89 protein-coding genes are annotated in these 88,891 nt (G+C 40.9%); 41 read left to right on the plus strand and 48 right to left on the minus strand.

The features are described 5' to 3' along the window. Window positions 1–180 precede the first annotated feature (180 nt). Together BP896_RS07370 and BP896_RS07375 are read left to right on the plus strand one after the other, a co-directional pair. Window positions 181–495, plus strand: coding sequence for a DNA-directed RNA polymerase subunit L (locus tag BP896_RS07370; RefSeq protein ID WP_291767165.1), 315 nt, complete (start codon window positions 181–183; stop codon window positions 493–495). After that, the gene (locus BP896_RS07375; RefSeq protein ID WP_291767167.1) at window positions 470–658 is read left to right on the plus strand and encodes a hypothetical protein; all 189 of its coding nucleotides are present in this window, start codon (window positions 470–472) and stop codon (window positions 656–658) included. The genes BP896_RS07370 and BP896_RS07375 overlap by 26 nt, the downstream gene beginning before the upstream one ends. A 36-nt stretch (window positions 659–694) precedes the next feature. Here the strand turns inward: BP896_RS07375 and BP896_RS07380 are convergent, their stop codons facing one another. After that, the gene (locus BP896_RS07380) at window positions 695–1,879 is read right to left on the minus strand and encodes a glycoside hydrolase family 1 protein (protein ID WP_291767169.1); all 1,185 of its coding nucleotides are present in this window, start codon (window positions 1,877–1,879) and stop codon (window positions 695–697) included. Further along, the gene (locus BP896_RS07385) at window positions 1,876–2,514 is read right to left on the minus strand and encodes a protein-L-isoaspartate(D-aspartate) O-methyltransferase (protein ID WP_291767170.1); all 639 of its coding nucleotides are present in this window, start codon (window positions 2,512–2,514) and stop codon (window positions 1,876–1,878) included. The genes BP896_RS07380 and BP896_RS07385 overlap by 4 nt, the downstream gene beginning before the upstream one ends. 90 nt (window positions 2,515–2,604) lie before the next feature. Here BP896_RS07385 and BP896_RS07390 point away from each other — a divergent pair, with 90 nt between their 5' ends. Both BP896_RS07390 and BP896_RS07395 read left to right on the plus strand, forming a co-directional pair. Continuing rightward, complete coding sequence (locus tag BP896_RS07390; RefSeq protein WP_291767172.1) at window positions 2,605–2,928, plus strand: hypothetical protein; 324 nt, start codon at window positions 2,605–2,607, stop codon at window positions 2,926–2,928. Between the two features lie 50 nt (window positions 2,929–2,978). Then, the gene (locus BP896_RS07395) at window positions 2,979–3,443 is read left to right on the plus strand and encodes a PUA domain-containing protein (protein ID WP_291767174.1); all 465 of its coding nucleotides are present in this window, start codon (window positions 2,979–2,981) and stop codon (window positions 3,441–3,443) included. 152 nt (window positions 3,444–3,595) lie between these two features. On the opposite strand, the gene BP896_RS07400 is transcribed toward BP896_RS07395, so the two are convergent. From BP896_RS07400 to BP896_RS07420, 5 genes are all read right to left on the minus strand, one after another. Then, window positions 3,596–5,362 (minus strand): glutamate--tRNA ligase, encoded by a 1,767-nt coding sequence (locus BP896_RS07400; RefSeq protein WP_291767176.1) that lies wholly within the window; start codon window positions 5,360–5,362, stop codon window positions 3,596–3,598. Between the two features lie 57 nt (window positions 5,363–5,419). Next, window positions 5,420–5,884 carry an NUDIX hydrolase gene (locus BP896_RS07405; RefSeq protein ID WP_291767178.1) on the minus strand — a complete coding sequence of 155 codons (465 nt, stop codon included), beginning with the start codon at window positions 5,882–5,884 and terminating at the stop codon, window positions 5,420–5,422. A gap of 42 nt (window positions 5,885–5,926) precedes the next feature. Further along, window positions 5,927–7,153: a translation initiation factor IF-2 subunit gamma gene (locus BP896_RS07410; RefSeq protein ID WP_291767180.1), complete on the minus strand. Its 1,227-nt coding sequence runs from the start codon at window positions 7,151–7,153 to the stop codon at window positions 5,927–5,929. A gap of 259 nt (window positions 7,154–7,412) precedes the next feature. After that, window positions 7,413–8,111, minus strand: coding sequence for a diphthine--ammonia ligase (locus BP896_RS07415; protein ID WP_291767181.1), 699 nt, complete (start codon window positions 8,109–8,111; stop codon window positions 7,413–7,415). A 108-nt stretch (window positions 8,112–8,219) separates the two neighbouring features. Further along, window positions 8,220–8,459 carry an LSm family protein gene (locus BP896_RS07420; RefSeq protein ID WP_291767183.1) on the minus strand — a complete coding sequence of 80 codons (240 nt, stop codon included), beginning with the start codon at window positions 8,457–8,459 and terminating at the stop codon, window positions 8,220–8,222. A gap of 139 nt (window positions 8,460–8,598) precedes the next feature. On the opposite strand from BP896_RS07420, the gene BP896_RS07425 reads away from it, so the two are divergent. Next, window positions 8,599–9,057: a pantetheine-phosphate adenylyltransferase gene (locus BP896_RS07425; RefSeq protein WP_291767185.1), complete on the plus strand. Its 459-nt coding sequence runs from the start codon at window positions 8,599–8,601 to the stop codon at window positions 9,055–9,057. Window positions 9,058–9,475: 418 nt separating this feature from the next. On the opposite strand, the gene BP896_RS07430 is transcribed toward BP896_RS07425, so the two are convergent. Next, on the minus strand, window positions 9,476–10,240 hold the full coding sequence (locus tag BP896_RS07430) for an FAD-dependent thymidylate synthase (RefSeq protein WP_291767187.1): 765 nt from the start codon (window positions 10,238–10,240) through the stop codon (window positions 9,476–9,478). Between the two features lie 135 nt (window positions 10,241–10,375). On the opposite strand from BP896_RS07430, the gene BP896_RS07435 reads away from it, so the two are divergent. The 3 genes from BP896_RS07435 to BP896_RS07445 all read left to right on the plus strand — a co-directional run bounded on the left by BP896_RS07435 (window position 10,376) and on the right by BP896_RS07445 (window position 14,461). Next, on the plus strand, window positions 10,376–12,244 hold the full coding sequence (locus BP896_RS07435; RefSeq protein WP_291767189.1) for a glycoside hydrolase family 15 protein: 1,869 nt from the start codon (window positions 10,376–10,378) through the stop codon (window positions 12,242–12,244). A 116-nt stretch (window positions 12,245–12,360) separates the two neighbouring features. Next, window positions 12,361–13,308, plus strand: a complete 948-nt coding sequence (locus tag BP896_RS07440) for a glycosyltransferase family A protein (protein ID WP_291767191.1) — start codon at window positions 12,361–12,363, stop codon at window positions 13,306–13,308. 37 nt (window positions 13,309–13,345) lie between these two features. Continuing rightward, window positions 13,346–14,461: a glycosyltransferase gene (locus BP896_RS07445; protein ID WP_291767192.1), complete on the plus strand. Its 1,116-nt coding sequence runs from the start codon at window positions 13,346–13,348 to the stop codon at window positions 14,459–14,461. Between the two features lie 56 nt (window positions 14,462–14,517). On the opposite strand, the gene malA is transcribed toward BP896_RS07445, so the two are convergent. The 3 genes from malA to BP896_RS07460 all read right to left on the minus strand — a co-directional run bounded on the left by malA (window position 14,518) and on the right by BP896_RS07460 (window position 17,631). Next, window positions 14,518–16,485: an alpha-glucosidase MalA gene (malA, locus tag BP896_RS07450; RefSeq protein WP_291767194.1), complete on the minus strand. Its 1,968-nt coding sequence runs from the start codon at window positions 16,483–16,485 to the stop codon at window positions 14,518–14,520. Between the two features lie 23 nt (window positions 16,486–16,508). Beyond that, the gene (locus BP896_RS07455; RefSeq protein WP_291767197.1) at window positions 16,509–17,141 is read right to left on the minus strand and encodes a transcription factor; all 633 of its coding nucleotides are present in this window, start codon (window positions 17,139–17,141) and stop codon (window positions 16,509–16,511) included. A 94-nt stretch (window positions 17,142–17,235) separates the two neighbouring features. After that, window positions 17,236–17,631, minus strand: a complete 396-nt coding sequence (locus tag BP896_RS07460) for a 30S ribosomal protein S8e (protein WP_291767199.1) — start codon at window positions 17,629–17,631, stop codon at window positions 17,236–17,238. Between the two features lie 155 nt (window positions 17,632–17,786). On the opposite strand from BP896_RS07460, the gene BP896_RS07465 reads away from it, so the two are divergent. Genes BP896_RS07465 through BP896_RS07475 form a run of 3 tightly spaced genes read left to right on the plus strand, consistent with a single transcriptional unit; the run spans window position 17,787 to window position 19,925 of the window. Next, entirely contained in the window at window positions 17,787–18,056 is a 270-nt protein-coding gene (locus BP896_RS07465) for an H/ACA ribonucleoprotein complex subunit GAR1 (RefSeq protein WP_291767201.1), read from the plus strand. Between the two features lie 6 nt (window positions 18,057–18,062). Beyond that, window positions 18,063–18,923: a transcription initiation factor IIB family protein gene (locus BP896_RS07470; protein WP_291767203.1), complete on the plus strand. Its 861-nt coding sequence runs from the start codon at window positions 18,063–18,065 to the stop codon at window positions 18,921–18,923. A gap of 60 nt (window positions 18,924–18,983) precedes the next feature. Then, window positions 18,984–19,925 (plus strand): hypothetical protein, encoded by a 942-nt coding sequence (locus BP896_RS07475; RefSeq protein WP_291767205.1) that lies wholly within the window; start codon window positions 18,984–18,986, stop codon window positions 19,923–19,925. 20 nt (window positions 19,926–19,945) lie between these two features. On the opposite strand, the gene BP896_RS07480 is transcribed toward BP896_RS07475, so the two are convergent. The 3 genes from BP896_RS07480 to BP896_RS07490 form a co-directional block, all read right to left on the minus strand. Beyond that, a complete protein-coding gene (locus BP896_RS07480) occupies window positions 19,946–20,410 on the minus strand; it encodes an AAA-associated domain-containing protein (protein WP_291767206.1) in 465 nt (154 codons plus the stop codon). A gap of 55 nt (window positions 20,411–20,465) precedes the next feature. Further along, window positions 20,466–21,020, minus strand: a complete 555-nt coding sequence (locus tag BP896_RS07485) for a helix-turn-helix domain-containing protein (RefSeq protein WP_291767207.1) — start codon at window positions 21,018–21,020, stop codon at window positions 20,466–20,468. A gap of 71 nt (window positions 21,021–21,091) precedes the next feature. Then, window positions 21,092–23,377: a COG1361 S-layer family protein gene (locus tag BP896_RS07490; protein ID WP_291767209.1), complete on the minus strand. Its 2,286-nt coding sequence runs from the start codon at window positions 23,375–23,377 to the stop codon at window positions 21,092–21,094. A 144-nt stretch (window positions 23,378–23,521) separates the two neighbouring features. Here BP896_RS07490 and BP896_RS07495 point away from each other — a divergent pair, with 144 nt between their 5' ends. Continuing rightward, on the plus strand, window positions 23,522–24,175 hold the full coding sequence (locus tag BP896_RS07495) for a GntR family transcriptional regulator (RefSeq protein ID WP_291767211.1): 654 nt from the start codon (window positions 23,522–23,524) through the stop codon (window positions 24,173–24,175). On the opposite strand, the gene BP896_RS07500 is transcribed toward BP896_RS07495, so the two are convergent. Then, window positions 24,144–26,129 carry a GH116 family glycosyl hydrolase gene (locus BP896_RS07500; RefSeq protein ID WP_291767213.1) on the minus strand — a complete coding sequence of 662 codons (1,986 nt, stop codon included), beginning with the start codon at window positions 26,127–26,129 and terminating at the stop codon, window positions 24,144–24,146. The two genes, BP896_RS07495 and BP896_RS07500, sit on opposite strands and share 32 nt — an antisense overlap. A 77-nt stretch (window positions 26,130–26,206) precedes the next feature. Between BP896_RS07500 and BP896_RS07505 the strand changes: the two genes are divergently transcribed. After that, window positions 26,207–26,728 (plus strand): hypothetical protein, encoded by a 522-nt coding sequence (locus BP896_RS07505; RefSeq protein ID WP_291767216.1) that lies wholly within the window; start codon window positions 26,207–26,209, stop codon window positions 26,726–26,728. A 7-nt stretch (window positions 26,729–26,735) separates the two neighbouring features. Here BP896_RS07505 and BP896_RS07510 read toward each other — a convergent pair whose 3' ends face one another. The 6 genes from BP896_RS07510 to BP896_RS07535 form a co-directional block, all read right to left on the minus strand. Continuing rightward, on the minus strand, window positions 26,736–28,349 hold the full coding sequence (locus BP896_RS07510) for an NAD(P)H-hydrate dehydratase (protein WP_291767218.1): 1,614 nt from the start codon (window positions 28,347–28,349) through the stop codon (window positions 26,736–26,738). A 147-nt stretch (window positions 28,350–28,496) separates the two neighbouring features. After that, on the minus strand, window positions 28,497–29,939 hold the full coding sequence (locus tag BP896_RS07515) for a hypothetical protein (protein ID WP_291767219.1): 1,443 nt from the start codon (window positions 29,937–29,939) through the stop codon (window positions 28,497–28,499). After that, complete coding sequence (locus tag BP896_RS07520) at window positions 29,915–30,739, minus strand: hypothetical protein (protein WP_291767221.1); 825 nt, start codon at window positions 30,737–30,739, stop codon at window positions 29,915–29,917. The genes BP896_RS07515 and BP896_RS07520 overlap by 25 nt, the downstream gene beginning before the upstream one ends. After that, the gene (locus tag BP896_RS07525; RefSeq protein ID WP_291767222.1) at window positions 30,732–31,295 is read right to left on the minus strand and encodes a stage II sporulation protein M; all 564 of its coding nucleotides are present in this window, start codon (window positions 31,293–31,295) and stop codon (window positions 30,732–30,734) included. Before BP896_RS07525 ends, BP896_RS07520 begins: the two co-directional genes overlap by 8 nt. A gap of 176 nt (window positions 31,296–31,471) precedes the next feature. After that, on the minus strand, window positions 31,472–31,762 hold the full coding sequence (locus tag BP896_RS07530) for a hypothetical protein (protein ID WP_291767224.1): 291 nt from the start codon (window positions 31,760–31,762) through the stop codon (window positions 31,472–31,474). A 55-nt stretch (window positions 31,763–31,817) separates the two neighbouring features. Continuing rightward, window positions 31,818–32,216: a 30S ribosomal protein S11 gene (locus tag BP896_RS07535; protein ID WP_291767382.1), complete on the minus strand. Its 399-nt coding sequence runs from the start codon at window positions 32,214–32,216 to the stop codon at window positions 31,818–31,820. 157 nt (window positions 32,217–32,373) lie between these two features. Here BP896_RS07535 and BP896_RS07540 point away from each other — a divergent pair, with 157 nt between their 5' ends. From BP896_RS07540 to deoC, 3 genes are all read left to right on the plus strand, one after another. Next, entirely contained in the window at window positions 32,374–33,321 is a 948-nt protein-coding gene (locus BP896_RS07540; RefSeq protein ID WP_291767383.1) for a thiamine-phosphate kinase, read from the plus strand. Window positions 33,322–33,377: 56 nt separating this feature from the next. Beyond that, a complete protein-coding gene (locus BP896_RS07545; protein ID WP_291767225.1) occupies window positions 33,378–33,914 on the plus strand; it encodes a nicotinamide-nucleotide adenylyltransferase in 537 nt (178 codons plus the stop codon). A gap of 181 nt (window positions 33,915–34,095) precedes the next feature. After that, window positions 34,096–34,827, plus strand: coding sequence for a deoxyribose-phosphate aldolase (gene deoC / locus BP896_RS07550; protein WP_291767227.1), 732 nt, complete (start codon window positions 34,096–34,098; stop codon window positions 34,825–34,827). A 146-nt stretch (window positions 34,828–34,973) separates the two neighbouring features. Here deoC and BP896_RS07555 read toward each other — a convergent pair whose 3' ends face one another. Together BP896_RS07555 and udg are read right to left on the minus strand one after the other, a co-directional pair. After that, window positions 34,974–36,752: a type II secretion system F family protein gene (locus tag BP896_RS07555; RefSeq protein WP_291767228.1), complete on the minus strand. Its 1,779-nt coding sequence runs from the start codon at window positions 36,750–36,752 to the stop codon at window positions 34,974–34,976. 299 nt (window positions 36,753–37,051) lie between these two features. Then, on the minus strand, window positions 37,052–37,687 hold the full coding sequence (udg, locus tag BP896_RS07560) for a type-4 uracil-DNA glycosylase (RefSeq protein WP_291767385.1): 636 nt from the start codon (window positions 37,685–37,687) through the stop codon (window positions 37,052–37,054). Window positions 37,688–37,852: 165 nt separating this feature from the next. Here udg and BP896_RS07565 point away from each other — a divergent pair, with 165 nt between their 5' ends. The 6 genes from BP896_RS07565 (at window position 37,853) to BP896_RS07590 (ending at window position 43,751) form a co-directional block, all read left to right on the plus strand. Further along, window positions 37,853–38,605, plus strand: a complete 753-nt coding sequence (locus tag BP896_RS07565) for a hypothetical protein (RefSeq protein ID WP_291767230.1) — start codon at window positions 37,853–37,855, stop codon at window positions 38,603–38,605. Beyond that, on the plus strand, window positions 38,605–39,156 hold the full coding sequence (locus BP896_RS07570) for a hypothetical protein (protein WP_291767231.1): 552 nt from the start codon (window positions 38,605–38,607) through the stop codon (window positions 39,154–39,156). Before BP896_RS07565 ends, BP896_RS07570 begins: the two co-directional genes overlap by 1 nt. Before the next feature lie 31 nt (window positions 39,157–39,187). Then, a complete protein-coding gene (locus tag BP896_RS07575) occupies window positions 39,188–40,282 on the plus strand; it encodes a M24 family metallopeptidase (RefSeq protein ID WP_291767233.1) in 1,095 nt (364 codons plus the stop codon). Window positions 40,283–40,326: 44 nt separating this feature from the next. Further along, window positions 40,327–41,391 (plus strand): inositol-3-phosphate synthase, encoded by a 1,065-nt coding sequence (locus tag BP896_RS07580; protein WP_291767234.1) that lies wholly within the window; start codon window positions 40,327–40,329, stop codon window positions 41,389–41,391. A 93-nt stretch (window positions 41,392–41,484) separates the two neighbouring features. Next, window positions 41,485–42,006 carry a class I SAM-dependent methyltransferase gene (locus BP896_RS07585; protein ID WP_291767236.1) on the plus strand — a complete coding sequence of 174 codons (522 nt, stop codon included), beginning with the start codon at window positions 41,485–41,487 and terminating at the stop codon, window positions 42,004–42,006. Window positions 42,007–42,068: 62 nt separating this feature from the next. Then, window positions 42,069–43,751 carry a glycosyltransferase gene (locus BP896_RS07590; protein ID WP_291767238.1) on the plus strand — a complete coding sequence of 561 codons (1,683 nt, stop codon included), beginning with the start codon at window positions 42,069–42,071 and terminating at the stop codon, window positions 43,749–43,751. Between the two features lie 57 nt (window positions 43,752–43,808). Here BP896_RS07590 and BP896_RS07595 read toward each other — a convergent pair whose 3' ends face one another. The 5 genes from BP896_RS07595 to BP896_RS07615 are packed head-to-tail and all read right to left on the minus strand — an operon-like array spanning window position 43,809 to window position 49,050. Then, window positions 43,809–44,627 carry a hypothetical protein gene (locus tag BP896_RS07595; protein ID WP_291767239.1) on the minus strand — a complete coding sequence of 273 codons (819 nt, stop codon included), beginning with the start codon at window positions 44,625–44,627 and terminating at the stop codon, window positions 43,809–43,811. Then, window positions 44,584–45,360, minus strand: a complete 777-nt coding sequence (locus BP896_RS07600; RefSeq protein WP_291767241.1) for an ABC transporter permease — start codon at window positions 45,358–45,360, stop codon at window positions 44,584–44,586. Before BP896_RS07600 ends, BP896_RS07595 begins: the two co-directional genes overlap by 44 nt. Beyond that, complete coding sequence (locus BP896_RS07605) at window positions 45,357–46,268, minus strand: ABC transporter ATP-binding protein (protein WP_291767243.1); 912 nt, start codon at window positions 46,266–46,268, stop codon at window positions 45,357–45,359. The genes BP896_RS07600 and BP896_RS07605 overlap by 4 nt, the downstream gene beginning before the upstream one ends. 50 nt (window positions 46,269–46,318) lie before the next feature. Next, the gene (locus BP896_RS07610) at window positions 46,319–46,693 is read right to left on the minus strand and encodes an Sjogren's syndrome/scleroderma autoantigen 1 family protein (RefSeq protein ID WP_291767244.1); all 375 of its coding nucleotides are present in this window, start codon (window positions 46,691–46,693) and stop codon (window positions 46,319–46,321) included. 41 nt (window positions 46,694–46,734) lie between these two features. Then, window positions 46,735–49,050 (minus strand): TIM-barrel domain-containing protein, encoded by a 2,316-nt coding sequence (locus tag BP896_RS07615; protein ID WP_291767246.1) that lies wholly within the window; start codon window positions 49,048–49,050, stop codon window positions 46,735–46,737. A 161-nt stretch (window positions 49,051–49,211) separates the two neighbouring features. Between BP896_RS07615 and BP896_RS07620 the strand changes: the two genes are divergently transcribed. Both BP896_RS07620 and BP896_RS07625 read left to right on the plus strand, forming a co-directional pair. After that, a complete protein-coding gene (locus BP896_RS07620) occupies window positions 49,212–50,864 on the plus strand; it encodes a beta-N-acetylhexosaminidase (protein WP_291767248.1) in 1,653 nt (550 codons plus the stop codon). A gap of 40 nt (window positions 50,865–50,904) precedes the next feature. Next, complete coding sequence (locus BP896_RS07625; RefSeq protein WP_291767250.1) at window positions 50,905–51,726, plus strand: sugar phosphate isomerase/epimerase family protein; 822 nt, start codon at window positions 50,905–50,907, stop codon at window positions 51,724–51,726. 7 nt (window positions 51,727–51,733) lie between these two features. On the opposite strand, the gene BP896_RS07630 is transcribed toward BP896_RS07625, so the two are convergent. Beyond that, window positions 51,734–52,891, minus strand: a complete 1,158-nt coding sequence (locus BP896_RS07630; RefSeq protein ID WP_291767252.1) for an MFS transporter — start codon at window positions 52,889–52,891, stop codon at window positions 51,734–51,736. Window positions 52,892–52,978: 87 nt separating this feature from the next. Here BP896_RS07630 and BP896_RS07635 point away from each other — a divergent pair, with 87 nt between their 5' ends. Further along, window positions 52,979–53,917, plus strand: a complete 939-nt coding sequence (locus BP896_RS07635) for a dipeptidase (RefSeq protein WP_291767254.1) — start codon at window positions 52,979–52,981, stop codon at window positions 53,915–53,917. A gap of 15 nt (window positions 53,918–53,932) precedes the next feature. On the opposite strand, the gene BP896_RS07640 is transcribed toward BP896_RS07635, so the two are convergent. The 4 genes from BP896_RS07640 to BP896_RS07655 form a co-directional block, all read right to left on the minus strand. Then, complete coding sequence (locus BP896_RS07640) at window positions 53,933–54,277, minus strand: hypothetical protein (protein ID WP_349681945.1); 345 nt, start codon at window positions 54,275–54,277, stop codon at window positions 53,933–53,935. Between the two features lie 99 nt (window positions 54,278–54,376). Next, the gene (ahcY, locus tag BP896_RS07645) at window positions 54,377–55,696 is read right to left on the minus strand and encodes an adenosylhomocysteinase (RefSeq protein WP_291767258.1); all 1,320 of its coding nucleotides are present in this window, start codon (window positions 55,694–55,696) and stop codon (window positions 54,377–54,379) included. A gap of 104 nt (window positions 55,697–55,800) precedes the next feature. Then, a complete protein-coding gene (locus BP896_RS07650) occupies window positions 55,801–56,787 on the minus strand; it encodes a BadF/BadG/BcrA/BcrD ATPase family protein (RefSeq protein ID WP_291767260.1) in 987 nt (328 codons plus the stop codon). A 40-nt stretch (window positions 56,788–56,827) separates the two neighbouring features. Then, window positions 56,828–57,814 carry a S66 peptidase family protein gene (locus BP896_RS07655; RefSeq protein ID WP_291767262.1) on the minus strand — a complete coding sequence of 329 codons (987 nt, stop codon included), beginning with the start codon at window positions 57,812–57,814 and terminating at the stop codon, window positions 56,828–56,830. A gap of 92 nt (window positions 57,815–57,906) precedes the next feature. On the opposite strand from BP896_RS07655, the gene moaA reads away from it, so the two are divergent. After that, the gene (gene moaA, locus BP896_RS07660) at window positions 57,907–58,872 is read left to right on the plus strand and encodes a GTP 3',8-cyclase MoaA (RefSeq protein WP_291767264.1); all 966 of its coding nucleotides are present in this window, start codon (window positions 57,907–57,909) and stop codon (window positions 58,870–58,872) included. Here moaA and BP896_RS07665 read toward each other — a convergent pair. After that, window positions 58,869–59,564: a hypothetical protein gene (locus BP896_RS07665; RefSeq protein ID WP_291767266.1), complete on the minus strand. Its 696-nt coding sequence runs from the start codon at window positions 59,562–59,564 to the stop codon at window positions 58,869–58,871. The two genes, moaA and BP896_RS07665, sit on opposite strands and share 4 nt — an antisense overlap. A gap of 108 nt (window positions 59,565–59,672) precedes the next feature. Here BP896_RS07665 and BP896_RS07670 point away from each other — a divergent pair, with 108 nt between their 5' ends. Both BP896_RS07670 and BP896_RS07675 read left to right on the plus strand, forming a co-directional pair. After that, on the plus strand, window positions 59,673–60,920 hold the full coding sequence (locus BP896_RS07670) for a M16 family metallopeptidase (RefSeq protein WP_291767268.1): 1,248 nt from the start codon (window positions 59,673–59,675) through the stop codon (window positions 60,918–60,920). Beyond that, entirely contained in the window at window positions 60,913–62,010 is a 1,098-nt protein-coding gene (locus BP896_RS07675) for a M16 family metallopeptidase (protein ID WP_291767269.1), read from the plus strand. Before BP896_RS07670 ends, BP896_RS07675 begins: the two co-directional genes overlap by 8 nt. 2 nt (window positions 62,011–62,012) lie before the next feature. Here BP896_RS07675 and BP896_RS07680 read toward each other — a convergent pair whose 3' ends face one another. Next, window positions 62,013–62,855 carry a cation diffusion facilitator family transporter gene (locus BP896_RS07680; protein WP_291767270.1) on the minus strand — a complete coding sequence of 281 codons (843 nt, stop codon included), beginning with the start codon at window positions 62,853–62,855 and terminating at the stop codon, window positions 62,013–62,015. Window positions 62,856–63,024: 169 nt separating this feature from the next. Between BP896_RS07680 and BP896_RS07685 the strand changes: the two genes are divergently transcribed. The 3 genes from BP896_RS07685 to BP896_RS07695 all read left to right on the plus strand — a co-directional run bounded on the left by BP896_RS07685 (window position 63,025) and on the right by BP896_RS07695 (window position 65,750). Then, window positions 63,025–63,603, plus strand: a complete 579-nt coding sequence (locus BP896_RS07685) for a hypothetical protein (RefSeq protein ID WP_291767272.1) — start codon at window positions 63,025–63,027, stop codon at window positions 63,601–63,603. Between the two features lie 122 nt (window positions 63,604–63,725). Beyond that, on the plus strand, window positions 63,726–64,655 hold the full coding sequence (locus tag BP896_RS07690; protein WP_291767273.1) for a malate dehydrogenase: 930 nt from the start codon (window positions 63,726–63,728) through the stop codon (window positions 64,653–64,655). A gap of 42 nt (window positions 64,656–64,697) precedes the next feature. Next, entirely contained in the window at window positions 64,698–65,750 is a 1,053-nt protein-coding gene (locus BP896_RS07695) for a M20/M25/M40 family metallo-hydrolase (protein WP_291767274.1), read from the plus strand. Window positions 65,751–66,076: 326 nt separating this feature from the next. On the opposite strand, the gene BP896_RS07700 is transcribed toward BP896_RS07695, so the two are convergent. From BP896_RS07700 to BP896_RS07725, 6 genes are all read right to left on the minus strand, one after another. Further along, complete coding sequence (locus tag BP896_RS07700) at window positions 66,077–67,033, minus strand: MDR/zinc-dependent alcohol dehydrogenase-like family protein (protein ID WP_291767277.1); 957 nt, start codon at window positions 67,031–67,033, stop codon at window positions 66,077–66,079. A 116-nt stretch (window positions 67,034–67,149) separates the two neighbouring features. Beyond that, window positions 67,150–68,055, minus strand: a complete 906-nt coding sequence (locus BP896_RS07705; RefSeq protein WP_291767279.1) for a ribonuclease Z — start codon at window positions 68,053–68,055, stop codon at window positions 67,150–67,152. A gap of 86 nt (window positions 68,056–68,141) precedes the next feature. Then, window positions 68,142–68,714 carry a hypothetical protein gene (locus BP896_RS07710; protein ID WP_291767281.1) on the minus strand — a complete coding sequence of 191 codons (573 nt, stop codon included), beginning with the start codon at window positions 68,712–68,714 and terminating at the stop codon, window positions 68,142–68,144. A gap of 159 nt (window positions 68,715–68,873) precedes the next feature. Continuing rightward, window positions 68,874–69,578 carry a phosphoribosyltransferase gene (locus BP896_RS07715; RefSeq protein WP_291767282.1) on the minus strand — a complete coding sequence of 235 codons (705 nt, stop codon included), beginning with the start codon at window positions 69,576–69,578 and terminating at the stop codon, window positions 68,874–68,876. Window positions 69,579–69,648: 70 nt separating this feature from the next. Next, entirely contained in the window at window positions 69,649–70,569 is a 921-nt protein-coding gene (gene pyrB / locus BP896_RS07720) for an aspartate carbamoyltransferase (protein ID WP_291767283.1), read from the minus strand. 191 nt (window positions 70,570–70,760) lie between these two features. Continuing rightward, a complete protein-coding gene (locus tag BP896_RS07725) occupies window positions 70,761–71,831 on the minus strand; it encodes a MupG family TIM beta-alpha barrel fold protein (protein WP_291767285.1) in 1,071 nt (356 codons plus the stop codon). 499 nt (window positions 71,832–72,330) lie between these two features. On the opposite strand from BP896_RS07725, the gene BP896_RS07730 reads away from it, so the two are divergent. Both BP896_RS07730 and BP896_RS07735 read left to right on the plus strand, forming a co-directional pair. After that, on the plus strand, window positions 72,331–72,540 hold the full coding sequence (locus tag BP896_RS07730; protein WP_291767287.1) for a hypothetical protein: 210 nt from the start codon (window positions 72,331–72,333) through the stop codon (window positions 72,538–72,540). A gap of 123 nt (window positions 72,541–72,663) precedes the next feature. Continuing rightward, window positions 72,664–73,662 (plus strand): alcohol dehydrogenase catalytic domain-containing protein, encoded by a 999-nt coding sequence (locus BP896_RS07735; RefSeq protein WP_291767289.1) that lies wholly within the window; start codon window positions 72,664–72,666, stop codon window positions 73,660–73,662. A 16-nt stretch (window positions 73,663–73,678) separates the two neighbouring features. On the opposite strand, the gene BP896_RS07740 is transcribed toward BP896_RS07735, so the two are convergent. Both BP896_RS07740 and BP896_RS07745 read right to left on the minus strand, forming a co-directional pair. Continuing rightward, on the minus strand, window positions 73,679–74,932 hold the full coding sequence (locus BP896_RS07740) for a cytochrome ubiquinol oxidase subunit I (RefSeq protein ID WP_291767290.1): 1,254 nt from the start codon (window positions 74,930–74,932) through the stop codon (window positions 73,679–73,681). 9 nt (window positions 74,933–74,941) lie between these two features. Then, a complete protein-coding gene (locus BP896_RS07745) occupies window positions 74,942–76,366 on the minus strand; it encodes a cytochrome ubiquinol oxidase subunit I (RefSeq protein WP_291767291.1) in 1,425 nt (474 codons plus the stop codon). Between the two features lie 222 nt (window positions 76,367–76,588). On the opposite strand from BP896_RS07745, the gene BP896_RS07750 reads away from it, so the two are divergent. The 3 genes from BP896_RS07750 (at window position 76,589) to BP896_RS07760 (ending at window position 79,543) form a co-directional block, all read left to right on the plus strand. Then, entirely contained in the window at window positions 76,589–77,383 is a 795-nt protein-coding gene (locus BP896_RS07750; protein WP_291767294.1) for a helix-turn-helix domain-containing protein, read from the plus strand. A 129-nt stretch (window positions 77,384–77,512) separates the two neighbouring features. Further along, on the plus strand, window positions 77,513–78,883 hold the full coding sequence (gene glmM / locus BP896_RS07755; RefSeq protein WP_291767296.1) for a phosphoglucosamine mutase: 1,371 nt from the start codon (window positions 77,513–77,515) through the stop codon (window positions 78,881–78,883). Between the two features lie 96 nt (window positions 78,884–78,979). Beyond that, window positions 78,980–79,543 carry a DUF996 domain-containing protein gene (locus BP896_RS07760; protein WP_291767298.1) on the plus strand — a complete coding sequence of 188 codons (564 nt, stop codon included), beginning with the start codon at window positions 78,980–78,982 and terminating at the stop codon, window positions 79,541–79,543. Here the strand turns inward: BP896_RS07760 and BP896_RS07765 are convergent. After that, a complete protein-coding gene (locus BP896_RS07765; RefSeq protein WP_291767299.1) occupies window positions 79,540–80,508 on the minus strand; it encodes a glycosyltransferase family A protein in 969 nt (322 codons plus the stop codon). The genes BP896_RS07760 and BP896_RS07765 overlap by 4 nt on opposite strands. A gap of 95 nt (window positions 80,509–80,603) precedes the next feature. After that, window positions 80,604–81,068 carry a PaREP1 family protein gene (locus tag BP896_RS07770; RefSeq protein ID WP_291767300.1) on the minus strand — a complete coding sequence of 155 codons (465 nt, stop codon included), beginning with the start codon at window positions 81,066–81,068 and terminating at the stop codon, window positions 80,604–80,606. Between the two features lie 223 nt (window positions 81,069–81,291). Between BP896_RS07770 and BP896_RS07775 the strand changes: the two genes are divergently transcribed. Together BP896_RS07775 and BP896_RS07780 are read left to right on the plus strand one after the other, a co-directional pair. Further along, a complete protein-coding gene (locus tag BP896_RS07775) occupies window positions 81,292–81,498 on the plus strand; it encodes a hypothetical protein (protein ID WP_291767302.1) in 207 nt (68 codons plus the stop codon). Window positions 81,499–81,617: 119 nt separating this feature from the next. Beyond that, a complete protein-coding gene (locus BP896_RS07780) occupies window positions 81,618–83,846 on the plus strand; it encodes a glycoside hydrolase family 31 protein (RefSeq protein ID WP_291767303.1) in 2,229 nt (742 codons plus the stop codon). Here the strand turns inward: BP896_RS07780 and BP896_RS07785 are convergent. Together BP896_RS07785 and BP896_RS07790 are read right to left on the minus strand one after the other, a co-directional pair. Beyond that, a complete protein-coding gene (locus tag BP896_RS07785; RefSeq protein WP_291767304.1) occupies window positions 83,843–84,457 on the minus strand; it encodes a DedA family protein in 615 nt (204 codons plus the stop codon). The genes BP896_RS07780 and BP896_RS07785 overlap by 4 nt on opposite strands. 68 nt (window positions 84,458–84,525) lie before the next feature. After that, a complete protein-coding gene (locus tag BP896_RS07790; RefSeq protein WP_291767306.1) occupies window positions 84,526–85,752 on the minus strand; it encodes a M48 family metallopeptidase in 1,227 nt (408 codons plus the stop codon). 131 nt (window positions 85,753–85,883) lie between these two features. Here BP896_RS07790 and BP896_RS07795 point away from each other — a divergent pair, with 131 nt between their 5' ends. From BP896_RS07795 to BP896_RS07805, 3 genes are all read left to right on the plus strand, one after another. Next, a complete protein-coding gene (locus BP896_RS07795) occupies window positions 85,884–86,249 on the plus strand; it encodes a DNA-binding protein (RefSeq protein ID WP_291767308.1) in 366 nt (121 codons plus the stop codon). 300 nt (window positions 86,250–86,549) lie between these two features. Further along, entirely contained in the window at window positions 86,550–87,929 is a 1,380-nt protein-coding gene (locus tag BP896_RS07800; RefSeq protein WP_291767311.1) for a digeranylgeranylglycerophospholipid reductase, read from the plus strand. A gap of 8 nt (window positions 87,930–87,937) precedes the next feature. Continuing rightward, window positions 87,938–88,510: a class II aldolase/adducin family protein gene (locus tag BP896_RS07805; RefSeq protein ID WP_291767312.1), complete on the plus strand. Its 573-nt coding sequence runs from the start codon at window positions 87,938–87,940 to the stop codon at window positions 88,508–88,510. On the opposite strand, the gene BP896_RS07810 is transcribed toward BP896_RS07805, so the two are convergent. Next, complete coding sequence (locus BP896_RS07810; protein ID WP_291767313.1) at window positions 88,500–88,778, minus strand: hypothetical protein; 279 nt, start codon at window positions 88,776–88,778, stop codon at window positions 88,500–88,502. The genes BP896_RS07805 and BP896_RS07810 overlap by 11 nt on opposite strands. Window positions 88,779–88,891: the final 113 nt, after the last annotated feature.

The following is an 88,891-nucleotide window of genomic DNA, read 5'->3' on the forward strand; positions in this document are numbered from 1 at the left end:
GTATAAGTGATAGGGTTATTCATGATATATTAACTACATTGAAGAATCACTCAATAATTAATAATGACCTTGAATTCACAGACCCGATAGTGAAGGAGGCGGCTGAAATGATTTAATATTGCATTACCTAGGATTTCGTTTAAGCGTAGCTTTATAAGGGGTTTATTTGAGGGGATTGCAATGCCTAGGATTAAGGTTAAGGGCATTAAGTTGAATGGTAACTACATGGAGGTTATGGTTGAGGGCGAGGATTACACGGTCATGTCACCGCTCTTAACCTACATTCTCCAGGATCCTGAAGTTGAGTTCGCAACGTTTGATATGGATCACCCATTGCTTAGGAACATTACCCTTAAGATTAGGACTAAGGGTAAGGATCCACTTAAGGTCCTTGAGGATGCAATTAATAGGATACTTAGTGATATAGGGGAATTGGAGAATAAACTAATGCCTCAATTGGGTGTTGGAAATGCTGAGGCTGAGAAGGGGCAGTAGGCCTAAGGTTTACATTATTGAACCCAGCCCCAATTGGTGTGCTGCAGTGCTTAGAGCTAATGGTGTCGAGTTCATTGCCAAGAGGGTGAATAATAGTGAGGTTTCAGTGAGCACCTACCTAGGTGAATTCACTGAAGCTGAATTAATCAGAGTCATAGCTTAACCTATTGGTGTTGATTCCCCTTAATATAGCCACAACTCAGCCTCCGCTGGCTAATTTACCCAGGAAGTAGGCGCTTCCCCTGGGCCTCCTACTTAAGGTCACTGGGTCGCATGCAATTAGGCCAAACTTAGCCCCATAACCCATCTCCCACTCATAGTTATCAAGGAGGCTCCAGTATAGGTAACCCATTACCCTCTCCTTAATTGCTATGGTTAAGTGCTTCTCAATATAGGTTATCCTATCCTCATCATTATCAGTGGCTATACCATTCTCAGTAATCATTATTGGCTTCCCTATCCTCCTAACTAACCTAATAGCCCACCTTAGGCCACTTGGGTTAATTACCCAACCCCTTTGATTCTGCCTTGAGGTTACTAATTCACCCATGGTTAATGGATTGAACTTAACCTTAGCTATGGCGTAGTAATTTAACCCAACGTAATCCAATTCACCAACCTCACCGCCACTAAGCCAATCAGGTAACTTCCCCTTGGCTAAAGTGTTCACTATCATTCTATTGAGTATGTAATTCATACCCACAGCTAACCCCCAATCCATTATTGATAATCTTGAGGCTGGTTTAGCGGGCATAATATGTATAATTAACCCAACTTGATTACTTGGCTTCTTAATTAATTCATAAGCTCCATCACTGGCTTTAAGTAGGTTAACGAGGGCCCTCCACATGTACTCCATATTCATCATGAATGGTGGGAAAACACCCAGTAGGTACGCTAGTATTGGGTATAGGTTAATTTCATTAATTGTTAACCAAAACTTAACGCTATCACCCACTGAATCCACCACATACTTAACGAAGTCCAGGAAGTACTTCACGTTATCCTCCTTAACCCAACCACCCTTCACAGTGAACCACATTGGGTTAACGAAGTGGTGTAGGGTGATTATGGGTTCCATACCGTGACCCCTAATTTCCTTAATCATATCCACGTACCTATCCATTGACTCATCATCAACCTTACCTTCACTCGGCATAATCCTATCCCAGGCTATGGATATTCTAAGCGCCTTCAACCCAAGTGAGGCAGCTAACTCAATATCACTCCTATACCTATTCCAGAAGTCGCATGCTGAGCCACTCCTAGGCAACCTATCCCCCTCGTAATGCCACCAATCAGCATTAACATTATTCCCCTCCACCTGGTACGCTGATAATGCTGCACCAATCATGAAGCCGCTTGGTACCTTTACCTTACTCATTTCAGGTCAACGAAGGATACGTAGGTTATAAATCTCTTCCTAACCTCCTCCTTATCCTTCTCAATAACGTAAAGCTTCTGGTAGCCATCTTCCTTAAGTGGTATAACCATTACACCACCTACTGCTAATTGATTCAGGAGGGGTTGAGGAATGGTGGAGGCTGCTGCTGTAACTAACACTGCATCAAAGGGGGCGTGTTTAGGTAACCCAAGCTTACCATCACCCTGATACACCTTAACCATACTGCTGAAGCCCACATGAATTACATTAATGGCCGCATATAAGGCGATGAATGGGTCAATTTCAACACTGTAAACAACACCATCCTGAATAGCCTTAGCGCATACGCAGGCTTGGTAGCCTGTTCCGGCACCAACCTCAAGAATCTTCATACCCCTCCTAGGTTTAATTAGTTCACACATCATTGCAACCATGTGGGGGGCGCTTATGGTCTGCCCCTTCATTACTACTAATGGTGTATCCTGGTAGGCGTAATGCCTAATGTAATTGGGTATGAACAAGTGCCTAGGTACGCTTAACATTGCCTCCTCAACCTCCCTACTGACTATGATGCCGTCAGCCTTAAGATCATCTATAAGTCTCCTCCTGGCTTTCTCAAAGTCATTCAACTCCACGCAGTTATAATTCAGTAATCCTAAATAAACATACCTCTTACAATCTACGTTAAACTATAGATTTATTACCAGGTTAAAGGATTATTAAGTATGGTTGAGAATATACCTCCTGAACCAATTGACATTAAGGATAGGATTAAGAGGAGGATGAGCACTTGCAGTGGGCCCGGTTGTAGTAACTTCGCCATATGGTTTGGTAATGAATTAGCTAAGTACCTTTGGAACACTTGGAGGGGTGAATTGAAGGCTCGGGGTATTGATTGGGTTAGCTTCCTTAAAATGCTGAGCGAGTATAATTCACTAATAGTATCTTGGGCCATTAAGGATGAGTTAAAGTGGAGTGAACTTGCCAGCAAGCTTTACACAGCCATAGTTAAGGGTAGTAGGAGGGGTGATTTAACTCAATTCATGTAGGTTTCGGGCACTGAGGGAAGTATTAAATACGCATGATTTAAGTGAAACCTATGGTTAGGACTAGGAGCAGGTTCCTGGTTAATAGGGCTCTTGCAATAATAGCCTACGTATATGGGTGGAGGATTGCCAGTAGGTTAAGCAGCATGGATATTGAGGTTGAGTACTATGATGCGTTAAGGAGGATTAAGCATGTTTACGTTAATGGTAAGGTAGCCTTCAGCATTAGGGCTAGTGATGGGTTACTAATACCAACCCTCTATGGGGCATCATTAGTGGATTCATGGATTAAGGTTAATAATGAAACAGCCCAATATGTTAAGCAGGGTAGGAGTATTCCGGTTAAGGGCGTTATTGAGGTTAAGAATGCTGTTCAAAACATGGATGTAGCCATTATTGATGAGGGTGGGAATGTAATAGGTGTAGGTAGGCTCTTAATAATGCCTGAGGAGGCCAGGACTGTTAGTAGGGGGTTTATTGTTAAGACTAGGCACCATGTTAAGTTAATTAAGGGCTGAATCTTTTTATATTCTTTTTGTTCACGTAAAATGTGGAAGGCCTACTGATGCCTAAGGGGTCACTAATGGTAAGCTTGGTGTTCCGAGAACCGTAGGGTCATGGCATAGGTGGATGTATTAGATTAGTGGTTAGCTTAAGGTGAATAGGGTTATTAATCATGAATATACACTAGCCTTATCTTACTATTACTGTTCCCCATAAGTTTAACGAAACCATACCTTATGAATTGCATTACTGTTCCCTGCTCCAGCTTAGCCACGGTTGGTTCAGCAAGGCCATTATCCACTGTTACTTGGCCGACGTTAACTGGGACTATTACCTCAGCATTAACAGCATCAACAGGCACCCACTGCACTATTGGTGCCTCACTCCTCCTAGCATCCTCCACGCTTTGGCCTATGAAGTCGGCTTCAGCCTCATTACCACTAACGTTACTCACCTTAATGTTACCAAGCCCCAGTAACCTCATAATTAATCCTGGCTTAACATCGCTAGCCTGCACGTAAACCTCAGCGTAGCCTCCCTCGCCAGTAATCTTAATTACCCTAAACCCTCTTTCAGGGTATGAGGGGTGCATGGGTATTTTAGCCTCAATTAAATCACCCACACCCTTAAGCCTTAACTTAACAGGGTTCTTAACAAACATGTACCTATTGGCTAATGGCTCTATTATACGCCTATTATAGGCGTAAAGGTTCTTTAGGCTTATTGATGCATCAGTCTCCTTAATGCCAACGAATAGTATTAGACTCCATATAGCCTCCGGAGTAATCCCCCTATTCCTTAAACCAGCCAGGGTTGGTAGCGTTACATCATCCTTAGTTAAGTTCAGCTTCTTCAATATACTCTTACTCAGCTTCAAGCCCTCTATTTTAAGCCTACCGAAGTGTATTGTGTATGGCTGCTCCCAGCCAAAGGCCTTAAACACGTAGTACTGCTTAACAGTATTAACCCTATGTTCCTGTGCCCTGAGCACGTGGGTAATGCCCATTAAGTGGTCATCAATGGCTACGGCGAAGTTATACGTAGGCCACACAACATACTTATCCCCAACCCTTGGGTGAGGGTACTTATGTGCGTCTATTACTCTGAAGGCTACCCAATCCCTAATACTGGGGTCTGGGCTACTTAAATCAGTCTTAACGGCCACAATAGCCTCACCCTCATTGAACGCGCCATCAAGCATCTTATCGAAAAATTCAAGGTTTCTAGAGGATTCAGCCTCCCTAGTTAAGCATGGCTTACCCTCAATCTTAAGCCTCTTCCATTCATCAGGTTCACAACCACTACCCTTAGCGACTACGTATGCTCCCCCAATTTCAATAAGCCTCCTGGCGTACTCATAGTATATATTCATCCTATCTGATTGAATATACTCCTCATCCCACTTAACCCCAAGCCACCTTAAATCCTCCTTAATAGCGTCATAGGCATCTAATAAGGGTCTCTTTATCCTTGGGTCAGTGTCCTCAAACCTGAGGATGAACCTTGAGTCCTTACCCTTATTAGCATACTTAAGCTTGTAGGCGTAGTTAACTATGGCTGGCCTAGCGCTACCAAGGTGTAGGTAGAAGTCTGGATTTGGGGCAAACCTGAACACTAATTTACTTAACTTATCAGCATCAGGCAACTCAGGTAGGGACTCAATATCCCCCCTCCTCTCCTCAGTACTCTTCCTAGCACCAAGAGCCTCAGGCCACCTCTCCTTAAGTATCCTCCTCTGCTCATCCAATGTTAGTGAGTTAACGTAATTAACCACTTCACTAACAACCTCCACCACCTGCCTTGCCTTGCTCCTTAATTCGGGGTTATCCGCAAAGATTTTACTTACAACTGCCTTAACATCAGCCTTACCATTAAACCTAACTGCATTAATTAATGCATGCTTAAGAGCTAAATCCCTAACATCACTCTCCACTCTTAATCACCACCCTTAACCACTTGCTAATTCCCCCTTAAAAAGGTGGAGGTTGGGTTAATGCATAATAATGCTTCTTGATCCTATACATGAGCTAACACCCTTAGATAAAATATCATTAATTAATTCCTTGGTGGTTTCGGTTAAATTCATGTTAAGGGCATTATTTAAATCAATGAAAAGTACCTCAGCAGCATCACTTGAAGCCTTAAGTGAACCCCCCTTAACGTTAATTAAGTAATCCAGTAGTATGAAGTGGTACTTAACGTTACCCTCATCATCATGCTCCACGTATTGGTAAACCCCAAGAAGCAGGCTAACTTCACCCTTTAATCCAGTCTCCTCCTCAAGTTCCCTAACAGCTGCATTGCCCGGATCCTCACCTGCATTAACCATACCACCAGGTATGCTTAACTTACCTTTACCTGGTTCATTAGCCCTCTTAACAAGGAGTATTTTACCATCATTAATCACCACTGCACCAACTCCAACTAAGGGATATTTTGGATACTGCCTGCTCATTTAATACTTAACTTATTAGGGTTAATTAAACTTATTATGGGTTTAGTCTAAAATCACCTTGCCTCCCTTTAACTTACCCCAACCAACAATCCTCCACCTCCCCATCACTTGCTTAATTACAACTAACTTAGCCCCCTCTTGAGCGCAGACCCCCCGCCTGAGGTCTATTGATGCTGAATCACCTCTGAAGCCCCTAACAATACCCATTACTGAGGCTGACCCAATAATAATCATTACTGGTTCCCCAACCTTAAGTGATGAATCCACCCCCCTCCTACTTATTAAGTGGTACTCGATGTCAATGCTTCCGTAAACTGGGGCCAGTTTACCAGGCTCCCCAACAACACTACCCACTAGTGCATCAGCCTTAGTTAATGCCGGGTCAAGTAATGTACCAATACCCACTAATCCACCTGGCCTTGCCTCCTCGATTAATTGATTTCCAATGGCAATACTAGTTACCTTGGTTCTAATAGGCATGTACTTATCCCCAAGTTTAAGACCTGGCCTAATCTCAATCTCATCATTAACTCTAATCCTACCCTGAAGCAATGTACCACCTATTACACCACCCATGAGCTTACTTGGTGGTGTACCAGGCTTATTTACGTTGAAGCTCCTTAAAATGTACATTATGGGTGGTTTACTTAAATCAATCACCTTGGGTTTAATAACGTTATTTAAGGTTGATGCTAACGCATCAATGTTTACCTTATGAAGAGCTGACATTGGTATTATAGGCGCTCCCTCAGCCCAAGTACCCTTTATGAAGTTCCTTATCTGCATGTAATTCTCAATAGCCTTATCCCTATTAACTAAGTCAATCTTATTTTGAGCAATAATAAGGCTCTTAGTATCCATTATGGTTAAAGCTATGAAATGCTCCTCAGTCTGTGGTTGGGGGGCTTGCGTTGAGGCGTCAATAACCATTAATGCGCCATCAACGAAGGAGATCCCACTAATCATGGTTGAGAGTAAGACTTCATGGCCAGGTGCATCAAGTATTGATATTCTCCTAACAAACTTGGCCTCAGAACCATCTGGGCATTTACCATCTTTAATTAGCCCAATGGGGACTATTGGGTATTCTCCACCACACTCGTATAAATCAATGTTAGTGTAGCCCAGTTTAATAGTCATAGCTCTCTTAATCTCCTCACTATGCCTAGCAACCCACTCACTACTGAGTGCTTGAACTACCGTCGTCTTACCATGATCAACGTGGCCGGCTGTTATTACTATTGAATCTGGGTAAGTGTATTCCTGCATCTCAATCAGCCAATGATTCTTACCTTAAAAACTTTAACCTACTTAACTTAAATCCCTATTTTAAGAATATTCATAGTTTAGAATCCACTACTTGAGGGGGCTCATTTATTAATGAGGCCATTAACCCAATTAAGCTTTATGGGGGCATTTTAAGATTAATGGCTAAACATAGTACATTGCACTAGGCCGCACTTGGATTAGCCCTAATGTAATCGTGGATGCCTATTCTGTAATTAATGAGAGTGTATTTTCAGGAAAATTAAGCGTGTGCTGGCTTGCCTTCGAGTGATGCGTTAGTAATAATGAACCTCCATGAGTACTCCCCAGTTCTCTTAACGTAACCCTCTACCTTAATGCTTTTTCTAAATAATGGGGCATCAATAACGAAGGTTTCTGCCTCACCTCCTTCAAAGGCTGGATTAAAGCCGTACCTCTGCGCTAATTCAACAATATACTCTAGGTCTGTTTTATCTAAGACCTTACCCAGTAATCGTGGGTCAAGGCCGTAGGCATCTATTGAAGTTATCATGAATCTTAAACCAGCCTCATGAAGCTCCATGAGGTATTTAGCCTGATTCTTCCTCCAGAGGGGGGAGTATGCCCTCATATTCAATTCCTCTGAAACCATATTAATGTTCATTCTCTGGTAATCTGAGAGTAAAGCTCCAGTAACTACCCCGGTAACTCCGCATTCACTAATAGCCCTCTTTAAGGCCCTCCTTAAGTCAACTAATTCCTCATCCCTAACCCCACTGGTCGCTTCAATTATCTGCCTAATCCCCATGGCTTCAGCCTGAAGCCTAGTATACTCAACTGCTGGCCTATGGAACATCCAGGAATCCTCCCTACTAGGCATTAAAGTAACCAAACACTTAACGTCGAAACCATGCATGATAGCCCAATGAATAGCGTATGTTGAATCCTTACCCCCTGAAAATAAGGCGCAAACAGGCCGCATTCATTATCTCCGCTTTAATCATTTACCTAATGCCCGCGATGTAAATTCAAATGAAGGCATCATAAAACAATACCTGTAACTCCTCATATGCATTTGCATTACAGCCAATTATGTTGTTATTGGTGATACGAAAAGTACAGTATCTCCCCTTATTACAACCATACCCCTCTTAATGGATGTCTTAGGGTCAATTATCTCCTCAGTGTTATCCAGCAGCAGGTTCATATGCTGGTCATAATTCTTCAAGGTCCCCCTTATGGTTGTACCATCCCTTAGCTTAACCAGTACTGTACTCCCAACCACGGAGCTTAATTCATCCTGAACGAATTTCATACACCTACTCGCCATAATGCTGCCCTAGTTTAGGTTTTTAATAAGTTTTGTTCCAGCTAAAGCATGTTACCTAATAAATGACCCTTAAGTAGGGGTGAGCGTTAATACACATAAAATTAATATTACTGAGGCAGTGGATTGAATTTAGAGGATTATGCTGAGGCTTCATAAACTTGCGCTGGGTGGTACATTCGATACAATACATAGTGGGCACATTATGATACTTTACACTGCAGCTAAGTATGGTGAAAGAGTACTTATTGGTGTTACTAGTGATGAGTTCGCCCAATCATATAAGTCTTATAAGGTTAAGCCATTTGAGGATAGGGTTAAGGCACTATTAACGATGTTAACTAGGGAATTGCAGGTTGATAAGGATAAGGTTATTATCTCGAAGATAAGTGACCCATATGGACCTGCGGTATCTGACAGTAGTATAGATGGTATAGTTGTTAGCCTGGAAACATTACCTAGGGCATTTGAAATAAATAATATTAGGGTTAAGAATGGCTTAAACCCGCTAATAATCATATCTATACCAATAATTAAAGATGGCTACGGGGTAAAACTCTCAAGTACCCTAATAAGGAGTAAACTGAAGGATGCCAGGTAATTAAGTCATCTAAGTTACAATGATGTTCATTCACTATTATTGTGTTTTTCTTAATAATATGCTAGGTCCAAGTATACTTAAGCCTAGGTAATTATCCATGTGCATTTCCCGATCAACTGCTTAACATGATTTTTCATAATTTTTACACGTAATCAGCATTATAATCAATGCGTAGCCCATCCAGCTGACCTCGCCATAAATAGCGAAGCTCCCCTGGGCACCAAGGTTACCCTCTTTGATGAGGGCTAATGAGCAACTCACCTCCCCAAATCTACTTAAAAATCTCGCCCTGCCTTGGATGGTGAAGTTCATTGCTCTACTATCAATGAAGATGAGGCAAGAATACCCACCGCATGGGCATTAATTAATGAAGTTAAGGGCTTAATTTCCTAGTATCTACTCCTCATTCCTACGACCCTCACCCATTGTTCATTAGTCTCCTTAAACCCTCCGGCACAGGAATATCCCAATCCTCAAAGGCAGATAGGATGCTTAAAACCCTTGGATCATTAATACTGTATTTCCTAGTTAACTCCTTAACATGAGCCTTATTCACAATTCTCTTAGCGTAGCCAATATTATAGTCAGGATGGAGCCTTGGTAAATTATCCCAAACCCATTTAGCCGTAATTGGGAATGCATTAAGAATCGTATTGAACATGAGCCAGGCTATGAGCCTTAATTCACCATATGCACCTAAACCAGTCCTCAGTGGTAGGAAGTTAATGAGGAATTCCCTCATATTCATGCTTACCCAAATCCTCTGGGCTAGGGCATTGGGTAGGATTAACCTAGCGTAATCAATATCTATGCTGGTTAGTAATTCACTATACGTGTTAGTTAAGCCCTCTAGGATTGGGGTAAGTTTACTGGCAAGGCTTAATGGCACTATGAATCTGAGGTTCCCCGGCCTTGAGTAATCCACGAACCTGGTTGACTCCTGCCAGTAGGAAGCTAACCTATGCCTAACAAGCTCATGAGTGCAAGCCCTAGAGCATTCGATAAGCCACTGGGCACCAAGGAACTCAAGCACATTATAATGCCCGTACTTGAGGAGTAGCCTAATCCTATTTTCTAGGCTCATCCTATTACCATGCCTATACAGTATATTGGGCATACTGCCTATATCCTCCTCACTACCCCAAGTCCTAATCAATTGAACTGAAGGCTTAATTAATTGCATTAATTGCCATCTCCCCACTACATTTTTTAAAAGTACACCAGGAGTTAAGTGGTTCCTCATTTTTAAAGTAATGCTAAGCTAAGCTTGGGTATTTGGAAAAACTTTAAACACCCAACGTGTGGCTGAAGTAATCACATGAGATTAGGCAGTAAAATAGTGATTACGATAATACTGGTGGTATTGGTAATTGGCGTAAGTATTGTATTAATTCACGTTAGGAGCCATGTTCCTAAGGTAGGGGGATTAAACCTAGGTAACTGCACCTTCTCAGGTTTAGTTAATCCAACATACCCATATAATATACCGCCCTCAGCATCATATCTACTGCTCAGTAACTGGGTGAATATGAGTGCCTTAATATCCACCGGATTCCCTATTTTTGGATTAAGCCAAAATGGTGGGTTAGCTACAATGCCCACATCATTAAGGTGGCTTATGATTAAGGGAGTTGGGTTAGTTAACGTAAGCCTATACGTTGAGAATCTCGGTAATATTCATGAATCCTACCTCACATTAAACAATACAGTAATTATAAGGGGTACTAATGGGTGGGTTGAATTCGCCATACCCCCATACACTAATGCAGTTTTAATTATCCAAAACTCAACGGTACCATTAAGTTACGTTATTGAGGCTATAGGTAATTATGGATATGAACCCACTAAGGGCGGCATAATCATTAATGGTGAGCCAAACATAACAGTTTATTCACCCGGTTCCTCATTTGGCGTTAGCGTAATGTATAAGTCAATCCAAGTTACCGTGAAGGCTAGTGGGTTCAGTTACATTGAGTTAATGATTAATGGTAAACCCAGCCCCCTTCAATACCTACTAAGTATTAATAATGAGAGGGTTAATTCATGGCTCATGAAGTCGAGGAAGCCAAACATAAGTGGCTGCCTACTCAATGAATACTACTTAAGCCTACTCTTAATTAAGGATTCACAAAGCCCAATAACCGGTGGATTCGCTGCGTCGCCTGAACCAATTTACCTATACACTTGGGTTAGGGATTCTTCATTTGATGCAATGGCCCTTCAGGAATCAGGGCATTATAATTCAGCATTAGAGTACTGGCTTTGGATGGCTAGGGTTCAGAATAATTCAGGGACCTGGTTTACTAGGTATAGTTTCTTCAATGGGGATCCTGACTACGGGTATGGTATTCCTGAGTATGATAGTGTTGGGTTGTTTCAAATTGGGGTTTACCAGTACTATGAGTTGACCCATAATGAATCCTTTATAAATGATTTAATCCCAGTAATAAATAAGTCACTGAATTGGGAGTACAGGGTCATTAATAATAGTGGTTTAATACCTCAGGACTTAAGCATATGGGAGGATTTATATGCCTACAATTTCTGGACTCAGGCAGTGGATTTAGATGGATTAGTTGCATCATATAGGCTATTCAGTGAATTGGGGTATAATACATCATGGATACTGGCAATGATTAATAAATTGAATAATACAATCCAACACTACTTCTACCTTGGCGGTTGTTACGTTAGGGCATTAAGGCCAAGTGAAGTTTATTACCAGGGTAAGATCCAAATCACCTTAACACCAACCAGTGTGATTTATGATTCATCAGTAATACTTCCCATTGACCTTGGATTAATAAATCCATTAAGCAGTAGAGCAGTAAATGCAGTTAACTGTGTTATTGATAATTTATGGAATAGTAAGGTTGGTGGCTTAGCTAGGTATACTAATGACATTTACCATTACGCAGCTTACCTATACGATAGTAGTGGCCAAAGCCCACCCTGGGTAATAACAACACTCTTCCTTGCACTTTACTATGAAGAGGTAGGTAACTATACTGCGGCATTAAATTTAATGAACTGGGCAATTAACCACACTGAATACGGCCTATTGCCTGAGGCTATTGATCCAAATTACGGTAATCCACTTCCATCAACATCCCCATTAATTTGGTCAGCTGCAATGTATGTGTTAGCTGCGCTTAATTATAATCAAACCAGCGTCAATCATGGTTAAACAGCAATTGGGCTTATCCTAATTAATGATGCATCATATTAATATGAGGCTAATACTTGTAGTTATCAGGAATACAGAAAAGCTTAAAGAACATGTAATGCAGTTAGGCTTAGGTTATGAGTGCTGTATTAGCATTAATTACTAAGAATGGTAGCCGTAAGGGGGTTGTCTTCAGGAGAATGATGGAGTCAACACTGCAAATACCCTATAGGTCTGTTATACTCATTGATGATAGTGATAATGATGAAACAAGGCTTATGGTTAAGGATTTCACTGACTCACATGGGAAGGAACTTTACGCCAGTAGGTCAAAGTTATATAACTATCATAAACCAACTAGGGCTACTGGTAGGCAGACTGCCATAGATTTATTCTTAAGTAACTTCAGTGAGGATATTCTCATTCAACTTGATGATGATGTCATACTTAGAGATGGATGGTGGAGTGAGGCTTTACATGCCTTTACTGATGATAGTGTTGGGATGTTTTACGGAATAACCTATGATGTTAATAGCATTGATGAAATTAACTTAAAGCATGTTACAATTGATGGTAAAAGGCTTAAATCATTTTTAACAACATTCCTGGAGAGGGGGAGAACTAATGATATTGCATTAAGGAGGGATGCCTTAAAGGCTATTAGGGAGAATTATGGAATAATTCCACCTGAGCTGCATCTTTATGAGGATGCATGGTTAATGAGGGCTCTTCAATGCTTGGGTTGGAGCATTTTCATTGGATTCACTGGAGCTATTCAGCATGATCCTGTGAAAATGAGTCAAGTTACTGCGGGAATCATGAATGCTTCAATTGATATTAAGTACATTAAGATAGCTTCAAGGTATGGCGTAATCATGTCCATTAATGTGGCTGATGATGTAGTTAAGCTGCTATCACCAATAGCGTTGGCGCCTATTCTAGCAATTAGAAGAATGATGAGCTACGGTTTCCGAAGGGGCTTAAGTATGGCGCTTACTGAAAGTTACGTGAAATTGCTTTACAAATACGCCAAGGTGAAGGGGAGTTTAGGCTTCTCATGCAGTAAATTAAAGTACTCAGGATGATGAATGCCTTAAAATATCTGAGGTGTATTGTTAAGCTATGAGAGTACTAATATATTGGTCAATTAATGGGATTGGTGGAGCGCAGAGATTATATGTAATGTTAGCTAAGGCACTAATGGAATGCGGCGTTAATGTTGATATATTGACTAATAATAGAATTAATTTAAAGCTAATTGAGATGATGCATGGGGTAAGGCTTAATGGCATTAATGTAAGGATGGTGAGTAGTATTCCATGCTCTAACTCATTATGTGGATTAGTTAATTCCACTATTAGGTTTCAGGAGTTAATTAACATTATTAATGAATATGATTTAGTGTATCTTGATGACTTATACTTATCGCGGCTTATTAAGCACAGCGGCATAATATTCTACATTCATGGATATATTGATAGAAAGAGGCCAATTGCACCATTAGCTAAACCCCATAGAATGTTACCCCTAGCTATTCAAGCCTTAGGATCAAGCTATGATATTATTAAGAATGCTAAATTCGTCTTCGCAAATAGCTATGTCACCGCATACATTACTTACAAGACTATTGGGATAATGCCGAAGGTACTTCACCCACCTGTTGATGTTAAGTTAGCTGGCAAATATAGGAGTAGTATTAGGGAGGACGCCGTAGTGTCCTTTGGTAGGCTTGGTTCAGCAAAGGGTCATGAATTAGCGGTAATGATTATCAGTAAGTTGAGGGAAAGGGGGATTAAGGCTAAGGCGTATATAATGGGTTCTGTGGAAGACATTTCATCTAGGATTTACGCAATCAGCCTACTTAAGCTGGCTGAGGAACTGGGCGTTGCAGGGCAAGTTAGGCTTATTCTTAATCCAAGCCTTGCTGAATCATATAGTGTGCTTGGTAGGTCAAAGGTCTTCATTCATGGTAAGCCACATGAACCCTTCGGAATAGTTGTTGTTGAAGCCATGGCCACAGGTACTGTACCTGTTGTACCTAGATCAGGGGGGCCTTGGCATGATATAATCAGCTACGGTAAATATGGGTTAGGTTACAGTACCCTTGATGAGGCTAGTAATGCTGTTGAGTATTTATTGGGGGGTGGCTTTAATGATTACTCAAAGCTCGCAATGGAGAGAGCTAGTGAATTCTCATATGAGAAATTTAAGGATAGGTTATGCAGCATAATTACTTAACCATGATTTAATGCACATTTAGCCATCACGTATACCAACTAATGGGGTATGATGCCTTAGGTAAGATTAACTTCATTACACCTACCATTACTGTATATTATTGCCTTACTGTATCCTGGAGCCTTGAGTACTGATTCATTACGTTCAAGGATCCTCCCATCACGTAGCCTAATTCTCCCATTACCATAGATCCTTAAGTCACTCGTAGTAGGTATTATTGAGTTCTCCCTAATGAATAACGGGAACTCCCTATTACTCTCAATCCAAGTCGGCCCCTCATACTCTCCACAACTCCACCAATCAACCCAATTACCCTTAGGTAAGTAAATTCTCCTTGATTCACCATATATTTGAGGAGCATAAAGTAGGCCGCCGCCAACCATGTATTCATCAATAATGTGGTACGCATCTTCATCATCTTGAAAGTGGTAGACTAAAGGCCTAATTATTGGGTGGCCAGTTTCATGAGACTCCTGCACAAGGGCTAGTAGGTATGGCATGAGGCTCCTTCTCAACTCAATAACCCTCTTAATGGCGTTAGTGTAATCGCTCCTAAGCATATAGGGCTCCCTATCCGGATTACTGCTGGTATGGCTTCTAAAGAAGGGGAAGAATAACGCTGCCCTATAATACTTCACAAGTAGCTCACCTTGATCAGCATAGGGCCTATACCTCCTTAAATCACCCCTACCTATGAACCCACCTATATCGCATCCGAAAAATGGTATACCGGATATGCTCATTGACTCCATTAACTGTAATTGAAGTAATATGTCATCCTGTGATGGAGTATTGTCAGCCGACCAGAGGAAAGCGTACTTCTGTATTCCAGCATATCCAGCTCTAGATAATATGAATGGTTTATCATGGCCAGCCCTTTTAAGGCCTTCATATGTTGCCATTGCTTGAAAGTATGGGTAAGCATTCCTTGCTAATTCATGCTTAACCCTCCTACCATCATCAAGCTTATGCAACACACCCCTATCAATAGACCACTCCCTCTCTCTAGCGTAATCAGTGGGCTCATTCATGTCTAGCCAAATACCATCAATACCATACTCCTTAACCCAACGCTCAATGAGGCTTGCCCACCACTCCCTAGCCTCCCTATTAAAGAAGTCTGGGAAAACAACCGCACCAGGCCAACCCCTGCCAACATATAATTCACCATTAGGTGTTTCACAGTATTTACCTAAGCCACTTAGGAATACTTCATAATTCTGATCAAGCTTAATCCAGTGATCAACAATAGTAATTAACCTAACACCCCTACCGTGAAGATCTTCAGCTAATTGCCTTGGATTAGGGAACTTAACCCTATTCCACGTGAATAGTTTACCGGAGTCCATGTACTGTAGGTCAAGGTATATTGCACTTGGTTTAACATTAAGCTTATCATGCTCATTAATAATCCTAACAACCATTTCCTGAGGCTCATAACCGCAGCATCTTGAAATTTGGTAATCAAGGGCCCAGTCAGGTGGATCAAGGGGCTTACCGGTAATACTAGTGTAATTCTCAATAACCTCCTCTATACTAGGCCCTTTAACAACATATAGCTCAACATCACCATGAGGCACAATTACGTTAACCTCATCATACTTAGATAAACCAATATCAAATATAAGCTCGGCTGGTGAATTTACAAAGAGGCCTACTGCTTCACCATTCCTAACACTTATGAGGAATGGTATTGATGCGTAAAGTGGGTCGCTGTACCAACTGTATGGTGCTGAGGCTGATGCATCAAGATTCCACATCCTAACCCTAACCCTCCTCCTATCGAGTTCATAAGCCTTCTCACCAAGCCCAAGCACATGCTCCTTAAGGTCAAGATCCTTACTTATAATTAATCCACCCTCCTCCCTAATCCTAATTAAGTGACCAAGAAGCTTAACCTCATGGCTCAACCCCTCATACTCACCAATAATCCTCCCAGCCTTATACTCGAAGTTAACTATGGGTCTGGGTTCATTAACGAGTATTCTAAAAGCTAACTCATTCTCCTCAATAACCACTTTCACACGTCTTAGGTTACGTACACCTTTTAACTATTCTCCTGGTTGCCAAGTAGCTCCACTAATTCACTTACCCTGGCCTTAACATTGGCTAATTTCTTGCTTAACTCCTCATTCTGATTCCTAAGCCTAATGTTTTCCTCTCTAAGCTTATCATAATCTTCCTTAAGCTTCCTAAGCTCCTCCTCAACCTTACTGCAGGATTCAGTAACCCTAATTTTATCACTCCTAACCCAGTAAATTACTTGACTATTTTCACGAACCCACTTCAATTCACCTGCATCTAAATCAAGGTCAAGCTCCGTTAGTATTGCGAAGACATCACCCTTACCAATATTGTACTGCTTAATGGCTTCATTGAAGAACCAGTCCCTAATATCTTTATACACTTGATTAAGTGACTTCCTGAATTCACTCTTATTCCTTAATTCATTAAACTTAGCCTCCCCCTCCTCACTACCTAGGCTTGATCTTAATCCATTAGCCACTGCACCAAATACTATTCTGAAGAAGTCTGGCCTACCGCCTTTACCATGTTTGCCGAATAATTTCCCAGCTGATGTTTTCCCTGTGGATAACTTTATCTTAATGATTCGCTTCCCAGCTTCAGTAACTAATTCTGAGGTTACGCTCTCCCTCTCAACCTCCTCTTCACTTGGCATAATTATTATTACGTAAATTTACTTATAAATCTATCTCCAAAGATAGGTGCATGTAGGTCTTCAGTAATGAAGCCTAACTTACTGATGCCTTAATTCATATTTTAACGGCATTAATTACGCCATCCTGACCTGGGCGGGATGTTACAACAGCCCTACCCACCTCAGTCTCTATTACAGTGCCCTTAACTATTATCCCCCTCTTCATGAAGTCGCTGTTAGCTGGGGATTCAATAATCCTAAGTATCTTAACCACCTTACTGGCGCCACTACTCTTATCGAAGACATTCGCGTAACTGGCCTCACTTAACCTAATCTTAACATTACCCCCAGTAACCCTCTCAATTAGCCTCTTCTCCCTATTGCTAAGCCTAGTATTGGTGGGTGGGCCACCCCCCAGAGCCTTCCTCTTAACCCTATATGGCCTAGCCCTGAATCCACCCGTCACCTTCTTACTATCATTACCCTGGTAAAAGGCAGCTAACTTAGCCATTACCAAACCGTCTATGAAGGGCCTTTTAAAGGTTAGCCTCCTTAATAATTCAATACCCCAGGCTTAAGCATGCAATGGTTTTAGTATATTTTTATGAATATTTCCTGTATGATTAATCGATAATCCTTAATAAGGAGTTATTGTGGGAAGTATACGTGTCCCTCAGGAGGATCGGAGTCATACTACATGTGGCTAAGGATGGCTTAATGGTTGCTAGGGTTAATTCAAGTAAGGCCGATAGGCTCGTAGGCCTAGTAACAGTGGACTACTCAATGAGGAGGATAGGTATTATTAAGGATATAATAGGGCCGATTAACGCACCCTACGCTTTAATTAAGCCTATTAAGGGCCTGAACGCTGCTGATTATACTGGTAAGCAAGTATACGTTAGGGATATTGATTACAATAAGGTAATGAGGAGGTGAATTAGCATGAATAAGTGCCCAGTATGCGGTTCAAGTGAATTCATTTACGACGAGTATAGTGGTACGGTTTACTGCGCCAAGTGTGGTTACGTGTTAAGTGAACATGAGATAGATAAGGGGCCTGAGTGGAGGGGGGTTGATAAGAATGGTAGGTCACTGTCAAGGGCTAGTCCAGTAAGTGTATCATCACCTGGATTCAACATGTATGTTAATATAGTTAGCATCAGTAGGCCTAAGTTTAAGATAATACCATCATTATCATTATTCAACTCAAGTGAACGCAATGTAATGATGCTTAGGTCAATAGCCAAGCAGGTTATAGCTAATGCTGGCTTACCTGAATCAATACTAGATGAGGTTGTGTTGAACTATAGGTTATTGACTAAGATGAATTATAGGGGTAAGATTAAGGAGACCGCGGTGGCTTTAGTTTATATAGCATGTAAGAAACGTAACCTACCATGCACCATGAAGGACCTACTCAGGAATAGTGACGTTGATATTAAGGGCTTTAATAAGGCGTATATGCGTATAGCTAATTTAATGAACATAAAGGGTATTTACAATGATGAGCAATTAATCAACATGACCTTAAGGATAATTAACATGATTAACGTTAACAGTAATATTAAGCATAGATTAATGCTACTGATAAGGAATATGATAGATAAGGGTAAGGCAGCAAGCCTATTCAATGGTAAAACATTCGCATCGTCAATAGCAGCCATGGTGTACTTATCCTTACTAATATATAATATTAAAATTAGGCAAAAGGAAATAGCCTCAATAGCCGGTGTTACGGATGTAACAATAAGGAATAGGTACAATGAGTTATTGAAACGCTTAAACTTCAGGATAACCATTTAAAAGCACCCTATATTAAGCCTTACTCAGTTAGCCTTACGAATGTACGCATTAACTGCATTAATGCATTCGCTACGTGGGGCCTGTAATGGTATTTACATAAGTGGTGGATTATTGAACAGGTATGGCGGCCTCAATGAGGTTGCTGTACAAGTATTGCTGGGTAGGTTAAAGGTGTGCAAGGGCTCTAGGAGGGGGTTAGCCCTAGTGATTATTGATGACTTACCAATATTAAGTAATTTAGGTACTAATGATGCTGACTGTTTTATTGATCATAAATGCAGCGAATTAATTGCATGTAATGCTACAATGCCTGAATACCCGCAGTTCGTAATTGATGTATCATTATGGAGAAGGCACACTAAGGGGGAATTAAGGAGCTTAATAATACAGTTGATGCAATCGCTTAGGGAACTTAGGAGGTATTTGTGGGATGGTAACCTCACCGTGACGGGCATTGATCAAGACTTCATGGATATACTCCGTAAATTCGCCGGCAATATTAATACAACCGCAAGATTCCTAAGGAGCATACCACCCAGTTACTTGAAGTCAGCAGTGATGCTTGACCCATATGGGGATGTTGAATTAACCGAGGACATCATTAAGTCAACTAACGTATTCATAATTGGTGGCATAAGTGATAGTGAAGTAATTAGGAAGGGTGAAACCTTTGAACTATATAAAAGCCTAGGGCTACATGAACTTAACATACCTAGGGTTAAGTTAACCCTGAGGGGGGTGTTGACTGGTGTTCCTGAAAGAATAAATAAACTAGTGTCAATAATACTAATGGTTAAGTACAGTGGCTATAATCTTGAGGACGCCGTAATAGCCAATCAATCTAAGGCTGATAAGATTAATAGGCTTAATAGGGAGTTAAGCATGTTGAGGAATATTGATTCAGGTACTTTAGGTAATTTATTAACTTGGCTTGGTTTAATTCCGTGGGATAGTAAGGTTATGTCCGCGTTAAGGAGGTATGGATTACTTTCCAGCAATTAGTGGAGGCGCTTTAATTCATTCTATGTTATTATGTACTCATCCCCCCTCTTCTTTATTAAACCAGCGTAAGCTCCCCACTCTGATAACAGTATTGTTAATAAATCCCTTATTCCAGGTGCCTTAAATTCGCTGTAACCCTTGTTAACCAAGGCCATTATTAGCTTCTCCAGTGGGAAGGGTTCATCCTTACCTATCTCTATTGCGGTCTTAAATGGCTCAATATTAGATATTAATTCACGTAATATTCTTCTCCGTTCAGGTATTTTTGAGCCTAGGAATTTAACACCAAGTTCAGTAACAACTACGTCGCCGTTAGTTAACTTTAGGAATCCTAGGTATATGGCTGCGTTTAAATTAGGTATTATGTCATCTAGGTCAGCATCCATATGCTGGGCCACTGCGTAAATGTCGGCCTTTCCCCCAAAATCATTAAGTATAGTGTCTATTAACCCAATTACATCTGTTAACCTCGAATCCAGCGGCATTATTAGGCTTCTTTGCCCCATACATTATCTAGTAGTTTAACTGCGCTGGCTTTATTTATGAACCTTTCGCAGAAATAAACATAGACCTTCCTCCCTCTTTACTCCTAATAATATCCACCCACACATTATCCTTAACGAAGCTTGGTAAGTTTAAACCCTGTTGACCGCCGTCGGATTCACCATCATACCCATTACTGCAGTTGTAGGTATTAATACTGGTAATGAGCTTCTTTAAATCCATTATAGCGTTAATCAATTGAGCGTAATTATCCTTAATTAACTTAATCTCACTCATTAATGAATTAAGCACTTCACTTACACTACTTAACTCTAGGTTGCTTGCCGACGGGGGTTGATTAATACTTACTGTGAAGCTTAGGTTAATTAATGCTGCCGCAGGTGGCTGTGCATTAGCATCACTGGACTTAGTGGATTCTTGAACCTTCTCAACATTACTTACATTATCTCTTGAATAAGCCCTGTACTTTGATAAGGCCTTATACACTGTGTTTATTGATATACCTAACCTTTGAGCTATCTCCCTAGGCTTCAAACCCTGCCTATAATACAAGTCTCCCACCGCTAACTCAGTCTTAGTTAACTTACCCATGATTATACAACTATAGTTATGATTCAGAGTAATAATAATTTATTGTTTAAAAAACATGAAATACCCTTATATTACCTAGCTACACTACGGCTCCTAGCCAGTAATACCAGTAATATTATAATAAGTATTAGCACCACGTAAAATAGTATTGAGGCCAACTTATTAGGTATCAGTAGGCTAACGAATTGCTGTGATAGTGATGGGTTAACGTGAACCGTGAATTCATCATTCTGAACCATTGGTATTAATGAACCAGTCTGATTCCATAATAACGTTAATGTGACTTTATAATCCCCTGGATTTATACCGTTCTGAACATCAACCATGAAGACAACTTGCTTCTCCTGCCCCGGCTTCAAATCACCTATAAATAATGTACCAGCCGTTAATGCGCTAAGTGGGTTACTACTACTCACGTGCGGTTCAATTACCCCTTGCCCATTTAAAATAACCTCAACATTCTTAGCTGTTACGTTACCATTATTAACTATCGTTATGTAAAGTGGTACATTACTATCACCTACACTTAAGTCACTGGTTGCGTTAATTATGAGTATATTAGCCTTGGGTTTAATGACCAATGGTATAGTGTAAGTCTTATTGAAGCCTGTTCCATTAATTATAAGCGTTAAGTTGGCTTGAACAGTGCCATATATGTTATTAGCCGTAGATAGAATGAAGTTAACGGGTATAGGTTCACCAACAGGTAGGTTGCCAATATTAATGGCGCCATTTGATGGATTAATTACACTAATGTACTTATCACCAATTAGCGTAATCTTTACATTCCTAGCCACAGCAGTACCTGAGTTACCTAAGTATACTGTTAAAAGCAACTCAGGGTAGCCTGGGAATAAGTTGGGTGGATTAGTGTAATAGGATTCAACAATAACATTGGGGACTCCAGTGACTATAATGGGGATCCTCCTAATTGTTAATAAGCCACCACTGTAAGTTAATGTTAAATTCGCGTAATATGTCCCGGCCTTAACGTTAGTTACATTAACCATGAAGGTTACGTAGACTGGAACGCCAATGGGTAAGTCGCCGATTGTTGCATTACTGGTTAATGCTATGAATCCTGCTGGTAACGATACATTAGCCTTAACATTCATGGCAGGAGCTGTACCAGAATTAACTATAATGAACGTTAATGGTACAGCACCGTAACCTGGACCAACAGTAATGGGACTGCTTGGTGAACCCCATACAGTACCCTCACTTATTAGTTTTGGCTCCCCTGAAACAACAATGGGGACCCTTAGCGTTGATTTAAGCCCATTATTATACGTTAACGTTAAGTTTGCGTAGTAGGTGCCTGGGCTTACATCAGATACATTAACAATAAATACTGCATAAACCGGAATACCCACGGGGGCGCCACCTATTGTTGTGAAGTTGACTAGCGTTGTGAAGCCTCTTGGTAATGATAATGTGGCATTAATGTTAACTGCATTAGCGGTACCGGAGTTCACTATGGTTACGAATAATGGGACAATACCGTAACCAGGCCCCACTGCAATGGGGTTGCTTGGTGAACCCCAGCCTGCGCCCTCTACAACAAGCCTTGGTTCACCTATGATTGGTATATTAACCGTAATCACTTGTGTTGCATTGGAGAAGTAATGTAGGATTACTTCACCATTGATTACACCAACTGGAGCCTTATTGGTTATGTTAACCAGGAATACCGCGTAAACAGGTGTCCCAGGGGGTACGTAACCTATGTAACTCCTATTAATTATTGGCACTAACCCATTACTTAGGATTATTGTTGCTGATGCATTGGAGGCCATGACATTACCAGTGTTGAGTATTGGTATAACTAAGGGCAGGATACCTATACCCGGCGTAGCCTCAATGGGGTTGTTAATTGAACCCCACGTTGGTAGGCCTGGGTTAAACTTAACATAGCCTAACACTGGTATAGTTATATTGAAGGTACTGCTGGCGCTTCGTGGCGTAATAATCATGCTTCTATTCACTATTACCTCGCTTAGCTCAACATATGTTGCATTAACCTTAAGCTCATAGACTCCGTTGCCGGCGCTTGGATTAATATTAATTAACTCAGTTATGTTAATGCTTGAGCCAGGTGGCAACACTGGTATTGTTACCTTATATGAACTATTGAAGTAATTATATGGCCCAAAGGGGTAAGTGAAGATTGGTTTAATGGTTATATTGAATAATGCGCTTTCACCATTATTAATAATTGATAATACTAATGGCACCGCACTCTGGCCTGGTGCGGCAAGTACGCTTACTTGACCTGTAACCACCAGTGCATTGGCCACGTTAGTTAATAATATGAGCGCAGCCACCATTAACGTAACCATTGTTATCTTAACGTTCATAGAAACTCCGATATCGGATGCGTTTAAAAACCTTTCTAATATTCAAATACATATCGAACTCAAGCAATGAACTTAAACTCAGAGGCGGGCATTTATGCTTGAAATATAAACTTATAAACACCTAGATAGTGTACCAATACGTATATGGAGTCTAAGCTATTGGTTAACAGGGTATACGAAGAGTTACTTAACGCCATAATTCAAGGTAGGTTTAGGCCTGGGGAGGCCTTAAGGGAGGATCGGATAGCCTCAATGCTTGGAGCCAGTAGAACACCGGTTAGGGAGGCCTTAGCTAGGCTTGAGAGGGAGGGGTTTGTGGTTAAGGATGGGAGGAGTTATGTTGTTACTCCTATAACTAAGGATGATGTTGTGCAGCTCTATGAGGAGAGGATACCGCTTGAGGCCATGGCTGCTAGGTTGGCTGCAGTTAGGGCTACTGAGGATCAATTAATTAAAATGGGTAATGCAATTGATATGATTAAGGCTGAGGTTATGCAACCTAATCCTAATCCAGTTAAGTTGGCTGAATTAAACGGTGAATTCCATGAACTTGTAGCTGAGGCAAGTGGTAACAAGTTCATTGCAGCTACGCTTAAGCAGATTAGGCTTAAGCTCAAGATAGTTAGGGTTAACATTTTCACAAGCTATAGTAGGAGGCTGGAGGAGGCTAAGGAGCATGGGGATGTTTATGAAGCTATAAAATCAAGGAACCCTGAGGCAGCCTTCGTGAAGATGCTTAACCATGAGCAGAATGTCCTAGAGTACGTTAAGAATAATGTCCTACCATACTACTTCTAATGGCTAAGTACAGTATATATGGGGAGGCACTACCTATGTAGTGGTCTAAGCCCACGTTCTTACCCTCAATGGCGTCTATTCTAGAGCTTTGATTCCAAGGCTCCAGTCTTGATATTGTATCCCACTCCTTTTTAGCAATCTCGAGGCCTTCATTAACCATACCCCTAAGCACCATGTGAGCGGCAACAGTGAAGCTTATCCTGGGCCAGCATGACCTCATTTGGCTTGATGAAGTATCAACTTCCCCATTAGGCTTAACCGCATTGGGCAGGCAATAGGGTGATGCCCTGTGGTTAAGCTCATATATTGATCTTAACGCTACCTTAACCTTATCCTCATCAACCACCGGTGGTAGTTTAAGGAAATCGCACCAGAATTGCCCAAGGAGTTGGCTATTCATGCATGATTCATTACTCTCCTTAGTTGATCTCCATGCTGCGAAGTAGCGGCCATTCCACATTGAATTTAATGTATCCTTACCCTTACTTAAACATGACTCATACTTATCACTAAGCCTCACACCAAGCACATCAGCTGACTTAATTAATGCTTGAAGTGCGCATAAGAATAGGGAAGCTATGTATGATGATGCGCCATACATGTTTGTCCCATCATAGGAGTTATCAAACCCACCCCTTGAATCAGGTATGCAGTCGCCATCATAATCCCTACTGATGAGCCAATCAACCACTTCCCGCATTTTATTGAAGTTCCTCCTTAAAACCTCAACATTACTTGTTATGAGGTAATCCCTATAAATCATGAGGATCCATGTACTCCCTAAATCATTCCACGGATATAGGTATGAGGCGCCGTATATTGGATCCTCAAGGCTCTCTTCCCCGAAGTCATGAGGGACCTCACCATTACTTATGTAGAATCCCAACAATTCATCCATTTTAACGGTTAAGTCAGGGTATAAGTCAAGTAAGGCGAAAGATAATCCATCCCATGTCATTGACCCTATGGTATTCATTAATGGCGCTATTGATAATGATTCATAAACAGCTAATCTACCGTCCTTAGTTAACCATGTTGATGAAGTCAACACATATAGGCTATTTAATACGGCATCCCTTAACCAACCATCAGCATCAATACTAAGAGGCCTTAGTGAACCACTGTTCTCCAAGGCATATTCAGCCACTTCCACCGCTGAGTTGAAGAAGTTCTCGTAGTAATGGCCGTATGGGTAATGATGCGGCCTTGAATTAAAGAACCAGGTGATGAAGAATAATGCCTCATCATCAATCCTCCTCCACACTACTCCAGCAATCTCTTCCCTGGCATATGGCCTTATGGAGTATCTTCCTTCATCCACTACTTTACCTAGCTTACTGAATACTGAAATATCTTCAGTCATACCACCCCTAGTAGGTACCCAGTAGGAGTAACCAGAGTAAGTGTGGCACCCTTTACAACCTATGAAGACCTCACCGTAAGCTGGGTCACTTTGCAGCGACCTTAAGTTCTTAAATAAAACACCATTAACCTTACCTATTATTGAGTAATTAACGCGGCCCCACCTCCTACTACCTACTATGTTTGGGAATGAGAATGCAACAGTGCCATTGCCCTTAACCCTGACTATTATTAATGGCAATGATGAATCCTTAACATTACCCTTAACAATGGGTGTATAGAATTCAATCTCACTTATTGGTAAATTACTGAACCTGTACTTAATCTTAGGATACTGAGCCTCAACCTCAATATTATCCACGTGCCTATACTGTGGCTTAACTTCAACATTCTTGCCTGGATTAGTTTGGAGAAAGAGTGGTTCCTCACCAAGTAGTACTACGTGGAATCCCCTAATCACCTTAAGTGGATTTAACCAATTATTCATTATCGTTACATTGCCTATTGTGAGATCTGGAAAGAACTCAATGGCACCTGCACCAATACCACCTAAGGGTAGTCCGCTGTTAAGATTTCTATTACTCACTATCATTAAATACCCTTCCGGATACTGGATTTTATGCATTATTATTTGAATAAGGGATTTAAGCCGGTTCTTAAGCCAACTAGGTGATGCTACTACCATTTTACAGGATTAAGAAGGAGCTTTGGATTGAGGCTTATTTAATAGGTAGGGTTGATGCGTTAGCTAAGGTTGGTTTAATTAAGTCATTTAAAACAAGTGGTGCAGATAACGGTGAATTAAAGCCCATACCCTATCAGGAGATTAGGAATATAATAAGTAATGACATTAAGTGGATTAATGATGCCATAAGTGACCTTGAGAATGGCTTAAAATTAAGGTTTAGGGATTATATACTAATCCCAATGTATAATCCAGGTCAATACATGGCTAAGGTTAACTTAAGCCTAATGGACATAGTGACCCTGCGGGTTGCTAGGAGAATATATGAGAATTTACTTAAGGTAATGCCTAAGGAGCCCCTAGGTGTCGGTTGGTTTAATGTAGCCCTGGAAAATGACATGGTTTTCATTAACGGTGAGTACGATGAAGCTTTAACTAATACTTACGCTAATAATGAAAGCTTAAGGAAGGCACTAATGGGGCTCTTATTGGGGGACCAGCAATAAGCATTATTTATTCACCCTTAATTAATTGGCGCTTAATCAAGTACTCCCTTAATGGTTTATGTAAAGCCTCCTCAACTATCCCCTTAGTGTTTATGAATGCTGAGAATGCCTTAGGTATCCTACTTACCACATCCATTGGGGTTAAGTGGTAACCCAACTCTAATGCGGCTAAGTCACCTGCAACACCTGTTATGAATGCTGCTATGGCTGCAGCCTCAAGGGTATCATTAACCCTATGAAGCATTGTTGCTAAAACCCCCGTTAATACATCACCGGTTCCACCAACAGTCATACCTGGATTACCGGTCATGTTTAGCTTAATCCTTGAGCCGTCGCTTACAATATCTGTGTTGCCCTTAAGGAGAATTACGCTACCTGGGCAGCATTTAGAAACCTGCTCCTTAAGCCATTGCCCTGCTTCAATTGGGTTAAGTTTAGGTACATCAATACCCAATAACTCCCTTAACTCTCCAGCATGCGGAGTAAGTACTACACCTGGCTTAAGTAGGTTAAGCCTCTTCCCAATTCCAATTGCCTTTATCGCGTCAGCATCAATAACAATCCTCTTACCTAGCTTAACCGCGGTCTCAAGTATTATGTAGACTGCCTCCATTGTTGCCTTCTCAAGTCCTAATCCAGGACCTATGGCAACCACATTAGCCCTCTCAATACCTCTAAGTACTGGTCCAATATTATCCTTACTTAAAAACTCACCTTCAAGTGGTACCGCTATTAAGTTTGGCGTCTGGGATCTAATATCATGCGCAACATCATGGGGTGCATAGACTATCGGTAAGTCAGCCCCCGTTATTAATGAGGCTAACGCAGTCAACATTATGGCTCCAGTGTAGTCTCTTGAACCCCCTATTATGGCTATTCTACCGAATTCACCCTTCTTAGAGTCAAGTTTCCTGGCATATGTTAAGTAATTTAAGTCACCAGGCCCAACTATTAACTCAGCCTCCTTTGGGATGCCTATGTCGATCACCACCAGTTCACCAACATATGGCTTAGCCTTATCGGTAATGAGCCCACGCTTAGCCTTATGCATGGTTACTGTTAAATCAGCCTTAACAGCCTTGTCAGTAACATCACCAGTATCAGGATCCATACCTGATGGTATATCAACAGCAACCTTAGGCGCCTTTGACATGTTTATTAGGTCTATCGCCGCTGAGGCAGGCTGCCTAACCCTACCCTTAACGCCGATACCTAGGATTGCATCAATAATCACGTCAGCCCACTTAATGAAGTAATCTTGGTAGGATAATAATTCTAACTCATCCCTAGCCTCCATTATTCTACATCCCAGTAGGTTTAAGCATATCTTAAGGTTAGTGGCGGCAGGCTCCTCCCTCATGTCACTAACCCTACCTAGTAGTATAATCACAACATCCTTACCCCAATTGTAAAGGTACCTACCAGCCACAATACCATCCCCACCATTATTGCCTAAACCAGCCACAACAAGTATCCTGGTTGCGTTTGGCCATCTTGAGGTTATGATTTGCGCAACACCCCTACCGGCATTCTCCATTAATATTCTACTGTCAATGCCTAAGTACGTGGTGTTGGCATCCAGAACCCTCATCTCTAATACTGATATTGCCTCACTACTCATGTTAATTAAGCCCACAGTCCAGGTATATTACAGTATCGCATCAACGCTAATGAACTCACGCTCTTTGGGTTCAATGTGAATAATATTATTCGCCACTAAGATTAACATGAGGAAGTGATTGATTAACATTTAGGTATAGTTAAGGCCTCATACCCCTATTGCCTTATGAAGCCTCATCCATACGCTTAACGCTACTGCGGCAGTAATAATTACTGTGATAACTGGGTTAATAGCCAGTGGCTGCCTCACTATTAATACTATATGAGCATTATTAACAACTGCATATGTTAGGGAAGCTATTACGCTCATTATTAGTGTTATTAAGGCTATGAAGAAGCCTAAAACACGCCTCACATAATTAATACTGGTTAAGTAAAATAGTGATGTAAGGATAGGTGCTGTAGCCCAAGTAATAATCCTAATCATTGAAATTAACCCTAGTAGGCCTGCTAATGTAAGCCCCATAGCCACCACGGCTACAACCATGAAACTAACGTAAACCGCATTAATTCCCCTGAAGTATGCCTTAGCGTACTCAGCATAATTATTCTCAATGCCAGGTAATTCACCTGAGTATAATGTTAAAGTTAAGTTAACCACCATTGGTTTAGTTAAGTTAATAGCCATGCTTGAGAAGCCACCCCCTTCATAGGCGGTTAATGCATATGAACCACAAGGTAAGGTTAAATTTAACGCCCCTTCAACATTAGGTATAATTAATTCACCCTGATTACCTAACACTACCACGTTTGAACCCTTCGGAGCATTTACAGTAAGCCTGCATGTGGTGGAGTTAGGCGGCATCATTGGCTTTAGTAATGGGTTCACAGTAATATTAAGGTCCTTAGGCACCTCACCCACTGGTACTGGGGTTTCATTAATGATTGCGTATATTACGTAGTAGTTAAGCGGTAGGTTAATTTCATTAACCCCCGGCTTCAATGAACCGTAATTAACTAGGTAACTTAACCCTAGGTAACTGTACTGAATATTAATGCTCCTGTTAAGCTTATTAACTATGGTTACGTTAATACCATGCCTAATGAACCATAATGCCCTTCCCCAGTATCCACTAGGTATGAGTATCATTGTTGCTGAACCGTAGCCGGCATTTGATAGTGATTGAGTTAAATTCATACTACATATTAAATATGGCTCATTACCCCTAACAATAATTAATACTGGTATGGTGACTTGCCTAATGTAGCTTGTTAATAAATGGAGCCCAGGCCTAATACCCATTATTGTGCCTGCGTAGCATATTGACCCAGTTATGTTAGTGAAGCCTAGAATCATAACCACGTGCCTATAATCAAGTAGCGCTAAGGCAGCTACTATTGGGATATTCTTAACTCCTAATTGGTTTAAGGCATATGAAACACTTAAGGGCACTACACCAGTGAATGGCATTAAGGAACCTCTCCCTGTTATTGCATGCATACTGAATGGGACGCCTATTAATGTTAACCCTGCATAGGTTAATGAAGCCAGTAGCGCTAAACCATATGCTAATAACCCAGTTAGTAACGCAGTTGACACCACATGGCCCATTACCCTCCTAAGCATCAGTACCATGAGCTTCTTCTCCATGAAATCACCAGTATTGTTAACATTGGTAGTAGAATTATTATAAGTGGCTCAATTAACACTACTATTGGGCTACTGAGATTAATGCTAATGACTTTCTCCATACTTAGGAATAACTTAATTAAAATATACTCAACCACCACTATGATTACGTATGATGCTGCAATGATTAATGGTATATAGGCTACTGCAGCAATAGCCCAGCCATCAATCATTAGCCTAAGTCGCTTGAAGGCATCAGTTAAGTAATTAAGGTAATTCAATGAAATGTAAATTGATGATAATGCAATAATCGCTGTGAATATTAGGTAAATTAATGTTGTGTAGCCTGCTAATTCATTGAATAATTTGGCTGTGAAGTAGGCTGAGGGATTCTGAGGTATGATTAAGGTTCCATTGATAATACTGCTTGAATTAGTAAACTTAATTATAATTGGATAACCATAATAGTATTCCCTAATTAAGGTGCAGTTTAATGCCTGCGCCACTTGAGTGCTTAGATTCCCTGGTGCTTCACTAAGCATTAAGCATTCATTGTCCTTAACATGGATTCCATATAAGCCTGCGTAGGCTGTGTTAATTATGTAGAATGATACCTTAATCCCATTCACTGTAAGTACCCCGTAATTCACTGAGACTTTAATTAGGCTACCATTATACTGCTGGTTATAGGCTACCGCATAGTGGGCTATTATTACTGAAATTAAGGCTATTGATGATGCTATTGAGAAGAGTAAATACCTTAACGTGAATGCCCTTAAACCTACGTGTATTGCCTTAAGCTTAAGCCTAGTATTACGCATGAATAACCGCACCTACGGTGGTTAACTCAAGGTACTCTACGTAGGCAGCTATGAAGAGTATTACCACTGATAGGAGTAGCCTAAGTACCCAATGAGTCAGGATTATGCTCAAGGACCTCCGCTTAATTACATTCACTGAGGTGTCAACTGAATTATAGGCTGATAATGAGTATGAGAATAATTCCAGTAATCCATGAGGTAATATGGCTGATGAAACATACGCTAAAATAAGGTATAGTACGCTAACGCCAATGCTACTGACCACAATGTAGCCAAGCGCGATTCCTGTGAATCCAATTAAAATAACATACATTATTGGGCCTATGAATGGTATATTCATTATTAAGTTAAGGCTGAGGTTATGAGTGAATATTACCATGTATGATGGGTGCCGCGCAATGTTTTCAAGCTCCTGTAACTCACTCTTACTCAGCACTTGAATACCCCTTAATGACATTAAGTAACCGATAACCTCACCCACCGCTAAAATTAAGAATGTCGTTAAGTAGTAGATTAATACTCTTCTTGTTAAAACATGCTGCATCCTAAGCACCATAGGTTACCCTTAGTTTCAGGGTTTTTGTCCTTTTCCATAATACAATAACGGTAATTAATGGGAATCAGTAATTACCCCGCTATTATGAATTCCCTGAGGCAACTTACTTAATTTAATGAATTTAAGGAAGCGTTATTTAACAATGAATTTGCGTTAATGAATATAGTGCAATATAACTATAGCCTGCTTATTCTGTATAGCATGAATAATCCCACTAGGCTCAGTAATGTTGATACCAGCAATGGTAAGGCAATGTGGTAATCAATATTACGCATCACCCACCAGTAGTAGTATGATGATAGAAGTATCATGCTTTGAACCAGGAATAGGAATGCAGCTGAGATTAATAATTTACCAACAGGTGTAAAGCCTGTATCCAAGTATTCTCTTAGAATGAACGCCACTAGGATTGTTTGAACCACTACCAATATTATATTAATCATCCACAATAAGTCGTTTACAGTCATATAGTAGGAAGCGGTTGGAGTTAATATATAAAGATTTTTCAACCTTAAAGCCGAATTACACTCTCCTACCCCTCCTACCTCCAGGTGGCCTAATGGTATCATGGGGTATTGGAGTAACATCCTCGATTCTACCAATTATCATGCCTGCCCTAGCCAAAGCCCTAATAGCCGCCACAGCACCTGGCCCTGGAACCTTAAGCCCATATCCACCAGGACCCCTAACCTTAACATGAACAGCATTAATGCCCCTTGCCATGGCTATTTGAGCCGCCTTATAGGCAGCCATCATTGCTGCATACGGGCTTGGCTTATCCCTATCAGCCTTAACAACCTGCCCACCACTAACCCTAGCCACAGTCTCGCCTCCCGTTAAATCAGTGATAATTATCATAGTGTTATTGGAGCTTGCGTAAATGTAAGCAATACCCCACCTAAGCTTCCTCAACTGCTGCACCTGCTGGGGTGTAGTTTGAGTTACAGGTTGCTGAACCTGCTCCTGTGCTTCCCCCTGAGCCTGCTGGGTGGCTTCCTGTTCATTGGATGATGCTTCAGTAGGCACAATAACCGCATTCCCTAAGTGTTTATAAAGATATTTTCCACAAGCCATCGTGATGCTTAGGGAACTTGGTGAAGATAAGCTAATTAGAATAATGCAGTCACTGATTGGGTTAAAGTACCCTAATGCCAATAATGATGTATCATATGTTGAGTTACCTAATGTAGGCTTACTTACCCTTAAAATTGACGGTGGCTCATTATCAAGAACTAAGGCAGACTTCATGACTTACTATGACGTAGGCTGGAGAACAACCATTGGAGCAGCCTCAGACCTGTTTGTTAAATTAGCTAAACCAGTAGCATTAGTTACGTCATTAACCCTCAGGGGGGATCATAGTGAAGTTGAATTGGAGGAGTTGATTAAGGGTATTAATGATGCAGCCAAGGCTATTGGCGCCGATTACATTGGTGGTGACTTAAATGAGGGTAATGATGATGTATTAGACGTTGCATTACTTGGGATTGCAAGTAAACCTATAGGTAGGGTGCCTCAGTTAGGTGACGTGTTAGTTACAATACCTGAATTCGGTTTCACTGGGTTAGTCTTTAAACTCTGGTATAGCGGCTTACTTAATAATTACACTAATGACCCAATTATAGTTAAGGGGATTGAATTAACCAGAAGGCCAAAGCCCTGGATGCCTAGTTATGAATTAATCAATAGAATTAACTGCATTAATGCATCAATGGATTCAAGCGATGGCTTAGGGAGGGTTTTGCATGAAATGGGTAAGGGCGTTAAGATAAGGGTTTACTCATTACCTGTTAATGGTGATGTTGAATTAGCCTGCCGTAGATACAGCCTAAGCCTAGAGGAGGTGATTTTTAATGGTGGTGAGGAGTACTTACCCGTATTTTCAATAAAGCCGGAATGCCTAGGCTATTTTAAGGCTATGGGATTCATGGACTTCGCTAAAGTGGAGGAGGGTAGTGGCGTGTACTTGGATTCAAGGGAACTTAAGTACAGGGGGTGGGTTTACTTCACTAAACCAAGTTACTAACCCCTTAAGGTTCAGTTAAGGAAAATTTAAATAATAAATAAAGCAGTAATGCAGCCATGGTGAGGGGCCTATTCATAGGTAGGTTTCAGCCGCCGCATTGGGGCCATATTTGGGCCATTAAGGCTATCCTAAGTGATGTTAATGAAGTCATAGTTGTCTTGGGGTCAGCTCAATTCAACTATATAGAAAAGGACCCCTTCACTGTTGGGGAGAGGATATGGATGCTTAGGGAAGGGTTAAGGGAGGGTGGAGTTGACCTCAGTAGGGTTATAATAGTCCCAGTACCTAATATTGAGAACAATGCCGCTTGGTTAAGCTACATTAAATCCTACTTACCTCCATTTCAAGTAGCCTATACGGGTAATCCATTTGTAGCCATGCTGCTTAAGGAAGGTGGAGTTGAAGTTAGGCAGCAGCCAATCTTCGATAGAGGTAAGTATGTGTCAAGTAGGATTAGGGAAATGATGATTAAGGGTGACTCAACCTGGAGGGAACTCGTACCAAGCTCAGTGGCTAAGATAATAGATGAGGTTAAGGGCGTTGAGAGGCTTAGGATCATAATTACTGGTGAGGCTGAGCCCCATAAATGGTAATCATGCTACGGCATCTTCATAAATAACCATAGGGCTTAAGTTACAGATAGGGTTAACACCCTAATTAAACATCAACCTCTCTCAAAATTATTGATCATTGTTAAAGTCTTAACGCATTTGATGAGTGGTTTATTCATGTTCATCGTAATGCATTAATAGGTTAACGTACTCATAAGTAAGCATGGAGGTGAATATCGTAGGCCTAATAGATAACACGTACTTAAGGCCCTATGGCTCCACGAGGGAGGTTGAGGCCTTGATTGAGGATACTGCCAAGTATGGTGCGTATTCAATAGTAGTAAACCCAGTATTCCTTCGATACGCCAGGGAATATATGGCGCGTAAGGGCTACAATTTTAAGGTTGCTACAGTTATTGACTTCCCATTTGGCACCAACACCACTGAGGCTAGGGTTGATGCCATTAAACACTATTCACAATACGCGGATGAGTTCGATGTAGTAGTGCCAATGGGCCTTGTTAAGTCTAGGCTATGGAGTGAAGTTGAGTATGATATCGATACCGTAGTTGAGGCTGCGCATAGGGAGGGTAAGGTCATTAAGATAATTGTTGAAGACGCCTACACAACAGGGGAGGAGAAGCTTGAATTATATAGGATTGTAATTCAGTCTGGGGCTGATTTCATAAAGACAAGTACGGGATTTGAGGAGCGGGATTACGCTGAGAAGCTTGGTAACAGGACTGGTGCTCAGATTGAGAATGTTAGGTTAATGGCAGAGTTATCTAGGAGGTATAATCCTAGGATTGGAATTAAGGTTGCTGGCGGCATAAGGACATACCAGCAGATCCTTGATTTAATGAGAGCGGCTGAGAGGGAACCTGAACCGAGGAGATTTAGGGTTGGTACTAGCCACATAATGAGTATTATTGAAAGTATGAAGAATATTCGTTAGTTAAGTAATTAATCAATATTGGAGGAGAGTATTAATAAGGTGGGAAGTATTCAATTACTGCATGTAGTCAACGTAGTTCAGTGCGATTAGGGGTTATGTGGGTATTTCAGTAACATTGCTAGTACTGTAGTTCTATGGCATTAAGACTAGGGGGAGATTATGAACACTTTTGATATTAGTGGGGATGCTAAGTATATTGCAAGCACTATTGCTGTTATGGCTATTGCATGCTTAAAGCCAGCAGACAGCTCCCCCTCACCTAGTTTACCCGCTACTAAACCCATTATGAATGAGTCAACAACGGTGGTTAGGGCGAAGCTACCTATAACATAGTTAACGTAGTATTGAGGAATATGCAGGAGGACGCTAGATAAGTTAACTACAGTGAATACCATTATTACTAAGGTTAAGGTGAGTATCATTGCCCCAATATAAGGTACGAACCTAAGTGGCTTAAGCCTTGCAAGTAAGTCGTCGTTAATCCTAATCATTAACGATGAGAATGATGCCAGTGACTCAAGGGTCTCAGGGGTTGCTCCACCGTACTCTATGGACTCAAGCAGCAGCCATGCGAAAACCCTAGCGTAATAGGATTTTGTCTTATTCATGAATTCCGATAAGACAACCCTAATTGGTATACCGTACCTAATCTGCTTACTAATGTCCCTAAGGTACCTGGATAAGGCACCATAATCCCTAGTGTCAGCCAGTGTGCTTATAATCTTCTCAGGTGTAAATCCACTCTTACGCAATTCAGTGAAGTCCCTGAGGAAGTCTGAGAAAGCCCTCTCAAGGCTACGCCTCTCAGCAATAACCCTCTCAGCATATAGGGCTGCTGGGGTGTAGGCTACCACTAGGACAATGGCCATGTAGGTTGCGAAATCCAGGCTTACTGGCCCCACGCTTATTGAGTAACCTAAGTCACCGTGAAACACGGAACTGTAGCCAATTAGGAGAGCCACCATGGCTACCATTGATGATACGCCAACCGCTATGTAAGGCCTAACATCAGTGTACGGTACCCTATATATTGAGACTTCACCAAGGTATATGAAGGCTATTGATATTGCTGGGATAACTAATAGGCCGAAGAGTAAATTATTACTGACCGCCTGCTGAAGTGCACCCACTGAATTACCAGTCGGCGTTATTGCTTGGGCTAGGTAAAGCACGTTGAGGCCTATTAGCAGTATAACACCAGCCCCAATGTATGATTCCATTAGTGTTGATAGGAATTCAGCACCCCTCCTTATTTTATCAAGCGTATTGTTAACTATTTCATTGAGCCTTATTTCAAGGTAGTGGAGTATGTCTCCCCCAGTCCTAACGTTAGTTACATAACCCATTATTAGGTTTTGAAATAGGTGGCTTGGCGTACTTAATGCTGCCTCAGTTAAGGCGGTTAACGGATCCATGCCTATTGCCTTATTCTTAACAACAATCTCCCTAGCTATCCTACCTATAGCCTCAAGTAACTTAATGTTGGCTAACCTCTCTATGGCTGATGTTACGCTTAATCCAGATTGAGAAATCATGGCTAAGTATGCGGCGAAGAAGGGGAGTTCTGAGTCAACCTTATATTGAAGGTCAGAGAGCTGCATTTTAGGTAACGCCATCATCATTGCGTAAACTATGAAGGGGAGCATAATCATTACTAAGCCTATGCCTAGAATTATAATGGACTTAACGGTTAAGCCTACTGCATTCATTATTGCCTCAATGCTAGTGTAGGTTAAGTATAATCCGATTGGTATTGAGAATACTGCAGTGATTATTGAAGCAAAGAAGACTCTCGCCATGAATCTCTCAGGCAGCATATAAACCTTAGCATTCTTCAGTATCCTCTCAAGCCGTTCCCCCCGCCTCTTAACATACCAGTTAACTAGTGGTCCAGTAATCATTAATGATAATTCATCAAAGTCCACTAGTATTACTCTAGTATTTGCTTATAAAGTTTACTTAAGAAGTAACCTTCAGGCAGGCATGTGGTTCATATGTATGAGTATGCGCATTCCATTAACTCCTTAATATTGATTTAGTTTTAATGCCCACCACTGAGTGGCGCTTTATGATTATGCTTAAACTGCCTTAGTAGCCAATCCTATGCCCATCATGGTTTAGGCAATGCCTAAGGGAGCAGCCTTCAAGAAAGTGCACTGGGAAATAACTAACAATCCTAATTCTTTAGAGGCAAATTAATTTAATGCTTTACGCTTATACTGCTTTAACCATTAAGGTAATCTAGGATGCTTGAACCACCCTTATTAATACTGAATGCCTTAGCTAAGTCCTCCTTAATCACGCTCCTCACTGACGGATTATATAACGCGGCTGCTGGGTGGTAAGTGGGGTAAACATCTGCATTAACTCCAGCAATGTTAATCTTAAATACCTTACCCCTAACTTTAGTTAATTCACTGAAGCTTAAACCGTTGAGGCTAAGTATTACTCTTGTACTATGCCTGCCTAAGGTTATTATCTTCCTAGGCCTCACCGCTGCTATTTGCCTAATTAAATATGGTTTACAGGCATTAATCTCCTCCTCAGTTGGATCCCTATTATTAGGTGGCCTACACTTAACAACATTAGTTATATATAAGTTACCCCTACTAATCCCAATCTCATGAAGTAACTCATCAAGTAGCTTCCCAGCAGCACCGACAAATGGCCTACCAGTCTCATCCTCAACCCTACCTGGCGCCTCCCCAATTAACATGACCTCAGCCCTTGGATTACCCTCACCAGGCACAGCCTTCTTCCTACTTAAATATAGGGGGCACTTCCTGCAGCTACTTACCTCAGCATTAATTCTAGCTAGCTCGCTATCTTCCTTATTCTGCTGCTCACTACTATGATTCATAGCATCCACAGGACTGGTTAAACCCCACTCCTCCCTATTTAAGGGTTAGAGATACCCACTACACTATTATTCCTTAAATCATTAAGCCTATGCCCTCTTAATGCTTCTTAATTGAATTATTCTTAAGCATAATTTTTATAAGCATAAGGTATCTATTTAAATCTGATGAGGAGCGTTTGCCCATTGCTTAAAAAGACTGAGGGAGGCTACATTTGCGGTGCGGTTAATCGCACCGTTAATCCTGAGGCTTGGTACTGCTTCATGGACTACCCATCATGCCCACTATACATTAATTACATTAGGAGGCAGAAGGGGCAGGAAACCCAAGCTGTAGCTCAGACTCAGCAGGTAACAACGGAGGTTAAGCCAATAGTTACCGTTACCCAGCAGGCGCCAGCTAGGACAGCCATTAGTGAACCTGAGGATGAGGCTGTCAGTAAGTTGAGGAGTATACTTGATTCAATGCAGGGAAGGGTTAAATCACTTGATGAGTTGTGGAAGGATTATGAGGATAAGGCCAATACCGCCAAGGGTGAGTTGGATAGGAATGAACACTTGATAATGCAGTACATAGCTTCCCTTGAGGGTATTAAGGCTAACCTTGAGGAATCCATTAAGGAACTTGAGTACAGGAGGAGTGCTGGTATTATTGATGAGGAGTCTTACAGTAAGGCTAAGGAGTATGTAGATAAGAGGCTTAGTAATGTCTCCCAGCAGCTCAGTGAGATGAAGGAGATTTTCAATAAGATCCAGGAATCAATACTAACACATTATAAGAGGATTTTATCAGAGAGCACTGAGGCCGCTAAGGTTAAGTTATCCCTGGCCAAGCTTGAGGAACTTTACAGGACAGGTAAAGTAAGTAAGGAGGTTTATGAGAAGATTAAGGCTCAATTAGCGGTAATAGGTGGTCAGTAATGGAGGAGTACATTAACGTATATAGGGAGTTAATTAAGGTTCTTGAGGAGAGGTTCAACCACTATAAGGAGGGGGTTAAGAGGCTTGATGAGGCTTGGATTAGTTATAGGAATGCTGTTAATGACCTTAAGAGGGAGTGGGATAGCGAATACCCGCTCATCGAGTCAAGGGTTAATCAGCTTAGAAATGGGATAGAGGGGTTGAAGAAGCAGATTGAGGAGGTTGAGGTTAAGAGGGAGATTGGTTTGATTGATGATGAATCATATAATAAGTTGATTAATGAATTAAACAACGCCATGGGTGAATTGAGTAAAATGTATGATGAAGCTAGGGGATTATTGAATGAGCTTGAAAGCGGCTTGATGAACCATTGGATAAGGTCAATAGACGTCTCCGCAATATCACAGGACACAGTAGAGAACTTAACTAAGAATCTTGATGAGGCTAAGGCTAATGGGCAGATAAGTGAGGAAACTTACAATAGGCTTAAGAGGGATCTTAACCTACTCATTAAGGCGCTTCAAGCTTACTCACTGCTGCTGAAGAGTTAATGCTAAAAACACTGAGCTAGTAATGGTAAGTATGATTATTGAGGATAAGTTAAGCAGAGTAAGGTCCCTTATTAAGGATAAGGGGGCTTCGGCATTAATCCTAACTAACCCAAGTAACATGGGTTACTTACTTGGCTATGAAGATGGGCTGCTGGCTTACATTGATGATTCGGCAATTAAAGTCATTACCCCATTACTAGACTGGGAGAGGGCTAGGGAGTTAGTTAATGGTAAGGCTGATGTAGTGGCTTACTCAAGTTATAAATTACCCACGGGGGGTAATGTGATTTGGGGTTCTGATGAATTAATTAAGGTAATTACATCATGGATTAAGCCAGGCTCAAGCATACTAATTGACGATTCAAGTAAGCAATTCGTTAGGAAAGCTATTGACGCTGTTAATGCTAAGCCCATTGATGCTTCTGCAGATATTCTTGATGCCAGGTCTGTTAAAACCCCTGAGGAGGTTGAGTTAATTAAGGGGGCAATCAACATAACCCTTAGGGTTTTAAAGGAGTTATATGGGATGAGGATCATTGGGATGAGGGAGAGGGATCTAGCCGCATATATTTACCATGGGTTAATAAGCTACGGCGGAGATGAAGTTGCCTTTAATCCAATAGTCGGCTCAGGTCCAAATGGAGCTAAGCCTCACCATACGCATAGTGATAGGCGTATTGGCATTAATGAAGCTGTGGTAATTGACATTGGCGTACGGTACAGGCTATACTGCTCAGACTTAACTAGGACTTTAGTGACTGGGCCACTTGAGGGTAAGCTTAAGGATGCTTACAATGCTGTTATTGAAGCCTCAAGGAGGGCGATAAGCGTTGTTAAACCGGGGGTTAAGGCAAGTGAAGTTGATGCTGCAGCTAGGGAGGTGATTAATGAGTATGGCTTTGCCTGGGGCTTTATACATAGCCTTGGCCATGGAGTGGGGGTTGAGGTTCATGAGAGGCCAGCGGTTGGGCCTAATAGTAATGACGTGTTGAAGGAAGGTAATGTAATCACCATTGAACCAGGCATCTACATTAAGGATGTGGGTGGTGTTAGGGTTGAGAACATGATTCTAGTTACTGAGAGTGGTGCAGAGGTTTTAACTAGGGATGAGTACGCCTATGTTTAACCATTTAGGCAAAGCTTATTAACAGCCGTTAATATAGCATATTAATGAGGAGTAATATAAAGGTATCAATAGCAGGTGTGGGTAATTGCGCCTCCGCCTTGGTTCAAGGTGTCCAATACTATAGGTTAACTAATGATGCGACTGGCGTAACCTTCAAGGAGATCAATGGGTACAGTATTAGTGATATTAAATTCACTGCGGCCTTTGATGTTGACGCCAGGAAGGTTGGTAAAGATCTGGCTGATGCAATATTCACTCCTCCAAATAATGCCTTAAAGATAATTGACGTAGATAAGACTGGCGTTATTGTTAAGCCAGGGCCACTACTGGATGGCATAGCCCCTGAGCTTGCCGGGTCGCACATACCTGTGGTTGAGGCTAAGGTCGATGATGTGGTTAAAGAGCTGGAATCCACGAATTCCGAAATCCTAATCAATTACCTGCCTACAGGTGCTCAGAAGGCGTCAGAGGCCTACGCTGAGGCTGCATTAAGAGCCGGTGTAGGCTTTGTGAATGCCATGCCTTCTCAAATAGCCACTGCGGAGCAGTGGCAGGCTAAGTTCACTAAGGCTGGCTTACCACTACTTGGTGATGATATTCAGAATCAGTTGGGGGCCACTGTGCTTCATAAAACCATAATGCACCTACTATCATTAAGGGGATTAAAAGTAGTGGGTACGTATCAACTTAACGTTGGTGGAACACCAGACTTCCTTAACTTAAATTATAGGAAGGGGCAGAAGGAGAAGACTAAGACTGCTGCAGTTAAGAAGATGGTTAAGGAGCAGGACTTCGACGCCTACATAACGCCAGTGGCCCACATTGGCTTCCTGGGTGGTAGGAAGAGGGCTCACATGTTTATTGAGGCGCAGGGTTTTGCCGGTGTTCCAGTTAAGATTGAAGTTAGCCTTGAGGTTCATGATCCATGGAATAACGCTGGCGTTATGGTTGATGTATTAAGGTTAATGAAGGTGGCCTTAGATAGAGGCGTTGCTGGCCCGATATATAGTGTTGCCGCTTGGGCTTTTAAGAACCCGCCAGTGCATGCGCCACCTGATGAGGCGTACAATTGGTTAATGGAGTTCATTGAAGGTAAGAGGGATAATTGAATTACCTATTAAATTAAGGCTCCTTAATATACCCATGATTAAAACCTCATTAATAGGTTAACGCTTAAAAATAATCATAAGCATATTCAACCAATGAACAGTATGCATGGTGGTGCCGTGGGGTCAACAATAGTGAATTTCATTAAGGGTAATATTAATGCAGGTAGTGTTATTGCTGATATTGGGTGTGGAACAGGTAGGTTCACTAGTTTAGTAGCACCCATTGCATCACTGGTTTACTGTGTGGATAGTAATGAGGATGCAATTAGTGAGGCTAGGAGGAGCATTAAGTCAAGTAATGTAGTTTTCCTAAATGAGAATGCTGATTCATTATCAATACCTGATCATTCCATTGACGTTGTTCTCCTGGCATTCTCATTCCACGATATGGCTAATAGGGAGGCTGTGGTGAATGAAATTAAGAGGGTAATTAAGCCTGGTGGTAAAGTTATTATTGTTGATTGGGTTAAGGAGAGGACACCAATGGGGCCTCCTGTGGATATTAGGTTAAGTGAGGAGGATTATATTAAGGCTTTTAAGGAATTTAAGCCCCTTCAAGTTAGTAAGGTGAGCCAATACCATTATGGGATTGTGCTTAAGGCCCCTGAAGCTTAATTATTAATCTTAATTATTAATGTAGAGAAATATTTATTAAACCTTTAAACGCAAAACTCATAATGATTACTAATACTACCACGCAAAGCCAAATATTGCTTAGTAATATAAGTAGAATTATTGAATTTAATGCTAGTAAAATAATTGAAAATGTTGAATTAAGATTTGATCAATATATAAGCGTTATAAACGTGGTGCTGAATAATTCAACATACTACACTCAGTCAAATTCAACAGTCGGCATAGCCACTAAGCCTGTGCCTAAAGGTTATGTGCCATTCATATTAATTACATACATAATTTATGCAATATTTATAGTGATTGTGCTAGCTCAATTATTAACAATGATGCATTCTGCGTACGCTAGGTTAAGGGTAATGAAGAATGCGGGATCATCGATTAGTAATGTAGGCTGGTTACCCCTAGTTTCAGTAATAATACCTGTTAAGGGGGAGGGGATTGATGCAATTGAGGATGCCGTTAAGAGGATTATAGGTCTTGACTACCCTAGGGATAAGCTTGAGGTAATAGTGGCCACTGATGATGATGAAGCCACAGCCAATTTAATTAAGAGTACGGTTGAAAGAATAGGCAGGGTTTATGGATTACGAACATTAGTTAACTGGAGGAGTAAACCAATAGGCTACAAGGGTGGCGCCATTAATGAGGCCGCTAAGTTAGCGAGGGGGGATGTTTTACTAATACTTGATGTAGACACAACCCTACCTAGGAATTACTTGAAGGTTGCATTAAACTACCTTAACGAGGGGTATGATGCTGTTGGGGCACCATTCCTGGGTACGCCTAAGGTACCTAATAGCTTCAGTTGGCCCCTAATGATACTATTTAACATACTTAGTGAAATTCAGATCGTTGGTAGGGCTCTTTCTAGGTTTAGAAGGGGATTTTACATGATTATAGGTAATAATCTCTTGATTAGGAGGGAATTCTTCAATAGGATTAATGGATTATGTTACTGTAAGTCCGATGATATTGATATAGCCTTAAGAATATGGTTAATGGGTGGTAGGATAGGAATAATGAATGAGAGAGTATTAACTGAAATACCTAGTACATATAGTGCCTTCAGGTCTCAAACAATAAGATGGGCTACCAATGACATGTGGGCCCTCAAGAGGTACTTCATGGAGATACTTAAGTCAAGGAACAGGGGCGTTATTGATAAGGTAGATGCCTACCTATGGTTACTTAAGTACCCGTTAGTGTACCTAGGTGTTATTTCAATAGTAACAATGATAATAATGCAGGTATTTAACATACTCATACCACCATTACCAATACTGGTACTCTCAATACTTACTGATGTAGTTGGAGTGGCATTACTAATTATGATAATAATGGTTGGGAGGAGAATGAATTACGGTTACTGGGACTTATTTAAATCACTTATTGTTGGTGGATTAACAATGTATGCGTTAACATTCCCATTAATGATATACTTGGCTAAGGCCTTACTAAGTGACTTACCATGGTTGTATACGCCTAAGGCTTCTAAGGCATTATTAAGGCAAAAGTTCATTATTGAACGTTCATCAATAATAGCCTTAATAGTGCTTGGGGTAGTGTTATTTATGATGGGGCATGTGATAGTATCATTATACGTCTTCGCCAATTCATTATTAATACTAATGGGGTACAGGATTGGTACCATTAATCCAGTAAATAGGTTAGGTCATTCAAATAATGATTACATACTAAGTAATTTAGCCAGTAATCTTAATTAACCCATTTAGTGAAAATACCTTTTCAATGATTAGCGCTTAATCATTTAAGTTATTAACCTAGTAAAGACCTAATTGCCCACTATGCCTAAGCCTTATCGTAGTTATGTTAACTATAATCCACGCTAATGCACCTAGCGCTATTATCATGACCAGTGAGTACATTAATTGAATGGAAATCGGCATGTTAATTTCATTAACTCCCAATGCTGATTCCCTCATTAGAATTACTGGATAAGCTATTGGTGAGTACTTATTAATTACCTTAACGTATCCATTAACCTCCCCTGGTATTAAGCCTCCAAACGTTGGCAGTATGAATTGAATAATGTTAGTTATGACCCAATTAGACTTAAGCCTTATCACTAGCATTGAGTAAATCACTGAAATGAATAATAATTCCAGCGTCACTAATACTAGTGATAATATAAGTAATGAGGGATTAATTAGGCTTACCCCAGTGTTAAATAGTATGGCGAAGCTTCCTACTATTACAACTAGGTCCATTAACTCATAGGTAATTAATGATAATCCCCAGCCAATGAAGTGAATTAACAAGTCCTCTCCCCCGGCTAATACGTATTCTAAGACTCCATCATAACCCTCATCCATTATACCGTGGCCAAAAGCCCATAACCATGTTGTGTATAGTGAGAATGTGTATGCAATCCAAAGGAATAATTGAAGATCAATACTGCTTAGTTTAATTACTCCATAACCCCTAAGTGTTAGTATGAAGAATGCTAACCAGAGTGGTGTGGATACTATGAATGCTATATTTTCAGCTGGTTTAGAGAACAGTACCCTAACTCCCCTTTCAAACTCCAGGGCTACTTTACCTAATACCACTCTTAAGTACGCTCCTTTCAATTCTACCATAGGTGAACACCCCAAGCATTAGGTAAGCCACCGTTGAGGCTATTAAGCCGTATAGTAATGCCGAAGCTCCATTACCCATTATTATGCTTATGGTGGTTTGGTAAAGCTGATACATTGGCATAGCCACCACTATTGCGTTAATCCACTTGGGTAATACATATAATGGGTATGTTGCCCCCGAGAGTACTGTTATTAGCGATGTGACTACATTCATTAATGCATCCACATCCCTAATCCTAATTACTACACCTGCTAATGCAAGTCCAATGCCGTAAAGCGGCATTAACCCTATGATTATGATTATCATGGATGGTATTAACCTAATTAATCCGCTTAATCCAAAGGCGCCGTAAATTATAGGTAATGAAGCTACAACATATGCCCCTACGTTAACAAGCACCATCACCATGGATGTAGCGAAAAGCACCATATACATGCTCACTGGAGTAGCCATAAGAGCCTCAAGCCTCCCCCCACTCCTCTCCTCATTAAGGAACCTGGCTCCTGTCTGAACCATTATTACAGACACCATTATTACCTCAAAGCCTATGAATTGCCTAATGAAATCCACACCATTAACCCTAGTGAAGAAGGATGCCATGGCGGCCATACCACCTGCCACTAGGTAAGGCATTATTATCAGGATTATTAAGCCTCCGGGCTCCCTTGAAACTATCTTAAACTCGTTAACCATTATTGCCCAAAATAAGCTAAGTTTATCCGTAATCCTCACTTGGAGACCACCTTAATGTAGGCCTCCTCCAGGGTTGGTTCATTAACTCTGATCCTACTTATTCTAAGTCCATTATCCTCAGCCTCAAGCATTATCCTCCTAAGCTCAGCCACGGGATCAGTGGTCTCAACCCTAATTATGCTGCTTCCTGAATCACCACTCACCTCAGCCTCAATAATATACCTTAAACCAAGCTTATCCTTAATATCCCTCGGTGAACCCTCAACCAAAACCTTCCCCTCACTAATTATGCCAACCCTATCACACACCTCCTCAACCTCCCATAAATTATGGCTGGTTAACAATATTGCCCTCCCCTCCTTCTTAAGGCTCTTAATGAGACTCCTAATTGACCTAGCTGACACTGGATCCAGGCCTATTGTTGGTTCATCTAGGAAAACCACGGGTGGGTCGTGGATTAGGGCCCTGGCTATTGATAACCTAGCCCTCATGCCTAGGCTATACTCCTCATAAGGCCTATTGGCTGCCCAATCAAGGTTAACTAACTTAAGTAATTCCTTACCCCTCTCCTCAGCCTTCGCCCTACTTAATCCATATAACCTACCAAAGTACACCAGGTTCTCGAATCCGCTTAACCTTGAGTAGAATCCCTTATCTGGGTAAAGCACAAGCCCTATAATCCCCCTAACTCTTCCAGCTTCCTTAACTACATCAAAGCCATTAACCCTAGCTAACCCTGAATCCGGTATTAATAATGTTGATAGAATCTTAACCGTGGTAGTCTTACCGGCGCCGTTGGGGCCTAATAAGCCATACACCTCACCCCACTTAATGCTTAATGATACACCGTTTAACGCATTAACCCTAGCCTTCCTCCTCTTAATTAACCCAACCCTCTCATAGCTTATGAAACTTTTCCTAAGGTCAATGGCCTCAACGGCGCTCATTAGCTTTATCCACTGGTTGCTAGGAATTTAAACGTAAGCATAATGCCACTTCACTTAGCCTGCTTACCCTGTTCACTAATCAGCTTATTAATCATACTGAGCGCATTAAGTAGATTAGTTAAGGTTACTGCATAATGATTTACTTCATCAATATCATTGGCCTTAGGTAATTCCCTCGATAATTCCATTATCTTAGAGAAGACCACATCCCTTACATTGATTAAGCCATACTTAATGTTAACCTCCCTCTCCTCCTCCTCACTCTTAACCACGACAACTTCCCTATCACAATTGGCGCAATAGTAGTTACCACTCTTAAGTTTAAGCAACGGCGTCCCACATACTGGGCAAGTATACTGAGTTAACACTGCCCCCTGCCTAATTAATTGAGCCATCTTCTTAGCTACTGAATCCTCCTTAGCCATAATTAATTCAATCGTAGGGGCTATTTAAAAAACAAACTACGTTAGGAACGTAGAACATGTGGTGAAGCCTTAATGAAGCGTACCTTAAACTCACCCATTGAGTAGACCTTATCATAAGTAACTGGTATATTCGTTAGCCTACCGTATTTACCTAAATCTATGCTAAATACATTAGCATCACCGTAAACCTCAACTAAGAGATTATGAAGGGCATCGGCCGTTAAGTTTATTGAATCAACCGCACTATATGCTATCAATGCCCCATCCTTAACGTAAATTGGTATTCTACTTATTGGTGAATATGCAGTAATAGTTGTTGGGCCTTTAATAATATTCATACTCCAGTAATCGTACCAATTTCCTTCAGGTAGGTAAACTGATCTCATATCCCCTGAGAATATGGGTGCTATTAGCATGTACTCACCAAACATGTATTCATCCTCGATGTCTCTAACAGCCTCATCGTTGGGGTAATCCATTACAAGTGGCCTAACGAACGGCTTACCAGCCCTTAAGCCTTCAATTACTTGAGAGTAAATGTATGGTATTAAGGAGTACTTAAACTTAATGAATCCTTTAACTATATTGAAGGCTTCCTCCCCATACCTCCAAGGTTCCCTCTCACTTACCCCATGGAATCTACTATGCGTTAGTAGTAGGCCCATTTGAGCCCACCTAATGTAAAGCTCAACAGTGGGTTTACTAGCGTAGCCGCCAATATCCACACTTGAGTACATTATTCCAGAGGTGGCCATTGATAACACGCCCCTAAGTGATGCAGCCATACCCCTCTCCGTGGAATCAGGATCCCCAGTCCACCTTATTGGGTACTTATGGATACCTAATCCCCCTGACCTACCCCAGACTATTGCCTCCCCCCTCTCACCCTTTATCGCCTCATAAACAGCCCTATTGTAGAGGACTGGGTATAGGTTATGTATGCATGAGTTAACACCTATTGAGTACTCACCCTCCTCAGGAGCTCCTTCTCCGTAGTCGGTTTTAATTGCATCAATACCCAGTTTAAGTAGCCTCCTAATCTCCTCAATATATGCGTTACAAGCTTCACTCCTAGTGAAGTCGACTGCGCCGAAATCATCAGTCAAGTATCTGTATGTGAATAATTCACCACCCTTCCAGGCAGGCATCTCAACCATTGGCCTGCCCCTAACCTTAACTAGGAATCCCCTATTATTAAACTCATTAAACACCCTACTTCCAACTGGGGTGTATGGGTTAACCCATATACTAACCCTGAAGCCTAATTCATGAATCCTCCTAATCATTGATGCTGGGTCAGGGAATCCATCATGCCACTCAAAGGTGCATCCCTGCCCAGTCCAAGGGTACTCTGAGGCTAGTTTAATGTACTTGTCAGGCCACTTAGACTTAATGTAATCAATCAATGGCCTAAAACTCCACCTACCGTTAACCCTATGATACTCCTCAAGCTCTTTCAAGTCCCCTTCACTGAGGCCTAGTTCCCTTAGGAACCTTCTAAGCGACTCCTTAACAGGCCTGAGGGTGTATATTGGGTCTATGTGAATTACGTCACCGGGTAACCCACGCCTCCTAACCTCCTCAGCGAATTTAATAACATCACCCTGAGTCCTATACTCAGAATACATGTACCCAGTATCCCTCCATAAACTATACCAAACACCAAAGGACCATAGGGGTGGTATCTCAGGATGCCCGGTGAGTTCCCAGAATGCCTTAATGATTTTACTTGGTTCATTAGATAGAATTAAGTACATAATAACACTACTGGGTATTACTAATTCCCCAACCCCAAGGTACCTTGAACCAAAGTCAAGAATAACGCGGCAGTAAGTGTCTATAAGCAGTCCATAACCCTCAGTGGACCAGAAGAATGGGTAGGCTACGTAGGTTTTATCATTAGGTAAACCCCCTGGATCAACGACATATACCTCAAGCCTCTGCCCAACTCTATTAAGCCTATTAAACCACTCACCAGCCCCATATATCCCCTCACCCGGCTTTATTGAGAATGGTATATGCAATTCATCACCAACTCTACGGAAGTAACCCCAGCCCACTGCAACTTTATTACTGAATACCACCTTACTATTCCTCGAAATTGTTAGTGATAATGGATTAGTGTCAACAATTATTGAATATTCATTAATACTAGTACTAATGCTCCTAGGCTCAACAGCACCACTGGATTCACTTAACTCAATGCTAAGCGTAGTTGTATTTAATGGTAATCGCCTTATTGTTAAATTATAGGTTAATCCACTTATTAAAACCCTCGCCATTAAAATAACCTCTGCATCCTTCAAGGTAGATTCATTCTCGATGGCGGAGAAGCTTATGGGCTTGCAGGGATTCATAATTGTACACAATATTTCATTTACTTTTAAGTATTTACATCATTGATTTCCTGCATTAATACTAAAGTTTAATGAAGCATGATTAAGTTTGATTTAGATAACACTAGAATATTATAGGTTCTAAGCTTATTAAGGCTACCTGCATGCTGGTAATTATGAGTATGGGTGAGGAAATTTTAATAGTACCGCAGCCTAAGCAGCTGCAATTTAATGGTGAATGGTTTAGATTCGATGGTTTCAGTAATCTGCCTGACAACATAACCTCTGACTTCAATATACCTAAGGGTTCCTGGGAAATTAAATTAAGTGAGGAGGAGGGTGATCATTGTTCAATTAATGTTAATAATGGTTCAATAGAAGCCAGGGGGAATAAGTACATTTGCTATGCCACAGTTATTCAATTAACAATGCAGAGGAGCGGCTTTATACCCAGTGTTGAGGTTTATGAGGAACTTAGCTTTAAGATAAGGGGCTTCCACATGGATATAGCCAGGGGTGGTGTGCCGAATCTTGAGACCTTTAAAAACATTATTAAGTGGCTTTTCCTACTTAAGTATAATTACTTCTTCATTTACCTGGAGGACCTTTACCCGTGGAGGAGCTACCCAGATATAGGTGCTTTAAGGGGTAGGTTAAGTGAGGAGGAGTGGAATACTATAGTTAATTACGGTGAATCATACGGCATTGAGGTTGTGCCATCATTAGAGCTACTGGGCCACATGGAGAACATACTATCATTACCAAAATACAGTAGGTTTAAGGAACTTTGGTGGGTTCCACGTGATGGTACATTAGATGCAAGCAGTGAGGATGCGAGGGCATTCGCGTTAAGGTTGCTTCAGGATGTTCTTGAAACCAGTAAATCAAGGTTAATACACGTGGGTGGTGATGAAACATGGTCACTGGGTAGAGGTAGGAGCCTTGATAAGGTTGGCTTCGTCTTTAAGGGCCCTGAACTGTACTTAACGCATTATAGGGCTATATTAAATATGGTTAAGAAGTATGGTAAAGTACCTGTGGTTTGGGGTGACATGTTAACCGGAATATATTTACCCAGTGAGGAGAGGACCATATGGGAGGGCGTTATTAATGATAAGATGTGGGATGAGGTGATTATAGCTAATTGGAATTATGAACCATTAAATGTGGAGGATTTCCTAAACATGATAGATAAGGTTGGGCACTACAGTAATCAATTGGCATGCCCAGGCTTATCAAACTGGAACAGGTTCTACCCAGACTTCGAAAGAGCATTAACCAATGTTAAGAACTTTCTAATGGCAGCCAAGGAGAGGAAACTGGGTGGATTCCTAATAACTGCATGGGGTGATGATGGTGAGGAATGCCTATTCACATACCTAACACCCCTAATACTGGCTTCAATGGAGATAGCTGAGGGTACGGGTGATTGGGAGGCTAAGTGGATTAGGTTAAGTAGTGAGGATGAGGGTGTTTTAAAGGCCCGTAAATTATTCGGTAAGGGAATAGTGTCCTCTAATATAAAAAACGTAATATACTTGGATAGGTTAAGTACTATGAGTAATGAAGCTAAGGAAATGATTAAGGATGAATGGGGCAAGATACTTAACGAATTAAGGAATGTGAAGCTCCCTGAGAGTTTAGAATTAATTAGGAGCATGATGGAACTCGGCTTAAGGGTAATTAAGGGTGAGGCAAAGGCTGATGATTACTGGAGCATAATTGATGCTTATGCTAAACTATGGTTAAGTGAAAGAAAACCAGAGGGCTTATCTAACATATTATCTAGGTTCGGTAAATCAATGCTAATTCTTAAGTATAATTTAAAAGGATAATAGTAGCAATGCTTAAATAGAGGTTCAAGCATAATGTATTATGAACCTAGGGGTTTCAACATACTCCTTCTGGCACTTTGAGGGTGAGAAGATGCCCATTAATAATTACTTAGAGAGAGCTGCTAAACATGGGTTCAGTGGTGTTGAAATTCTTGAGGATCATTTAAGTGGACTCAATACAGGGGATTTAAGGGAGGTTAAGAGGGTAGCCTTCACGCTTGGATTAAGCATATACGCTGTATCAATTCACAATGATTTTATTAACCCACTCACTGGTTCAAGGGATAAGGAGGTTGAGTTAGTGAAGAAGTGGTTAAATGCAGCCTATGTCCTTGGAGCATCCATAATTAGGATTAATTCAGGTAGGTGGAGGACAATTAAGAGTTTTGATGAGTTAATGAGGAATAAGGGTAAAGAACCACCATTACCAGGTTATACTGAGGAGGATGCATTAAGGTGGGTTGAGGAGTCAATAAGAAGCCTACTACCCACTGCTGAGGATTTAGGAATAATACTTGGCCTTGAGAATCATTGGGGGATTTCAGGTAAGGCGTCAAACATGGTTAAAATGTTTAATGACGTACCATCAAAGTACTTTAGGGCAGTAATGGATATAGGTAACTTCATTGAGGATACCTATGGGCAACTGGAGATGATAGCGCCCTACACTGCAATGGTTCATGCTAAGACATACTTTGGTGGTGGCGTGTGGTATACCTTGGATATAGATTACGATAGGGTTTTCAACATTCTTAAGAATCATGGATTCAATGGCTGGGTTTCACTGGAGTATGAGGGTAGGGAAGATTATGATACTGGTGTTGCTAAGAGTAGGGAATTGCTTCTAAAGTACATTAGGTAATAACACCTCAATGCATTAAGCTCTGTTGAATTTCATTAATCCTACTCCTCAATGCGGTGTTCATTATTAGTGAAACCAGTAGGAAGAGTATGGATAGTAGGATGAATAGATTCCTAACCCCAATTACTGTTGAAATAGCACCCCCAATTAATCCACCTAGTATTGACCCCATTGAGAACATTGTAAAGAAGACAGCTGATCCCTTACCCCTCTCCACGCCTAGGCTCATGAGTAATGCTGGGGTTGATACTATGAATAATGCGTAACCAATACCCCTAACCACTTGAGCCAGGTATAATGCACTCAATGGGATGAGGGAATATAGCGTGAAGGCTAAGGATAATACTAAACCATTGATTATGAATAAATACTTCCTGAATATTAGGCTGCTGTCAAATAACCTACCGGTAATGATCATTGTAGGCACCTCAGCAGTCGCACCTGCAGCTATTACTTCACCCAAGTACAATATTGAACCATGTTTAATGAAGACGTACACTGGTAGGAACCAGGATGCTGATGATATTGTTAACCCAGCTATTAAGGAGTAGAGTGATAGGGCAGCCCACGTGCTTAAGGTAAGCCTAGTGGTGAATCTAGTGGAGTATGTTTCCTTAAGCATTAAGGCAGCTATGGTAAGCGCCATTAGCAATTCAATTAAAGCAAATAAGAGGGCGTACCCTAGTGATGATTTAACTATTATTAACGGTATTACTAAACTACCCCCTATCCAACCAATAGCCCCACCAATCCTAACAACACTAATACTCCTACCTAATTTAACCACTGATATTTCAGAGGATGAGGCTAACATTAACGTTGAGAAGCCCCCGGCTAGGAATCCCATAATTATTGACGATAACACGTAGTAGCTTACCCTTAAGTTCAACATAAGGAGTAATGTAATTAAGGCTGCTGAGAGTAAATCAATAATAATCACCCTCCTCCTGCTCTTCATAATGTCTGATAAGTAGCCTAATGAATATTGGCCCATCATGGATGCTATATTATAGGATGTACTAAATGCACCAATTTCAATCAACGTTAAGCCGCTGGCGTATAGAATGTAGGTTGAGAATAATGCGTAGAGCGGCACCACAGACCACATTAAGGCGTATATAATTAGTAAAATCAGCTCCACTGAGGCATTTACCTTAAACTGCATTATTCGGTTGTTAACTACTGAATTAAAGCTTAACTGATTTTAATTTAGTGAAGCATAGTTTTAAAAGCTATATGCAATATAATTATCATGAGGATTGCTGACCTACACGAGGATATCTCATGGGGGACTTCACAATACTTTAACGATACCATTAATGGCCCAGCACAATCAAGTATAGCTCAATTGGCTAAATTCGATCAGGCATTAGTATTCGCGGCAATATACCCTCATGTTAGGACTTGGAATGAGGATGCTGATAAGATTAAGGCACTCTATGGTAGAGCAACAAACCCAACGCACTTCTCATTCGACCTAATACTGGATCACCTCAAATTCTACTACTACCTGGAGAGGAGGGGATTAATTAAGATTATTAAAAGCCCTAATGATACCTTAAGTAAGGTTAACTTCGTAATATCCCTGGAGGGTACTGATGCATTGAGGGATATATATGACTTATACGTACTTAAGAACCTGGGGGTTAGGGTTATTCAATTAACATGGAATTATGATACTAAGTTTGCTGCATCATGTAATTCAAGGAAGGATTACGGCTTAACTGGTGAGGGTGAGGAACTGGTTAAATTAGCCAATGACCTTGGCTTATTAATTGACCTAGCTCACGCAAGTAAGCAAACTGTGCTTGATGTAGCATCAATATCTAGGAAGCCTATTATAGTTAGCCACGCTAACGCTAGGAAGCTTAAGGACTCCCGTAGGAATCTTGATGATGAAATGATTGAGGCCATTATTAAGGCTGGGGGAATTATAGGGGTGGCTGCAATACCATCATTATTACCTAACCCAAGTATTGAGGGTATATTAGATAATATTAAGTATATTGGTGAGAATTATGGCTGGGATTATGTGGCAATAGGTACTGACTTCCTTGGAATGTACCCTGATGAAGTAATAAGTGGCCTTGAGTCAATTGAGAAACTAAGCATGCTCAGTGATATGTTGGGTGATGAAGCTGAAAAGGTACTGTGGGGTAATGCCTATAGGATGCTTAAGTACATAGGGTAATTAGAATCCCATAATTCAATGCTTCTTACCACGGTTTTTAGCCAACATATCTCTTATTTCATTCTTCCAAATGTATCCAGCCACCCTCCTACCTTCCTTGGTTAAATCATAGTAAATCCCCCTCCCCCTCTTCTCAGGGTTATGCTGCTTAACCTTAAGCCACGGCTTAACCGAACTAGTAACCCTACCCTTTAAACTCCCCTTAAACTCCTGTAGTAAATTAAGTTGAACAAGATGCTTACAAGCCTCCTCAACTTCATCTTCAGGTATTATTGGATTCCACCCAGATGCACCGAGGAGCCTCCTGGCAAGTAGCCATGGTGTATCTGGGCCATACTTATAAATGTGGGCTAGTATCATTTTCTCTAATTCACTTAAACCATCACCAGTGCCCACGAACGGTATTGCTATTAATGGTTTTAACCCTAACGCTGTCTCATCCCTAACACTTTATAATCATTACGTACCAGTTTCCCAACTTGAAATATACCTAGCCTGCTCCTCTGTTAGGGAATCAAACCTAACCCCCATTGCCGCCAACTTAAGCCTAGCAATATCCTCATCAATATCCTGAGGCAGCCTGTAAACTCTAGGTGTTAACTTACCCTTATTTCTTAAAATGTACTCAGCCGCCAATGCTTGATTACTGAAGGACATGTCCATTACCTCACTTGGATGCCCTTCCGCGGCTGATAGGTTAACTAGCCTGCCCTCCGCTATTAGGTATATTTTTCTGCCATTAGGTAGGATGTACTCAACAACGTATGGTCTTATTTCCCTCTTGGATTTAGCGTTCTTTTCTAGGGCCTCCACATCAATCTCAACATTGAAGTGCCCTGTATTGGCTAACACTGCACCATCCTTCATCCTTAACATGTGGTCAAAGGATATTACCCTTATGTCACCTGTTGCTGTTATGAAGATGTCGCCTATTTCAGCAGCTTCACTCATTGGCATTACCTCAAAGCCCTCGAAGACTGCCTCAAGGGCCCTTATTGGATTAACCTCAGTAATAATGACCCTCCTTGCCCCAAGTCCCTTAGCCCTCATCGCCACCCCCCTTCCAACCCACCCATATCCAGCAACTACCACTATTTTTCCTGCAATGAGTAGGTTCGTTGCCCTTATTATCCCATCCCAAGTTGATTGGCCTGTACCGTACCTATTGTCGAAGAGGTACTTTGTATATGAGTCGTTAACAGCTATTATAGGGTACATTAACTTCCCATCCTTCTCCATGGCCCTAAACCTAATGACCCCTGTAGTTGTTTCCTCAGTGCCGCCGAATATCTTCTTAACTAAGCTTACATAATCCCTACTGCCTGCTACCTCAAGGGCATACTTAACTGACTCATCAATGATCCCTAAGGCTAACTTATGTAGTGTGCCGGCTACGTCACCGCCATCATCGAGGGTTATGTTGGGTTCAGAGGATATGGCGAAGCCTATGGCATTATAATACTCCCTATTGCTCATGCCCTTCCAAGCATATACATGAATACCCTCCTCCACTAAGGCTGCTGCAACATCATCTTGAGTTGAGAGTGGATTACTTGGCGCTAAGTATACGTCAGCTCCACCTGCTGCTAGGGTTTTAGCCAGAACCGCAGTCTCCTTGGTAACATGGAGGCTTGCAGCTATTTTAATACCCTTAAGTGGCTTCTCCTTAATGAACCTTTCCCTAATAGCCATTAGTACCGGCATGTGTGATTCAGCCCACTCAATCTGTAGCCTTCCCTTGGCCGCTAATGACTTATCCTTAACCTTAGACTCAACCATTGCTGAACCTAGATTTAACATGTTTAAAAGCGTTTAACCAACATTCCACATGCCATAACGTTTAAGCGGAGGGTACTTTACTTAAACACGCGTTTTAAGTATTATTAATTATTCTTAATGCCGCAGGAATTAACAATATTAATCAAATACGCGTCGCCAAAACGTTCACCAGCGTTAATGGGTATTACTGATGCTGCACAAGATTGCCTTATCAATGGTTCACTCACAGTTACTTGCCTACCCATTAATTTACTTAACTCCTCCTCAATCATTTGCTTCCATAGGCCCTTATTAGCCATGTATGTACCGCCCATTAATGCTATGGGCAGGTTAAAGGCACCAAGCCTCCTAATCACGGTGGTTAATGCTAAGGCAACCTCCTCAGTCTCCCTCCTAAGTATTAATGAAGCCTCCTTATCACCCTCCTTAGCTGCATCAAAGACGCTTTTGGCAAATGAAGCGATCGTACCCTTAACATCCCTGGCTGAATAAACTTTAGCAACCAACTCCTCAATGGTGGAGGCTGAGTACTGGCTTAAGGCATATTTAACTAGGGTTGTTTCACCAATCCTACCGTCATATGATTTCACCACTGCTGATAAGCCTAAGGCTCCAATATGGTACGCTCCACCTTCATCATCTATTAAATGCCCCCATCCACCAACCCTAACCCTCCTACCAGAGTACTTACCGTAAAAATTACTGCCAGTGCCCAATATGCCTATTACCCCATCACCTGTTAAGAATGCTGAGGCGTGGGCGGCTTCAATATCCTCAGTAATGTATATTCTAGCACCCTTAACATAATCACCAAGTTCACTCATTATACACCTCCTTATTTCACTATCCCAAGCACCACCAAGGTAACCAGCCATGGATAGACTTAAGGCAATAACCTCAACATTAGCGTTAACCTTACTTAATGCGTTAATTACACTTGCTGAAATATTACTGCAGACTTCATTAATAGGTAATGCCGCTGGATTTGAAGGCCCGGCTTGCCCAAGAGCCATTAATACTCCATCATATGATAATACTGCTGCCTCTGTTTTAGTGGCACCGCCATCAATTCCCAGTACTACCTTAACCACTTGTTACGGACTTGGTGAGAGTATTTAAACCTCATCACGTTCACTCAACAAGAGGTTCCTTCATTGTTAATGTTGCCTCATCAGCATTAACCTCAATACTAATGCCTAAGGGAACTGGGTATGTGTTTAGGCCTTGTTGATCACCACCATGGCAGCATGGGTAATTTAGGAAGGATGGGGCCTTAGGGTTATAGGTCTTAGTTGCCTCCACAATTGACTCAACCACACTCCCCCCAACCTGCCACTCCCTTAACTCAGGTATTTCACCGTAGGCAATAGCATTAACGCCTCCGAGAATTCCCATTAATCCCAGTGCCGTTAAGTACTCATCAAGCCTATGTATCTGTAGCGCTATCTCCTCAATAAAGAGTACCTTACCCTCCGGGTTAATTCTGAAGCTTGGTATTGATTGAGGAAGGAGGAATTTCAATAGATTGCCACCAACCATTACGCCGCTTGCTTTACCTGGTGTTATTATTCTTGGAAATGGCCCATCCTGAAGGGGCTTAAGCTCCATCACCTCACCCTTGAGTATACTTAGAGCCGCATCCATATCCCTCCTGAACCTACTTAGGCCAGCCTCACTAGGTGTCACATTAAGGTCAAGCATTGGGGCCTGTAGTGATGGGACTCCAGCCTTAGCATACACTGCAGTTTGTAGGGCTGTTATGTCGCTGAAGCCCACTATAACCTTAGGGTGCTCTTTAATTACATCATAGTCAAGAAGCCTAATAACCCTAAAGGCACCGCTCATGCCCCTTAAGCACCATACTGCATCTACGTCATCCCTAATGAAGGCATCCATGATATCCTTAGCTCTAACTTCATCTGGAGCCGAATGGAAGCCCTTATTTAAGGCGAACTTAACAGTATCTCCAAGAATCACCCTAAACCCTTTTTTCCTAAGATAATCAATACCAGTGTTGAGTCCTGAGCCACTCCCCGGATAACCTGGGGGTGCTGATGGTGCTATGAGCATTACCGTTGATCCCTCCCTTAACCTACGTGGTTTAACCGAGTACTTCACTCCTAATTAGTAGGTACGCTTATTTTTAAGGAATTCAACATAGTTTTGTTAACTTAGAAGTGTTTAAAAATGGGTTAGGTAAAGGCAATGGTGTGGTTTTAATTGATAAGTATGGTAGGCCATTATTGAAGCTTAGGATCGTGGTTAACAGTGAATGCAACTTTAACTGCTTCTTCTGCCACTTTGAGGGTCAAAGTAGGCATATCCCATCATTAACGCCTAAGGATATTGGATTTGCAGCTGAGGCAGCCATGAGGATTGGTGTAATGGATTTTAAGTTAACTGGTGGTGAACCATTATTACGTAAAGATATTACTGAGATAATTGAGGAATTAAGCCTAAGGAAACCTAAGGATTTATCCTTAACAACTAATGGTTACCTCCTAGGTGAATTAGCCTCAAAGCTTAGGGAGGCAGGCTTAATGAGGCTTAATGTGTCGTTACATAGCCTTAAGCCTGAGAGGTATGCATTCATAACTGGAACAAGCCCCAAGGTATTCAATAAGGTTATTGATGGGTTAATGAAGGCTAAGGACGCTGGGTTCAATAACATAAAGCTTAATATGGTTGTTACTAAGGTTAATGTTGATGAGGTTGATGATTTAATAAGCTTCGCTGCAAAGCATGGCTTCTCACTACAGTTAATAGAATTAATGCCCGTTGGGTATGGGGAAGTGGCTTTCAATGAGAATTACGTTGACTTAAACACTGTGGTTAAGCGACTTATGGAGCGTGGTAGATTCCTTGGGAGTAGGGTTGACTTGCATAATAGGCCCCTACTTAGTGTTGATGGTGTTAAGGTTGAGGTTGTGAAGAATTACATGAATCCAAGCTTCTGCGCTGGTTGCACAACAATGAGGTTAACCAGTGATGGATGGCTTAAGACCTGCCTCTATAAGCCTCCATCCGTTAAGGTTTGGGACCTCATTAAGAGTAGGGACCTTGAGGGGTTAATTAAGGCCTTTCAGAGGGCTAATGAGTTAAGGGAACCCAACTTTAAGAATACTGATAATCAATTGAGGTTAAGTAACATTAAGGTTAGGTTAAGGGTTGGTTAAATGCATTCACCCCTATACTTGTAAATCAGCATAGTTATCTCATTCCTAATCCCCCTTAACCTATCTAAGTCATCCTTAAGTGCTATGAGCTTACCCTTATCCTCATCCTGAAGTTGGCTTATCTCGCTCTTTAACTTAAGTTCACCATACTCAGTCTCCATTTCAGATATCCTAGCATCCAATTCACCTATTATCCTAGTTAACTTCTCAATCCTCTCATCACACTCCCTCACATACCTCTCCCTCTCATTCTCAAGCATTTTCCTGAACTTATCCACTAAATCCTGTGGAATCTTCTCATTATTACTAATCATATTGAGCATTACATCACCTAGCTTAAGGAGCATTTCATTAACCTTCCTCAACTTATTAACCGTGTCCTCAAGCTTAGACTTAACATCATTAATAGTAGCCTCCAGTTCATTCTTAGGTTTAACTATAATAATCCTCTCCTCATCATTAAACTTAAGCACATTATTGGCTGTACTATACTTAATAACCTGGCCATCCCTACTCACGTTTACACCAGTTATTATTACCTTCAGGTTGTTGCCATCACGGTTCACCTTATATTCCACTGAGGTAACCATACCCAGTTCCCTACCATTATCATCAATAACCCTCCATCCCCTATAGGACTCCATCTTCCTCTTAATCTTATCCCCCCTCCTATTAAAGAACGATAAAGGCATTGCCTAATTAACCTCATTAATGATAAATAACCCTATTGGTTAAAATAAACATGAGCAGTTAAGCATCAGCACCTAAACACTTTAAATCCTTAATCGCAGTACTCTACTATGAATGCATTCAGCATAAGGCTTAGTAATGGATTAAGGGTTGTGGGTTCACACATACCTGACAGTGAGGTTGAGGCTGTGTACGTATTCTACAATGTTGGGGCTAAGAATGAGAGAGATGGAATATATGGGGGCTCTCACCTTGTTGAACATGTACTCTTCAGGAGTATTAAGGGGCTTGAGAAGAGTATTGATGAGCTGGTGGAGGGAGTTGGGGGTTACTTCAACGGCTTCACCACATATGACACCACGGCCTACGTTGAAGTCCTACCAGTGGATAAGGCTGAGTTAGGCTTCATGATTGAGGCCAAGAGGATGAAGGATGCATTATTCCTTGAGAATGAGTTTGAACTTGAGAGGAGCATTGTGTTAAGTGAATTCGATATGAATGAGAATGATGAGGAGGCAAGAATGATGCTTACGGCCAGTAGGAAAATGTGGGATTCACACCCATATAGGCACATGGTTATTGGCGTTAGGAGAGATCTTGAGTCTGTTAAGCGTGATGAATTATACAATTACTATAGGCGATACTATAATCCATCCAATGCAGTCCTAGTGGCTGTGGGTGGGTTAACGAGAAGTAGTATTGAGAAGCTTGCTGAACTCCACTTCAGCAGTATTGAGCCTGGTGAAGTTAAGGGAGATGTGGAGCCATGGGATGAGCAATTTAACGGTATCATTAAGGTAACCATGAGGGGTTCAACAATGGTTCCTAGGCTCTTAGTATTATTTAAGTCACCTGGATTACATAATGCTCAAGGCTTCTCAAGGCAATTATTCGTCGACTTCATTCTAATTGGCGATAAGAGGCTAGCCTACGGCTTAACGGCTAGTGAACCAGCATCAATACCTAGGTTCGCTAGGCTGTATAGGCTTGTTGAGGAGGGAACCGCCTCAAGCGTTTATGCCAGTTACGAGTTAACTTACATGAATGGACCCTACGGTATAGTGCTGAGGGGTGTTAAGGACCCTGATAAGGCTTATAATAGGTTAATTGAGGTTATTTTAGAGAAGCCTAATGCCGATGAAGTTAATAATGCCATTGCAAGGATTAAGACTAGGTTAATTAATACACTTGACTCACCCAGTAAGCTTGGTCAATTATATGGTGTGGGTGAATTATTCGCCAATGACCCTGAACACTTAGTGAAGTTAATGAGTAATGCTCAGTACTTAGGGGCTGAGGATTATGTTAATCATGTGGAGGAGCTTATAAAATCAGCAGTGGTGGTTTACTATGGCTAAGGTAATGAAGTTGAGCCACTGGAGTGAATCACTCGTTGTTGATGTTAAGTTGAACCTTGGCTTAATTAATGAGGATGTACCTGGATTATCAAGGGTACTGGTTAATCTATGGAAGTGGTCCAGAGGAATCATGGAGTTGGAGAAGAGTGGTGTAACAATATCATTCAATAACTCATGGGATCAATTAACAGTGTCAATAAAGACGCATAAAGGTAATTCAAGCTTACTTAAGGGCCTTTGGGATGCGTTAACTAGGGTTGACTTAAGCCTACTGGATAGGGCAATCAATGAGGCGTCGACACAGATTAATGTGGCTAGGGAGGATACTACAGCGAGGGCAATGGCTGAGGCTTTAAGGGGTTTAATGCCTGATTCACCATATGGGAATCACCCAGAGGTTCTTCTTGGAGTCGACTTAAGTAGGATTAAACCAGAGGACGTGAGAAGGGCATTAGATAACTTAGCCTATTACTCAGTAACCGTAGTAGGTGGTGATGTTGAAATTAGTGGCTCCCCAGCTAATGCTAAGTGGCCCAGCGTGAAGGGATATGGGGGCGGTGAGGTTAATGTTAAGTTAAGTGATAAGGTTCAAAGCACCATTGCTGTTGCCTATCCTGCTGACTCAATATATGGTAGGGTCTTCAATTACATGGCTTTCAACACACTCCTTGGTGGCATGGGTTTAATTAGTAGGCTTTACGTGGAGATTAGGGTTAAGAGGGGGCTAGCCTATTACGCCTTCTCAACATATGTACCCCTAGGTGGTGTTGGATTCCTAATTGCGTTAGTGGGTACTAGGGAGAAGCATGTTAATGAGGTTAAGGAACTTATACTTAAGACAACTGAGTCAATGAGCATGGTTAATGATCATGATGTTGAAATGATTAAAGGCAATCAGAGGGGGAGGTTAACAGTCAGGGCTGAGTCACCGGAGGGGCTGGCGCAAATGTACTCAATAATACCACTATACGGTTTACCTGAGGATTACTATGCAAGGTACGTTAACTTCCTAACTACCCTTAAGAGTAGTGACATAGCAAACATCACCAGTGAGTTAAGGCACCATTACATAGCTGTGGCTGGCCCTTGAAATTAACCTGGCTCAACATGAGTATTCACAGACACTACTGATTGTATATTCTTCATTATATCATTCTCAAGTTCATCCACAATCCTATGAGCTTCATTAACACTATACCAACCCGGAACCTTAACAATGAGGTCTATCGCATATCCATTACCAGTATTCTTAACCTTAACATCAGAAACTGATACATTATGATATCTAGCTATACTATATACCCTATTTGTTATTTCTGGGTTAATTTGATCAAGTAGAACATTCATTGACTCCTTAAAGTAATTAACTCCCAAATATATTAGGTATGCTGCAATAGCTAGAACTGCAATAGGTTGAATAATTGGCATCATTAATGAGACTACCATTACTGCCGCTATTAGTAACGCATCCAGTAAGTCAGCTATGGCATGCCTAAACTCAAGTTTAAGTATTAAGTCACCAGTTTTAATGTACCCAATCCTCAGGTTAATTAACCTACTTAATACTAGGCTGGCAACAATAATAATGATGTATAATGAGTCTAAGGGTAACTTCTCAACAATACCTTTAGTAATATTAATGATGGATTCAGCCACTAACCAAAGTGATGCACCCATTAATATTATTGCAACAGTATACATTGATAAGTACTTATACTTAAAGTGACCATAGGGGTGATCCATGTCAGGCGGCTTTAAGGTTGGCCCAAGCCCAATGTATAATGAGCTTAATATGACTACGTCAAGCATTGTGTGTAGGCCATCAGCAATAAGCACGGGTATATTCATGGTTACTCCAGTTAAGAGCTCAATAATTGAGGTAGCGCTAACTAGTAGTGTTGCTACCTTTACATAGAACCTGACCTTACCATTCATTGTTACTACCTCATTACCACTAATCCGCTGGTTCTTAAATAAGTTTTCATTCATACTCGATTTCGATAACGATATAGATTTCGAATTTATAAACCTAACCCCATTTAGGCTATCAAGTAACTTAAAGAAGAGAACTGCTTATTAACCTAGGGTAGCAGTTAGTTAAGTAGTGGTTAGTGAGGAATTTATTAACGAAGCATTAAGCAGGATTAAACCTGGTGAAGTATTAGTAACGTACACTAATGAGCAATCATCGGTGGATATTAATGATATTACTTTGATTAAAGTTAATGCAAATGATGACGAGTACTCAATATTAAGGTTAATAGCCATAGCTAAGGCACATAATGACCCAGTATTAGTATCCAAGTGGATTATACCTAATGAATTAGCTAATAGGAAGTATAGTAGGGTCGGCAGCTTAACGCTCCTAAGTAGGATAATTGACTACATTTTAATAGAATCTGGATATGATGATTACGTTGCCAGATCCTTTAATGAGCAGGAGTTTAGGCGAATACTCACTAATGGGCCTCAGGACTTGAAGTTAAGGGCACTTGAAGCCCTGGGTTTAGATGTACCATTCAGCTTCAGGATGGCTAATAGGACTGATGATATTGATAATGCTATTAGGGGATTAAGTGGAGGATTCGTAAGCAAGTACCTTGACTTGAGGAGTTATTTATTTAACAATATGGCTCTAGAGTACTTACTTAATTACTTAGACCTATTGTTTAAGAATGCCTAAACTTTAACTATGCCTTAACTTTATATTTAATTAGAAATACCCTAAATATTATGTGATAAAATAATCTTAAGTCAAGAAAAACCCACGGAAAAACTTTAAAATAAGGGTAAGTAAAGCAAACTATGATAACAATAGTGGGATCAGGTAGAGTGGGTGCAACAGCGGCGGCTTTCCTAATGTTCTATGAGTTAGATAATGAATTAACCCTAATAGATATAGTAAAGGGCCTGCCTCAAGGTGAGGCCCTTGACCTTAATCACGCTGCAGCAATATTAGGGAAGTCTGTTAGGTATAAGGGTAGTAATGATTATAAGGACATGGAGGGAAGTGACATTGTAATAGTTACTGCCGGCCTCGCTAGGAAGCCAGGCATGACTAGGGAGGAGTTAGCTGGTAAGAATGCTGAGATAGTTTCATCAATTGCAGACCAGATTAAGAAGTATGCCCCTAATTCAATAGTAATCATTACAACTAACCCACTTGACGCAATGGTTTACGTACTGTATAAGAGGCTTGGATTCCCGAGGAATAGGGTTATTGGCTTCAGCGGTGTCTTGGACTCCAACAGGATGGCTTACTATGCATCCCAGATAATTGGAATAGCCCCAGAGTCAATAATACCAGTTGTACTTGGGCAGCATGGTGAAAACATGTACCCTGTCCCTGAAGCATCATTCGTATATGGTAAGCCCCTTACTGAATTCCTAACTCAGGAGCAGTATAATGATATTGTTAAGAAGACCATTCAGGCAGGCGCTGATATAACTAGCCTAAGGGGATTTAGTAGCAACTGGGGTCCAGCAGCTGGCTTGGCCTTAATGGTTGATTCAATAAAGAAGAATAGGAAGAGGATTTTCGAAGCTTCAGTGTACCTTGATGGTGAATACGGTGTTAGGGATGTCTTCGCTGAGGTTCCTGTTGTGCTGGGTAAGAATGGTGTTGAGAAAATAATTGAATTAAACCTAACCCCAGAGCAGAGGCAGAAGTTTATGCAGAGTATTGAGGCTATTAAAAAGAACCTAACTCAAGTACCACCACAATACCTTAAGTAGGCGGGTTAAGTTAATTAAACCCAATCAACCACCCTTTTACCAATGACCTTATTAAATAGCAGTGACGTTAAGGATCTATTAATTAATTTACTGAGAATATATAGTCCAAGTGGTGAGGAGGGGAGGATTGCAGAGTTTATTTTAAGCTTCCTTAAGCAACATGGTGTTGACGCTTGGATTGATGAAGCCGGCAATGTGCTTGCAATTAGGGGTAGTGGTGAACGGGTTTTATGGCTTCATGCACACATGGATACTGTACCAGGCTTCATTGAGGTTAGAGAGGGGGGTGATTTAATTTACGGTAGGGGGGCTGTTGATGATAAGGGGCCGCTTACATCAATGATTACTGCCTTCCTTAACTCTAAACCTGATGTAACATTAGTGTTAACCCTAGTGACAAGGGAGGAGGGTGATAGCTTAGGTTCATTAAGCCTAATTAAGAGTAATCTCCCCAAGCCTGATGGCGTAATCGTCGGTGAGCCAACCAACATGCACATAGCCTACTCATATAGGGGGAGCGCTAGGGTTGAGGTTAAGTGCCTTGGTCAAGGGGGCCACACAGCTGGACCTGGGGTTGAGGATAACCCAATATTAAAGGTTTACAAAGCCTTCAGTAATATGGCTAGTAGGCTTGGTAACGGGCAATCAACCGAATCATACACAGTAACACCCACACTCATTAATTGCGGTGATCACCCAAGTAAGGTACCAACTGAATGCACAATGATTGTTAACGTTAGGATACCGTTAAACTCATCATGTAGGGAATTAAGTAATACAGTCAAGGATGTTGAGTGCGTTAAGATTATTGACTGCACAGACCCAATAATAGTTAATGTGAATAACCCAGTGGTTAGGTCACTGGTAAGGGCAAGCTTAAGAAACAATGTTAAGCCAATACTATCCAGGAAATTGGGTACGAGTGATATGGCTATTTTAGCCAAGTTAACACTAAACCTAGCAGCCTATGGGCCAGGGGACCCAACACTCAGTCATGGACCCATTGAATATATTAATATCAATGACGTTATGTTAGCCAGCAACATCCTCATTAATGTTATTGATGAATTCAGCCGCATAACCATACGGAATTAAGCTAAGGCATTAATGTTTAAAGGCTAGTAATTTAACTAAGGTATTACTAATAGTGGTAGTTTGTGAACTAAGTATTGAGCAGTACATTAAGTTCACTGACTTACAATTCTGATTTTCCTAATTCAGTAGTATGTACTATCTTATACTTCCGCACAATATACTCCAGTAACAATGGCTGCATTAACAACTACTAACCCAATATAAGTACAGCACTAATAATAGGCTTAGTGATTATGTTATTGTAATAATATATCGTAATAATATTAAGAAAATTAGAAAAATTAAGAAGACGAGAAATTAAAATATTTTAAATCATTTTAACGTTATTAAGGTATTATTACTCCTTTTATATATTCCCTTGGCTTCTTTGAGGCGTATTCTAATGCTTCCTGTAGCTCATTAAGTCTCCATTTATGGGTTATGAGTTTCTCCTGGTTAAATACTCCTCTTTCAAGTAGTCTAGCAGCTATCTTTAAGTCAATGGTGGCGTATTCATCTCCTGATCTGGCTGGCACTGCCATTACTAGGTCTATTCCTTTAGCATCCCATATCCTGAAGTTAACTTGAACTGGGAGGGAGTGGTAGCTAACTATACTTAACCTACCCCTCTTACCAATAATCCTGGTGGCTAAATCAACCCCGCTTGGGTTTCCACTAACCTCGAATACAACATTGAAGCCGTTACCGTCGGTTAATTCCTTAATAGCCTTATCAACATCATCTACACTAGGGTTAATTATCGCTGTTGCTCCAAATTCCTTAGCTAACTTAAGCCTATCATCAATAATATCGAAAGCCGCAAGCTCGCTGAAACCCATACCCCTCAAGGCTTGGATGAGTAGTAAGCCCATGTAACCTGAACCGATGACCGCTACGTAATCCCCAAGCCTTGGTTGAGTAACCCTAACCACATTAACTATTGCAGCTAAGGGTTCACCAATAGCGTATTCATAAGGTATGTTGTTAGGTATTTTCGCAACGCTACTAGCCTTAGCCACTAGGTAATCTGCATAAGCCGGTGATCCAATAGCCATAATCCTATCCCCAGGCTTAAGAGCGGTTACATTAGGCCCAACTTCAACAATATCCCCAACGGGTTCATGCCCAAAGGGAGCTGGCAACGTGAACCATACCGGTAATCCCTTAAACGCATAAATGTCACCACTACATATTCCCGTAGCCCTCACTCTAATTAATACTTCACCGTCACGGGGCTTAGGCATATCATACTCCTCAATCCTAACTAAGCCTGCTGAAACCAGGACACCAACCCTATTTCTCATAATTACGGGTACCTTATAGAAGTATTAAAGTCTTGATTAAGGGAAGATGAAAGATTCCTGAACTAGTTTAAAATTAATCCTTCCATAAATAGTGAGTTTTATGGCTACTTTACCAATTAGATCTCAATAATCATATTATCCTTAGCAACTAAGGTGCGTGGGAAAATATCACTAGCGCATTTTAAGAAGTCCCAGTAGTATTCGTAACCATACCTAAAACTCATGTGAGTTAGTATAAGTAACCTAGTGTTAGCCTCCTTAGCGTCTAAGGCAGCGTCTAGGCATGTTGAATGACCTCTGCTCTCTGCTTCCTTGGCGTCATTAGGTAAGTATGTTGAATCATGAATAAGTACTGATGAGCCCTTAGCTAACTTAACCACACCATCACCTGGTGATGTATCACCAGTGTACACCACCTTTATCGATCTATCACCTACATTGCTCATCACCATGGATGGTTCAATAACCCTACCATCAGGTAGAGTAATAGCCTCACCCATTTGAATCCTCCTCCAGTAGGTTACCGGTATACCTAATTCCCTAGCCTTATTTGGATTAAACCTACCAATCGGCCTCCTTAATGTTATTGAGTATGAATTATTTTGAATAGTGTGGTAGGTCGTTACGTATCTTAACTCCAGGTTATCCATTGATTCAATTAAAGTAACGTCGCTGGTTGGTTTAAGTTCAATAATGTTGATTCTGAATGATGAATTAATTGGGGTTGGTGTAAAGTCGCTTATTCCCACTGGGCCTATTACGGTTACTGGGGTAACTCTATTAAGCATTAGCATTGTTGCAAGTAGGCCTGGGAGGCCATTAACGTGATCAGCGTGAAGGTGAGTAACCATTATGTGCGTTAACTTAAGTGGGCTAACCCCAATACCCTCAAGCCTCTTAACAGTACCCTCACTGGGGTCAATGAGTATCCTATACCTATCAACCTCAATTAACACACCTGGTAATTCCCTACAGGGCCTAGGTATAGCTCCACCTGAACCTAGGAAAACTATCTTAAGCACAGGCTAGCTAACTTTCAGCCCAATTTAACTAATGCTGCATAGTGAAACATTAAGTAACCGGGTTACATTCATGAAGTATTATTACCTCATTTACATTCATCGCCAGTACATATTATAATAACTCCATCTTTATTACTATTCTCATCACCTTCCCCCCCATTGGTGAATGTTTGAGTTATTATTGGTATTGCACGTGTAAGTTTATTTAAATTACCTCTACCTTGAATTATTAACCATGTCATTAATGCTATACCCATGTTGTAGAGCACGATACCGAAGCCAATGTACTTATCCCCAATTACACCTTGACCGTAAACCTCAACCATTATTGCTGCGTGGTTAGCCATAACTACGTAGGTGTAGTACGCTAAAACTATGAATGCACCTACGGCATATATTAGCAGCAGCCATGAACTGGCTCTACTTCTAGCGTTTTTGATGAAGAAAATTGTTGATGCTAGTGATAATGAATCAAAGGATAGGAGTGAGGCTAGTATAAGTGCATCAAGTACGATATTAAATTCAGCGCTGCCATATATCCATAAGTGTATCAATAGGTAATCTATTGTGTAAGTAATAGCTAGTACCGTGATTATGCCTCCCCAATACAATATGTTAATTATGGCTTCTGGAATTGGGCTACTTTGGCTTTGGCTCACAGGTTAGTTACCTTACAACCCTTTTTTAAGTATTACGCTAATATTATTTAAATATATCGGTCATGCATATATGGTTTATAAATGGCTGAATGTTGAAGCCAAGTGCATTTATGGGATATTGTAAACTTAAACTTTTAATTAACTTGGTGATAATCAAAATTAATTTTTAGCTAATCTTATGACTTCGAAGTCATTATCCCTAAGCCTAGATATGAAGCCATCCTTCTCAAGGTTTGCTAGAGCTTTACTTAGGTAGGATAATGGTACTTTAAGAATTTCATCACCATACCATTCACTTAACTTATCAGTTAATTCCACTAGACTCCAATTAACCTTATTACTGACCTTATACTCATCATTCATTATCCTCTTAATGAAGTTAGATAAGTCTTCAACAAGGTTCCACGGATACATGAACCATACCCAATCCTTAACCTCATAGGCGTAATAATCTGGTTTAAATTTAGCCACAGTGGATATCCATTGTAAGGCACCTGTCCTAACATCAGCATTAGGCCACCTTGAGAGAACATGATCCCTAGCAATTATTACGCTGTCACCGGTGTCAACAATATCATCAACCACTAGTACTTTCTTACCGTTTAAGTCTATTTGGGCGATAGGATACTTAATGTAAGCCTTCTCTAAAGCCTGAGCACTACTGGGCCAATGCACAACCTGCAGGCTAACTAAGTCATTAATACCCAGGTTATCGCAGAGTAGCCTAGCTGGGATGTAACCTCCCCTAGCTATTGCCACCACTACATCGGGAAGCCACTTGCTTTCAATTATCTTATTCGCCAGGGTTAAAGCCCACGTTACTATATCATCCCAGCTAACCAACTTAACCGGAACCTTAACCACAATTAATTTTAAAGGAATGCCCTGATTTATAAGTATTAAGCCACGTTTAAATAGAGTTAAGTGATGGCTCTTAATCACCCTTAAGTATTAGTTTAAGGAGGGCCATCCTAAGGGGTACGCCTAGGGCCGACTGCTTGAAATACTTGGCATATCTTGTTGAGTCTAATCTATGATCAACCTCATCAACCCTAGGTAATGGGTGAAGCACTATTAACGTATCCTTAACGCCAATTAATGATTCTGGAGAAACCTTAAAACTCCCCTTAACCCTCTCATACTCCACTGGGTCAGGGAACCTTTCCCTCTGTATCCTAACCACGTAGAGTACGTCTAATTCACTTAAAACCTCATTAAGGTTTAAATGAAGGCTGTAACTCATTCCTCTCATATTCATGAAATCCAGGAGCTCCCTCCTAGGTTTCAGTATTTCAGGGGATATTAAGCGTAGCTTAACCTTAAAGTTGCTTAGTAATTGAATAAGGGATGTAACAACCCTAGCATACCTTAAATCACCTAATATACCTATTGTTAAATCATCTATTCGCCCATACTCCCTCCAAATAGTGTATGCATCGAGCATTGCTTGAGTTGGGTGATTCTGAGTACCATCACCAGCATTTATTACCGGTACAGTAGCTATGTCGGCTGCATACTTAGCTGCACCCTCGAGGCTATGGCGTATGACTATTACGTCTGAGTAGGAGTCAAGCATCCTAATAGTATCACCAAGGCTCTCACCCTTAGCCACTGATGAAGCCTCCACTGAACCGAAACCTAATACTCGCCCACCAAGCCTTAGCATAGCAGCCTCAAAGCTTAACCTAGTTCTGGTGCTTGGTTCAAAGAATGCAGTAGCCATTATTTTACCATCAAGTATATTTAACTTAGATTTAGCGTAATTCTCCATTTCCTGAGCCTCATTGAATAACTGCATTAAATCCTCCCTATTGAAGTCCAGGGATGAGATGACATCCCTATTTAACCAAGTCAAGAGACCCTCACCTACTGTTAACCCAGTGTATAGAGTGTATTTAAATCATCACCATAAATGATTATGGCATGTAGTTCTCATGGTGCAGTTACGTGAATAATGAATTAATGCTCCCTTAACCAATGGCTGAGGAGTAAGGTGCGGCAATGAAGCAGGAAACTCCACTTAAAGTGAAGTAGATAGCCTGCAAATTAAGCTGATTTATACTGCTCAAGAATCACTGGTGGTTCGTCATCACTAATAGGTACTGATATTATGCTCTTAGTCCTTTCAGCTAAGTGTTCTATAAGGACCATATCCTCAGGGTATACTTCACCAATAACGTTGAATCTAGGGTCTGGTGGGGCATCATCCTTAAATATCCATACTTGTATGTAGTGTGGATTATTATTAACCACAGTAACCGCACCCTTAAATCTCCTAACAATGTTCCTCGGCTTAATGTTATTCTCACCAATAGCCGTTAATCCAATGGCCTTCTCCTTAATCCTAACATCACGAAACTCCCTATTAAACACCTTAGCCTCCTCCTCAGTTAAGCCGTAATAGGTAATGACCCTTATCCTGGTTCTCCGCTTAGCGGAAGCCACTTTCTTTAAATCCTCATCTGATGGAAGTGGGTCACCTATCAACACCCTATCTATGTACTTTGAGTTTAGGAGTATTGAAGCTGAATTCTCAATATCCATATGCCTAAGGCTCTCCACAGTGGTTCTTTCCCCATCCTTAACAGATATGAATATGCCAACTGGTATACCCCTAATGTGGAATTCCTTAGACTTAGCTAACGCATCTTCAAGGCTTAACCCAGTGTACTCCCATGGGTACCAGTCATGACTAGCCATTAGGTTTTCTGGTTTCTTAACTAGTTTAAGCAATCTATCTAACTCATCAAGTGGGAAGACACTTGCATTTAATTCAACCTTAATCCCAAGATCATTATTAGCCATCACAGCCAACTGCTCCAGGTTAAAGCCCCAATCAGCCCTAACACCCTTAATACCCATCTTCTTAAAGAAGCTTAAGTCACTTGGAGATATGCCTAAGTCTGAAAACACCTTAGGATTAATGTCTACGAAGTAATAGTAACCTAATTCATTAGCTAGCTTAGCAATATCCTTAACTAAATCCAGGTTATCAAGCCCTATTCCAGACCACGCCTCAGTGAATCCAAGTTCCGCAGCCTTCCTCATTATCTCAATTGTCCTAGGCACTGTTTCCCTCCTACCGACGGCGAATGATATGCCTATGCTTTTAGGCATGAATACCGAACAGTATTCGATATTTAAGCATTGCTTGCGAGGTTAACATTAGATTAAGGAAAAATTGACGGAAGAATAGCCGGGTCAACTATAGTAACCGTGCTGGCTCAAAGAGTGTGCACTAAATTGGTAACAGTCCATTAGGCTACAATTACCTAGTGATTACCCCTGGGGTGATTTTTTATGGAAGTGGGATTAATAGGAATGATAAGTAGAGGTGGGTTAACACTAGTGTTCATGACAAAAACAAACAGCAGGTCCTCTAAGCCTGCTTGGGATTGTTTTAAACTTAGTTTGAATATGAGACCACATATCCCTGAGCCCCTAGGAGCCAAGAGCATGGGGCTGCTCTTGGTGAGGGGTAATGGATTGAAGGCCCATCTCATAATCCACCATTGAACGAGTAGAGGCGACTAAAAGCCACTAGCAGTAAGGCAATGAGATGAAGGCGGTAAACCACCCAAAGGCAACCCCCTTAGGGCGATGAGGAGGTCAGGTATTGGCTGTTGGTGATGCGGCTAAGTTACCATACCTCAAGAATCAAGAAATTGCATTTAAGTGCGCCTTATTTACTGTTAATAAGATAATGGAGGATCTTAAAATTAATGATAGGATTAATGCCCAATACGTCCTAATTGGTTGGGCATACTTAAGTAATGTGGAGGGTAAACTAAAGGCCTTAAGTCTCCAATTTGGGTTTATTACTTAAGTAGATTATTCGGTTAAGCATAAGGCCAGGTTGCCTGTGGTGATTATTAATTAAACCTAAGGTGTAGCTTATTGTCCAATGACTGGGCATTAAGTTTATTTAAGAGGATTTAACAGTATGCCTATGAGGGCGGTGGTTTTTGAGAAGAATGATTTAAATGACTTAAGAGTGGTTGAGTTAAATAGGCCTAAGCCTAATCCCCATGAGGTAGTTATTAGGGTTACTGAATCAGGGGTTAATCCTGTAGACTACTATACAGTGACCTCAAGGTGGGTTAAACCAATACCACATATACCTGGTGCTGAGTTTGCAGGTATTGTTGAGGAGGTGGGGGAGCATGTGTCAACCGTTAAGCCTGGTGATAAGGTTGTGGTATATAGTAGAGTTTTCGACGGCACCTGTGACTTATGCTTAGCATCGATGGAGAACCTATGTAGGAATGGAGGTATAATAGGCATAGTCACTAATGGTGGTTGGGCAGAGTATGCTGTGGTACCTGATAGGAACATAATTAAACTACCTGATGATGTTAATTGGGACTTAGCCGCAAGCTTACCGGTGGCTGCATTAACATCATATCACGCCCTCAGGGAGGCTAATTTAAAGGTTGGGGAAACCCTGGTTGTCTTTGGAGCATCCGGTAATACCGGCCAGTTCGCTGTTCAACTAGGTAAGTTAATGGGTGCTAGGGTAATTGCAGTAAGTGGGAAGAGTTGGGTCAGTGAATTAGGTGCTGATTATGTTGCCTCAATTAATGATGCCAAGAGCATTGTTGAGAAGGTTACTGAGGGAAAAATGGCTGATGTAGTGATTGATCCACTTGGGGAAAGCACATGGAATACAAGTATTTCACTACTTGGAAGGGGCGGTAGATGGGTTACCTTTGGTCAATTAACCGGTGGAGAGGTTAAGATTCAATTATCGCTACTGTACTCTAATCAACTTAAGTTAATTGGATCAACTGGTGGAACCAGGAGGGAGTTACTTGAGTTGGTGAGCATTATGGGTAAGCTTAAGGTTAAGGTTGACAAGTATTATGAATTAGGTGAAGCCAAGGAGGCACTTACTAGGTTATTTTCACCCCAGAGGAATGGAAGGATAATGATTAAGATTAGTGTTTAAAATCCTAATTCCACGCCTAGGCTGAACTCCTCCTCCAGGATAATGCTGCATAGATTACGTAAAGTAATAGCGCGTTGAAGAAGGCGAAGAATATCAGGCTCCCTACTAATAGGCCTGGTTGAATTGAAACTAGGCTGAGTAATGCATTAATTTGCGGAGTTAGGAGTTGACTAATTGTTAACCACTTAGCTACATTAAGCGCGAAGCTTAGGCCATAAGCCTTAATCAAAGCCTCAGCCGCTGTAACCGGTGGGACAATGGCGTATGGGGCATGGGCTAACCCATTCATTACCTCAGCTGAATCCATCAACATTGGCGTTAAAACTAGTTTAAGCGCCTCAATGGGCTTACTGGTGATTTTAATTGAAATCACAAGTAGGACCAGAATTATGGCTCCAAGGGCAATATTCATGTAAAGCATCCAACTTAGGTTAAAGGTTGGCCTATACAGCTCATAGAATGCTGATTGTAAATATGATGGTGGATGCCCAAATATAGACCATGCAACCGTTGGTGAATACTGGTAAATAGTGTATAGATACCAGGCTGCGAAGATGGAGTATAGGATGCCGAAGATTAAACCCATAGTGTTACCAATCCTGTGCCCTAACTCATGGTACTCACTCCTACTTGAGGTGTACCTCCAGCCATGTATAGATGATATTAGTATACTGGTCATGGCTATCGCCCCGAGTAAAGTGGATGAGAGTAATGGTGGGTACGTTGGATTACCTAAAGCCTTAGTTAAATTAACGGATAACGTAAAGCCTGTATTTGATGTACTGCTTGGTGTTATTGCCACCCCTGCAGGGTAATTTATGAAAGCGAAAACTAGCCTAAACATTGCTGGAATAACAGTTAAAGTAATGGCCATGGCGTAACCCACCGCAATATGCTTCATTGGGCTAAGCCTATTAAATGACCTATAGTAGAAGCCTATGAATGGTAAGGCTATTGCCACACCAAATACTATTGCAATACCCCAAACCGGCCAAAGCAATGCACCAGCTATATTAGTGAAGACTGGTAGTAAGCCCGCTAGGAATACTGTCACTATTGTTCCAAAGACCCCACCTATGGCGTATACTGCTATTAAGTAGTTTGATAGACCGTGTGCAATATCAATGTAAACCCTCTTACCACTCCTATATCCAATTAACTCAAGCGTGGGCAGCAGCCAACCTAGGCCAAGCACAGTGTAAACTAAGGGTAAGTGCACTGAGAAGGCCCATGCAATTAAGGCCACTGCTACTACCACTGGAGAGACCATGATCCCACCCTAGTACTCAATCACCTGTGTAGGCTTCACCCCCCTAGGTTTAGTGTATAGGTAAACCATGTAGACAGCCAGGGCTGGCATAGCTACCTCAACTATTATTATAAGCGCCACTAACCATCCTGGTAGGCTTAGGTTAGGGTTAATTAAACCACCCTCATAAACCGGTACCCCAGTTACCGTAGGTGGGCCACCGTTTGGGTTGGGTGATGATTCAACTAGGATGAAGGGAACCCTACCACTCTCTGCCGTCACTGCACCACCTATTGCCGCTAAAGCTGCGAAGAGGGGCATGGCGTATGGGCCAGTCCTCTCTAGGAATGATGCTATTACCTTAGCCCAGTTAAACCTATTGAAGAAACCATTGAACAAGTACCAGAGGGATAAGCCACCGCTCCAAACACCCAGTAATACGCCTAATGTAACCATGAAACCCAGGTAGAATATTGGTAGAAAATCAAAGGGGGCTAGAGGTGGCCTTACGTTAGCTGGCCATGAATAATAGCCCCAGAAGGCGTGGTTAAAGGTACCGTATGCGAAGAAGCTTGTTAATGGATCAACCTTAAGGCCCTTCCAGAACATGCCTTCAATGGCTGCCAGCTTCAATGGATCAAATTGGAGGACAAGTTCACCTTGAAGGTGACCAAGTATAAAGCCCTCAATGGCGGTCATAATTGCTACACCGGGTATAATGATTTTAAGCACCTTAACTTGGTCAGGCCTATGCTCGCGTACGTAACCATAAAGGTATATTGCACCAATCACTGACCACGTTAATATTGCTGCGGCCAGTATTCCATGGAATATGAATACGTTAGCCCCCCACCAGAACATGTTCCAAGCATCCGTGGGCTTAGCCCAAGTGACCAAGTAGCTTGTTAGGCCTGCGATTGTTTCATTTGATGCAGCTAGATTCTGAACAATCATGCCGGGTGGCCTCATGCTTAGTGAAGCCATAACCGCTAGAATATTGTAGGCACTCCAATATCCCCCGAAGGCTGCCGCCAAGCCAATTACCCAATGAACCCAACCGTTCCTTACCTTACCCCACGTGAATACATAAAGTGGTAGGAGTATTACCTCGGTTAGGAAGGCGAATAATTCTAGGTAAAATGGTAAAACAATGGCAGATCCTATTATTGTAATGAAGTTACTCCATATTGTCACCAACCCAAACTCAACTAATGTACCGAATGCCGCACCTACACCGAAGAATATGGTAGATACCACTGAAAACATCCTAGCCTTATCATACCAATCCTTATCATGCTTAGTTAAGTAAATGTATTCCGCAATCACGGCTATTAGTATTGTTCCGAGGAAGGAGGAGGCAAGGCTTAAGTGAGCTAAGATACCAATGGCTGATACCCACCTAGCTGCATCTAAAGTGCTAGCATTTATTGTTGAGAGAACGTATACTATAGGCATAAAATGCAATCTGCAACAGTATTTTTAAATTTTTATTGATTTACTTAGAAAATAATGTTAATATAATCTTTAGATCTAAGTAATTACTCATTATATAGATTTTGCTAGGCGTAATTTATCTGCCATTAATTTATTAGATGTGTATAAATTTAAGGGAGGAACCTACACTTAATGAACCGTAAGGGATATTAATCTGAACCGCAAGCATAATGTATAGGTGGAATGTCCAGGAGGAAGGATGAGCATCTAATGGATGATATAACGGAGGAGTTGGAGAAGTCCGGAGCTAAGTCTATAGTTATTGATAAGGATGATTACTCATACACTATTGTAGCCAGTGTAGATAAGGGTGGGTTAGGTAAAATTATTCTTAAAATAAGCTCAGACTCATCCACAATACCGAGAAGCCACATAATTGATCTACTGATAATGCATAAAGTCTTTAAGGCTAAACCAATACTGGTGGATGAGAGTAGGAGAAATGAGGAACTTCAGGATGGCATCCTTTATGAACATTCAGGCATCCCGCAATTGAATCCAAGTACCTTCAGTGATTTACTTAAGGGTAAACCACTGTTTTTCAAGAACGAAGGTGGTGTAGTTAAAGTTAGGATAAAGGGTTGGTTACTGAGGGAACTTAGAATGAGGTATGGCTTAAGCCTCGGCGATTTAGCTGAACTACTTTCAGTTAGTAGGAAGGCCGTATATGAGTATGAGAGGGGTACCATTGATGTTAGCGCTGAGAAGGCGCAGCTATTAATTGAGTTATTTGGTGAGGAAATAGTGGATAGTTGGGATTTAAGCGTTAAGGATCCTGATCAGAAGATTATGGAGAGAAAAGTGGAGTTGGGTAATCTATTTAACCTGAAGGTTAAGGAGTCATACCTACTGGTTCATACACACGGTAAATACGCCACAGTAACCGATAAGGGTAGTGTGTTACTGGGTAATGAGAATAGCAGGGAGGCTGAGGAAGTATCAAGCATCCTTGGCGCCCGCTACATTAGGATTCAGTAGAAACGCTAATAAACTCCTGTAAATAATATACCTTCAGTGGCTGTAAGGATTCATAAAACTTATTCAACATCCCTGCTCCAGTGGGGAAGTACGGTTATGCGTTTAAACTAGGATTATACAGTGGTTAATGTGGGTAAACTATTCGGTACCAATGGAGTTAGGTTAGAGTTCACTAAGGGTAATTACGACCCAAGCTTCCTAGTGAAGCTAGTGGGGGCTATAGCAACCTACATTAATACCGGTGATGTATTATTGGGTTTTGACATTAGAGTAACCAGCCTACCCATAGTAGGGATACTCTATGGGGCATTATCAATGTATGGTATTAACGTTGATGTAATAGGACCGTTACCAACACCAATACATCAATACTTAACTAAGGCCTGGGGTTATAGGGCTGGCATAATGGTTACCGCCAGTCATAATCCACCACATTACAATGGTATTAAACTAATGGATAGTAATGGTGTTGAAATCAGTAGGAAGATTGAGGAGGAGATTGAGTCGGTATTCTTCAGTGGCAAGTATAAGGAGGCCGTTGATTATAAGGATATTGGAGTTACCAGATTCATGAATGTTGAGGAGGGGTTAAGGGATTATAGGGATCATTTACTAAGCATAATTAATGATGAACCAATTAAGCGTAGGGGATTCAGAATAGTGGCTGACTTCGCCAACAGCGTAAACTCAATAGCCCTCTCGCATGTTTTAAGGGGACTTAACGTAAAGGTTTACTCAATTAATGGCCACCTTGATGGTGAATTCCCAGGTAGGAACCCTGAACCGAGGCCTGAGAACCTTAACTTGGCATCAAGGGCTGTGGTTGAGTCAGGGGCTGACTTTGGTGTTGCATATGATGGTGATGGTGATAGGTCACTCTTCATTGACGAGAAGGGTAACGTCATATGGGGGGATAGGACAGGTACAATACTTGCCTTATCCATGATTAAGAGTGGTGATAAAGTGGTTACACCGGTGTCGTCAAGCATAGTTGTTAAGTGGGCTATAGAGGAGGCTGGTGGTAAGGTTATTTGGACCAGGGTTGGTTCAGTTGATGTTAGTCATAAGGTTATTGAGGAGGAGGCCTTATGCGGCTTTGAGGATAATGGTGGATTCATATGGCCTAAACACCATCCAGTGAGGGATGGCATATCAACAACATTACTAATGATGAAAGTCCTATCCGAGGAGAATGCTAAGTTATCTGAACTCAACGCAAGAATGCCAACAATGTTAACTGTAAGGGAGAGGGTGGAGATGAGTAGGGATCTTGCAGGGAGAATCGTTGATGCGCTTAAGGGTAGGAATTGGGGTGGTGAAGTTATTACAATAGATGGGCTTAGGGTTAACTACACAGATTCCTGGTTCCTAGTGAGGCCAAGTGGTACCGAGAATTTACTTAGGGTTGTTATTGAAGCATCAAGTAATGATAGGTTCAATATCCTTAAGCATGAGGTAATGGATAGTATAGGGAATGAGCTTAAGAAATTAGTGAAGTAGCATTAAAAGAGATAATATAGACCTTAGGCTCGCTTAATTTTACTTTTGCCGCAACGCCAGAAACTCTTAAAAAGCTTAATAAACTATGTTTAATTAATGAGCTTTGATTCAGCTAAGGTACTAGCTGGCATAGGTGCTTTACTGGCTGGAATTGGCATATTTGGTTACGTTATACCGTCAATAATAGGTTTAATACTATTCCTAGTGGGTATGATGGAGTTAGCCGATTACTTTAATGATAGGGGGCTTAAGTCAGATATAATGAATTGGTTCATACTAGGATTAATAGCCTTGATAGTGTTGACTGCTGGTGTTTTCCTAGCAATAATACCATTCACAATCTCATTCAGTGGAATGCACATGAATTACCCAATGATACCATACCACCCCTATCACCCATTTTTAACTAGTCTACTGATCATCATAGTAGTAATTGTTACAACTGCATTATTCTTCCTATTATCCGCAATCTACCTGCGTAGAGCAATGAACAACATGAGTTCACGTACTGGTGAAAAATTGTTTGAGTCAGGGGGCTTAATATACTTAATTGGAGCAATTTTAACATTCATAATGATAGGTGTATTAGTAATTCTAGTAGCTTGGATAATCATAGGCGTGGCATTATTAAGCATTAAGGAACCAGGAAAGAGCACTTAAGTAAATGGATTTAAGGATGCCTCATACCACCTCCTCGCAATTATGTTTTTCAACCACCCTGGAAGTAAAGCCATCAGGTAATACTTAAATGTATGTGAATTTAAGTACCTTAGGCTTAATTCACCCTGCCCATTAAAGATTCGAGCAATAGCATTATACATAATACTCTCCACACACGCGTACCTTTCAAACTTACTACCTTTAGTCATTTCGCATATTATTGCGTAATCGTGAATAACTCTATTGATTAATATTCTCATTGATTCAACGTAATCATTAAATGAACTAAGCCGACCTCTACTGACGTTACCCTCATGTACCCTATATTTAGTTAATTTATCAGGTATTAGTAATGCCAGGCCACCGTTAAGCGCGGCACTATAGTAAAGTACTGAATCTGAAATTACACTGATTTGACTCACATAATGCTTAACCTTCATTAACACCTCCCTTCTAATCGATATTGAACTAGCATTAAAGGCCGCGCCAGCCCAAAGCCATCTATTGAATTCATAATCATCACTTAGATTAAATATTACCTGTTGATTAATTTGAGAACAAGGCTTAACGTATGGTGGTATCCTAAAGTGGTACCTCACTTTACGTACTTCCATGCCACTGTTGGTAATGCATGAGGTCGAATTGTGAACATAGGTTAATTCACTAATATTTTCAAAGAACATACTCACTACATTTACCTTATTTTTCTCGAATTCATCATCATCGTCGAGGAACATTATAATGTCACCTGTGGCCTCTTCAGCGGCTTCAATAATCTTCTTACCTATATGGGGTGAATCATCATCAATAACCTTAACCGAACCCTCAAGTAACCTTACTTCAGGGCTCTTAACTACAATAATCTCATCAGGTTGCCTACTCTGAGCCTTAATGGATTTAATTGCTAGAGGTAAATAAGCCTGCCTCCTATAACATGTTACTACTATGGTTACCTTAATACTCATTTAATTCTCCAAGCCTAATACCTTACATTAAATTAAAGGATTATCATTATGGTAAACACTAAGCTTAAGTTAGGCTACTCTCTGAAAATAATTAATCACTTAACCTGCATTAGCCTTTTCTCAAGTCTAGTGATTAACTTAGCCATAACTCCCTTAGCAACCTCATTATCAATAACCCTACTTGAACTATCTTTGCATGCGCCAGCACACCAATACTCATGGATTAGCAATACTAATGCTGTTAACTCCATTAATTCAGGGTCCCTGTACCTTAAATGCTCAGCAATGGTCATCATTAGTTTAATAGGCATTGTAGCTATTATTAATTCACTAGCGTTAACCTTAATATTACCTCTAATTCTCTTGAAACCACTTACCTTAATTAAGTCGCTGTTAATGCCAGCTAAGTATGATAAGTAAGCCCGCCATGCCTGAATGATATTAAATGCCGCACTCCTTAATAAGCCAGACTTTAGGAATGCCTTAGCTAACTCTAATTCAACCCTACTTTCATTTAATCTTAATTCACTAATTTCGCTAATATTTAAGTGAACTCGCATAAGTTACTATCACTAACCTGTATTTATACCAATCCTTAATTAATTAGGGAATTATACATTGATGAATACTTGAATAATCTAATTTAAAGATGATGGAAGGTATTTTCTAAGAAATCAAGTGTTGCTTAAGTATATAGTATATTTATGAATATGTTATAGTTGCACCAGCAATACCGAAAACTATATAAAACCTCACCTGATTGATGTATTTGAGGTGAGTAAAATGAACATAAGAGCATCAATAAGAGTCATGAGTAGTTTATTAAGTGCAGGGAAAACTGCTGAAGCAAGTAATTCTGATTCCATAGCGGATGTTGAGGAGTATAAACAATTAAGAAGCAGAACTAATGAGGTATTAATGATGCCGAGTTTTAATGGCTTAATAGTGTTAATTTATGATAAGAGGAGTGGTGCATATAGGTTAGCTTAACCTTTCCCTTGCTCTTAAAGGATTGAAACTCTAAGTACGTTATGCAATTCTGAGGCTCCCTCTAACTGATGATGCTCCTAGTTTAATGCTTAAATATTGCAACCAATGATGCCTATTTAATGGAATTTTCAATGAAAGTAAACCTAATAAACGACGATGCATTAAAGGTAAGCGTAATTAAAAGTGGTAGTAAGTACCGGGAATCCCCAGCTGTTGTTGTTAAACCAAGCGTTGAATTAGCAAGTGGTGAGAATAGGCTTGGCCCATGGCTTGTTAAAGTTGCTGGTGATTCCATTGATGTAAGTGTAAATAATATGAGTGCAGCATTAAGGTTTAGCTATAGTAATGATCAAATAATAGTAAGAGGTAATCTAGGCCTCAATGACTCTGTTTACGGACTTGGTGAAAAAGCACTACCATTGAATAGGAAAAGGTTTAGGGTAACCATGTGGAACACCGATGCCTATGGATATAGGTATGGTTCAGATCCATTATATGTGTCAATACCATTCTTCATAATTACAAATAAGAATGGGGCAATAGGCCACTTCGCTGATTCCACGGCTAAGGTAATTATTGATCTTGGTGCGGAGAAGGAGAATGAGTTCACAGTTATTGTAAATGATTACCAGTTAGATTACTACATTATTAGGGGGCCTAGGCTTAGGGATGTGGTTACTAGGTTCATTAACTTAACAGGTAAGCCTACCTTAATGCCTAAATGGGTACTTGGGCATCAGCAAAGTAGGTACAGTTACTACCCCCAGGATAGGGTTATTGAGGTTATTAAGGCCTTTAAGGAGAAGGGACTGGATAATACTGTAGTTTACCTAGATATACATTACATGGATGGCTACAGGATATTCACTTGGAATAAGGATAGGTTCCCTAACCCCATTGACTTAGCTAAGGTAGCTCATGAACTTGGCGTTAAATTAGTAACCATAGTGGATCCATACATTAAAGTTGATCCAAATTATCAAGTGTTTAAGGAGGGTATTAATGGCAACCATCTGTCGCTTGATGATGATGGTGGCTTATCTATAATTCAGGGTTGGCCAGGTAAATCAGCGTTACCAGACTTCTTTAATAGGGAGGCTAGGGAGTGGTGGGCAAGCCTCATTGAGCGTTGGGTTAAGGAGTATGGTATTGATGGTATTTGGCTAGACATGAATGAACCAGCGGCCTTCGATTACCCTAATCACACAGTCTCAAGTAAGACTATAACTCATAGGCTTGATGATGGTTCAAGGGTACCTCATGATTTCCTTCATAATGCATATGCACTATATGAGGCTATGGCGACATATGATGGTTTAGTTAAGGCAGGTAAAAGGCCATTCATATTATCCAGGGCTGGATACGCTGGAATACAGAGGTATGCTGCTGTGTGGACTGGTGATAATACTAGTAATTGGGAACATTTGAGGCTGCAATTGCAGATACTGTTGGGTTTAAGCATATCTGGCGTCACATTCATAGGATCTGATGTAGGTGGCTTTGCGAAGTACGTTCCAGGGGGTGGTGGGAACATGTTGTTTACCTTAAGCCCTGAACTACTGGTTAGGTGGTATGAGTGGGCTATTTTCTTCCCACTGCTGAGGAACCATGCCTCAATTGGATCACCTGATCAGGAACCATGGGCCTTTGGGCCGAGGACTCTTGAATTAATTAAGAACCTTCTTAGGCTTAGGGCTAGGTTAACTCCATACCTATACTCACTAATGTGGCTTAGCCACGTTAATGGTGAACCAATAGTTAGGCCACTGATCTATGAGTACCCTAATGATGAGGAGGTCATTAATATTGATGATGAATTCATGCTTGGGCCATTCATGCTAATAGCACCAGTGTTAACTAGCGGTAATGCTAGGGAAGTTTACTTACCTGAGGGGGAGTGGGTCAACATGTGGAGTGGTGAAGTACTTAGTAAGGGATTCCACATTATTGATGCACCACTTGGTAAGCCACCGGTATTCCTTAGGAAGGGTTCGCTAATACCTATGCAGGAGGCTCAGGGTGTTTTAGGCGTATTAACGGTATTGGGTGAGGGGGAATTCACGGTTTACGATGATGATGGTGAATCCCCATCGCCAACGCCATCAACATTAAGCTTAAGGATTAGTGGTGAATCAATTAACGTGGGTAATTGGGTTAATCCAATGCCTCAATCACCTTCATCAATATTACTTGAGGTTTATGTTAATAAGGAACCAGGTAAAGTAACCGTTAATGATATTGAGGTAACTAAGGCTAGGTTTGCTATTGAACCAGGTCCACCATCATGGTACATGGATAAGATGCTCTACATTAGGGTAATGCCTGGGAGTACTGTTAAATTAAATTAATTAAGTGCCCTTAATCTACGTGGCCTTACTACAATCACAAGCAGTATTATTACAATAATTAAAGCTAAGGCAAGGTAGTCAATGTACTTTGACACTAGGGTTAACCCAGTCTTCCAAGCCGGGCCTAAACTAAGGCCAATGTATATTAGCGCCATATTCCATATTGTCGAACCCATTACAGTGTGAATAATGAACAACCACACATTCATTCTAGCTACTCCAGCAGGTATTGATATTAAGGCCCTAATGCCTGGTATGAACTTTGCTAAAAACACTGATACACCACCATACTTGTTAAACCACTGCTCCGCAGCATCTAAATGGCTCTTACTTATACCAATGTACTTACCCAACTTAAGAACTATACTGTAACCCACGTAGTAGCTTAGTAGGTATAGTATTAATGACCCAATTAGGCTAGCTATTATTGAATCAATAAGTGCCAGTATTAGGTTAAGGCGCCCAATGTATATTAAGTACCCTGTAAATGGTAATATTACCTCACTCGGAATAGGTAATGATAGAGACTCCAGGGTCATAAGTATGAAAAGACCTGCATAACCCATGTTTTCCATAATGAACACCACATTTACCAGAGATTGCAGAACCATGGCTGCACTTAATATTATGCTTTTTAAATGTTGCTTTACTACAGTACATGTTGGATATATTTATTTACTCACTTACCATTAAGTCTCTTAGTTGCTTTTAGGATTGTATTAACCCTACTTAATGTAGTTGGGTGGCTTAGGAAAACTTGTTTAATTAATGATGAGTGTATTGATGGGTAAGTTACCTTAACTAAAGCAGTGGCTAATGATTCCTTATAGCCCTTGCTTAATGCGTATAAGTCAGCCCTAGTTTCATTAATCCTACTTAATGCAAGTGAGGTGACTATAGCCAGTAATGCTATTAATGTGTATGTAGTTATTGCCACTAGGGTTAATCCAATCCTTGGTATAACGTAGAGTAGCATTACAGCTGAGGCCAGGGAGTAGGCGACTGATGCCGCCAATGCCTTATAAGTATCCTTGTTAATTATGTGACCTAACTCATGGTGGATAACAGCCTTTAACTCATCTTCATTAAGGCATGCTACTAATTTAGTGCTGACCAATATTACCTTATTAATGAGGTTCAGGGATACTGCATTACATTCAGGTGATGGAACTAGGTAAATATTGATGCCTTTAATTGATGGCATTGATACCCTTTCAACATTAATATTGGTTATCATTGAACCACCCACAGCCCTTAGCCCTGATATTAACAATGCTAATTGACTCCCACTAATGCTCTTAATTGATGAAGCATATGATATTAACCTGGCAAGCACGTCCTCAGGCACATTAATAGGTAATGTTACCATTACCTTAATTATGCTTGAACCATCAACCCTTAACTTAATCATGCGGAGGAAGGATACATAGGTATAGGCTATGTTAGTTAATAGGACTTGCGCAATAACCACAGCCAGGGTTAGTAATATGCCGTACTTAGTAAGTAGGAGAAATATGGCTAGGGTTAATATTGATGATGCTATGAATGATATTGCCGGATTCATGGTAATTGATGAAGCAGGCCTAGTGGGTATTTTCACGTATTCATCACCATTATCCTTAAACAACATAACCAGCCTCCTACCATTACCAATAACAGTATCCCGTAATATAATCTTACTGAATTCATCAGCCTTCTTCAAGTCACCCCGTATTTTAAGGGACCCATTAGTAATGGCTAGATAGAATTTGGTGAAGTAAGCCTCAATGCTAATATCGGAATTCAGTGAGTAGATGACGTAGAGTAAACCCTTGTCATTACCAGTACTTAGGTTTCTCATGATGTCAGATACCTTAATTGAACCAAGCTTCATTAATGAGTCAAGTAACTTACTGTACGCGCGCATTCACTAAGATGCCTGTGGATACCTTTTTAACCTGAACAGTCAAGCATGATTAACGTGACACCGACGTAATACTGTACGTCAGTGTATTATTACTCAACTGCTATAAGGGGTTAAGTGGTTCAGGTTAACCTATGGCCAGCGTTAAATTAGTACGAGAAGCCAGAATGAAGGTAACAACTCACAATAAGGCAATACACATGAAGATAAGCGTGGTGACTAAGCTTAAGGAGTATGCATCCTCCTCCAAGGGAAATTTAATAACTGTTAGGCCAAGTAAGATAGCCCAGGAAATAAACACCGTGGGGAGAGTAACTAGGGCTGATGGAGTTGTTATAAGGAATTTCCTAGAGCAGCTGGTTGAGAGGGGTTATATGGAGGTTATTAAAAGAAGCGCCAGAGGTAAGGTTTATGGAATACGAAAGGGAGGAGAATTCTGGAAGCTCCTAATGTCCCACAATCCTGAGGACATACTTGATTTAGTCAATATAGAGGAGTAAGATACCGAGTCCCCTGGGCATAAGGCTAGGTTCAAAACACCACATTGCACTAAGTTTTTAATACGGTATTAATAATGTTCCTCAAGTGAAGAGGATGGGATGAACTGAGAAGTGATGATAACCCGGGCCTGAGACTATTCATAATGCTGCAGCTTAGTTAATAATAATTCAATAATATAAGGTAGGATTCTTATTTTACACTTATAATTAAAAAGTTAGTAATATAAATGTTTAGTTGAATTGTAAAACTAATGAATAAGGGATTAATGTTTAAAAACTCAGTATGTTAAGTTAAGCCTAATGAGTAAGGCATACGATGTGCTTATTGTTGGTGCTGGCACGGCGGGTTCATATGCAGCATACCTAATGGCTAAGCAGGGGTTAAATGTAGCATTAGTAGAACGTAAGAAAGCTGAGGAGGTTTTTAAAGTAACTGGTGATGCCATTGGGAAGCATCACATAGAGGAGTTAATTAGGTCAGGCTTAAGCATTAGAAATGATTTATTCATGGTTAAGTATGAGGGTGCTGAATTATATAGCCCAGACTTAAGTGTTAAGTACTTTGTTGCAGGTGAAGGTTATGGCCTAGATATTGGTAAGTGGGCTCAATGGTTAATTAATGCTGCTAATAATAATGGCGCAGATATAATAGATAAGCATACTGTATCAGCCCCAATAATTGAAGGAGGCTTCGTGAAGGGTGTTAAGGCAAATAGGAGCGATGGAACTCAAGTTGAGTTAAGGGCTAAGGTTACTGTGGATGCCTCAGGCGCCACAGGGGTTGTGAGAACTAAGTTACCTTCACAGTATAGGATTAGTGAACCATTACTACCAGAGGACGCCTCCTACGCTTACAGGGAGATTATTGAAGTTGATTACAGTATACCTAATCCCCAGAACATAAGAATATACCTTGATAATAACATATCACCAGGTGGTTACTGGTGGTTTTTCCCTAAGTCAGATAGGGCTGCTAACGTGGGCTTAGGCATCTGGGGTAAGTTAGTTAAGGAGCGTGGCTTAAACCCAAGGATTAATTATGAGAAGTACTTAGCATCTTCACCATACGTTAAGGGTAGGAAACTACTTCATGCTGGTGGTGGAATAGTGCCAACAAGGAGACCATTAGCCAGTATGGTTGGTCCAGGAATTGTAGCTGTTGGTGATGCTGCGGTGGCTGTTAACCCAATTCACGGTGGTGGTATTGGACCTGCATTATTATCATCAGCATTAGCATCAAGGGCGATAGTTGAGGCATTGGAGAAGGGTGATGTTTCGGAGGCTGGTCTATGGAGGTACAATTTGGATTACTTGAATGCCTACGGCATTAAGCAGGCTCAATTAGATGTATTTAGGTTAATGCTGCAGACGCTTACCAACGATCAGTTGAACAGGGGATTAAGGGCTAGGATACTTACTGAGGATGAGGTTCTTAAAATATCAATAAGCGGTAACCTTAACCTAAGTGGTGGTAGGAAGATGCTGATGGCGCTTAGGCTACTTAAAGTACCTGACATAGCTAGGAAACTATCATTGGCGTTAAGTTACATGAATGAGATTAAGAGAATATACATTAATTACCCAAGGAATCCCAATGAATTAAATAATTGGTTGGTTACATTAGTGGCTAAGTACAATGAATATAGGCTTAAACTTAAGTTACCTTTAATGACCCTTTAGGTGATTTAATGGACCCAAGGAGCCAAATTGTGAAGTACTTTATGGAGACGTATAATAAGGGATTAAACACATTAATGGGAGGTAATATAAGTGTTAGAATTGGTGATTCAGTACTAATAACACCAAGTGGCGTACCTAAGACTGAATTAACGATTAACGACATTGTTAAATTATCAATAAGTGGTAACGTTATTGAAGGCACCAGGAAGCCATCCTCAGAGTGGAGGATGCACTTATCAATATATAAGGTGAGTAATTACACTGCCGTAATTCATGCACATGCACCATCCATAATAACCCTATACCTAGCTGGATTAAGCCTTGACCTCAATACCGTAAGTGAAACTAAGGCTTATATACGTAAGATTAGTGATATAGAATTCATTAAACCCGGCACCCAAGAATTAGCTGATGAAGTATCAATGAGGGTTAGGGATGGGGCTGATTTAATAGTGCTTAAGAATCATGGAGTAGTGGCTGTTGGTTACTCGCTTCCTGAAGCATTAAATAAAATTGAGGTTGCTGAGGATACTGCTAAAATTCTGTTAACATTGAGGTTAATGACTAATATTAAAGCCTAGATATTATGTAAAGTAGTAAAATACCCACTAAATTCATTATTGTTATTACAAGCGTCGGTAAGGCAATAAATGGCCCAACACCGGCAGTCATCCAAGTATAGTAGGCTAGGATCATTATTCCGCTTTCAATTAGAAAAACCGAGGATACGCCTAAAAGTATCTTCCCGGTTCTAGTGAATCCAATACCTAAGTAATTCCTAATCATTAATGCGATTATTGCCACTTGAATTGCCGACAACGATATGTTGATATACCATATATAACCCATTACTCATCACCCTCATCTAACCTTTTTAAACCAATCATTTTAACAACATCCATTAAAACACTCCACTTGCTATTCAACTCATCACTCACTAAGTACGGCGCCCCATATCCCTC

It is taken from the genome of Caldivirga sp. UBA161, from assembly GCF_002506515.1.
In the GTDB taxonomy this organism is placed as follows: domain Archaea; phylum Thermoproteota; class Thermoprotei; order Thermoproteales; family Thermocladiaceae; genus Caldivirga.

Coding starts and splice junctions, on each gene's coding strand:
- BP896_RS07370 (WP_291767165.1), top strand. CDS start 181: ATGCCTAGGATTAAGGTTAAGGGCATTAAGTTGAATGGTAACTACATG.
- BP896_RS07375 (WP_291767167.1), top strand. CDS start 470: ATGCTGAGGCTGAGAAGGGGCAGTAGGCCTAAGGTTTACATTATTGAA.
- BP896_RS07380 (WP_291767169.1), bottom strand. CDS start 1,879: ATGAGTAAGGTAAAGGTACCAAGCGGCTTCATGATTGGTGCAGCATTA.
- BP896_RS07390 (WP_291767172.1), top strand. CDS start 2,605: ATGGTTGAGAATATACCTCCTGAACCAATTGACATTAAGGATAGGATT.
- BP896_RS07395 (WP_291767174.1), top strand. CDS start 2,979: ATGGTTAGGACTAGGAGCAGGTTCCTGGTTAATAGGGCTCTTGCAATA.
- BP896_RS07405 (WP_291767178.1), bottom strand. CDS start 5,884: ATGAGCAGGCAGTATCCAAAATATCCCTTAGTTGGAGTTGGTGCAGTG.
- BP896_RS07410 (WP_291767180.1), bottom strand. CDS start 7,153: ATGCAGGAATACACTTACCCAGATTCAATAGTAATAACAGCCGGCCAC.
- BP896_RS07415 (WP_291767181.1), bottom strand. CDS start 8,111: ATGCGGCCTGTTTGCGCCTTATTTTCAGGGGGTAAGGATTCAACATAC.
- BP896_RS07420 (WP_291767183.1), bottom strand. CDS start 8,459: ATGGCGAGTAGGTGTATGAAATTCGTTCAGGATGAATTAAGCTCCGTG.
- BP896_RS07425 (WP_291767185.1), top strand. CDS start 8,599: ATGCTGAGGCTTCATAAACTTGCGCTGGGTGGTACATTCGATACAATA.
- BP896_RS07430 (WP_291767187.1), bottom strand. CDS start 10,240: ATGCAATTAATTAAGCCTTCAGTTCAATTGATTAGGACTTGGGGTAGT.
- BP896_RS07435 (WP_291767189.1), top strand. CDS start 10,376: ATGAGATTAGGCAGTAAAATAGTGATTACGATAATACTGGTGGTATTG.
- BP896_RS07440 (WP_291767191.1), top strand. CDS start 12,361: ATGAGTGCTGTATTAGCATTAATTACTAAGAATGGTAGCCGTAAGGGG.
- BP896_RS07445 (WP_291767192.1), top strand. CDS start 13,346: ATGAGAGTACTAATATATTGGTCAATTAATGGGATTGGTGGAGCGCAG.
- BP896_RS07455 (WP_291767197.1), bottom strand. CDS start 17,141: ATGCCAAGTGAAGAGGAGGTTGAGAGGGAGAGCGTAACCTCAGAATTA.
- BP896_RS07460 (WP_291767199.1), bottom strand. CDS start 17,631: ATGGCTAAGTTAGCTGCCTTTTACCAGGGTAATGATAGTAAGAAGGTG.
- BP896_RS07470 (WP_291767203.1), top strand. CDS start 18,063: ATGAATAAGTGCCCAGTATGCGGTTCAAGTGAATTCATTTACGACGAG.
- BP896_RS07475 (WP_291767205.1), top strand. CDS start 18,984: ATGCATTCGCTACGTGGGGCCTGTAATGGTATTTACATAAGTGGTGGA.
- BP896_RS07480 (WP_291767206.1), bottom strand. CDS start 20,410: ATGCCGCTGGATTCGAGGTTAACAGATGTAATTGGGTTAATAGACACT.
- BP896_RS07485 (WP_291767207.1), bottom strand. CDS start 21,020: ATGGGTAAGTTAACTAAGACTGAGTTAGCGGTGGGAGACTTGTATTAT.
- BP896_RS07490 (WP_291767209.1), bottom strand. CDS start 23,377: ATGAACGTTAAGATAACAATGGTTACGTTAATGGTGGCTGCGCTCATA.
- BP896_RS07495 (WP_291767211.1), top strand. CDS start 23,522: ATGGAGTCTAAGCTATTGGTTAACAGGGTATACGAAGAGTTACTTAAC.
- BP896_RS07500 (WP_291767213.1), bottom strand. CDS start 26,129: ATGATAGTGAGTAATAGAAATCTTAACAGCGGACTACCCTTAGGTGGT.
- BP896_RS07510 (WP_291767218.1), bottom strand. CDS start 28,349: ATGAGTAGTGAGGCAATATCAGTATTAGAGATGAGGGTTCTGGATGCC.
- BP896_RS07515 (WP_291767219.1), bottom strand. CDS start 29,939: ATGGAGAAGAAGCTCATGGTACTGATGCTTAGGAGGGTAATGGGCCAT.
- BP896_RS07520 (WP_291767221.1), bottom strand. CDS start 30,739: ATGCGTAATACTAGGCTTAAGCTTAAGGCAATACACGTAGGTTTAAGG.
- BP896_RS07525 (WP_291767222.1), bottom strand. CDS start 31,295: ATGGTGCTTAGGATGCAGCATGTTTTAACAAGAAGAGTATTAATCTAC.
- BP896_RS07530 (WP_291767224.1), bottom strand. CDS start 31,762: ATGACTGTAAACGACTTATTGTGGATGATTAATATAATATTGGTAGTG.
- BP896_RS07540 (WP_291767383.1), top strand. CDS start 32,374: ATGCTTAGGGAACTTGGTGAAGATAAGCTAATTAGAATAATGCAGTCA.
- BP896_RS07545 (WP_291767225.1), top strand. CDS start 33,378: ATGGTGAGGGGCCTATTCATAGGTAGGTTTCAGCCGCCGCATTGGGGC.
- deoC (WP_291767227.1), top strand. CDS start 34,096: ATGGAGGTGAATATCGTAGGCCTAATAGATAACACGTACTTAAGGCCC.
- udg (WP_291767385.1), bottom strand. CDS start 37,687: ATGAATCATAGTAGTGAGCAGCAGAATAAGGAAGATAGCGAGCTAGCT.
- BP896_RS07565 (WP_291767230.1), top strand. CDS start 37,853: ATGAGGAGCGTTTGCCCATTGCTTAAAAAGACTGAGGGAGGCTACATT.
- BP896_RS07570 (WP_291767231.1), top strand. CDS start 38,605: ATGGAGGAGTACATTAACGTATATAGGGAGTTAATTAAGGTTCTTGAG.
- BP896_RS07575 (WP_291767233.1), top strand. CDS start 39,188: ATGATTATTGAGGATAAGTTAAGCAGAGTAAGGTCCCTTATTAAGGAT.
- BP896_RS07580 (WP_291767234.1), top strand. CDS start 40,327: ATGAGGAGTAATATAAAGGTATCAATAGCAGGTGTGGGTAATTGCGCC.
- BP896_RS07585 (WP_291767236.1), top strand. CDS start 41,485: ATGAACAGTATGCATGGTGGTGCCGTGGGGTCAACAATAGTGAATTTC.
- BP896_RS07590 (WP_291767238.1), top strand. CDS start 42,069: ATGATTACTAATACTACCACGCAAAGCCAAATATTGCTTAGTAATATA.
- BP896_RS07595 (WP_291767239.1), bottom strand. CDS start 44,627: ATGGTAGAATTGAAAGGAGCGTACTTAAGAGTGGTATTAGGTAAAGTA.
- BP896_RS07605 (WP_291767243.1), bottom strand. CDS start 46,268: ATGAGCGCCGTTGAGGCCATTGACCTTAGGAAAAGTTTCATAAGCTAT.
- BP896_RS07610 (WP_291767244.1), bottom strand. CDS start 46,693: ATGGCTAAGGAGGATTCAGTAGCTAAGAAGATGGCTCAATTAATTAGG.
- BP896_RS07615 (WP_291767246.1), bottom strand. CDS start 49,050: ATGAATCCCTGCAAGCCCATAAGCTTCTCCGCCATCGAGAATGAATCT.
- BP896_RS07620 (WP_291767248.1), top strand. CDS start 49,212: ATGGGTGAGGAAATTTTAATAGTACCGCAGCCTAAGCAGCTGCAATTT.
- BP896_RS07625 (WP_291767250.1), top strand. CDS start 50,905: ATGAACCTAGGGGTTTCAACATACTCCTTCTGGCACTTTGAGGGTGAG.
- BP896_RS07630 (WP_291767252.1), bottom strand. CDS start 52,891: ATGCAGTTTAAGGTAAATGCCTCAGTGGAGCTGATTTTACTAATTATA.
- BP896_RS07635 (WP_291767254.1), top strand. CDS start 52,979: ATGAGGATTGCTGACCTACACGAGGATATCTCATGGGGGACTTCACAA.
- BP896_RS07640 (WP_349681945.1), bottom strand. CDS start 54,277: ATGATACTAGCCCACATTTATAAGTATGGCCCAGATACACCATGGCTA.
- ahcY (WP_291767258.1), bottom strand. CDS start 55,696: ATGGTTGAGTCTAAGGTTAAGGATAAGTCATTAGCGGCCAAGGGAAGG.
- BP896_RS07665 (WP_291767266.1), bottom strand. CDS start 59,564: ATGCCTTTATCGTTCTTTAATAGGAGGGGGGATAAGATTAAGAGGAAG.
- BP896_RS07670 (WP_291767268.1), top strand. CDS start 59,673: ATGAATGCATTCAGCATAAGGCTTAGTAATGGATTAAGGGTTGTGGGT.
- BP896_RS07675 (WP_291767269.1), top strand. CDS start 60,913: ATGGCTAAGGTAATGAAGTTGAGCCACTGGAGTGAATCACTCGTTGTT.
- BP896_RS07680 (WP_291767270.1), bottom strand. CDS start 62,855: ATGAATGGTAAGGTCAGGTTCTATGTAAAGGTAGCAACACTACTAGTT.
- BP896_RS07690 (WP_291767273.1), top strand. CDS start 63,726: ATGATAACAATAGTGGGATCAGGTAGAGTGGGTGCAACAGCGGCGGCT.
- BP896_RS07695 (WP_291767274.1), top strand. CDS start 64,698: ATGACCTTATTAAATAGCAGTGACGTTAAGGATCTATTAATTAATTTA.
- BP896_RS07700 (WP_291767277.1), bottom strand. CDS start 67,033: ATGAGAAATAGGGTTGGTGTCCTGGTTTCAGCAGGCTTAGTTAGGATT.
- BP896_RS07725 (WP_291767285.1), bottom strand. CDS start 71,831: ATGCCTAAAAGCATAGGCATATCATTCGCCGTCGGTAGGAGGGAAACA.
- BP896_RS07735 (WP_291767289.1), top strand. CDS start 72,664: ATGAGGGCGGTGGTTTTTGAGAAGAATGATTTAAATGACTTAAGAGTG.
- BP896_RS07740 (WP_291767290.1), bottom strand. CDS start 74,932: ATGGTCTCTCCAGTGGTAGTAGCAGTGGCCTTAATTGCATGGGCCTTC.
- BP896_RS07745 (WP_291767291.1), bottom strand. CDS start 76,366: ATGCCTATAGTATACGTTCTCTCAACAATAAATGCTAGCACTTTAGAT.
- BP896_RS07750 (WP_291767294.1), top strand. CDS start 76,589: ATGTCCAGGAGGAAGGATGAGCATCTAATGGATGATATAACGGAGGAG.
- BP896_RS07760 (WP_291767298.1), top strand. CDS start 78,980: ATGAGCTTTGATTCAGCTAAGGTACTAGCTGGCATAGGTGCTTTACTG.
- BP896_RS07765 (WP_291767299.1), bottom strand. CDS start 80,508: ATGAGTATTAAGGTAACCATAGTAGTAACATGTTATAGGAGGCAGGCT.
- BP896_RS07770 (WP_291767300.1), bottom strand. CDS start 81,068: ATGCGAGTTCACTTAAATATTAGCGAAATTAGTGAATTAAGATTAAAT.
- BP896_RS07775 (WP_291767302.1), top strand. CDS start 81,292: ATGAACATAAGAGCATCAATAAGAGTCATGAGTAGTTTATTAAGTGCA.
- BP896_RS07780 (WP_291767303.1), top strand. CDS start 81,618: ATGGAATTTTCAATGAAAGTAAACCTAATAAACGACGATGCATTAAAG.
- BP896_RS07785 (WP_291767304.1), bottom strand. CDS start 84,457: ATGGTTCTGCAATCTCTGGTAAATGTGGTGTTCATTATGGAAAACATG.
- BP896_RS07790 (WP_291767306.1), bottom strand. CDS start 85,752: ATGCGCGCGTACAGTAAGTTACTTGACTCATTAATGAAGCTTGGTTCA.
- BP896_RS07795 (WP_291767308.1), top strand. CDS start 85,884: ATGGCCAGCGTTAAATTAGTACGAGAAGCCAGAATGAAGGTAACAACT.
- BP896_RS07800 (WP_291767311.1), top strand. CDS start 86,550: ATGAGTAAGGCATACGATGTGCTTATTGTTGGTGCTGGCACGGCGGGT.
- BP896_RS07805 (WP_291767312.1), top strand. CDS start 87,938: ATGGACCCAAGGAGCCAAATTGTGAAGTACTTTATGGAGACGTATAAT.
- BP896_RS07810 (WP_291767313.1), bottom strand. CDS start 88,778: ATGGGTTATATATGGTATATCAACATATCGTTGTCGGCAATTCAAGTG.